At 48.8% G+C, this 115,343-nt stretch carries 101 protein-coding genes (1 of these 101 only partly in view); 21 read left to right on the forward strand and 80 right to left on the reverse strand.

Going from position 1 to position 115,343, the window contains the following annotated elements; genetic code table 11:
• The 4 genes from H8S18_RS06515 to H8S18_RS06530 form a co-directional block, all read right to left on the reverse strand.
• A protein-coding gene (locus H8S18_RS06515; protein ID WP_186857509.1) for an ABC transporter ATP-binding protein crosses the window boundary here: on the reverse strand, positions 1-844 show its start. Its footprint begins 1,022 nt before the window's first position; only the first 844 of its 1,866 coding nucleotides appear in the window; the start codon lies at positions 842-844; its stop codon lies off the left edge, out of view.
• Positions 841-2,571 carry an ABC transporter ATP-binding protein gene (locus tag H8S18_RS06520; RefSeq protein WP_186857510.1) on the reverse strand — a complete coding sequence of 577 codons (1,731 nt, stop codon included), beginning with the start codon at positions 2,569-2,571 and terminating at the stop codon, positions 841-843. The genes H8S18_RS06515 and H8S18_RS06520 overlap by 4 nt, the downstream gene beginning before the upstream one ends.
• Before the next feature lie 21 nt (positions 2,572-2,592).
• Complete coding sequence (locus H8S18_RS06525) at positions 2,593-2,862, reverse strand: hypothetical protein (RefSeq protein WP_186857511.1); 270 nt, start codon at positions 2,860-2,862, stop codon at positions 2,593-2,595.
• A 232-nt stretch (positions 2,863-3,094) separates the two neighbouring features.
• Positions 3,095-3,718 carry an HdeD family acid-resistance protein gene (locus H8S18_RS06530; protein ID WP_186857512.1) on the reverse strand — a complete coding sequence of 208 codons (624 nt, stop codon included), beginning with the start codon at positions 3,716-3,718 and terminating at the stop codon, positions 3,095-3,097.
• A gap of 306 nt (positions 3,719-4,024) precedes the next feature.
• Here H8S18_RS06530 and H8S18_RS06535 point away from each other — a divergent pair, with 306 nt between their 5' ends.
• A complete protein-coding gene (locus H8S18_RS06535; RefSeq protein ID WP_186857513.1) occupies positions 4,025-5,908 on the forward strand; it encodes a sensor histidine kinase in 1,884 nt (627 codons plus the stop codon).
• 53 nt (positions 5,909-5,961) lie between these two features.
• Here the strand turns inward: H8S18_RS06535 and H8S18_RS06540 are convergent, their stop codons facing one another.
• Positions 5,962-6,684 carry a LytR/AlgR family response regulator transcription factor gene (locus tag H8S18_RS06540; RefSeq protein ID WP_186857514.1) on the reverse strand — a complete coding sequence of 241 codons (723 nt, stop codon included), beginning with the start codon at positions 6,682-6,684 and terminating at the stop codon, positions 5,962-5,964.
• A 330-nt stretch (positions 6,685-7,014) separates the two neighbouring features.
• On the opposite strand from H8S18_RS06540, the gene H8S18_RS06545 reads away from it, so the two are divergent.
• The 3 genes from H8S18_RS06545 to feoB all read left to right on the forward strand — a co-directional run bounded on the left by H8S18_RS06545 (position 7,015) and on the right by feoB (position 9,789).
• Complete coding sequence (locus H8S18_RS06545; protein ID WP_186857515.1) at positions 7,015-7,233, forward strand: FeoA family protein; 219 nt, start codon at positions 7,015-7,017, stop codon at positions 7,231-7,233.
• 83 nt (positions 7,234-7,316) lie between these two features.
• Entirely contained in the window at positions 7,317-7,559 is a 243-nt protein-coding gene (locus H8S18_RS06550) for a FeoA family protein (RefSeq protein WP_186857516.1), read from the forward strand.
• A gap of 85 nt (positions 7,560-7,644) precedes the next feature.
• Complete coding sequence (feoB, locus tag H8S18_RS06555) at positions 7,645-9,789, forward strand: ferrous iron transport protein B (RefSeq protein WP_186857517.1); 2,145 nt, start codon at positions 7,645-7,647, stop codon at positions 9,787-9,789.
• A 186-nt stretch (positions 9,790-9,975) separates the two neighbouring features.
• Here feoB and H8S18_RS06560 read toward each other — a convergent pair whose 3' ends face one another.
• Positions 9,976-10,344: a metal-dependent transcriptional regulator gene (locus H8S18_RS06560; RefSeq protein ID WP_186857518.1), complete on the reverse strand. Its 369-nt coding sequence runs from the start codon at positions 10,342-10,344 to the stop codon at positions 9,976-9,978.
• A gap of 375 nt (positions 10,345-10,719) precedes the next feature.
• Between H8S18_RS06560 and H8S18_RS15040 the strand changes: the two genes are divergently transcribed.
• The 4 genes from H8S18_RS15040 (at position 10,720) to H8S18_RS06580 (ending at position 14,717) form a co-directional block, all read left to right on the forward strand.
• Positions 10,720-10,881 (forward strand): FeoB-associated Cys-rich membrane protein, encoded by a 162-nt coding sequence (locus H8S18_RS15040; protein ID WP_186857519.1) that lies wholly within the window; start codon positions 10,720-10,722, stop codon positions 10,879-10,881.
• 324 nt (positions 10,882-11,205) lie between these two features.
• The gene (locus H8S18_RS06570) at positions 11,206-12,567 is read left to right on the forward strand and encodes an MATE family efflux transporter (RefSeq protein WP_186857520.1); all 1,362 of its coding nucleotides are present in this window, start codon (positions 11,206-11,208) and stop codon (positions 12,565-12,567) included.
• Between the two features lie 89 nt (positions 12,568-12,656).
• On the forward strand, positions 12,657-13,934 hold the full coding sequence (locus tag H8S18_RS06575; protein ID WP_186857521.1) for an amidohydrolase family protein: 1,278 nt from the start codon (positions 12,657-12,659) through the stop codon (positions 13,932-13,934).
• 12 nt (positions 13,935-13,946) lie between these two features.
• The gene (locus H8S18_RS06580; protein WP_186857522.1) at positions 13,947-14,717 is read left to right on the forward strand and encodes a methyltransferase domain-containing protein; all 771 of its coding nucleotides are present in this window, start codon (positions 13,947-13,949) and stop codon (positions 14,715-14,717) included.
• 238 nt (positions 14,718-14,955) lie between these two features.
• Here the strand turns inward: H8S18_RS06580 and H8S18_RS06585 are convergent, their stop codons facing one another.
• The 12 genes from H8S18_RS06585 to H8S18_RS06640 all read right to left on the reverse strand — a co-directional run bounded on the left by H8S18_RS06585 (position 14,956) and on the right by H8S18_RS06640 (position 29,442).
• Positions 14,956-15,837, reverse strand: coding sequence for an alpha/beta fold hydrolase (locus H8S18_RS06585; protein ID WP_186857523.1), 882 nt, complete (start codon positions 15,835-15,837; stop codon positions 14,956-14,958).
• A gap of 40 nt (positions 15,838-15,877) precedes the next feature.
• Positions 15,878-16,837: an ABC transporter permease gene (locus tag H8S18_RS06590; protein WP_186857524.1), complete on the reverse strand. Its 960-nt coding sequence runs from the start codon at positions 16,835-16,837 to the stop codon at positions 15,878-15,880.
• A complete protein-coding gene (locus H8S18_RS06595) occupies positions 16,818-18,311 on the reverse strand; it encodes a sugar ABC transporter ATP-binding protein (RefSeq protein WP_186857525.1) in 1,494 nt (497 codons plus the stop codon). The genes H8S18_RS06590 and H8S18_RS06595 overlap by 20 nt, the downstream gene beginning before the upstream one ends.
• 89 nt (positions 18,312-18,400) lie before the next feature.
• Complete coding sequence (locus tag H8S18_RS06600; RefSeq protein ID WP_186857526.1) at positions 18,401-19,708, reverse strand: substrate-binding domain-containing protein; 1,308 nt, start codon at positions 19,706-19,708, stop codon at positions 18,401-18,403.
• Between the two features lie 492 nt (positions 19,709-20,200).
• Positions 20,201-21,424: a substrate-binding domain-containing protein gene (locus tag H8S18_RS06605; RefSeq protein ID WP_207721678.1), complete on the reverse strand. Its 1,224-nt coding sequence runs from the start codon at positions 21,422-21,424 to the stop codon at positions 20,201-20,203.
• Positions 21,425-21,477: 53 nt separating this feature from the next.
• Positions 21,478-22,440, reverse strand: a complete 963-nt coding sequence (locus H8S18_RS06610; protein WP_186857527.1) for an ABC transporter permease — start codon at positions 22,438-22,440, stop codon at positions 21,478-21,480.
• Complete coding sequence (locus H8S18_RS06615) at positions 22,421-23,920, reverse strand: sugar ABC transporter ATP-binding protein (RefSeq protein WP_186857528.1); 1,500 nt, start codon at positions 23,918-23,920, stop codon at positions 22,421-22,423. The genes H8S18_RS06610 and H8S18_RS06615 overlap by 20 nt, the downstream gene beginning before the upstream one ends.
• Positions 23,921-24,004: 84 nt before the next feature.
• Entirely contained in the window at positions 24,005-25,159 is a 1,155-nt protein-coding gene (locus H8S18_RS06620; RefSeq protein WP_186857529.1) for an agarase, read from the reverse strand.
• Positions 25,160-25,189: 30 nt separating this feature from the next.
• Positions 25,190-26,347 (reverse strand): levoglucosan dehydrogenase, encoded by a 1,158-nt coding sequence (locus tag H8S18_RS06625; RefSeq protein ID WP_186857706.1) that lies wholly within the window; start codon positions 26,345-26,347, stop codon positions 25,190-25,192.
• A 55-nt stretch (positions 26,348-26,402) separates the two neighbouring features.
• On the reverse strand, positions 26,403-27,218 hold the full coding sequence (locus tag H8S18_RS06630; RefSeq protein WP_186857530.1) for a sugar phosphate isomerase/epimerase family protein: 816 nt from the start codon (positions 27,216-27,218) through the stop codon (positions 26,403-26,405).
• Between the two features lie 233 nt (positions 27,219-27,451).
• Positions 27,452-29,074 (reverse strand): substrate-binding domain-containing protein, encoded by a 1,623-nt coding sequence (locus H8S18_RS14940; RefSeq protein WP_330598747.1) that lies wholly within the window; start codon positions 29,072-29,074, stop codon positions 27,452-27,454.
• On the reverse strand, positions 29,035-29,442 hold the full coding sequence (locus tag H8S18_RS06640; RefSeq protein ID WP_186857532.1) for a LacI family DNA-binding transcriptional regulator: 408 nt from the start codon (positions 29,440-29,442) through the stop codon (positions 29,035-29,037). The genes H8S18_RS14940 and H8S18_RS06640 overlap by 40 nt, the downstream gene beginning before the upstream one ends.
• A 98-nt stretch (positions 29,443-29,540) precedes the next feature.
• On the opposite strand from H8S18_RS06640, the gene H8S18_RS06645 reads away from it, so the two are divergent.
• A complete protein-coding gene (locus H8S18_RS06645) occupies positions 29,541-30,896 on the forward strand; it encodes an IS1182 family transposase (protein WP_330598748.1) in 1,356 nt (451 codons plus the stop codon).
• A gap of 109 nt (positions 30,897-31,005) precedes the next feature.
• Here H8S18_RS06645 and H8S18_RS06650 read toward each other — a convergent pair whose 3' ends face one another.
• The 11 genes from H8S18_RS06650 to H8S18_RS06700 all read right to left on the reverse strand — a co-directional run bounded on the left by H8S18_RS06650 (position 31,006) and on the right by H8S18_RS06700 (position 43,150).
• A complete protein-coding gene (locus H8S18_RS06650) occupies positions 31,006-31,695 on the reverse strand; it encodes a D-lyxose/D-mannose family sugar isomerase (RefSeq protein ID WP_186857534.1) in 690 nt (229 codons plus the stop codon).
• Position 31,696: 1 nt separating this feature from the next.
• Entirely contained in the window at positions 31,697-32,755 is a 1,059-nt protein-coding gene (locus H8S18_RS06655) for a uroporphyrinogen decarboxylase family protein (protein ID WP_186857535.1), read from the reverse strand.
• Between the two features lie 69 nt (positions 32,756-32,824).
• The gene (locus tag H8S18_RS06660) at positions 32,825-34,036 is read right to left on the reverse strand and encodes a uroporphyrinogen decarboxylase family protein (RefSeq protein WP_207721680.1); all 1,212 of its coding nucleotides are present in this window, start codon (positions 34,034-34,036) and stop codon (positions 32,825-32,827) included.
• Between the two features lie 14 nt (positions 34,037-34,050).
• Positions 34,051-35,028, reverse strand: a complete 978-nt coding sequence (locus tag H8S18_RS06665) for an ROK family protein (RefSeq protein WP_186857536.1) — start codon at positions 35,026-35,028, stop codon at positions 34,051-34,053.
• Positions 35,029-35,031: 3 nt separating this feature from the next.
• On the reverse strand, positions 35,032-35,706 hold the full coding sequence (locus tag H8S18_RS06670) for a D-sedoheptulose-7-phosphate isomerase (RefSeq protein WP_243165085.1): 675 nt from the start codon (positions 35,704-35,706) through the stop codon (positions 35,032-35,034).
• Complete coding sequence (locus H8S18_RS06675; RefSeq protein ID WP_186857537.1) at positions 35,690-36,823, reverse strand: uroporphyrinogen decarboxylase family protein; 1,134 nt, start codon at positions 36,821-36,823, stop codon at positions 35,690-35,692. Before H8S18_RS06675 ends, H8S18_RS06670 begins: the two co-directional genes overlap by 17 nt.
• Before the next feature lie 103 nt (positions 36,824-36,926).
• Positions 36,927-38,135, reverse strand: coding sequence for an ROK family transcriptional regulator (locus H8S18_RS06680; RefSeq protein WP_186857538.1), 1,209 nt, complete (start codon positions 38,133-38,135; stop codon positions 36,927-36,929).
• A 79-nt stretch (positions 38,136-38,214) separates the two neighbouring features.
• The gene (locus H8S18_RS06685) at positions 38,215-39,441 is read right to left on the reverse strand and encodes a hypothetical protein (RefSeq protein ID WP_186857539.1); all 1,227 of its coding nucleotides are present in this window, start codon (positions 39,439-39,441) and stop codon (positions 38,215-38,217) included.
• Between the two features lie 44 nt (positions 39,442-39,485).
• On the reverse strand, positions 39,486-40,970 hold the full coding sequence (locus H8S18_RS06690; protein ID WP_186857540.1) for a sugar ABC transporter ATP-binding protein: 1,485 nt from the start codon (positions 40,968-40,970) through the stop codon (positions 39,486-39,488).
• Positions 40,967-41,989 carry an ABC transporter permease gene (locus tag H8S18_RS06695; protein WP_186857541.1) on the reverse strand — a complete coding sequence of 341 codons (1,023 nt, stop codon included), beginning with the start codon at positions 41,987-41,989 and terminating at the stop codon, positions 40,967-40,969. Before H8S18_RS06695 ends, H8S18_RS06690 begins: the two co-directional genes overlap by 4 nt.
• Positions 41,990-42,073: 84 nt before the next feature.
• Positions 42,074-43,150 (reverse strand): sugar ABC transporter substrate-binding protein, encoded by a 1,077-nt coding sequence (locus tag H8S18_RS06700; RefSeq protein ID WP_186857542.1) that lies wholly within the window; start codon positions 43,148-43,150, stop codon positions 42,074-42,076.
• 444 nt (positions 43,151-43,594) lie between these two features.
• Between H8S18_RS06700 and H8S18_RS06705 the strand changes: the two genes are divergently transcribed.
• Complete coding sequence (locus tag H8S18_RS06705; protein ID WP_186857543.1) at positions 43,595-43,801, forward strand: hypothetical protein; 207 nt, start codon at positions 43,595-43,597, stop codon at positions 43,799-43,801.
• A gap of 499 nt (positions 43,802-44,300) precedes the next feature.
• Here the strand turns inward: H8S18_RS06705 and H8S18_RS06710 are convergent, their stop codons facing one another.
• The 3 genes from H8S18_RS06710 to H8S18_RS06720 form a co-directional block, all read right to left on the reverse strand.
• A complete protein-coding gene (locus H8S18_RS06710; protein ID WP_186857544.1) occupies positions 44,301-45,362 on the reverse strand; it encodes a L,D-transpeptidase family protein in 1,062 nt (353 codons plus the stop codon).
• A gap of 186 nt (positions 45,363-45,548) precedes the next feature.
• Positions 45,549-46,928: an argininosuccinate lyase gene (gene argH / locus H8S18_RS06715; protein ID WP_186857545.1), complete on the reverse strand. Its 1,380-nt coding sequence runs from the start codon at positions 46,926-46,928 to the stop codon at positions 45,549-45,551.
• Between the two features lie 84 nt (positions 46,929-47,012).
• Entirely contained in the window at positions 47,013-47,582 is a 570-nt protein-coding gene (locus H8S18_RS06720) for a hypothetical protein (protein WP_186857546.1), read from the reverse strand.
• Positions 47,583-47,698: 116 nt separating this feature from the next.
• Here H8S18_RS06720 and H8S18_RS06725 point away from each other — a divergent pair, with 116 nt between their 5' ends.
• On the forward strand, positions 47,699-48,610 hold the full coding sequence (locus tag H8S18_RS06725; RefSeq protein WP_186857547.1) for a magnesium transporter CorA family protein: 912 nt from the start codon (positions 47,699-47,701) through the stop codon (positions 48,608-48,610).
• Between the two features lie 99 nt (positions 48,611-48,709).
• On the opposite strand, the gene H8S18_RS06730 is transcribed toward H8S18_RS06725, so the two are convergent.
• The 21 genes from H8S18_RS06730 to H8S18_RS15045 form a co-directional block, all read right to left on the reverse strand.
• Positions 48,710-49,729: a zinc-dependent alcohol dehydrogenase gene (locus H8S18_RS06730; RefSeq protein WP_186857548.1), complete on the reverse strand. Its 1,020-nt coding sequence runs from the start codon at positions 49,727-49,729 to the stop codon at positions 48,710-48,712.
• A 44-nt stretch (positions 49,730-49,773) separates the two neighbouring features.
• Positions 49,774-50,385 (reverse strand): HdeD family acid-resistance protein, encoded by a 612-nt coding sequence (locus H8S18_RS06735; protein ID WP_186857549.1) that lies wholly within the window; start codon positions 50,383-50,385, stop codon positions 49,774-49,776.
• A gap of 24 nt (positions 50,386-50,409) precedes the next feature.
• Entirely contained in the window at positions 50,410-51,648 is a 1,239-nt protein-coding gene (locus H8S18_RS06740; protein WP_186857550.1) for a glutamate-5-semialdehyde dehydrogenase, read from the reverse strand.
• A 445-nt stretch (positions 51,649-52,093) separates the two neighbouring features.
• Complete coding sequence (locus tag H8S18_RS06745; protein WP_186857551.1) at positions 52,094-52,822, reverse strand: MBL fold metallo-hydrolase; 729 nt, start codon at positions 52,820-52,822, stop codon at positions 52,094-52,096.
• Positions 52,823-52,897: 75 nt separating this feature from the next.
• Entirely contained in the window at positions 52,898-54,514 is a 1,617-nt protein-coding gene (locus tag H8S18_RS06750; protein ID WP_186857552.1) for an FAD-binding protein, read from the reverse strand.
• Between the two features lie 13 nt (positions 54,515-54,527).
• Positions 54,528-55,229, reverse strand: coding sequence for a 4Fe-4S dicluster domain-containing protein (locus H8S18_RS06755; RefSeq protein WP_186857553.1), 702 nt, complete (start codon positions 55,227-55,229; stop codon positions 54,528-54,530).
• A gap of 24 nt (positions 55,230-55,253) precedes the next feature.
• Positions 55,254-56,081: an FAD/NAD(P)-binding protein gene (locus H8S18_RS06760; RefSeq protein ID WP_186857709.1), complete on the reverse strand. Its 828-nt coding sequence runs from the start codon at positions 56,079-56,081 to the stop codon at positions 55,254-55,256.
• Between the two features lie 9 nt (positions 56,082-56,090).
• On the reverse strand, positions 56,091-57,116 hold the full coding sequence (locus H8S18_RS06765; protein ID WP_186857554.1) for a 4Fe-4S dicluster domain-containing protein: 1,026 nt from the start codon (positions 57,114-57,116) through the stop codon (positions 56,091-56,093).
• A complete protein-coding gene (locus H8S18_RS06770) occupies positions 57,116-58,093 on the reverse strand; it encodes a 4Fe-4S dicluster domain-containing protein (protein WP_186857555.1) in 978 nt (325 codons plus the stop codon). The genes H8S18_RS06765 and H8S18_RS06770 overlap by 1 nt, the downstream gene beginning before the upstream one ends.
• Complete coding sequence (locus H8S18_RS06775) at positions 58,081-58,530, reverse strand: hydrogenase iron-sulfur subunit (protein ID WP_186857556.1); 450 nt, start codon at positions 58,528-58,530, stop codon at positions 58,081-58,083. Before H8S18_RS06775 ends, H8S18_RS06770 begins: the two co-directional genes overlap by 13 nt.
• Positions 58,521-60,506: a CoB--CoM heterodisulfide reductase iron-sulfur subunit A family protein gene (locus H8S18_RS06780; protein WP_186857557.1), complete on the reverse strand. Its 1,986-nt coding sequence runs from the start codon at positions 60,504-60,506 to the stop codon at positions 58,521-58,523. Before H8S18_RS06780 ends, H8S18_RS06775 begins: the two co-directional genes overlap by 10 nt.
• A gap of 593 nt (positions 60,507-61,099) precedes the next feature.
• Positions 61,100-61,450 carry a 4Fe-4S dicluster domain-containing protein gene (locus H8S18_RS06785; RefSeq protein WP_186857710.1) on the reverse strand — a complete coding sequence of 117 codons (351 nt, stop codon included), beginning with the start codon at positions 61,448-61,450 and terminating at the stop codon, positions 61,100-61,102.
• Between the two features lie 38 nt (positions 61,451-61,488).
• Complete coding sequence (locus H8S18_RS06790; protein ID WP_186857558.1) at positions 61,489-62,289, reverse strand: CoB--CoM heterodisulfide reductase iron-sulfur subunit B family protein; 801 nt, start codon at positions 62,287-62,289, stop codon at positions 61,489-61,491.
• A 95-nt stretch (positions 62,290-62,384) separates the two neighbouring features.
• Positions 62,385-63,749, reverse strand: a complete 1,365-nt coding sequence (fumC, locus tag H8S18_RS06795; protein WP_186857559.1) for a class II fumarate hydratase — start codon at positions 63,747-63,749, stop codon at positions 62,385-62,387.
• A 14-nt stretch (positions 63,750-63,763) separates the two neighbouring features.
• Positions 63,764-64,711 (reverse strand): L-lactate dehydrogenase, encoded by a 948-nt coding sequence (locus H8S18_RS06800; RefSeq protein ID WP_186857560.1) that lies wholly within the window; start codon positions 64,709-64,711, stop codon positions 63,764-63,766.
• A 507-nt stretch (positions 64,712-65,218) separates the two neighbouring features.
• A complete protein-coding gene (locus H8S18_RS06805; RefSeq protein ID WP_186857561.1) occupies positions 65,219-66,244 on the reverse strand; it encodes an electron transfer flavoprotein subunit alpha/FixB family protein in 1,026 nt (341 codons plus the stop codon).
• A gap of 17 nt (positions 66,245-66,261) precedes the next feature.
• Entirely contained in the window at positions 66,262-67,044 is a 783-nt protein-coding gene (locus H8S18_RS06810; RefSeq protein ID WP_186857562.1) for an electron transfer flavoprotein subunit beta/FixA family protein, read from the reverse strand.
• Positions 67,045-67,062: 18 nt separating this feature from the next.
• Complete coding sequence (locus tag H8S18_RS06815; protein WP_186857563.1) at positions 67,063-68,202, reverse strand: acyl-CoA dehydrogenase; 1,140 nt, start codon at positions 68,200-68,202, stop codon at positions 67,063-67,065.
• A 96-nt stretch (positions 68,203-68,298) separates the two neighbouring features.
• Complete coding sequence (rpoN, locus tag H8S18_RS06820; RefSeq protein WP_186857564.1) at positions 68,299-69,561, reverse strand: RNA polymerase factor sigma-54; 1,263 nt, start codon at positions 69,559-69,561, stop codon at positions 68,299-68,301.
• 132 nt (positions 69,562-69,693) lie between these two features.
• Positions 69,694-71,052, reverse strand: a complete 1,359-nt coding sequence (locus tag H8S18_RS06825) for an aldehyde dehydrogenase family protein (protein ID WP_186857565.1) — start codon at positions 71,050-71,052, stop codon at positions 69,694-69,696.
• A 218-nt stretch (positions 71,053-71,270) separates the two neighbouring features.
• Positions 71,271-71,591, reverse strand: a complete 321-nt coding sequence (locus tag H8S18_RS15045; protein ID WP_186857566.1) for a tyrosine-type recombinase/integrase — start codon at positions 71,589-71,591, stop codon at positions 71,271-71,273.
• Between the two features lie 72 nt (positions 71,592-71,663).
• Here H8S18_RS15045 and H8S18_RS06835 point away from each other — a divergent pair, with 72 nt between their 5' ends.
• The gene (locus tag H8S18_RS06835; protein ID WP_186857567.1) at positions 71,664-72,848 is read left to right on the forward strand and encodes a peptidoglycan recognition protein family protein; all 1,185 of its coding nucleotides are present in this window, start codon (positions 71,664-71,666) and stop codon (positions 72,846-72,848) included.
• A gap of 100 nt (positions 72,849-72,948) precedes the next feature.
• Here the strand turns inward: H8S18_RS06835 and H8S18_RS06840 are convergent, their stop codons facing one another.
• The 9 genes from H8S18_RS06840 to H8S18_RS06880 form a co-directional block, all read right to left on the reverse strand.
• Positions 72,949-73,953, reverse strand: a complete 1,005-nt coding sequence (locus H8S18_RS06840) for a Spy0128 family protein (protein ID WP_186857568.1) — start codon at positions 73,951-73,953, stop codon at positions 72,949-72,951.
• On the reverse strand, positions 73,950-74,876 hold the full coding sequence (gene srtB / locus H8S18_RS06845) for a class B sortase (protein ID WP_186857569.1): 927 nt from the start codon (positions 74,874-74,876) through the stop codon (positions 73,950-73,952). Before srtB ends, H8S18_RS06840 begins: the two co-directional genes overlap by 4 nt.
• A 64-nt stretch (positions 74,877-74,940) precedes the next feature.
• Positions 74,941-76,161, reverse strand: coding sequence for a DUF7601 domain-containing protein (locus tag H8S18_RS06850; protein WP_186857570.1), 1,221 nt, complete (start codon positions 76,159-76,161; stop codon positions 74,941-74,943).
• Between the two features lie 85 nt (positions 76,162-76,246).
• Positions 76,247-76,825 carry a signal peptidase I gene (gene lepB, locus H8S18_RS06855; protein WP_186857571.1) on the reverse strand — a complete coding sequence of 193 codons (579 nt, stop codon included), beginning with the start codon at positions 76,823-76,825 and terminating at the stop codon, positions 76,247-76,249.
• Positions 76,818-80,264, reverse strand: a complete 3,447-nt coding sequence (locus H8S18_RS06860) for a DUF7601 domain-containing protein (RefSeq protein WP_186857572.1) — start codon at positions 80,262-80,264, stop codon at positions 76,818-76,820. Before H8S18_RS06860 ends, lepB begins: the two co-directional genes overlap by 8 nt.
• A 612-nt stretch (positions 80,265-80,876) precedes the next feature.
• On the reverse strand, positions 80,877-82,364 hold the full coding sequence (locus H8S18_RS06865; protein ID WP_186857573.1) for a hypothetical protein: 1,488 nt from the start codon (positions 82,362-82,364) through the stop codon (positions 80,877-80,879).
• Positions 82,365-82,471: 107 nt separating this feature from the next.
• Positions 82,472-83,665, reverse strand: a complete 1,194-nt coding sequence (locus H8S18_RS06870; RefSeq protein ID WP_186857574.1) for an FIST N-terminal domain-containing protein — start codon at positions 83,663-83,665, stop codon at positions 82,472-82,474.
• Between the two features lie 18 nt (positions 83,666-83,683).
• Positions 83,684-85,768, reverse strand: a complete 2,085-nt coding sequence (locus tag H8S18_RS06875) for an ATP-binding protein (protein ID WP_186857575.1) — start codon at positions 85,766-85,768, stop codon at positions 83,684-83,686.
• A 20-nt stretch (positions 85,769-85,788) separates the two neighbouring features.
• On the reverse strand, positions 85,789-86,250 hold the full coding sequence (locus H8S18_RS06880; RefSeq protein ID WP_186857576.1) for an RrF2 family transcriptional regulator: 462 nt from the start codon (positions 86,248-86,250) through the stop codon (positions 85,789-85,791).
• A 311-nt stretch (positions 86,251-86,561) separates the two neighbouring features.
• Here H8S18_RS06880 and H8S18_RS06885 point away from each other — a divergent pair, with 311 nt between their 5' ends.
• Positions 86,562-88,007: a helix-turn-helix domain-containing protein gene (locus tag H8S18_RS06885; RefSeq protein ID WP_186857577.1), complete on the forward strand. Its 1,446-nt coding sequence runs from the start codon at positions 86,562-86,564 to the stop codon at positions 88,005-88,007.
• A 156-nt stretch (positions 88,008-88,163) separates the two neighbouring features.
• Here H8S18_RS06885 and H8S18_RS06890 read toward each other — a convergent pair whose 3' ends face one another.
• The 3 genes from H8S18_RS06890 to H8S18_RS06900 form a co-directional block, all read right to left on the reverse strand.
• Complete coding sequence (locus H8S18_RS06890; RefSeq protein ID WP_186857578.1) at positions 88,164-89,171, reverse strand: lipoate--protein ligase; 1,008 nt, start codon at positions 89,169-89,171, stop codon at positions 88,164-88,166.
• Positions 89,168-90,034, reverse strand: coding sequence for a lipoyl synthase (gene lipA, locus H8S18_RS06895; RefSeq protein ID WP_186857579.1), 867 nt, complete (start codon positions 90,032-90,034; stop codon positions 89,168-89,170). The genes H8S18_RS06890 and lipA overlap by 4 nt, the downstream gene beginning before the upstream one ends.
• 81 nt (positions 90,035-90,115) lie before the next feature.
• Positions 90,116-90,709, reverse strand: a complete 594-nt coding sequence (locus H8S18_RS06900; RefSeq protein WP_186857580.1) for a sodium ion-translocating decarboxylase subunit beta — start codon at positions 90,707-90,709, stop codon at positions 90,116-90,118.
• Here H8S18_RS06900 and H8S18_RS06905 point away from each other — a divergent pair.
• From H8S18_RS06905 to H8S18_RS15055, 5 genes are all read left to right on the forward strand, one after another.
• Entirely contained in the window at positions 90,697-92,100 is a 1,404-nt protein-coding gene (locus tag H8S18_RS06905; RefSeq protein ID WP_330598749.1) for an MFS transporter, read from the forward strand. The genes H8S18_RS06900 and H8S18_RS06905 overlap by 13 nt on opposite strands.
• Before the next feature lie 71 nt (positions 92,101-92,171).
• Complete coding sequence (locus H8S18_RS06910; RefSeq protein WP_186857582.1) at positions 92,172-93,452, forward strand: ClC family H(+)/Cl(-) exchange transporter; 1,281 nt, start codon at positions 92,172-92,174, stop codon at positions 93,450-93,452.
• Between the two features lie 385 nt (positions 93,453-93,837).
• Positions 93,838-93,981, forward strand: a complete 144-nt coding sequence (locus H8S18_RS06915) for a hypothetical protein (protein WP_186857583.1) — start codon at positions 93,838-93,840, stop codon at positions 93,979-93,981.
• A 5-nt stretch (positions 93,982-93,986) separates the two neighbouring features.
• Positions 93,987-94,268, forward strand: coding sequence for an RNA polymerase sigma factor (locus tag H8S18_RS15050; protein WP_186857584.1), 282 nt, complete (start codon positions 93,987-93,989; stop codon positions 94,266-94,268).
• Positions 94,269-94,577 carry a hypothetical protein gene (locus tag H8S18_RS15055; RefSeq protein ID WP_186857585.1) on the forward strand — a complete coding sequence of 103 codons (309 nt, stop codon included), beginning with the start codon at positions 94,269-94,271 and terminating at the stop codon, positions 94,575-94,577.
• A gap of 682 nt (positions 94,578-95,259) precedes the next feature.
• On the opposite strand, the gene H8S18_RS06930 is transcribed toward H8S18_RS15055, so the two are convergent.
• The 4 genes from H8S18_RS06930 to H8S18_RS06945 all read right to left on the reverse strand — a co-directional run bounded on the left by H8S18_RS06930 (position 95,260) and on the right by H8S18_RS06945 (position 100,255).
• The gene (locus H8S18_RS06930; RefSeq protein WP_186857586.1) at positions 95,260-95,457 is read right to left on the reverse strand and encodes a hypothetical protein; all 198 of its coding nucleotides are present in this window, start codon (positions 95,455-95,457) and stop codon (positions 95,260-95,262) included.
• A 727-nt stretch (positions 95,458-96,184) separates the two neighbouring features.
• On the reverse strand, positions 96,185-98,494 hold the full coding sequence (locus tag H8S18_RS06935; protein WP_186857587.1) for a pectate lyase-like adhesive domain-containing protein: 2,310 nt from the start codon (positions 98,492-98,494) through the stop codon (positions 96,185-96,187).
• A gap of 7 nt (positions 98,495-98,501) precedes the next feature.
• Positions 98,502-99,596, reverse strand: coding sequence for a DUF916 and DUF3324 domain-containing protein (locus tag H8S18_RS06940; protein ID WP_186857588.1), 1,095 nt, complete (start codon positions 99,594-99,596; stop codon positions 98,502-98,504).
• A gap of 77 nt (positions 99,597-99,673) precedes the next feature.
• On the reverse strand, positions 99,674-100,255 hold the full coding sequence (locus H8S18_RS06945; RefSeq protein ID WP_186857589.1) for a WxL domain-containing protein: 582 nt from the start codon (positions 100,253-100,255) through the stop codon (positions 99,674-99,676).
• 588 nt (positions 100,256-100,843) lie between these two features.
• On the opposite strand from H8S18_RS06945, the gene H8S18_RS06950 reads away from it, so the two are divergent.
• Entirely contained in the window at positions 100,844-102,310 is a 1,467-nt protein-coding gene (locus H8S18_RS06950; RefSeq protein ID WP_186857590.1) for a succinate CoA transferase, read from the forward strand.
• Positions 102,311-102,380: 70 nt separating this feature from the next.
• Here H8S18_RS06950 and H8S18_RS06955 read toward each other — a convergent pair whose 3' ends face one another.
• The 11 genes from H8S18_RS06955 to H8S18_RS07005 form a co-directional block, all read right to left on the reverse strand.
• The gene (locus tag H8S18_RS06955; protein WP_186857591.1) at positions 102,381-103,058 is read right to left on the reverse strand and encodes a response regulator; all 678 of its coding nucleotides are present in this window, start codon (positions 103,056-103,058) and stop codon (positions 102,381-102,383) included.
• A 42-nt stretch (positions 103,059-103,100) separates the two neighbouring features.
• Positions 103,101-104,213, reverse strand: coding sequence for a 4-hydroxybutyrate dehydrogenase (locus H8S18_RS06960; protein WP_186857592.1), 1,113 nt, complete (start codon positions 104,211-104,213; stop codon positions 103,101-103,103).
• Positions 104,214-104,227: 14 nt separating this feature from the next.
• Positions 104,228-105,538: an acetyl-CoA hydrolase/transferase family protein gene (locus H8S18_RS06965; RefSeq protein ID WP_186857593.1), complete on the reverse strand. Its 1,311-nt coding sequence runs from the start codon at positions 105,536-105,538 to the stop codon at positions 104,228-104,230.
• A 5-nt stretch (positions 105,539-105,543) separates the two neighbouring features.
• Positions 105,544-105,813, reverse strand: a complete 270-nt coding sequence (locus H8S18_RS06970) for a hypothetical protein (RefSeq protein WP_186857594.1) — start codon at positions 105,811-105,813, stop codon at positions 105,544-105,546.
• Positions 105,797-106,111, reverse strand: coding sequence for a NifU family protein (locus H8S18_RS06975; RefSeq protein ID WP_186857595.1), 315 nt, complete (start codon positions 106,109-106,111; stop codon positions 105,797-105,799). Before H8S18_RS06975 ends, H8S18_RS06970 begins: the two co-directional genes overlap by 17 nt.
• Positions 106,112-106,266: 155 nt before the next feature.
• Entirely contained in the window at positions 106,267-107,715 is a 1,449-nt protein-coding gene (locus tag H8S18_RS06980; protein WP_186857596.1) for a 4-hydroxyphenylacetate 3-hydroxylase family protein, read from the reverse strand.
• A 369-nt stretch (positions 107,716-108,084) separates the two neighbouring features.
• Positions 108,085-109,527 carry a sigma-54 interaction domain-containing protein gene (locus H8S18_RS06985; RefSeq protein WP_186857597.1) on the reverse strand — a complete coding sequence of 481 codons (1,443 nt, stop codon included), beginning with the start codon at positions 109,525-109,527 and terminating at the stop codon, positions 108,085-108,087.
• Positions 109,528-109,552: 25 nt separating this feature from the next.
• Complete coding sequence (locus tag H8S18_RS06990; RefSeq protein ID WP_186857598.1) at positions 109,553-110,263, reverse strand: response regulator; 711 nt, start codon at positions 110,261-110,263, stop codon at positions 109,553-109,555.
• A 59-nt stretch (positions 110,264-110,322) separates the two neighbouring features.
• Positions 110,323-111,294, reverse strand: a complete 972-nt coding sequence (locus H8S18_RS06995) for a DMT family transporter (protein ID WP_186857599.1) — start codon at positions 111,292-111,294, stop codon at positions 110,323-110,325.
• A gap of 305 nt (positions 111,295-111,599) precedes the next feature.
• The gene (locus H8S18_RS07000; RefSeq protein WP_186857600.1) at positions 111,600-112,481 is read right to left on the reverse strand and encodes a LysR family transcriptional regulator; all 882 of its coding nucleotides are present in this window, start codon (positions 112,479-112,481) and stop codon (positions 111,600-111,602) included.
• A 4-nt stretch (positions 112,482-112,485) separates the two neighbouring features.
• The gene (locus H8S18_RS07005; RefSeq protein ID WP_186857601.1) at positions 112,486-113,526 is read right to left on the reverse strand and encodes an N-acetylmuramoyl-L-alanine amidase; all 1,041 of its coding nucleotides are present in this window, start codon (positions 113,524-113,526) and stop codon (positions 112,486-112,488) included.
• 200 nt (positions 113,527-113,726) lie between these two features.
• Between H8S18_RS07005 and H8S18_RS07010 the strand changes: the two genes are divergently transcribed.
• Both H8S18_RS07010 and H8S18_RS07015 read left to right on the forward strand, forming a co-directional pair.
• Positions 113,727-114,482 (forward strand): SDR family NAD(P)-dependent oxidoreductase, encoded by a 756-nt coding sequence (locus H8S18_RS07010; protein WP_186857602.1) that lies wholly within the window; start codon positions 113,727-113,729, stop codon positions 114,480-114,482.
• A gap of 56 nt (positions 114,483-114,538) precedes the next feature.
• Positions 114,539-115,300, forward strand: coding sequence for an SDR family NAD(P)-dependent oxidoreductase (locus tag H8S18_RS07015; protein ID WP_186857603.1), 762 nt, complete (start codon positions 114,539-114,541; stop codon positions 115,298-115,300).
• The last annotated feature ends 43 nt before the right edge of the window (positions 115,301-115,343 follow it).

Here is a 115,343-nt window from a genome sequence, read left to right on the forward strand (position 1 = left end):
GCGCATTTTCGTTGAGCGTATCGTTCATTTCATCGAATTCGTGCTCCGCACGGCTCTCTCCGCCATACAGTTTCAACACGTCATGCCCCGCGTAGTGTTCCTCTACATAGCTGTTGACGGCCCCAAGGCCTTCCTGTTGCCCTTTGAAAAACGCTTGTGATTTCTTTGCAATACGCGAGCATACAAACAGCGCCACTGGCAGCACCACAAGCGCGATCAGCGCCATCTGCCAATTCAGGGTAAACATCATGATTACAATACCGATGATGGTAAAGATCGCCGTCAAAAGCTGCGTCATGATTTGCTGGAGTGAAGTCGATATCGTTTCAATATCCGTCGTCGTGCGTGACAATACATCCCCGTGCGTATGCGTATCGTAATAATTGAGCGGAAGCTTTTGGATCTTCCTGTCCACATTTTCCCGCAGGTCAAACATCGCCCGCTGCGCCACCTGCGCCGTAATTTTCTGCTGCAAGTATGTAAAAAATGCGGAAAGACCGTAAATGGCGACGAGGAGCATCAAAACCATTTTCAGTATCGGCATTTCCCCCTCCTTAAGCGGGGGACCGACATAATTCCCCTCCGCATCGACATTCTCGCGGATCTCCCCAATGCCTGCCAGTTCTGGATTGTTGACGTCAAGGTTCAATACGCCTGTCTGGTTATACTGTGCGCGCATGGTGATCACGTTTGTCGCTGTTCCAAGCACCCGCGGACCGGTAATCAGGAAAACGACGCCCACAATCGCGCAGATCAAAAGGAATACAACTTTCCTGCGGTACGGTTTAAAATAGCCGACCAGCCGCTTTGCTGTTGAATTTTTTTTCGGCGGTTGTTTGCTCATTTCTCCTCACCTCCTCCGGCCAGCTGTGTTTTGGCAATTTGTGCATAGATGTCACAGGTTCGCAGCAACTCTTCGTGCGTTCCTTCTCCAACTATTTTTCCCTGGTCCATCACCAGTATTTTGTCTGCATTCATAATCGTACCCACACGTTGGGCCACGATGATGACAGTCGCATCCTGCGTATTTTCCCGGATCGCCTGGCGCACGGCAGCATCCGTTTTGAAATCCAGTGCTGAGAAGCTGTCGTCAAACACAAAAATATTCGCGTCCGTCGCCATGGCGCGTGCAATCGCAAGGCGCTGGCGCTGGCCGCCGGATACGTTGGTTCCTCCTTCCGCGACGGGATCGTCATATCCCAGTTCTTTTTTGGAAATAAAATCGTCTGCCTGCGCAATGCGCGCAGCACGCTTCACCTGCCCGTCGCTCATATTCTCGTTGGAGAAAGCGATATTGGAGCGGATTGTCCCCGCGAACAGGTTGGACTTTTGCGGCACATATCCGATCCGCTTACGCAAAGCGTCAAGGCTATACTCCCGCACATCCACACCGTCCACCAGAACAGTACCCTGCGCAGGATCGCGCAGCCGTGGTATCATGCAGATCACAGACGACTTTCCGCTGCCCGTCGCCCCGATGATTGCAGTGGTCTGCCCGGGCATTGCGGTAAAGCTGATCCCGGAAACCGCCGGCGTCTCCGAATTTCCATAGGTAAGCGTTACGTCGCGGAATTCCACAACTCCGGTCTGCTTTTCCGGTATTTTGGGCTGGGCCGCATCCGTTATAACGGGCTTAATCTCCAGTACTTCCACAATGCGCTCCGCACAAACGCTGGCGCGCGGCATCAGGGCAAAAATCAGAGACATCATGACGAGGGCATACATGATCAGCATCAGATACTGGATCAATGCCATCATATCACCCACCTGAATCACGCCCTGCGAAATTTGCTGGCCGCCGAACCATACGACCGCTACCGTACCAAGATTAATAATCAACATTAAAAGCGGCATCAGCGTTGATACCTTCACCTGCGATTTGGTGGACGCCTGCGTCATATCCTCATTCGCTTTTTCAAAGCGCTTTTCCTCACGCTCTTCTGCCGTAAAAGCACGTACGACACGAACACCGGTGATGTTTTCCCGTATAATCAGGTTTACTTTATCGAGCTTGGACTGCATCGAGCGGAAAATTGGGAACGCGCTGCGCAGTACGAGCACCAAGAACACCACGATGACCGGCATGCAAACGACCAATACCATCGCCAGCGTCGCATTCTTTTGAAAGGCAAGTGTAATGCCGCCAATACACATGATCGGCGCCAGTATAATCACCCGGAATAACATAATGGTAAAATTTTGGACCTGAAGGATATCGTTCGTGGAACGCGTCGTCAAAGACGAGGTTCCCACCCGGTCAAATTCCTCCAGCGTAAAACGATCAATATGGCGAAACAGCCTTTTGCGCGTATCCGTACAAAATCCTACCGCCACTTTGGAAGCAAAATACCCTACGCCGATTGCGGATGCCGATCCGGCCAGCGTGATGCAAATCATAATGATCCCTGCCGTAACGATATAGTTCATATCGCCCTGGACAACACCCTTATCGATAATCATCGACATCATAGATGGCAGCAAAAGCATGGAAAACGCTTGTACAAAAAGCAATAAGATCATCACAATCAGCTGTTTTACATACGGTTTTAGTCCTTTATACAGCTTTAACATTCCGTCCCCCCTTAAGTATTATCATAGTATATCCGGCATGGAGTAACCCATGGAAAACATGGAAATGAGATAGCAAACCGCCGCACCAATGGCCAGTACGATGCTGGCAACCGAACAGATTTGCTTTCCTTTATAAGGGCTTTTTCGGCCCTTGCCTCCCAAAATAAGCGCGGCGGCCGCACAGGCAAACCCAATCCAAAACCATATTCCGTCCAAAAGCACGGTAAAAGAGAGCGCTCCAAGCGCAACATTCAGGCCGGACCAAAGCTTCATCCCTCTCGTCTGCATCATAGCTATTCCCTTTTCCTTATTCGTGTGAAAACAGGACGCCATGATCTGTTTTTGCGTCCTGGTTCTTCTTTTTCCAATGTGATCATATCGGATTATTCGCGTAAATTCAAGTCTATCCTATCAAATAAATCCCTGGGAACAAACGGCGGTATGCCCTGCTGCCGCATACCGCCGTTTTGTCACGGGATTGTTAGTCAACCGGTCTCACTTTTGCCGCAGCAATATACCGCGATTATTTTCTATGTGCGAGTTTTCCTGAACAGGCCTCTGCAAACAACGCAATGCCGCCCGCGATGAGGTAAATCGCAAAAATCCATTCCATAGTGAACCAACCCGCTATCGGCGCGCAAATAATCAGAATACCGAGAACAAGATTGATAATACCGCTTGCGAGGATCCAGCCTGCGCCCGGCTCGCCTGCTTTTTTGAACGCTCCGTATGAAGAAATTTGTGTAATTCCGCCGAACAAGGCAAAGAATCCAATGATGAATGAGAAGGTGGAGATCATATTGATCTTGCCATATTGGCCGCCCAGCGCTTCCACAAGAATCATAATGCCGAGGAGCGTAAAAATAATTCCGTTGGCAACCGTCCATCCGTTGCGGTAATCCGCGGGGGTGCGGACATAGGCTACAATTTCAAAAATTCCGTATGCGATAAAGCCAATCGTCACCAGATAGGCGATTCCCAGTCCCATGATAAGCGGAGCGATAAAAATCAGGATTCCCAGCACCACCATGCATACGGCAATGACAATTCCTGCTGTCTTGTTGCCACCCGTCATTTTGCGGGCCATATCGTTTACGCCTGCCCGCCGCGTGGTCTTTTGTTCTGTTTGACTGTTTTCGTTACCCATAAATTATGATTCCTCCTGTTTATTAAATGATTCCGCTTGATGCGGTTCCAATCATTTCTATCTTAGTATACTTCCTGCCAATGCCCGGCTGCAATACCTATAATGGTTTCCGTATGGCAACAGGGGCAAAATATAGCATGAATTTTTATTACGGCTCTAATTATTTTAATCCAGGGACGCCAAAAATGGTAGACAGGTTTCCCAACTTGCCCGTTTTTCTTCCTAACCGGTCATTCGCGCAGGCTTGACGCATATTCTAAAAGCCTATATTCTAAAAGAAGCATCAAGAAAAAAGTGAGGGAAGGTATGCGTAGCCAGGGGCGCGGAAAATGGATTTTTCCGGTAATATTCGTAGCTGTCGTTCTGATGATGGTGGCACTTCTGTTTACTTATATGCTTACAGATATCCAGGGTATCTTTCTGACGCCCTTGCTCAATGATTCCATGGGGTGGGAGATCTATACGCAGAAAGGCGATGTACGTACAGGCCTGACCCCGGAAGAAATGCTTGAAACCAATGGAGAAACGGTCTACCTGTCCCGGGTAATGGAGGCGGAATACGAAACGGCCGGTATCACCTTCCTCGAGCTTGATAGCGCGCGCCCTGCCGCTGTTTTTTTAGATGGCTCCCTGCTTTATACTACCTGTCCGCAAATCTCACCGGTCCTCGGCAAAATCGAATTTCCTCCGGACTATGAAGGAATTCCGGGCCGCGGTGAAGCGGTGCGCTTCTCGCTTCCTCCCGGCTTTTCCGGAAAAACGTTAACCATCGCCACAACATGCCCGGAATATGGCGGAACACCCGGTATTCTCCTTACAAGCCACATGATCGGTGACGCAGAAATTGCTTCGGCAGTGAGCCGGGCTGCCATGCCGGCAGCTGCCTTTGCTGTAGCCGCCTTGCTCATGCTTGGCACCTTTCTTTACAGCGGATTTTATGGAGATTGGAACTTTGCCCTGCTGCTTTTGCTGCTTTCTGCGTTTGCCCAGTGCCTGCGCTATCTCGCGGATTATGAGTTGGCAACCGACGCCAATTACGTGCTCAGCATCCCTGTATCCGCATTTTTCCGCCCCTTGTTTATCTACTTGCCAATGCTGTTTCTTTGGTTTCACATGCAAAAATGGCGGCGTCTGTGCGCGCCCTTCCTGTTCATACCCATGTTGATTTCCATGGTTCCGGCAACGTGCACCGTGCTTGGCGTGGACATTGGTTCATGGTATTTCATTCTGTCAAATATGCTCTACTTCGCTCTGCTTGCCCTATTGGTCTTTTCCATACTGGAATCCCGGGAGAAAAAATGGGAATTTCGGTTGTTTCTTTCCGGCCTCGCCCTGATCGTCGGCGGGCTTGCATGCGTATATGTTTTTTCCTGGGCCGGCAGTGGAGAATTCTATGAATATATCCGTGCCGCATTTTCCGCCATGGTAACCGGCTTCTCTTTTTCTGCAATTCCCGTAGACTGGATGGGAACCATACTGTTCATGTTATGCATGATCATTAGTTTTGTCCAGCTCATCCGCCACATGGCAAACACGCAAACGGATCTGCAGGTTCTGACGATAAAAAATACAGTGGCTACCGAAAGCCTGCATGCTTTGCAGCAAAGTAATGAAGCGATTGCGGCAGCGCGGCACAATATGATCCATCACCTGACCGCCATCCTGGGATTGGCACAAGCGGGTGAATTGGAGCGCCTGACGGAATATGTCTCCACTCTCTCCCGCGAAGCGGCGGAAATCCTCCCTTTGCAGATCACAGCGCATCCTGCAGTAAACTCTATCTTAGTCGCCATACAGGCACGTGCGTATGAAAAAGATGTGAAAACGGAGCTTCGTGTCGAATTGCCGGGAACCCTTCCCATTCCGGACCGCGATTTATGTATTCTTTTGATGAATATGCTGGATAACGCACTTCATGCAGCGTCTGAAGTGCCGCCGGAGCACGGGCGTTGGATTAAGTTCACCATGCACATCCGCAACCGATATTTGTTCGTCGAAACGGAAAATTCTTTTACGGGTCCGATTGATATGGATAAAAATTCCGGTTTATGTATTACCCGCCGGGGAGCTGGTCATGGATACGGCATGAAAACAATGCTGCAAATCGCCAGAAAATATCATAGCGAATTGCAGATTGAAGCGGCTGGCGGCGTTTTCCTCATTCGTACCGCTTTATTGATGCCCGAATAAATTCTGTTTTTCATAGCGGATACCTGAATTTTTTATGGGAAATGATTATTCCATTATTTTTTCAGAAAAGCAAAATATTGATTCAGCGTGGGGATATAATATTTACGGCTGACAGGATACACCGCTCCGTTATCCATGATCGCTTCCGACCGCATAAGTTCGGTAACGTGCGCTAAATTGATCACAAAACTATTATGGCACCGGCAGAAGCACCATCCCGGTAATTCTTCCCCCAACTTTGATAAAGAACCGTTCCAGTCCCGCGATGCCCCATTTCCAAGCCAGATACGTACCCGGTGGGAAACAGCTTCCAGTGCATAAATATCCTGATATGGAAATGCGACCTGCCTTCCGCCGATTTTTATGTTGAAATAGTTCTTTTTATAGGTTTCCCGGTAATCACCGCGGATGATTTCCGCCAGCTTCTCCCAATCGACAGGCTTTACCAAATACCACAGCGGGCGCGTACCAAAGCAGTCGTAGACATAGTCCCGGAACGCTGTAATGTAAACAAGGCTGCAATCTACATCGTTTTCCCTCAGCCGCTTTGCCAGTTCCATTCCGTTCTGCCCACCAAACTCAATATCCAGCAAAAGCAATTGGTGGATTCCTTGGCTGGTTAAAAGCGCATCATATAACGGCCCCGGCTCGCTGAAAGAAGCGACCTTGAAATCCCTTCCTTCTACAAGATGATCGTCCGATAGAATTTTTGTTACTTCCTGCGTAATCTGTTCTAAGAAAAGGGGATCATCGTCGCCAATGTTAACGTAGTACATTTTAAACCAATTCCTTTCCAAGGCACACAAACATAGAAATTGTAATATATATTGCAAACTTTTTCAATAAATCTTTCGTCTTCCCGCCAGAAAGCCTCCTTCCAAAAAACGAACGGATTTTTTAACTGCCTTTCCTATGATTTGCTCGCGGCCTGGAGCGGGAATTTTTTTAATTCCCGTTCGATCATTTTTTTGTTTTTTTTATGGTTTGCATATTGACTTCTTGGGTTAGCAATGGTAAACTTTCAGGTGGAAAAGGGTTAGTAAGCGCTAACCCCTATGTTTCGCCAAAATATTAGCTTATGCTAATCGGAAGGAGTGTTTATTATCATGCCGCTTACACTTGCCCCTGCTGGAAGAAAAGCTTTTATCTGCAAAATTAAGGGAAAAGATGATGTGCGTCATTTTCTCGGCAGCCTTGGTTTTGTGGAGGGCGAACATGTGACTGTTGTGTCTGAGATGGGCGGGAACATGATCGTAAATGTGAAAGATACGCGTATCGCAATCAGCAAGGCCATGGCCAACCGTATTATGGTTGCGGATGCGTAATAGTTTTAAGCCAAAAACGCAATTTGTGTTTGGAAGTATTGTATTTTTGCGCCTTTGGGCGCGGACCGGAAAGGAGGAACGGTATGAAGCAGAGAACATCCGAAGCGAAAACGTTGCGCAATACCCAGTGCGGGCAGACAGTAACGGTAATGAGGCTGACTGGCTCGGGGGCTATAAAACGCAGAATCATGGATATGGGCCTCACCAAAGGAACCCAGGTCTATGTACGTAAGGTTGCGCCTCTTGGCGATCCTGTAGAAGTTACCGTACGCGGTTATGAACTTTCGATTCGCAAAGCAGACGCCGAGATGATCGAGGTAAGTTAATGTTTTTAGGCGTATGGCAGGGATTTTCCCTGCATTTTTTTGGAGCATTTGTTAGCTAGAGCTAACTTTCGAGAGGAGGAAGCAAATGAAACTTGCACTGGCAGGCAACCCAAACTGCGGTAAAACCACCATGTTCAATAACCTTACGGGTGCATCGCAGTACGTCGGCAACTGGCCGGGCGTAACGGTTGAGAAAAAAGAAGGTAAATTAAAAGAGCACAAAGATATCATTGTGACGGACTTACCGGGTATTTATTCCCTGTCTCCTTACACATTGGAAGAGGTCGTTGCGCGCAATTATTTATTGGAAGAGCATCCTGACGTTATTATCGACATCGTAGACGCAACAAACATCGAACGCAACCTGTACCTCACAACCCAACTTCTGGAAACAGGTGTGCCCGTCGTCATCGCGCTCAACATGATGGACGTGATCAAAAAGCGCGGCGATAAAATCGATATCAAAAAGCTGAGCGAAAAACTCGGCTGCCCCATCGTTGAAACTTCGGCGCTGAAAGGCACCGGGCTCACGAAACTGATCGAGACGGCACTCGGCGTTGCGAAGACGGTGGAAGTACAGCCCATTGTTCATAAATTCGCAGCAGATGTGGAAGCTTCCCTTACGGATATCGTGGGAATCCTTTCCGGTATCGTCAGCCAAAATAGCCTCCGCTGGTATGCAATCAAGCTGTTCGAGCGGGACGAAAAAGTAGAAGCGCATTTCAAATTCAAGGCAGATACCAGAAACAAAATCAACGAAATCATCAAATTGTGTGAAAACCAGTACGATGACGACAGCGAGAGCATTATCACCAATGAACGTTACACGTTTATCCATGGCCTGATGCGTGAATGTGTAAAGAAGCGCGAAGAGCAAATGACGATTTCCGATAAGATCGACCGCGTGGTGACAAACCGCGTTGCTGCGATCCCGATCTTTATCGGCGTGATGTTCCTCGTTTACTTTATTTCGGTTAGCTGGCTCGGAACCATCGTGACCGACTGGACGAATGATGTCCTTTTTGGTGAATGGATCTCTGGCTGGGCCTCCGACGGCCTTGCGGCGATCGGCGCAGCCGATTGGGCGCAAAGCCTTGTCGTTGACGGTATTATCGGCGGCGTGGGCGCGATCATCGGCTTTGTACCGCAGATGCTCATTCTCTTTGTACTGCTTGCGCTTTTGGAGGACTGCGGCTACATGGCGCGTGTCGCTTTTATCATGGACCGTATTTTCCGCAAATTCGGGTTGTCCGGTAAATCTTTCATCCCGATGCTGGTTGCTTCCGGCTGCGGTGTCCCCGGTGTTATGGCAAGCCGTACGATTGAAAACGAATCCGACAGGCGCATGACAATCATGACGACGACGTTTGTTCCCTGCGGGGCCAAGCTTCCGATTATCGCCCTGATCGCAGGTGCGATGTTCCCGGAAAATTCCTGGTGGCTTGCGCCGTGCGCGTACTTCCTCGGAATCGGTATGGTCATCATCTCCGGTATCATTCTGAAGAAGACCAAACCCTTCGCGGGCGAACCTGCTCCCTTCGTGATGGAGCTTCCCCAGTATCGTGTGCCGGGTGCCAAGGGCGTACTGATCCACATGTGGGAACGCGGCAAATCATTCATCATCAAAGCCGGTACCATCATCTTCGCTTCGACAGTTGTGATCTGGCTGCTGAGCAACTTCAACACTTCGTTTGAAATGGTGGATACAAGCGAAAGTATGCTGGCAGGAATCGGCAATGCCATTGCCCCGGTCTTTGCACCGCTTGGTTTTGGCGACTGGCAGTCCTCCGTTGCAACGATCACCGGCCTTGTGGCCAAGGAAAACGTCGTGGCAACGATGGGCGTCCTGCATGGTATCGCCGATGCGACCGAGGAAAGCGTGGCCCTGCTCGCCAGTGTGGCCGGTACATTCACCGTGGTCAGCGCTTTCTCTTTCATGGCATTCAACCTGCTGTGCGCTCCTTGCTTCGCGGCGATCGGTGCGATCAAGCGCGAGATGGGCAATGCAAAATGGACATGGGCGGCAATCGGCTATCAGACGCTTCTCGCGTATGTAGTTGCGTTCATCATCTTCCAGCTTGGCAGCGTGTTCGTTCTCGGACAGCCTTTCGGCGTCGGTGCAGTGATTGCCATAGCGCTCATCGCCCTTATTGTATGGCTGATGGCGCGCAAGGGCTATGACCCGTCAAAGAAGAGGGAAACGCTTTCCGCTGTGGAAGCAAATTCATAACAAAACCAATCTGAACAGATTCTCCTAAACCTCGGGCCGGTACCTTCCCGGCCCTGCCCTGAAAGGGTAAAAAATCCGGCATATTGACTTGCCGGATTTTTTCTTGCCTCTTATTCCATTTTCGCTGGTCTTCCTCCCGCTATGCGGCAGCTCAAGATCGTCTTTCTGCTGTCCGTCTAGGCTTCGTTATTGACGATGCTCCTCCACGTATTCCCGGATGCGGTCAAAGGTACGTGTGCTGATGATATGTTCGATCCGGCAGGCGTCCTGTTCCGCAATATCCGGCTCCACCCCTAACGTTTCAATCAGGAATTCCTGGATTAGAATATGCCGTTCATAGATCTCCTTGGCCTTCTGCAGGCCTTTATCCGTCAGCTCGATGAAACCGCTTTTATCCATTGTAATATAGTCCTGCTTCTTCAGTATGCTCATTGCCCTGCTGACGCTGGGCTTGGAATAATCCAGCCGATTTGCAATATCGATCGAGCGGACGCAACCTAGTTTCTTTTGCAGGAGCAAAATTGTCTCCAGATAATTTTCCCCAGATTCGCGCATTCCGTCTCCCCCTTCTGTTTCTTCGTCCCCGAAGTTATTGGTTCTATTGTAACACACGCCCTTGGGGTTCTCAAATAAATTTTTGCGATATAGGGTTGACAAACACAGGCTGTAGTGGTAGACTTTAATCATGGTTAGCGTAGACTAACTAAATTTTACAAGCGAAGTTAGCTTATGCTAATCACTTGTAGGTTGCCCGTCCACAAGACGGGAACGGTGCGGGGAGCAAATCCTGCGCACTATATGAAAAGATACGTTCCCCATACGTACATACTCCTGACATGTTTTGCGCTGGGCCTGGGCATCTGTTGACCTCCGATCTCCGGCCCGGCCGAAACCAGGAAATGAAACATTGGGAATAAAGGAGGCGTTAAAGTGAATCCAGGAACCATACTCGTCGTTGTAATCGTGGCAGTTTGCTTTGGGCTTTCGATCTTCGGACTCGTACGGCAACAAAAAAAAGGAGGATGCTGCGGATCATGCAAGGGCTGTTCGCATTCATCCACTTGCCATACCAGCTCCACCCATAAAATTTGACCCCCCATTCTTAAATACAGACCTCCGGAAAGACGGCCTATGCCATGGCCGTTTTTTCATTTCATTCAAAACAATCAAAAAATTCCCCTCTTGCTTGACATAAAATTTTCTCTTTGCTATAATTTACCGGACTAAAGAATTAAATCGTGCCGTGATGCTGTGCCGCCGGGTGCGCATCACGTAAGATGCACAAATTTATTCGTATTGTTAGGCCTTCGGATACGCGAAGGCCTATTATTTTTGGAATCAGTTGCCCGCATACAGCTGATTTTGGGACAAATTGTGCCGGAGAGCGCCTGTAAAAACGCCCGGCCGGGAGGAAAAATGGAACATACGAACATTCTGAACCAAAGCATCTATAAGACGTTTTTCAAATACGTCTCCCTGAATGTGCTAAGCATGCTCGGGGTTTCCCTGTACGTCCTTGCGGACACATTCTTCGTCGCCAACGGAGTCGGCGCAGACGGCCTGGTTGCCCTCAATCTCGCCCTGCCTGTGTTCAGCCTGATTAACGGGACGGGGCTTTTGATCGGCATCGGCTCGGCAACTCTTTTTTCTATTGCCACCGGCAAGGGAGAGCAGGGCGCGGGCAGCCGTATCTTTACGCAATCCTTCCTTCTCGGAGCAACCATCGGTATTATTCTCACCCTATGCGGTATTTTCCTAAACCGCCCGATTGCAATGGTGCTTGGCGCAAAGGGAGAGCATATCATTTCCATGACCTCGACCTATCTCAAGCTGTTGATGGTATTTTCCTGTGCTTTTATCCTCAATAACCTGCTCGTCGCGTTTGTGCGCAATGACGGGAATCCCCGCCTTGCCATGTTCGGCATGCTCGGCAGCTGCCTTTTTAATATCGTGTTCGACTACATCTTTGTCTTTCCCATGCAGCTCGGCATCTTTGGCGCTGCCCTTGCGACTGGGGTATCCCCCATACTCAGTATGGTAATCCTTTCCTCTCATTTTTTCCGCAGGAAAAATCATTTTCGGCTGAAAAAAACGCGTATAAACGGACGCGAACTTGCAAGTTCCGTCTTTACAGGCATCCCCTCTTTTATTACTGAATTTTCCTCTGGCATTATCATTTTCCTGTTCAATATGGTGATTATGGGGATCGCTGGGGATATCGGTGTAGCGGCATATGGCATCGTGGCCAACCTTGCGCTGGTATGTATTGCAATCTTTACAGGTGTTGGACAGGGAATCCAGCCCGTTGTCAGCGTAAATTATGGCGCGGGGCGCATGGGAAACGTACTGCGCACCTATCTTCTTGGCGCGGCGCTTGCGTTTGTGCTCGGCGGATTGTTTTACCTCGCCGCCCGGCTCATTCCGGACCAGATTGCCTCTGTCTTCAACAATGAAGGAAACGAGCAACTGCAAACCCTCACACGGAGTGGGCTCTCCATTTATTTTTTCGGGTTCCTGTTCGCAGGCGTAAACGTCGTAACAACTTCGTTTTTTGCTTCCATTGCCCGCCCGAAACCTTCATTCCTGATTTCCGCGCTGCGCGGCTTTGCCCTGATCGTTCCCTGCCTGCTCCTGCTGCCCGAACTGTTTGGTCTTAACGGCGTATGGATGACCGGCCCGGCTGCAGAATTGCTTACTTTTATATGCTGCATAGCGTTTATGCTTTCGTTTTTCAAAAAGCATCGTGTGCAGGCGTCAAAACTGCTGAAAGTTAATTGACTTTGCAGGCATGGTTTGATACGATTTCCATAGAACATTTTGCGCGGTCCTGCGCGTTCTTTTTCGGGCTATATGAAACGGAGGAACCCATGAAAAATCCATACGGTGAAATTTACGGATATTTGAAGGATATCGAGATCATCGATACGCACGAGCATCTTCCGCCGTGGGAGAAAAAACGCAATACTGACGGCGATGTGTTTTCGGAATTCCTGCAGCACTATATGAATCGGGATTTAATTTCAGCCGGAATGCCCCCGGAAACATGCGGCAAACTTCTTACATCGGGGCTTACAATCCGTGAAAAGTGGGAGCTTGCCTCCCCTTATTGGGAATATTGCCGTTATACCGGCTATGGCCGCAGCCTTGAAATCGCCGTGCGTGATATTTACGGAATCAGCCAGATCGACGGCAGCACGATCGAAGCGTTAAACGATGCCTTCCGTCAGTCAATGAACGAAGGTCATTATGAAAAAGTGCTCCATGAGATGTCTCACATTAAGGTGAGTATCCTCGACGCGCTCGAACCGGAATTTTCCCCGCCCGACCCGGCTTTTTTCCGCCCGGTACGACGCATCAACCGCTTCGTTTTTCCGCTCGGCGGCGCGGACCTCATGGATTTGGAACGCGAATCGGGCGTCACCATTTCCACCTTTGACGACTATCTCGAGGCATGCGATATCGCGGTTGCCCACTATGCGGAATACTGCGCGGGCCTCAAATGCTCCCTCGCCTACGACCGCAGCCTTTATTTCCCACGCGCAGCGCGTTGCGATGCCGAACGGGCGTTTAATGAATTTTTCCGCTCCAATTACTATATCGAGCGTGAAGAACGCATTTTCTGTCCGGGCGAAGCATTTCAGAATTATATGATGCATCATGTCCTGAACGCCGCCCAGAAACATCATATGGTAATCCAGATGCACACGGGTATGCAGGAAGGCAGCGGGAATATCGTCTCCAACAGCAATCCCGCTTTGTTAAGCAATTTATTTCTCGAATATCCCGGTGTGCGCTTCGACATTTTCCACATCGGTTATCCCTACTATCACGAACTTGGCGCCTTGGCAAAAATGTTTCCCAATGTGTATGCGGACATGAGCTGGGCGCATATCCTCTGCCCCGCGGCCGCGCGCAGCGCACTCAGCGAATGGCTGGAATCCGTTCCTTATAATAAAATCTTTGGTTTTGGCGGGGATTACTGCCTTGTGGACGGCGTTTATGCCCATCAGTATATGGCACGCATCCACATTTCGCGCGTGCTGGCAGATAAAGTGGAAGAGGGACTTTTCGATACAGACAAAGCAAAAGAAATTGGCAGGGCCATTTTATACGATAATCCGGCAAACTTGTTCGGCATCAAATAACGAGGTGAGCACATGACGCAATGGGATTCTGCCCTTTACCTGAAATACGAACAGGAACGCACACAGCCTTCGCGCGACCTTGCCGCGCGTCTCCCCCAGAAGGGAGTCTCGCGCATCCTCGATGTTGGCTGCGGCCCGGGAAACAGTACGCACGTATTGCGCAGGCGCTATCCCGGCGCATATATCCTTGGGATAGACGGATCGGAAAATATGATCGGACAAGCGAGGCGGTCTTATCCACAGGAAAGCTGGCAGGTGTGCAGCGCCCCGGAAGGGTTTCGGCGGCTGCCCCACGATTTTGACGCGGTGTTTTCCAATGCCTGCATCCAGTGGATCCCCAAGCATCCTGCGCTGATTCCCGCTATGCTGGAACTTCTCAGGCCGGGCGGTATGCTTGCCGTACAGGTGCCGATGAATTTTCAAGAGCCTGTTCACCAGATCATCGATGCGGCGGTCCATTCGGAGAAGTGGAGCCGTCTCCTTCCTCAAAAGCGTATTTTCCATACGCTTACCCCAGAGGAATATTATGCCCATTTGTCCGCTATCTCTTCAAGCGTTTCCATTTGGCAGACGATCTATTACCATAGTATGGATTCCGCGAAAGATATCCTGGACTGGTATCGCGGGACAGGCCTGCGTCCTTATCTTGAACAGCTCCCCGTCGGAAAAAAGGAGGAGCTTGAAGAAGATATCTTTGCCCTTCTCCGGCAGGAATATCCGGTGCAGAAAAACGGCAAAATTATTTACCGTTTTCCACGCTTTTTCTTTACTGCCGTAAAGTAGATAGCGGACGCGTCCTTTCTTACCTGTTTTGTTGTAGTTGCGGTTCATGCCTGCCGTTTTGTCCTTCCTGTTCGGTCTCATTTATAATGATTCAAGATTTATTTCTGTTTTTCAAGGCTCCCCATACGACAAAAGCGCCATGCGCTGTTGCGCCTGACGCTCCTGTCTGTAACTTCTTGGTCAAAAAATTTTCCCAGCTTGGGCAGGAGGTCGATGAGAAACCCTGCCCAATTTCGTTTTAAGCTCCAAAAAATTTTTCCAGTTCCGATGCCAGAAGCTCCGGGCATTCCTCTGCCATCTGGTGGCCGTAGTCGAGGACGACACTGGTGACGTCTTCTGCAACCAGTTTCATTTCGCGTTCCACTTCTTCAAAGATAAATTCCCTGCCCCCAAGCGCCAGCACCGGCATTTTCAGCTTTTCTTTGGCCGCTTCGAGGTTCCACTCCGCATCTTGGAATGTGGCTCTGTAAATTTCGCACATACTGCGGATGCCGTCTGGCTTTGAATAGCATCGGATATATTCATCCATCGCATCGTCTGGAATATTACAGTCCAACGCCTCATTCTTTAAGAACTGGTCAAAATAGATCCTTTCACGTCCCGTAATCAGCGCCTCCGGAAATGCCGGCACATTGTAAAAATTGATGTGCCATAGCCAGCGGTTGCCCTCCACATTTTCCGGCGTCAGGTGAGACCATTCTTCCAGTCCGAAACCGGGCAGGAGCATCTCGATATAGGCAAATTTCATTATGCGGTCAGGATATTTTTTGGCGATGCAATATCCGCACGCCGCGCCCCAATCTTCTCCCGTAAGGTAAAACTTGTCAATCCCGAGCTGGTCGGCCAGTGATACGATGTCGTCCGCCATCGTCATCATGTCATATCCGTCTTTCGGACGGTTTGAATCCCCGAGACCACGCAGATCCGGGCATACGACCGTGTATTTCTCCGTCAGGATAGGCATGAGCTTCCGCCAGTAATAGGAAGTTTTGGGAACGCCGTGAAGCAGGATCAGCGCCGGGCCCTGCCCCGCCGTGTAATAATGCAGGCGAACTCCGTTGCAGGTCTTGCGGGAATGAGTTACCTTGTTGCCCTGAAAGTCCAAAATATCTTGTTTCATGTTTTCTTCTCCTTTTGATTTTATTTTAAATTGATTGTGGTCAAACTTTTTTACGTTTTTCTCCAAAGGCAATCGCCAGAATGATAATCGCGCCCGTCACCATATATTGCTGTGCGATATTGAGCCCCATGATCACGATGCCGTTATTAATCACACCGATCAAAAGCGACGCGACCACCGTTCCTATGATCGAGCCCTTCCCACCGGACAGCGCGGCGCCGCCGAGGATCGCCGCAGCGATTGCATTCAGTTCAATGCCGCCCTCCCCGATTGTACTGCGTGCCGTTTGCATCAGGCCTGCCGACAGCATACCGGAAATAGCGGCCACAATTCCGATAACCAGCATGACCATAAATTTAATCTTTTTTGTAGAAATACCTGAGAACTCTGCCGCCACCCTGTTGGCTCCGGTTGCGAGCACCTCGCGCCCATAAGATGTTTTCTTGAGCACGATGTGGCCAATCAACAGTGCCGCGACTGTCCAGATCACCAGTACCGGCACGGGGCCGATGCTCGCTTGTCCAAAAATATTATTGAACGCCGCATCGCCAATAATGATCGGCTTGGTATTGGTGAGCCACATATCCGCTCCCCGTACTACCATCTGCATGCCGACCGTTACGATAAACGATGGAATCCCAAGCCCGGCGACGAGCGCACCGTTGGCGGCGCCCACGATCGCTCCCCCCGCGAGACCAGCTAAAATGCCAATGAACGCATTCCCGGTCGCCTGAATCGCAAGAGCCGCAAAGATTGCGCCAAATGCCGCCGTCGCCCCGACCGAAAGGTCGAATTCGCCCGCCGCAATGGTAAACGTCATTGCGACTGCGATCAGCGTCGTCATCGTAGTCGTCCTGACTATGCTCAACAGGTTACTGGGTTTTAAGAACCCAGAATCACCGATTGAAAACAGAAAGAACAGGAAAACGCCGATAAAAACAAAGTATACGATGTAATTTCTCCATTCAAAGCTTCTTCTGCTAGAGACCTTGGATTGCATGATGAAGCACCTCCTCCGATTCAATTTCTCGCCCGGACAATTCTTTATTGACCGTCCGGTTGTACAGGACCAGGATCCGGTCGCACGCCGCCACCAGTTCGCTCAATTCCGATGAGATCATCAGTACCGCAACTCCCTCGTCTGCAAGCTGCCTTATGATACGCAGGATTTCGGCTTTGGCCGCGACGTCGACGCCAATGGTCGGTTCGTCCAGGATCAACACCCTGGGGTCGCGCGCAAGCCATTTGCCCAGAACGATTTTTTGCTGGTTGCCGCCGGAAAGCAGCATGGCCATCTGGTTGATGCTATCCGCCTTGATTGACAGCTTCTCAATGTATTCCCGGGAAATATCTGCCCCTTTCTTATCGTCTATCAAAAAGCCTTTTTTCATCTTTCGGACGCTGGGCAGCATAAAATTGCTCTTAATGCTGTGCTGCAAAATCAATCCTTCCTGCCGACGGTCTTCGGGAACGAGTGCGATCCCTTTATTCATCGCGTCCTTTTTGCTTTTGATAGGTTCGCCCCGCATGGTAACGTCTCCCGTCCAATTCCTCCTGATGCCGAAGATAGACTCGACGAGCTCCGTCCTCCCGCTCCCCATCAATCCGGCAAGCCCCAGTATTTCCCCTGGGTATAGGTCAAGTGAGACATCTGCAAGTTTGTTGCCATATGCAAAATCCCTTACACACAGCACAGGTTCGCCGTACTGTTCGAAATTCCTTTCCACACGCTCAAAGGAGGTTTTGGCTGTTGCATCGAGCATCCTGTCAATGATTTCTTCCATCGTGATCTCGCTGCTTTCGACCGTCGCAACGTTGACGCCGTCGCGCAGAATCGTCACCCGGTCGCAAATTTCAAAAACCTCGGCCATCCTGTGTGAAATATATATAATGGAGATCCCCTTTTCCTTCAGCTGGCGGATCACCTTAAACAGCGCCTTCGTTTCAGTCTTTGACAGGGAAGACGTGGGTTCGTCCATAACCAATATTTTTGCATCCTGAGACAGCGCCTTTGCGATTTCGACCATCTGCCAATAGCCGACATCCAGCGACTCGACCGCCACCCGGGGATCAATATGATCGATCTCCAACCATTTCAGCAGTTCTCCAGCCTTTTTGATGTTTTCTTTATCGTCGATCAGCATGCCTTTTTTCCACTCGCGCTTGATGTAAATATTTTCCGCGACGCTCATGGCGGGCAGCAGGCTGAACTCCTGGTAGATCATCGCAATGCCCTTTTTATGCGCATCCTCCGCGCTGTGCAGGTCGACAGCCTGTCCATCGATCCATATTTGCCCTGCATCCTTTGTATATACGCCGTTCAGTATCTTCATCAGCGTAGACTTCCCGGCGCCATTTCCTCCGAGCAGGGCGTGGACTTCACCCTTTTTCAGGGAAAAATTCATTTTTTTCAGGACGGGCACGCCGCTGAATTGTTTTTCAATATTCTGCATTTCCAAAACGTTTTCACTCATCTTTGCCACCCTGTAAAATGGGCTGCAAGGCGGAACCTGGAAGGCTCCGTTCCGCCTTGTCCCATTCGGATTTTTACATGTTTTTCAGTTTACTGATTCAGCGCTTCGACAGCCTCCGCAAACAGAGGTTCGCCGCATACCGCTTCATAAGTGTCCGCAAGATTATCACGCGTAACGATGGTCGGCACGACTTCAATAAATACCGGCACATCCGCGCCGATCAGGGCGAGCACACCCGCCGTCGCTTCGGCGACTCCCTGCTGGTAAGGATCCTGCGTGCTGATCCCCTTTACATATCCGCCCTGCGCCAGATCCAGCACGACCTCGTCGCTCATGAGATCCGTACCGATTGCCAGATCCTCCGATGAAAGTCCTGCCGCGCGCGCCGCAGAGATGATGCCGATTGCCGGCTCGTCCCATTCCGTATAGATCGCGTTGATCTCCGGATGCGCCGTGAGCAATGCAGATGCAGACGCTTCCGTATCCAGCGCATCCTCGAACGGCGCAATGGCCACGATGTTGACGTCCGGATATTTTGCTGCGATCCTTGTTACAAACCCTTCATACCGGTCATTGGTTGCGGTAAACTGCGGTGCGTAGTATAGTATCCCAACATTTTTTTCCGCTTTGCCTTCCAGCGACTGCGCAACGATGTCGGCATGCCGCATACCATTCAGAAGATTGTCGCATGTAACTGTGGTAACATAGTCCGTGCCCGCTTCAAGTCCGTCTACCGCCTGATCCATAAACACAATTTTGATCCCGGCGTCCACTGCTTTTTTGCATACATCCGTGAGGGTAGCTTCGTTCGTCGGATGGATAAAGAGAAGATCCGGTTCCATCGCGATCGCCGCTTCAATATTGGAGATCTGCGTCACATCGTCTGAATTTGCGTCCGTCGTTGCGATCACCTCGATCCCATAGGATTCGAGCGTATCGGTAATCCCTGCAACCTGCTGGTTCGGCCAAAAGCTGCCCGTCCACCGCATGCACAGCGCCGCCGTCATTCCGTCGAGGGCTTCGATCTGGTTTTTCTGTTCCTCTGTCACAGCCGCAACGAAATCGCTTCCCAGAACCGCTTCCTCTCCATTCGGCCCAAAGTTGAGGACCGAGCCATCGAGGGCCGATTCCGCCATTTTAAGCATATTTTCACTGGGCTCCTCATACCAGAAGGGCTGCTGCCATCCATACTCCGCCGCCATTGCATTCAGGCGCTCCGTTACGCCGCCTTCTACGGGCGCTGCTTCGCTTCCTTCCGCAGCCGGTTCGGTTGCTTCCTGCGTCGCCTGTCCCACAGGCGTATCCGTGGAGCTTTCAGGAACCGTCGTTTCGGCGCAGGCTGTAAAAACAGCCACAGCCATCACAATCACTACAATGATCGCCACTAATTTTTTCATTACTTTTCCTCCTTGTTTTTTCTTGATATTGGATGTTTCCAATCTGTTTCACTCAAACCTTTTCCCACGCGCGGCTCGCGCCCGACCCCAGGACAGCGTCGCTTGCCCCAGAGAATATTACGCCCACCTGTCTGCTATCTCTTCAAGCTTTTCCATTTGGCAGACTGCCTATTATCATAGTATGGATTCCGTGGAAGGCATCCTAGACTGGTATCGCGGGATGGGCCTGCGCCCTTATCTCGAATAGCTCCCCGCCGGAAAAAAGAGGAGTTTGAAGAAGATATTTCGCCCTTCTCCGGCAAGAATATCCTGTGCAGAAAAATGGCAAAATTATTTACCGTTTCCTACTTCTTTTTTCTTTACCGCCGTAAGGTAGGATAGCGGGCGCGTCCTTTCTTACCTGTTTTGTTGTGGTTGCGTTCATATCTGCCGTCTTGCACATCCTGTCCGGCCATATTTTATAATATTTCAGGATTGGTATGAAAGAAACATTTACTGCAATGCCTCCGCAGCCGCGACCAGTTCCTGTGGCGGATCTGCATAATATACGTTCTTCCACATGTCCAGCACATTAGCCTGTTCCACTACGAAGCCGGATGTCGTAATGAAGGTCGGTACTTCCTCACCCAGGCAGGCAAGGGCCGCGCACGTCGCCTCGGCTACGCCGGCGTCATAAACCTGCTGCGCTGCAAGTCCTTTGATCACGCCGCCCTTTGCAAGCTCAATTCCTACGTTCAGCCCAAGGTCGATGGTGGTTACGGCTACCTGGTCTTCCATCCCGGCCTGCTTGACCGCCGCAATAATGCCTTCCGACGGAACATCCCAAATTCCCCAGATTCCGTCAAGGTCCGGGTGCTTGGTCAGCATTGCTGCTGCCACTTCGCCTGCCGCACCGGAGGAATCGCTGCCACTGAAGCCCTGCTCCTCTACAATCTCGATCTCGGGGTAGCATTCCTCAAATACTTTGAGCGCTTCGTCGTAGCGGATTTCCGTCGTACGGAACACAGCGTCATAATAGATAATACCGATTTTCCCTTTGCCGCCGATCGCTTTGGCAAGCAGGTGGGCACAACGCGCGCCATTGCCCATATCGTCCGGCGACACGATCGTTACATAGTCCTCCCCTGGAACGAGGTTATCGCCTGCCTGATTCATGAACACAACCTTTACGCCCTGCTCCGTCGCCTTCTTGTAGATTGCGGAGTTGGCGGCAGTATCTACCGGGATAGAAACGAGAATGTCCGGATCCATCGCCAGGATAGATTCTATGTCCGCGGTCTGCTGCGCCGCATCGAAGTTTGGATCCGTCACTGCGATCACTTCAATCCCGTATTTTTCAAACGTCGCTTTGAGTGCGTCGATCTGCGCCTGTGACCAGTCGTTGCCCGTATACTGCATGGCAATCGCGGCTTTGAGGTTCATGGCCTTCACCTGCTCGATCTGTTCGTCTGTTATAGAGATTTCACTGGCAAATACCGGTGTTTCGCCATTCGGGCCAACTGTGATGGATTTCCCGTCCAGCTCCGCGAGCTTCTCATCGGGGTCGCACGAGGTTTCCGCCTGTTCACCGGAAGCAGCGGCGCTTTCCCCAGAGTCCGGAGTCGCAACGCTTTCCTGCGGAGTTGTCTCCGAAGCTGCCGCCCCACCGTCCGCGCATGCGGTAAACAGCGTAAGCACCATAGCTGCCGCCAACACCAAAATCAATACCTTTTTCATTTTTCTCCTCCTGTTTTTTATTATTTCTGTTATAAAAGTAGAAAATTGGATTTCTATTGTTTGGAATTCTTGTAACCGAACGCAACGGCAAGGATTACGATTAGTCCGCGGATGATAAGCTGCTGGCTTACATTGAGCCCCATGATGATGAGGCCATTGTTCACCATGCCGATCAAAAACGCGCCCACAATCGTACCAATGATGGAGCCCTTTCCGCCTGAAAGCGCCGCGCCCCCCAAGATCACTGCCGCGATTGCATCCAACTCCGCACCGTCGCCCAGAGTATACCGCCCCGTATACATCCTGCCCGCGTACAACATGCCTCCAAGACCTGTCACCACACCCATCAACAGCATGACGCTCAACTTGATGTTTTTTACGTTGATCCCTGTAAACCGTGCCGCCACGGGATTTGCCCCTGTTGCAAGCACACGCCTTCCATACCGTGTCCGCTTCAATACAAAATTCCCGATCACCGCCGCCACGACGAGCCAGACCAGCAGCACGGGAACCGCGCCGCCGATATCGCCTGTGCCGAATGCGAACAGGTAGGCTTCATGATCAATGGGAACGGGCGCAGAGCCGGTAATCCACATTGCGACACCGTTCGCGACGGAAGAAGTGCCTATGGTAACGATAAACGACGGGATGGAGAGCCTGCTTACCAGCAGGCCGTTCGCCAAGCCAAACAGCGCCCCCGTTCCAAGGCCCGCACCCAGCGCGCCTAATATTCCGTACCCGGAAGACAATGCCATGGCGCATGTGAGGGATGTCAGCCCGACAAGCGCGCCCACCGACAGATCCAACTCGCCCGCGCAGATCACAAACGTCATGGCGATCGCGATAATCGAAATAATGGATGTCTGTCTTACGATATTCAGGATGTTACTGATTTTCAGGAAGCCGGAATCCGTAAGCAAAATGGAAAATACGACGACAACGACCACAAAAGCAATATATACGACGTTCTGCCGCCAATGGAACGTCCTTGCAGTGTTAGAAATTTTGGATTTCATGTTGCAGTTCCTCCTCCGAATTGATCTCTGCGCGCATCAGCTCCCGGATGACCTTCCCCTGGTGCATAATCAGAATCCGGTCGCAAATCGCAAGGATCTCAGCCAGCTCAGAGGAAGCCATGACAACGCTCTGCCCGTCCCGTGCCAGTCCGCGGATAATGTCCATGATCTCCGCCTTGGAGCCGATGTCGATTCCCTTGGTCGGTTCGTCCATCAGGATGATCTGTGGTTGGTTTGCCAGCCATTTCGCAAATACGATCTTTTGCTGGTTGCCGCCGGAAAGCAGCCGGACAAGCTTGTTCATGGAATCTGTTTTTATGTGGAGTTCCTCTGTCCAGTCGTTTACCACCCGGACGGATTTTTTTTCATCGACTACGCCCACCCTGTTTGAAAGCTTATCAAGCGACGGCAGCAAGATATTATCTTTAACTGAATGATCCACCAGCAATCCTTCCTCGCGCCTGTCTTCGGGAATGAGTGCAAGCCCCTTTTTCATGGCTTGGCTGGGATTTCTAAAGCAGACTTCCTCTCCGTTCACTGTGAGCGTGCCCTCAATCAAGGGATCAATTCCAAACAGCGCGCGCAGCGTTTCGCTGGTTCCGCTGCCCCCCAGCCCGGAAATACCGAGCACCTCCCCCTCGTGCAGCGTAAGGTCCACGTGTTCCACTCGGTTATTCGTCTTGATCCCGCTTGCGCGGAGTACGATCCGTTCTCTGACCGGCGTTCTCCTGTCCTGCCACTCGAATCTATCTACATTTTTTCCCGTGATCCCGCGTATCATCTGTTCCATCGTGATTTCAGACGCATCGGCGGTTACGACATTTTTTCCGTCCGCAAGGATGCTGATCCGGTCGCAAACCTGGTAGATTTCCTTCATGCGGTGCGAGATATATACTATTGCAATGCCTTTCTTTTTGAGTTCTCTAATCATACTGAACAGGTGTCCCACTTCGCTTTCCGTCAGGCAGGAGGTCGGCTCGTCCATGACGAGTACCTTTGCGTCTGTCGCGAGCGCCTTGGCGATTTCCGTCATCTGCCATTGCCCCGCAGCAAGGTCGGACATCACCGCATCGGGGTCCATCGCTACGTTCAGTTCGCTGAAGATACGCCGCGCTTCCGCCGCGCACTTTCTGTTGTCAATGAGGCCATTCCTCTTTTTGAATTCCCGGTTCAGGAAAATGTTTTCCGTAACCGTCATGGTCGGAGCCAGTGAGAATTCCTGAAAAATCATCGCGATCCCCAGTTTTTCCGCATCCTGCGGCGACCGGAAATTAACCGGGCATCCGTCAAATATAATTTCCCCCGCATCCTTCACGTATACGCCGGTCATGATTTTCATCAATGTGGATTTTCCCGCGCCATTGCCTCCTACCAGTGCGTGGACTTCACCCTCTTCCAGCGCGAAATCCACCTGGTCCAGTACCTTTACGCCGTTGAAGCTCATGTCGATATTTTTAAGTTCAATGATATGTTTGGCCATATGGATGCTCCTTGCTGTCCGCCAGCGCGCTGCCGCCCACGCCCGCGACTTCTTTTCAGGAACGGCAGCAGGCTGCTGTCGCCGCTATTTTAGGATGTTGTCGTATACCTTGTTGTTGAATTCCCGCACCGGACCTACAAATTCTTCATACGGTTTGTCAAAGGGCGTCTTGCAGCCCCATCCGCGCGCCGTGTTTTCCACATACGCGCACCAGTGCCACCCGATAAACCACGGTTCGTTCAGCAGCGGCCGCAGCGAATCGATATAGTCCTGCGCGCGCGCGGCCTGTCCGTCAAGGTCGTACACTCGGTCCGGGTTCATCTCCGTCTTGCAACTGTTTCCAATATCGGCGATGAGCACAGGTTTTTCCGTAATTTCATGCCATTTTTTGAGGTCTTCATGCATCTGCCGGTAGCCTTCCTCGTTGTTGGCGGGGAAGTACTGCACGGAAAACACATCCACATACGGTTTCATTGCTTTCAGTACCGGGGTAGGGATCACCTTGTTACCGTTGTACCGGTCACCCAGAATCAGATGGTTTTTGTCATAGCTGCGGATATGCTTCGTGACCACTTCATAATATTTGGAGGCGATATCAAACACTTTCCGATCTCGCTCCTCTTTTTCCAATCCTTCCAGTTGCGGGAAATCCCTTCCGCTTGCATGGTCCTGCCATGATGCAATGTCTACGAAGAAATATCCGATCAGGTTCTGACTGTCCGCATGGTCGGCGCAGATGCTGCGCGCCAGCCACTCAGCGTACACATCGAATTCCCGGGAATAAACGTCGGGGAAATTAGGTTGCCCGTTCCAGTCCTCGATTTCTGCGACGCGCAGTTGGAGCACATACGGCATATTTGCCGTCCTGTAATCTGCCGCACTCCATGGTGTGGAGTGGCCGAGGTTAATATTCACGCCCCAGTCGAGTGCCTTGCCCCAGTCTCCACTGATATATTCCTGCGTCCATCCAATTGTATTGAATCCCCAGTCTTTCATGTCCTTTACAAGGCCTTCACGTATCCATTTATCTTTATTTGAAGAATACTTTTCCTTCCAGATGTTAAGGTTATAGTGATATTTCAAGTTAGAATCATCCAGATGATTCAGCCCTACGGAAATAAATACATTCCCTTCCGGATCAATCAGCCACTGTCGTTTTCCCTCTTCCTGAATCCTAAAAAAACCAGTTGCTTCAAATTTTTTTTGTTCGGTTCCTCCAAAATAATCGAGCTGATTCATTTTGTGCCTCCTTTGCTTATTCTGTTTCACTCAAACCTTTTCCCACGCGCGGCTCGCGCCCGACCTCAGGACGGCGTCGCTGATCCGCTCGATCTGGTAGCCGTCTTCAAAATCAGGCGAGGCCTGTTTGTTTTCCGCAATCGCCTTGATGAAATCATAGCACTCGACGATCTTGGTCTCCGTATATCCGATTCCCAGCGCCGGGATCGGCCACAGGCCTTCTCCATAAGGGTGAGCCGGACCGGTATAAATCGTACGGAAGCCCCGGCGGTCTCCGCCGTCGCTTGCAAAGCAGACCTGCAGTTCATCCCTGCGTTCGTAATTGAAATAGATGGAGCCTTCCGTCCCGTGGATTTCAAGCGTGATGAAGTTATTACGGCCCCACGCGTTCCGCGTCGCCTCTATCGTGCCAAACGCGCCGTTTTTGAAATTGATCATAAAGCAGCACTGATCGTCCACGTCAACTTTGCCTTTCGGCCCGCTGCCGCCTTTCACATTTCCAAGACTGTCTGCGGAGCCTGTTTGCAGCGGCCGCTCGTTTATATAGGTTGCGACGCGCGCGTTTACCTCATCGAAGTCCCCGATGAGGAACCGGGCCATATCGACTACATGCGTCCCGATATCCCCAAGCGCACCCGAGCCGCATACCTTTTTCTGGAATCTCCAGGAGAGCGGGGAGTCCGGATCAGCCGACCAATCCTGCAAATAGGTCCCGCGGAAATCCAGGATCGTCCCGACCGCCCCTTCGTCAATTAATTTTTTTGCAAGCTGCACCGCGGGCGTCCGCCTGTAGTTGAATGCTAGCATATTGATCACGCCGGCTTTCTTGACGGCGTCGCGCATCTTTTCAGCTTCCTCGAGTGTTCTTGAAATCGGTTTTTCGCACAGGATATGCTTTCCGGCTTCTGCCGCCGCCACAGCGATTTCGCAGTGCACGTCGTTTGGCGTACAGATATCAACGATATCTATCTCCGGATCCTCCACGATATCGCGCCAATTCGCCGTTCCTTGCTGGAATCCCAGCCGTTGCGCCGCGTCCCTCGCGCACTCCTCCGTCAAATCGGCAATGGTCTTTTTGACCGCCATCCCCGGCGCCGGCCAAAAAAACATCGGCATCCCGTCGTATGCAATGGAATGTGCTTTTGCCATAAAACCTGCGCCAATCAAACCTACATGATAAGTCTTCATCTTTTTCTTGTATGATACGTTACGTACCATACTTCTCCTTTCAATTTTTGTTTTTTTAAAATCCCTGTTTTCTCAAATAATTTGACGTGATCCGCGCGCCCTCCGCCGGGTCGCCCGCCCAGCCGTCGCACTCAACCGCGATTTCAATCTTATGCGGCGCTTTTCTGAGCACTTCCACGATTGCGTCTATATCGAGTATCCCGACGCCAAGGGGGCAAAACATACCGTCGTCCATGATGTCCTTCAGGTGGATGTAATCGATTCGGTCAAGATATTTTTTAACGACCTCGAACGGATCCCCACCGCCTTTTTTTACATGGGCAAGGTCGGGGCATAACCTGATACGCGTATGCGGCATGACCTTATCCAGCTGAACCGGGGATTCTACCAGCGACCCCATATGAGGATGAAAACTTGCCCGCATTCCCAGCTTGTCTGCAAGGTCGCAAACCCGGTCAAGCGCTTCGCCCAATTTTACGTAATCCGATTCCCGGATCCCGTCGAACCGGATCGCGCCGCCTCCAAGGGCAATCTCCGTTGCCCCAAGATTTTTCGCAAATTGCGCGGCGCGGCGGATACGGTCCAGTTCTTCGGGCAGGATCTCATCGTAAATGAAATTACAGGCGACATATACGCCCTTCAGCGCAAGACCGTACTTTTCCAGCATTTTTTTCAGGCTCCCGCTGCGTCCCTCGAACTCCAATAATTCGCCGTCAAATATCTCCACCGATTCAAATCCCGCTTCTGCAATATCCGCCAGCGCCTGTTCGAGTTTGCCGGCACATCTGTAATATGCAGCGTTTACGCAATTTGGCGCCGCCCAGTGCGCCAGGACCGGCCCCCATGCATTCGTTGAGTAAGTGATTTTCATAAGCTTTCTCCTTTTTCATTTTTCTATTTTGCAAAAAAAGCGTAAATTAACAGAGCTACGGAAAAATCCAGTTTTTTCCGTTTCCACAGGACCCATAGTTTGTTTATTTTTATCTTTGTGCTTTTCCCCTGTTTACGTATACTATAGCACAACGCGAAAAGAAAGAAAGAAATTCGGACTGTTTTAACTTTTTTTCAAAAAAATTGCTGTTTTTATGCCTTTTTTACGTAAATTTAATGGCTTTTGTGTAATTTCAGAAATTCAGGCGCAGGCTTTCGGATGATTTCGCGCCAATAACGTGTCAACTCGCGCGGATATACCACCACCGGCTGTACGCCCACAAATTTATATCCTTTTTTTCCCAGCAGCGCCTGGATCGTAATCATTGCGGCTGCTTCTCCCTGCTCGTAAGGACGCTGCGCGCTGATGCCCCGCACCATTTCTCCCCGCGCCATGTAAGCGGCAATTTCCAGGTCCAGATCCACCGTGGAAATAGCGACGTCCGTCCTTCCCAGCGCACGCAGGGCGCGTATCGCCTCCATTGCCGGGCGTTCCCATGATACATAGAGGCCGGAAATCTCCGGATGCTCCCGCATCATTTGCAGGCAGGTATCATATACATTTTGAATTTGATAAAAATTTTTGCGCGACACGATCTGCAAATTGGTATAATTTTCCGTCAGCACCTGCTCTGCCGCATTATCCCGCTGGCGCGTCATATGAAACGGCAGCCCATGATTTAAGAGGCCCAGTTTAATATGCGTTCTCTCCTTGAAATACTCCCCCAAAATATTGCCTGCATTTTGTCCGTTTTCCCGTTCGTTCACTGAAACGCAGCTATAATAGTCATTCTGGTCGATCCCCTGGGGTATATTTCCAATGAGGATCATTTTTGTCAGGCGGGAGAGTTCCTTGAATTTGCCCGCCGTAATGTTTTCATCCACCGGAACGCCGATAATCGCATCCGGTTTCTGCATGCGAAGCGCGTCTAACTGCGTCACCTGCAATTGCGCGTTAAAATTTGCGTCCATCACTGCAACAACCTGTACGTTATAGCGCGCAAGCGTATCACGGATCGCCATTTCCTGTAACCGGGACCATTCCGTATCCATACAGTGAAACGCTATCGCAACCTTGAATTGTCCCTTCTTTAAATATTCTTCTTCCGCCGTATCGACCAGTATGGCCTCGGGCGGAACGGCGATTTCCCCAAACGGCCCCCGATTGATAACGCGCGTAGATTTCCGGACCGTAAAACCGATGGGCATACGGACTACCGTCGGCGCAATGGGATTCCCCTTCATTATTTTCATCATCACCTCTACCGCGCGCTTTGCGGTACCGGCGGTATCCTGTCTGAGGATCGTAAGCGACGGGTTGAAAATACCGCTCCATTCATCATCACCAAAGCCAACAATGGAAATATCGTCCGGGCACTTCAATCCATAATCGTCTGCATTTTTCAGAAGTTTTAGCGTCAACGTATTTCCCGAAGCGATAAATGCGGAAGGAAGCGTATCGAAACGCGCCTTATCAAAGATATTTTCCTCCTCCTGGCGGTAAAGATTTACCCTGCAAACCAACTTTTTGTCGAATGGGACTTTATATTCCTCCAGCGCGCGTTGATATCCCGCGAGCCGTTCCTGGCAGTTGAGCAGGTCACAATCCTCGAGCAGGATGCCAATTGATTTATGCCCGCTGCGAATCAAATGGCGGGTCCCTCGAAACATTGCTTCCTCGTTTTCAGACAGCACAGCCGGAATTTCATCGTCTTTCGTCTTTCGCTCTACGCAGACAAAAGGGATACCCGAACGCTTTATTTTGCGTATACCCGCGATGCGTTTACCGCAGGCGATAAAAAGATACCGGCGGTGTTTTTATCCGCAAGCAGATTCAAAAGGATATGCTTTTCATACTCTTCGTTATCGTGGGAAACATAGACCGAAAGAATATATCCCTCTTTCGCAAGAAGGTCTGTCATTGTATTCGCAAGCTGCGCATAGACAGTGCTGCTGATGGTGGGCAATACAAACACTACCCTTGACTGCTTTCCGAATTTGAATTGATTCCCCCGTATTTTATCTATATACCCCGTTTCATAAATGACCCGTTCTACTTTTTTCGTCAAGCCGGGACTAACATAACGGGTTTTGTTAATAACATGGGACACCGTAGCAATGGATACTCCTGCCATTTTGGCAATATCCTTTATTGTGATACTCATGTTTGCCTCCCTTTTCGATTTACGTAAATTATAATGATGGGGGGAGCCAGAGTCAATTAATCCGAAGAAATCAAACAAAATCCGCTCAAGCCTATCTTATTTACGTAAATCGGGAACAAATTCAGTACGTCAGTGTAGAGATGCTCATTCCGGAGGATCACTTGCTACGCCAGATTGAGAAAACGGTAGATTTCAGTTTCATTTATCCGTTGGCGGAGGGTATATATTCTCCGGATAAAGGCAGGCCGGGAGTCGATCCGGTGGTTCTGGTGAAAATCGTGCTCATCCAGTACCTGTACGGGATATGCAGCATGAGACAGACCATAGAAGAAATCCGGTATAACGTGGCATACCGCTGGTTTTTGGGATACGATCTATACAAAAGACCTCCTCATTTTTCAACATTCGGAAAAAACTACAAGCGCCGCTTTGAGGGAACAGACCTGTTTGAGCAAATATTCACCCATATGGTCGAACTGTGTATTCACAAAGGCGCTGTGCGCGCGGAAACGTTGTTCGTAGACGCCACACATCTGAAAGCGAGCGCCAATAAACATAAAAAGGTAAAGCGCGAGATTCAAAAGCAGGTTAAAAGTTACCATGAGGAGCTTTTGGCGGAGATCAACCGCGACCGCGAAGCTCATGGAAAAGAGCCGTTCGACGATGACCCACCGCCGGGCAGCGCGCCTGTAACCCAAAGCACAACAGACCCGGATAGCGGGATGTTCGTGAAAGGCGAACACAAACGGGATTTCGCGTACAGCATACAGACTGCCTGCGACAGGCACGGCTGCGCACTGGCGTATGATGTAGCAGCGGGAAACGTACACGACAGTGTGAGTTTTGAAGGGCTATACAGAAAGCTTCTGCCATACAACCCACTGCGCTTGGTCACGGATGTCGATTACAAAACGCCCGCCATTATGCGAATGTTGCTGACGGGTGGCATCATGCCTGTTGTGCCGTATACGAGTCCCAAAGCGGGAAAGGGGTTCTTGAAGAAGTCCGAATACATATACGATGAATACTATGATTGTTACATCTGTCCGGAAAACAAAATACTCTCATACTCCACCACAAACAGGGAGGGATACCGTGAATACAAGAGCAAAAAATATGTGTGCGGGAAAGGCTGCCGGCTGTCAGAATGTACGCGGAGCAAAACCCATACTAAGGTGATCATGCGCCATATTTGGGAAGAATACATGGAGCAATCCCACCACATTCGGTATATGGAAGGGATAAAGGAACTCTACGCCAAACGCAAAGAAACGATAGAACGGGTGTTTGGCGATGCGAAAGAAAAACACGGATTTCGATACACCCAGTATCGGTGCAAAGCGAAGATCGAGATGGAAGTCGCCCTCGCCTACACGGCAATGAACCTCAAGAAGCTGGCACGGTGGCTCACCTACTCTTTCGGCTTTCTTTCTCTTTCAACTTTATTCCTCTAAAAAAGGATTCGATGCGCTCTCTTCGCTTGAATCCTTTTTGTCTACAGGCTGAAGAGTACGGCTCTCCCGTACTCTTTTTTGCTTCAATTTTGATTATCCTTATTTAAATCTAAATGCTGCCCAAAACTTTTTCATATTCATTGCAAAGCGGATAAACCAATTCCTCATCTTCTTCTATTTCCGCGAAGCGGGAGACTTTTTCGTAAAAATAATTATCCGTATTATCATCGTTGACAGAGGATACTTCCCCCACGATCAGGTCTCCATAGCCTTGCTTCGCCCCGAATATGTGGTACATGCGCGGTGTAAGCGAAACGCTGCTGCCCGGCCCGACAAGGAATTCCTCTCCGGCGCCTATAGTTTTCAGAATGCCGTCCACCGATACATTTACATGTCCTTCCCTGTCCGGTTCCCCATCCGGCAATGCATTATACAGTTTCATATACATCATTCCGCCCCCGCGGTTGATAATATCTTCCGTTTTTACAGCATGGAAGTGCATGGGCAGGCGCTGGCCTTCGTGCAGTGGAATTACTTTTTCAGCATAGGGAGTCCCGATGTTCCGTCCAACGACTCCATTCCGGAGCGTAAACAGAACGCTGCCCACCGTCTTGAAATCTCCCATTCCATAATCCGTAATGTCCCATCCGCGCATCGTTGCACGGATAACGTCGATCTTTTCCGCGTTTTTCTTCCATTCCCCGAGCGTCCACTCTGCAAATTCCGGCAGATAAAAACAATGCTTTTTCAGCAGCTCCCCTGCCCATTTAATTTCCTTTTGTATTTCCGACCGTTTCATATCAAATTCCCTCCGTTTTTTCCCCGCGCAGGCTGCGCAGTGTATTTACCATCGTCAAATATCCTTCTTTCGGCACGTAATCCGGAACAGAGTTTCCTGATCCAAAGGCGATCCCTCCCTGCTTGCCTGCATTTTCTGAAAACACGTCTTCCACATAGGTTTGGATTTCACCAAGGGACTCCCGGCACAGCACATCGGTGTCGATTCCGCCGAAGTTGCCAATTTTCTGTCCATACTGTTCGACCCACGCATGGAACGGGGCGATCGCGTCTTCATTGGAATGTTTGGCGTCGATCCCCGCCTCTTCGATCAAATCGTCCATTACATCAAAAATACACCCGCAGCTATGCAGCAGGAACGGCTTTCCAAATGCATGAATTTGGGTAACAAGGCGTTTATACTGCGGTACCAGCAAAGTATTGATATCTGGAACAGAAAGCAGCGTCTGCGAACGAAAGCCGAGGTCGTCCCCAAACCTGCAAACGCAATAACTGTCCGAAAAGCATTCCAGAAACCTTTTCCAAATCTCCATCATCAGGTCAGCCGCTTTTTCAAATATTCCACCGTACAGTGCCGGATCGTCGATCGCCATATAGCATAGTCCTTCGTATCCGCACAGATCCTGCACGATCTCGAACAATCCGTTTCCCGGCCCGCCGATCGCTTTCATGCCATCCGGCAAAGCCCGCCCGAGCGCCTCAAAGTCATCGGAAAACAACTGGAAATACCGGTCTGCAAGCGTATCCCACGGATAACTGCTGAAATCATCAAAAGTTTTGATCGCAGGATCGGCATGGTGATACAGCGCGCCGCCGCCCGGCAGCATCTTCGTGATGCATTGTTCGAATGAAACCGTATCGTATCCCATTTCCAAGAAAAAACGGGTATATTGCTTAAAGTATTCTTCTTTCCTCCCGTTTTTGACCAGAGGGGAAAAATCGGTTTTCAACACCGCCTGCATTACCTCGTCCGCAACAATATGATCGTACAGCGGAATGCGTTTTGGTTTTTTGTTTGTCGCCGCATCGACGATATTATGATAATCTGGTTGAAAGTTCATTCTTCTCTCCTTTGCTGGTTTTAATGCTCCTTCTTTCCGCTTGATTGCCCTCTTGCGCTTGTGGAATACTTATTCCACGGCAGCTTCACTCATGGCAACCACATTTTCTATACTGACATTTTCAAGAAGCGCTTCGTGGCTTGGAGATACGATATAGCGGCTTCCAAAAATATCTTTCAGCCTGCGCACTTCGTCCTTTACTTCCTGCGGCGTTCCAAAGGGAAGCAGTTCCTGTGTGTCGATCCCGCCAATCAATACCAAATCGTTTTTAAATTCTTTCGCGAGCTTCTCCGGCTGCATATTCGCCGCCTTCGCCTGAAGCGGATGAAGTGCGTCGATTCCAAGGTCGATGAGGCGCGGGATGATGTCAAAAATCGCCCCGCAGGAATGCATCGTTACTTTCAATCCATAAGACTTCATCTGGTCGATTAATTTTTTCATGAACGGCGCGATAAATTTATCGAAAAACTCATTGCTCACCAAAAGTGAAAGCTGGCTGCCAAGGTCGTTTCCGAAAAACGCCGACGTCAACCGGTTTCCCATAGCGTCAAAGCATCGTTTATTTGCCTCAAGGTAAAATTCCGTAATGTGTTCCGTTGCCGCCAATACGACATCCGGATCCGTATGCATTTTTATAAAATAGTTCTCCATGCCGAAAAAGTCGCAGGCGACGTGGAAAAACGGGCACCACATTCCGCCCAGAACGGCAAGCCCCGCCTCCTGTGCGTAATCGATATTGCGCATCGTTTGCGTAAAATCCAGATACTTCGGATCAGGCCAGTCAAAGGCCTCCACTTCCGCAACATCTTCCGTCTCCGCAAAGACACCGTTCTGCCCGAGGCTTATCCGCTTTTCCTGAAAACAATCCCACATCGGTTTCCCATCCGGATGCCGCCATGCGCCCGGATCCACCTCGGGAGAAAACCACAGCAAGTCGCTGTTTAAAGCCTTGGCAAGTTCAACGTCCGCCTTTCCAATCTTTTCCGAGGTCAACACGCTGTTTTGCAGATTTTGCTTTTCAATTTCCGTCAGTGCTTCCTCCTCGATGCCAAAATATGCGCAATAAAGCTGTTTGGCTTTTTCCGAAGGATTTCCCAGCCAAAAGCCGTTATTTTCCGGCTGTACATCCCGATAGATTGATTCGACTATTTGTTTTCCCCTCATAACGTGCGCCTTTCTTTCCTTGGTGATTGTCTGGTTCGTTTTATATTCGTCATATCTTGCCGCCCATCCGCTGCCTCGCTCTGCCGCATCCCACGGATAGGCGAAATGCTCTCCCAATATACCTCCACCGCTTATTCATCGCTTATACCCGAAGCAGCTATGGCCGCATAATCCCCGATCTCTTCTCCCAACTGTGCGGGAACGATCCGGCAAACGGACAGCGAAATCCCAAGCGCCTCTTTCTGCAAAATCGTTTCCATTGGATGCACAAGCAGGTCATAACATCGTCCAAAAATCCCCCCCAGTACGATGACCTCCGGATTCAGGCAGTCTACCAATACGGCCAGCCCCCGCCCCAGATATTCGCCGGCCGTCCGGAATGTTTTGCACGCCGCTTCATCCCCCTGCCGGGCCGCTTCGGCAACCCGCTTCACGTCTATATGTTCAATCTCATTTATGTTTTCGCAGTATGCGGCGCTTTGCCCGCTTTGCAGGCGTTCCCGCGCCATCATGCCCGCAAGCTGCGCAATTCCTCCGCCGCTGCAATATCCTTCCATAGAGCCAGATTTCCCATAACCGACCGGCCCTACAGCACTGAGGCGTATATGCCCGCATTCGCCCGCCATATCGTTTGTTCCGGTATAAAGCTTTTTATTCAAAATCAAGCCCGCTCCGCATCCCGTTCCAAATGTGATAAAAACCGCGTTGCTCGTATTTCGTGCGGCACCGAACATCCATTCTGCCAACGCTCCCGCATTCGCGTCATTTTGCAGATGCGCGGAAATGCCAAAATGGTTCCCGATCCGGTCCGCCACTGGCACACGGTCCCATCCGATCAAGTTCGGCGGCGAAAGGATAAGCCCTTTTTCAGAGTCGAGCGGCCCGCCGCAGCTGATCCCGGCCGCATCGATATCCCGGTGCGTTAATCCATGATTTTGCAGGATCGTTTCCGCCTTCGCGATCAGCGTATCAACCGCGTCGTCCGCCCCGTTCGTATCTGCTGTCCGGAAAGCTTTGCGTTCTAAGAAATCCACGTTTTGCCCCGAAATCCGGCCAAGCATGACCGCGCACTTCGTTCCTCCAATATCAAAGCCTAAAACGTGTTTCATGCGTCATTTCCCCCCAAAAAAATGCGCCTCGATCATTCTGCACAATGCATGATAAACGGGGAGATGCAATTCCTGTATGAGGTAAGTCTCGTCCTCCGGTACGCAAACCGTCACATCGCCGACCTGTTTTAATGTTCCGCCCGTCCGCCCCGACAAGCCAATAACTTCCATTCCTTTCGCTTTTGCAACTTCCGCCGCCAGCACAACATTTTTCGCGTTTCCGGACGTGGATATTCCGAGCAAAACGTCCCCTTTTCGTCCATAACCGTATACTTGCTGCGCAAACGAGAGTTCCGGGCTGGCGTCATTGGAAAACGCCGTACCGAGCGATACGTTTTCCACCAAGGCATAAGCAGGAAGCGCACCTTCCAAATATTCCCCGTATCTTTGCGCATCCTCCGGGTAAAGCCGCGCGAATTCCTCCCGGAATGCTTTATCCGTTTTTCGCGGAAGGATAAACCGTTTCATCAATTCGCCAACGATATGAAGTGTGTCCGCTGCGCTTCCGCCATTTCCGCATATGAACAGCCTTCCGCCGCGCTCGAAACAGTCTATCGATATCCCATAGACCGCAAGAAGCTCTTCTTCATTTTCACGCAGCACCGGATATTTTTGAAACAACTGATCCAGGATATCCCGCACAAATTTTTTTCCGCTCATTTCATCGTTTCCTTCCATACTTTCTTGCCGCCTCAAACATCGTTACAATATTTTCCGGCGGGACGTCGTCCTGTAGGTTGTGCGCCGCCGCAAAAATATATCCTCCATCCCGGTTCAAGATTTCAACCGTTTCATGAACCGCTTCTTCAATCTGCGCCGACGAACCAAAATTCAGCAGTTCCTGTGTATCAATCCCTCCATGGAATACAATCTCTTTCCCGTATCCCTGCTTTAAATGGGAAGGAGCCATTTCCTCTGTAACCGGCTGGATTGGGTTTAATATCTCAACGCCGATCTCGATCAGGTCGCCGATGATCTTATAAACATTTCCGCAGGAATGGTGCAGGAAATACGCATCCGTATAGCGTTTCGTATATTCAATCCGTTCCTTCAAATATGGCTTGATTAACTTTTGGAAAGTTTCCGGCGGCATAAAGAGATTATTCTGCATCGCAAAATCATCTCCGCTCGAGGTGTAGTGGATATATTTCCCCAGCGCTCCATAATAAAGATCTATGATCTTTTTTTGGTATTCCAATATTTTATCAAAAAGTTTGATGACAAATTCTTCATCGATGAAGAGCTTCATCAAGAAATCGTCAAATCCACACAGCCAGCATCCCAGTTCAAAAATTCCATAGACCGGATGTTCGGCGCAGATCACGTATTCGCCTTTTTCCCACAGTTTCTTCGCGTCCGCTTCCATTTCGCCGAGCAGGCCGCGGTCTATGCTGTCCGCATCCGGAAAAAAATAGGAATCCAGGTCTTTGGCCGTCGCGCCCTTAAGCGGCGGATCCACTACATCCCAATACGCGCCGGTAAATTTGCGTTTGATTCCCCATTCGTCAATGTAAAGGTCATCCGCCAGAAATTCAAACTGTGAATTTTCCGGATGCAGAATCTCGCCTACGGAGCGCGTATCAATATCCAGATGCCGTAAAATCCGCTCGTCAATCCGGTCTATTTTTCCGAACAGGTTCCTTTCTTTTGTTTCGCCTGCCAGGCCAAGCAGTTTCATTAAATTTTCCTGACTATTCCCTTCCAGCCCGGAAAGCGGATTCCCGCCTAAATCCAATATAAGGTCCCGCGGCTTCCTGTGCCGCATCGTTTCTTCAAAATTATCGATTCTTGACATTCTTATTTGCCTTTCTTCCCCGTTTTTCCCGAAATCGGGGTACACGAAACCAATATGCGTTTTCCGCATACATGTGACCAGTAAATATTTGATGTATTGGTATTTATTTGCTGCAGTATTCGTCAAAATAGGCTTCGATCGCCAGCGCGATCGCGCCTAAAGCTTCCATTGGTTTGTCTACTGTTCCTGCAAGCGCTTTTATTTTCCTGCCCTTGTCTCTAAAAATATTTTTCATCATTACTTCGCTTGCGCTTTGTATATACAGCGGAAATCTGCGCGCCAACTCGCCGCCGATGATCACTGCACTCGGATTATAAATATTGACGGCGTTCGCAAGGCCGATGCCCAGCCAGCCGCCGACCCGTTTTACTACTTCTTCTGCCGTCGGATCCCCCTGCGCCAAGGCATCCTCAATCATCTGGAGCCCATAGTTGCTTCCGTTTGCACCGCCGTCGAGCACTTTTTCGTGTCTGTATTCCTTTACAAGAGCATTGATGGAACAATAGCTTTCCAGGCAGCCCCGGCTTCCGCAGTAACAGTCCCGTCCATTGAAATCAATGGATGTATGGCCAAGTTCCCCGGCCACTCCGTCGATTCCAATATCCAGCTTACCGCCCTTTACGCGGCCCATACCGACGCCATAATCGGCATAAACATATATATAGTCGTTAAGGCTTTTCCCAATCCCGTATTCCAGTTCCCCCAGTGCGCCCAGCTTCGCGGCGTTCTCTACGGCCGTCGGCCATTCAAAATGGCCTTTTTCCTTAAAAAAGTCCAGGTTTTTTGTCGCCCAGTAGGAAAACACGCCGTCATTTGCCTGTTTTGCGTATTTAAACCCCATACCGGGAGTCCCGATCCCGGAGTAAGACATATCCTCTTTTGACAAACCGCTCATCCGGACAGCCTCTTTCATACATTGCTTGAGCTGTACCAGAATCTTATCTTCCCCGCCGGAATAGTCGATATCACGCCGACAGGACGAAAGGATTTCACCTTCTATGTTGGTGACGATACTTTGTATATTTTTGTCGATTACAGTCCCAATAAAATATCTTCCATTGGGAATAATGCTCAAAAGGTTCGGCTTCCTTCCGCCTGTCGAAATGCCTTTGCCGATCTCACATACAAGCCCATCCCGTATCAGTTCTTCCGAAATCCGCATTACGGTCGGCATCGTAAGCTTTACTTCCCTTGATATCTCCGCACGGGAAACCATTGTGTTTCGTTTGATCGTGTTCAGAATATTTTTTTTGTTGATCGATTTGATGAGGCCTGAACTTCCCACCACCATATTGCTTTTTCTTTTTGCCATTTCGTGTTTTCCCGCCCACTGACATCAGTATTTTATCCTCAGTATATCACCTTTCCAATCTGATTTCACCAGCGAAATTTCAACCTTCCGTCACAATTTCCATTGCGGTTTTTTCCCAGCGGTCGATATGGGACAGATGATATGACACCGTGCTTACGTCCTTTAAGATGATCTCTACCGGTGTGTTATTCCCTTTCGCCGCGCGGACCGCATCCCGAATATTTTTCTTCACGCATGCATCGTCAAACTCTCCGGTTGCAATATAAGATGGATTGCTCTTAAAAGACATGACATAGTCTTTTCCCATGCGTTCCGCGCTCTTTTCCGCGTCTGCCCACGGGCTGACGGATATCTTGCGCACATTGTCCAGTTTCCGTATAATATCTATTTTATCTTCCAGCGGTTCGCAGCAGCCATAATATAAGAGTCCGAATCTTTCATAGAGCGGCCTTACCAGTTCTATCTCAAACTCATCATGCATGTCCGGCGATACCGTCGAAAAGATCTGCGCCATACCAAACGCCCATACATTCTTTGCCGTCACATTCGCGCCCTGTGGCTTCGGGAGGTCATCCGTATATGCGCCCGTGCAATGCACATACTGCGCAAGCGGATCGAGAAGTCCCTGTTCTTCACATTGATCGAGCGTGGCGATTGTCAGGTCCACAAATTTTTTTACAATATCTTTTACAAAATCGGGACGGTCAATGATATCCCACAAGATTGCTTCCGCCGGCTTCATCTGCGCAATCCTGTCCCATACGCCCGCGTGAATCTGCACGCCTGCAAACCGCACCGGGAGAATCCCGTCGAAAATTTCGCTGCAGCGTTCAAAGTGCTCTTCATCCAGCTTGCGGTCCACCCATATTTTATCTGCCTGCAAAGCCTCCAGTTTTTCCGGCGTATCGATCTGGTCTGCATATTTGTGGGAAACAATATCATTGGAGGCATCCGTCTGCCGCACATCCTCCAAGATATGGATCCCATAATTAAGGTTTTGTATTTCATGCGGGATATCCAGCCGGTTTTCTACCACCATATCGCATGGAAAATGCTTCCAGCGGTAGAGCGTCCGCAGCAGTTCGGTTTCTATAGACCGTAAAAATTCATCCTCGCATTGATTTTTCAGTTCATCACTTTTTCCAAGTTCATGCCAGGGAAGCTGGTCAATATATACCATCGGCCGGACCGGGTCAAGGTCGTTATTCTTTCTCCACAGTTCCCTTTTTTCGTTTTGTACCGGCAAATGAGCAATCTCTGCGATCTTCTCTCCGAGTTCCTTTAATATTTTTGCATCGTTGTTCATGCTTCACTACCCTCACTTCTGTATAATTTCAAAAATGTCAAAAATTAGTGGATAGCCTTCTCCAGCAGTGCGGCTTCGGAAGCTTCTTCCCTGTTAAACTCTCCGGTAATTTTGCCGTCCTTCATGACATAGACCCTATCGCACATTCCTAATATTTCAGGAAGTTCAGATGACACCATAATAATCGCAAGCCCCTGGTTTGCCAGATCATTCATCAGCGAATAGATTTCCGCCTTGGCTCCGACGTCGATTCCCCGTGTCGGTTCGTCGATCACGAGTACTTTCAGGTTCTTTTTCATAAGCCAGCGGGCAAGCAAAACCTTTTGCTGGTTTCCTCCTGAAAGTTTGGGGATAAGCTGATTCATCGTAGGCGTTTTGATTTTCAGTTTCCGGATCATATCATTAACAGCTTCTTCTTCTCCTGTTTTGGAAATACTGATCCCTTTTGCTACCTGATTCAGGGAAACGATTGTCATATTGCTTTTTACGCTCATGTTCGGCAGCAGGCCGCCTTTCCTTCTGTCTTCTACCACAAGGCCCATGCCGGATTCCCGGGCAGCCAGCGGGGAGTTGAGCGGTATTTCCCGGCCGTCAAGGATTATATTTCCTTTTATCCGCTTGTCCATACCAAAGAGCGCCATCGTCATTTCCGTACGTCCCGCACCCATCAGCCCGGAAAAACCTACGATCTCTCCGCGCCGTACACAGAACGAAATATCCGTTACTTTTTCTGTTGTCAATCCCTTGACATCAAGCAGTACATCCCCCAGCTTCGCGTTGCGGTCCGGGAAGATATCTTCCATTTTCCTGCCCACCATCATTTCGATCAGTTGTTCTTCATCCAGTTCCTCCGGATTTCTGGTTCCCACGACCGTGCCGTCCTTGAATACCGTAATCCGGTCCGCAATCTCAAATATTTCATCCAGCTTGTGCGAAATATAGATGATCGAAACGCCGCGTTCCTTCAGCCACGCGATGACTTTAAAGAGGTTTTCCACCTCTTTCGGGCTGAGCGCGGAGGTCGGTTCATCCATGATGATGATCTTGGCATCCAGGGAAAGGGACTTTGCGATCTCGACAAGCTGCTGCTCCGCGATGCTCATATATTGTACCTTTGTCCGCGGACTAATCGTAAGCCCTACCATTTCCATATACTTCCGCGATTCGTCATAAAGCGTTTTCCACTGAACCCGGCCTCCTTTTGCGGGAAGCCGCCCGAAGAAAATGTTTTCCGCCGCGGATAGGCTCGATACAAGGTTCAGCTCCTGATAAATAACGCTGATTCCTTTTTTGATCGCGTCGAGGGGATGGTGGATATTCGCCTCTTCCCCGTTGATTAGGTATTTCCCGCGTGAGCGTTGGTATACCCCCGAAAGTATTTTAATCAGCGTCGATTTTCCCGCTCCGTTTTCACCGACCAGCGCATGTACCTCTCCCTGTTGGAGATCAAAGCTTACTCCTTTCAGCGCATGCACCCCCGGGAAGATCATGTGCATATCCGCAATTTCAATAACAGGTGTATTTTTCATGCCGTTATTCCCTCGTTTTCCAGATGATCTTTCTGTTCCTGCACGATTTTTTTCGCCAACCGTGCCTTACGGACTTCGTCGAGGTAAACGGCCAGAATGATTACGATGCCTCTCGCAATATTCTGCCAGAAGGACGAAACATCCAGCAACGTGAGGCCGTTTTCCAAAATGCCGAGAATCAGCATACCGACAAACGCGCCGCCAATGCCCCCGACGCCGCCGTTCAGGGAAACACCGCCCAAAATAATCGCGGCGATTACCGTCATTTCAAAGCCGTCTCCGGCTGAAGGCTGCGCCGACGACATCCGCGAGGCAAGCAGCACGCCCGCAAGCATGGTGAGCACGCCGCTGATAACATATACTGTAATCCTCATCCGGTCCACCGGCAGGCCGGCAAGACGGGATGCTTCCTGGTTGCCGCCGATCGCATAGATATAGCGTCCAAACGTTGTATGGCGCAGGATATACCAAATCACTACGAATAGCACCGCCATGATAATAACGCCGTTCGGTATCGGGCCTACATAACCTGTCCCAAGCTCCTGAAAATCAGGATAAGCTACCTGTATAGAGACCGCGTTCGTCGTCACCATGGCTACGCCCCGCCAAATTGTCATCGTACCAAGCGTCACGATCAGGGAATTCATTTTCCCTTTGGCAACCAAAAAGCCGTTCAGCGCGCCAACGCCGGCGCCCGCCGCAAGCGCTGCAAGAACGGCAAGCGCAATGCTGCCCGTCGCGTTCAGCGTAACGACGGAGCAAAGGCCCGCGATCGCCTGCTGCGAACCGACCGAAAGATCGATCTCGCCAAGCAATATTACCATTGTGAGCCCGAATCCGCAGATCGCCGTCAGCGATACCTGCCGGAGCATATTCATAATATTCCGTTCCGATAAAAACACTGGCGATGCCAGCGCCATAATGACGCACAGTACAATCAGCGCGATGACAAGGAAAAGAATATCGGAGTCTTTTATTTTGGAAAATACACTTTTCGCTGTTGTTTTTTGGCTGTTCATATCTTCATTCCTTTCAACGGATTCTTACCGCGCCCGGGCAGTAACTGTCCGGGCGCTGGCAAGTTCCTTTCTTATTACGGTTTTTTACTCTTCGATCAGTGCTCTGACCGCATCAAAATTGGTGATATATTCTCCATTTTCTTCCGTGTAAAAATCCGCGAAGTTGTCAAGCGTGATTATTGTAGTTCCGGACCAGGTGCGTTCTTCAACCTCTCCGCCGTTCGCAATTTCATAAGCCGTGTCGATCAGCCTCTGTCCCATGAAATCCGGGAACATAGCAACTGCCGATTTATAGGGGCCGCCCGCGAGAAGGGCCGTGCGTCCCGCTACGCCTTCAAAGCCAAACCCGATTGCCACTAACTGGCTTTCATCGAGGCCCGCTTCCTTATAAGCGGCCATACCGCCCGTCGTCGCATTATCATTGATTCCATAAATTACATTGACTTCAGGATGCGCCGTAATCGCGTCCGCCGAAACCTCGAGAGATTTTTCTTTCGAACCCTCTCCGTCTACTTCCTGTACGATTTCATACTGAATACCGGATTCATCCAGCGCTTCCTTGAAGCCCTGTACGCGTTCCCGGCAGTCTTCATTTGCAGGAGCGTTCACAACAAGGATCTTAGGATCGATATTGTTTTCCGTCGCGTATTCCGCCAGCCATTCGCCTGCCTTGCGTCCACCTTCCACGCTGTCGATTCCGACCGTTGTCGTCGCGCCTTCCACGACGTTGGATTCACAGATGACCGGCACTCCCTGCGCTTCGGCTTCTTGAATAACTGTCGCAAGCGATTTCGCGTCAACCGGGGTAATCAGGAGCGCGTCAACGCCGGACGTCAGCATATTTTCCAGTTGTGTTACCTGCTTGCCCGCATCCATCGCGGCATCCGCCGTAATCAGCTCTACGCCAAGCTCTTCTGCCCGCTGCTGTGCGCCGTTTACGATATTCTGATACCATTCGTGCGACATATCGCTGGTAACGTAACCAAATTTCAGCGTTTTACCGTCTGTACTGTCCTCTTCAACCGGATCCGATGCATCCGCAGCCGCCGATTCAGCCGGAACCGACGCATCCGCGCCAGTATCTTCCGCTGGGGCCGACGAACATCCGAAAGCTGTAACCATCAGAAGTACCGCTAAAACTACCACTAAGACTTTTTTCATACTTTTCCCTCCCAAGTTTTATCTTTTTAGCGCATATTTTGCGCCATTTTATATTTGATGATCCGGCATTGCCGGTTCCATCCCGAGATAGGTTCTTAAAAAATGCATCACGAAATACACTTGTGTACGTTTCTTTTTTGTAATTTTTTACACTGCGTGAAATATTGATATAATGATATAGCCGCCATTTGCTTGATTCGTTTCTCGTTTTCGCGGCCCACTTTTTAATTCAAAATAAATATCTACCCGTTTAAATCCCCTTATTGCTATTTATTGTTTGAATTTTCTGTTGTTTTCGTCTTAACTTTTTAATATTATGTAACTAAGTTGTGTTTTAATAATATCTTATATGCATCTAAATGTCAATCATTTTTTGTAAAAAAATATTTTAAGTTTAAATATCTTATTTTACAAAAGAAAACCGCAAGGAGAATAATGCAATATATGGCAAACAGTGTGCTGCCTGTTTTCTGGAAAATCCCTGCATACAAGGAGGAAAAATTTTTAACGCTTGCTCCAGGCACTTGCTTTTGGCCAGTCCAATATTTATCCAAGGAAGATTTTACAGGAAATTTTCCAATCGATATATTTTGTGGCCTAAGATTCCGTTTTAAAACAAATGATAGGATGCGGCGTTCCAAAGAGCGCTAAAAACAGGCCGCATCATTTTCTTTTTTTGAAAACCCCGCTTTGGGATATTGGGGGATATATCGCAAAAATTTTGTGCCCACTTTTCATGTTGATACAATATTTTTTACCTGCGAACGCTTTCTAATCCGTATTGATGCGGTATTTGTATGGCAGGCCTTTGGTTTTATCCTGATTCTATATGCCAAGAACAATGTGCTGCTTTCCGCCATCCCATTGATTGTGCAAGGGCGTACCACACTGCGGCCAATCATAATCTCTCCCGTACAAACAACTTATGATTCGCGGTTCCGGTATCTTGATGTGTGTATAACTTCTTTTCATACAAATGCCCCCTGCATAGTCTCTGTCCTACATCAGGGGGCTGGTTTTTATTATTGTCCATTTTGGGGATTCGGTCTATTTCATATGATGGGCTCTTTTTCCTGCCTGTTCTCCGCACAATACCTCCTGTACAGGGCTTCCGCGAAAACACCAAAAGAAAGCCAGCGGCACGGGCCGCCTAATCCTGCGATCCCTGCACAAAGGGTACATCGTGCGCCACGTCCTCCGGACTCCAGTTGTCTGTACTGGGAATATCCTGCGGATCGATATCCGGGCGTTCCTCCGGCATATCCGCAAGCACGAGCTGCTTACGGATGGCCGCTGTTTCCTCGTCGCCCGGATCGCCATCGCGGATTACGCATACTGTCCCTGGCGCAATATTGAACCACATCCATTTCGCATCCGGCACAGTAAGGCGGATACATCCGTGCGAATCGGCAGTTCCCAGCTTTTCCCAAACTTCTTCGATATACGTCGATGTATCAAATTCTTCATACAGGATCGTATGGAAATAGATCGCTCCGCGGATCTGCGTCCAATATTGCCCGTAAGTTTTATCACGCGCAAACTGGCTGAACCGCACATGGTAATTGTCCATTTTAAACGTTCCCTTGGGCGTACAGTCGTCCTTTCCGGTCGAGCACAGCATATAGCGTACGGGAACCGTATATTCGCCATTCTCATCCTGCGAATACACCATCGTCACCTGATGTTCGATATCCACGATAATCTTGTATGTGTCTGCCGCCGGAAACCCTTCCGGATATTGGTCGCGCGTTCCGTCGTCACTCATCACCAATTCTTCAAACGTCATACCCACGGTAGGTGCAAATTTTGAAAATGGATCGCATTCTTTGGCGGTTCCCGAATAGAGAAGCTTTTGTGTCTCTTCCCCGGCGATTCCGTCCGGCTGTAAATCGTTTTGTTTCTGAAACGCCGCAACCGCCGCTCTCGTCATCGATCCGTAATAATCTGTCGCTTCGTCTTCTATAAGATATCCAAGCTCCATGAGCGCCTCTTGCAAGTGTTGCACCTCCGCCCCCTGCGCTCCCTCGGCGAGCTCCGTATAGGGCGTGGGCGTTGGGGAGGGCGTTGGCGACGAAGAGGGGGCCGGCTCCGCTGCAAATGTTTGCGTCGGGGATTCACTCGGCGTAGGCTCCGTTTCCTTTGCGCATCCCAGGGCAGCCCCCGTGCAAAGCATCAGTGCAAGGATAAAACAGCCCGCTTTTCTAAGATTCATTTCTGTTCCCTTCTCTTCCCAATCCGGCGATTAAAGCTCGCCCTTTCGGTTCGTCCGTCAAGACTTCCCGTTTGCTCAAGACCTGTAGAGGCTCGTCACCGCTAACGCTAAAAGCGCCAGCTTTCCCATTGAAGGGACTTTCATACTCTTTGGCGCTTAATCTTCTCTTCTATCCCGGCCCGGTATTTAAAGTTCTCCGAGCAGCATTTTAGCCTGCCGGATATGCTCCTGCACCATACCAGGGGCCGGACCTCCGGGCACATTTCGCGTATTTACGCACGTTTCAAGGCTGATTGCCCTGAAAATATCTTCCCCTGCCTCCGGCGCAAATTGCCGGATTTCTTTGAGCGTCAGTTCGTCAAGCGCCTTTCCATGCTGCTCGCAATACAGCACCAAATGCCCCACGACTGCGTGCGCGTCACGGAACGCCATTCCATTTTTTACAAAATAATCCGCCGCATCCGTTGCGTTCGTGAATCCAAGGCCCGCTCCCGCGCGCAACTTGTCTTTTTTCCACTCTGCCGTTTTCAGCATGCCGTCCATCACCCGCAAGCATGCCTTCAGGGTATCGGCTGCATCAAAGGCGCTCTCTTTGTCTTCCTGCATATCTTTATTATAGGCAAGGGGCAACCCCTTCATCACGGTTAAAAGCGCCGCAAGGTCGCCGTACACTCTTCCCGTTTTGCCGCGGATCAGCTCCGCCATATCCGGGTTTTTCTTTTGGGGCATGATGCTGGATCCTGTGGAGTAAGCGTCCGAAAGCCGGAGCGTTCCATATTCGTTGGTGGAAAAAAGAATAATCTCCTCACACAGCCGGGAAAGGTGCATCATACAGATTGAAGCCGCTGCAAGGTATTCAAGCGCGAAATCGCGGTCGGATACCGCGTCAAGGCTGTTGCGCGTAATACCGGACATATGGAGTTCCCCTGCAACCATTTCCCTGTCAATCGGATAAGTCGTTGCACACAGTGCCCCCGCCCCAAGCGGCAGCACGTCCGTCCGTTTTTTGCAATCGAGGAAGCGTTGGATGTCGCGGTAGAACATCTCGAAATAAGCCATCATATAATGTCCGAGCGTCGTTGGCTGCGCCTTTTGCAGATGCGTATACGCCGTCATGATGGTATCGGTGTTTTCCTCGGCAATATCAACAAGCGTACCGCATAGCGCGATCAGGCGTTCTGTTGTTTCATCTGCCATACGTTTCATGTAAAGCCGGAAATCCGTCGCCACCTGGTCGTTGCGGCTGCGGCCCGTATGCAGCTTTTTTCCTGTATCGCCAATCCGCTCTGTGAGCAGCCTTTCGATGTTCATATGGATATCCTCATCATGTACGGAGAACTCCACCTTTCCCGCATCGATATCGGCCAGGATCGACCGCAGGCCTTCCACAATTTTGTCTGCGTCTTCCTGCGGGATGATACCCTGTGCGCCAAGCATATGCGCATGGGCAATGCTGCCTGTAATATCCTCGCGGTACATGCGGCTGTCAAAGCCAATGGAGGACTGGAACCCCTCCGCAAATTCATCCGTACTCCCTTCGAATCTTCCGCCCCATAATTTTGACATATAGTATTACTCCTACTGTTTTTTCTTTGTATGCTTTATTATAACACAAAAAAAGACAGCATTGCGCTGTCTTTTCATACGTTCTTAATCGCCGATGCCCAACCTTATTTCGAGCTGGTCTTTAGCTGCATCAATTTGGTCGTCCATCTGGCCGAGCTGGCGTTCGTAGGTGCGGTAATCTTCCTGTGTGACGGCCCCCGACATATAATCCAGTTCAAGTTGGCTGTCAAGCGCATCAATCTCATATTCGAGCGTTTTAAATTCCGGCTTTATTTCAAAATAAACGGTCAGGCTTTCTTCATAAGTCCCCGGTACGGCTACCTGTTCAGCTTTGTCAATCAATGCCTGCACCTCTGTTCCAAGCGCAGCGACAGCGCTTGTATAGTCTTCCCCCGCGGGAAGCCCCGCCGATGGCGTCGGCAGCGGATCCAGAGACGGCTCTGCCGGGTCTTCTGAAAACTCCGTTTCACCCCATTGCCTATAATATATTTCGTCCTGCAAATCATAAATTTCCTGCCACAGGCTATCAATCTGGTCTTCAAGGCTATTCAGGCGGCTCATAAACACCGCGTTTGAATTGCCCATACACCCAGCCGCAAATATGGCCACAATCAGCACCATTGCAATCATTAAGACGATCTTTCTCTTTTTCATTGTCTTTCCTCCCGGTTTGTCCCCCTGGTTGGTTATGCATATTATATCACGAAAAAATCTTTTTTGCATTTGGCGGCGTTCGGTGCTACAATGTTGCACAAAAAGGGGGATCGAGTATGCTGTATCAGATTTATAAAGGGAATATGTCCCCTGTAGACAAAATCGTCCCGGCGGATGGCTATTCTTATATTTCCGTTGTTACGGTTTCCGAAGCGCTCCAATATTTTCCGGAACTGATTCCCCGCGCGCTGGCAGCCCAGATGTTTGGGAATCCTTCCATGCGGTTTGAGAATCATGAGCAATTCGACCTCCTGTGCCTGCCTCTGTTTCGTTCTTTCCGCGATCTTGAGCACAGCCCTTCTATCTATATAATTATTCAAAAAAACAGTATGCACCTTGTATGCGGCGAGCATAAAAATCTCGTCTCCCTGCTCGAACAGTTTATAAAAAATAATGCCGGAACTGCCGGGATAGGCAGGCTGTTGTGCGCTTTTTTTGAATACCAGTTGGACGACGATCTTTCCGAGCTGGATAACATCGAAAAACAAATTGCGGATCTTGAAGATCGTGTATTGACGGATCAGCAAGAAAATTTCACAAAGGAAATCATCCGCGAACGCAAACGCCTGATGGCGATCATGCGCTATTATGAGGGTCTTCTGGGCATTCTGGAATACGCAGCCATGAATGAAAAGCACGTTTTCAGCAGCCGTTCTGTTCGCTTTTTGAATATCATCCATGGTAAAACGCAGCGGCTATATGACAAGGCCAAAACCCTCCGCGAGTACGTATCCGAAATCCGCGAAGCCTATCAGGCGGAGGTCGATATCCGTACAAATAATATTATGAAAATCCTGACCATCGTGACAATCATTTTTATGCCCTTGACGTTGATCGTGGGATGGTATGGGATGAACCTGCGCATGCCGGAATATGGCTTTGCAGCCGCCTACCCCATTGTAATCGTAAGCTGTATTCTTGTCGCAGTGCTTGGAATTATATATTTCAAAAAACATAAATGGTTTTGATTACCCGGGCTCACGGCAAGGTGGGCTTGACATCCGTAAGGCCAAGAATGTACGCTCTATAAAAGAAAGGAACCGTCTTCCGTCAGTTCCTCTCTTTTTCTATTCGTTTATCATCATTGCTTTCACGCCATGGCCCCGGTCCGCGATAAAGCTTTTCAGCGCCTCCGGGGTGTCTTCCAGTGCAAAACGGTGTGAAATCAGCGGTTTTACATCCACGATCCCCGCTTTCAAGAGGTCAATTCCCTCGGGAAAATACAGTGCTGGGATTGCGTTTGATGCCCTGACCTGCAATTTCTTCCCGTGGATGACGTTTGAATTCAGGGAGAACCTTTCCTTTTCTCCATAGCTGATCCCAAGGAAGGAAACAATCCCCCCTGCTGTACACGCCTTGGTTGCCATATCAATAGTATCCGGCGGCGAGGTGACGAGCACACGGTTCACTCCCCCGCGCTCAAACGCAAACTCCGCAAGGTTGACTTTATCCGTAAAAATAACGCCGTCCGCCCCGAAGCGCTTTGCTAAATCAATCCGTGCGTCTGCTCCCGAACGCTGGGCGGCGTATACCCTGCGCGCTCCGCTTTTTCTCGCCATTTGCAGGGCCATCAGGCCAATCGGCCCGAGCCCCAATACAAGGACGTCATCATTCAATTTAATGTCTGCCGTCTTCACGAGGTCAATCGCTACGCCAAGCGGCTCCAGGAACGCGCCTTCCTCGAAGGAAAGACCGCTGAACTTCACGCACAGGATTTCCGGCGCGATTACATATTCCGAAAAGCCCATGCTGTTATCGCCCATTGACATGAAATTAGGACCATTCATGTCAAGCTCTACATGCCCATTGAGGCTGACGTCAGCTCCCGGATCGAAAATAGACGTTTCAACAGCTACATGATCTCCCACGGCAAGCCTGGTAACTGTTTTCCCGGTCCGCTCAACAATGCCGGAAAACTCGTGCCCAAACGGCTGCCAATCCTCCGCGGCATATTTGGCAAGAATATTGTCGTGCCCGCAGTATCCACATGCTTTTACGCGAATCAGCACCTCCTCCGGCTTTAGCGCCCTCTCTTCGACATCCCGAACTTCAAATTGGTACGGTGCTTTTAAATATGCTGCTTTCACGCCTCTTTCTCCTCCTTTTGCCCTCGGATTCAGGGAAAGTGTCATCAATGCCTTCTCGCAATTTTTCCCGATATAGCTTCCGAAAATAGGGCAATGCCTGTGACAATCAGGTAAATTCCAAGGACAATCGCAACCGCAATAAGGCCGGTAAACGGCAGGATGACCATCAGGATTCCGATGATAAGGTTAAGGATACCGCTCATCATCAGCCAACCGGTATCTTTTGCATCCAGCCGTTTAAACCGGTTGTAGGAAAAAAACTCCATAATGCCGCGGTAAATTGCAAAAAAACCGAGCACCGTTGTAAATATCCCCATCATGGTGATCTGGTTTGCAGGATCCCCGACAGAAAGAACAATAATTATAGCCCCCATCAGCACAAGGATTACCCCACTGGCAAGCGTCCCCTCATTCCGGTAAGACGGCTCCGTACGGAAAAAAGCAATCAACTCATATAAACCCATCAAAAGAATGCCGACCGCCACCGCATAATTGACTGCAAATCCTACACCCACCGGCATTGCCAGCAGCAACACACCAAGCACAACCATGCAGACTGCAATAATACATCCCATGATCTTATGCTGTTTGACTCGTTTCAGCAGAAGTTCTTCCGCTTCCGGTTCCAAATCCGGTATCAGGTTTTCATTTTCCATAAGTCTTTCCTCCTGGTGTATCTATTAGCGTACCTGTCCATCCCCGTCAATCACATATTTCGTCGTAGTCAGTTCCGCAAGGCCCATCGGTCCGCGTGCATGGAGCTTTTGTGTGGAAATACCAATCTCCGCGCCATAGCCGAATTCAAAACCATCCGTAAAACGCGTGGACGCATTGACGTATACCGCCGCTGAATCTACATCTGCTTTAAACCGTTCCGCATTGCGGTAATCGTTTGTAACGATGGCATCGGAATGGCCCGTCCCATGCAGATTAATGTGGTCAATGGCATCTTCTACATCATCAACCACCTTTACGGAAATAATATAATCGAGAAACTCTGTATCGTAGTCTTCCGGTGTAGCGGGAACTGCGCCATATTTCTGGCAAAACGCATCGCCGCGGATTTCCACATTTTTTTCTTTCAGCGCCCGGAATACTTTCGGCAAAAATTCTGCCGCGATCTCCCGATGCACAAGCAGGCTTTCCGCCGCATTGCATACCGCTGGCCGTGTGGTCTTTGCATTGACAGTAATCGCCGTCGCCATTTCAAAATCTGCTGTTTTGTCCACATAAATATGACAATTACCTACACCCGTTTGAATCACGGGGATTGTGGCATTCCGGACAACGGACTGAATGAGCCCGCCGCCCCCGCGCGGAATGAGCACGTCGATCAGCTCGTTTAATTTCATCATCTCAGTTGCTGCTTCACGGGACGTATCCGTAACGAGGCCTACAGCACCTTTTGGCATACCCATCGCTTCCCCTGCGCGGATGAGCACGTCTGCAATCGCCGTGTTGGAATGGATCGCTTCGCTGCCGCCTTTCAGAACAACCGCATTTGAAGTCTTGAGGCACAGGCCGACTGCATCGGCCGTCACGTTTGGGCGCGCTTCATAGATGATGCCGATCACTCCCATCGGCACACGCTGCTTGGCAATCAAAAGTCCGTTCGGGCGCTTCGTTGCATGAATAATCTCGCCAATCGGATCGGGCAGTTCCGCTACGTCCCGCAGGCCTTGCGCCATCGCCTGAATCCGTTTTTTGTCGAGCGCCAAGCGGTCGATCAGCGCAGGTGTGCGCCCTTTTTCGCGCGCCGCGTCCACATCAAGCGCATTTTGTTTCATAATCTCTTCGGTGTGGGACAGAAGCCCCGTCGCCATTGCCTCAAGGATCTTGTTTTTCTCAATTGTATTCAGGCGGTTCATTGCAGATTTTGCCGCTTTTGCCGCTTCTGCCACCTGTATCACCTTACCCATGGAAACACTCCTTTTTCTGTTTTTTTCAGTATAACATTCCCTTTCATGAAGTACAAGCACGCCGTTGGAGCAAGCTCCGCAGACAGGCCCTCGCGCCAATGTGCGGGGTCTTTATCTGTTCCGCTGCTCCCTCCGCCCGCTGCACACAGCGGTTTTCATCCGCGCGCCTGCGTGCTTCGCACTTGCCAATCGCTTACACTCTTGGAGCCTCACATATGGGCTCGCACAGAGGCTCCTTGCTTTCTTGCGAAATTTATCCCGTTCCGGCTTTTCTTTCCAGGAAAAAAGTTCCGCACGCCCTTTCCTCTTCCCCATGAAACTTGAACAGCGTCAGTTACATGAAGACCCGATTTCTTTTACAATTTTTCACATCTGTCCGTCCTACGGCTGAAATTTTCCTTTCAGCCGGTCCTTCCTGACTATCTGCTTTTATCCTGCCATATGCTTATGTTTCAAAGACAATGCTCTGCCCGCGTGTAAGCGGCATCACGATGCGTCCGCGAAAAGGCGCCAATACCCTCGATGCACGCAAAGCATGTGCTGCTTTTGCGCCCGCGCTGCCATAGTGCATGGGAACCGCCATCTTCGCGCCCACATACTCCATAAAATACTCGATTCCAAGCAGCATGCTGTCCCCTAGCCTAGGATCGACCGGGATAAATGCAATATCGATATGCTTACCCAATAGCAGGCTGATTTCTCTTTTATAATCGCGGGCCATATCTGCATTCCACTGTGGGTCTTCCCCTTCCCAATGCCACCAGTTGAGGTCTCCTGCATGATAAATCAAAAGTCCCTCCACTTCTACCAGGAAAGCCAAGCCCTCATCTGTAGAACGGAAGGTCTCCACTGCCATATCGCCAAGGTCGTATCTATGATGCGGAGCGGCCATCAGCGCACCCGTACGCGGACGGATATCGTTGGAAAGTACGTAACGAATATCCCTGATTTTCTCTGCCCAGTTAAAAATCATGGAATTATAATGATCGCCATGGGCGTGTGAAACAAAGACGACAACAGACTTATCCGCAAGCTCCTCCGGAACAATCACACCGCCCGCAAGGCCGCGCTTCCCATCCGCCGGACATTTATTCCAATTGTCAAAAATTAAAAAATGCTGCTCCGTTTTTACTGCGAAACCGCTGTTGTCAAGATATGTAATCTGAGTCTGCATAACCTATTCTCCACTGTTTTTTCTCTATCTATTATAACCAAAAAACCGCCCTCACCGGACGGTTTCCTGATTTTTTTATTTTTCCGCCTGCCATTTTTCGCGGCCATGCGTATAAGTCGGAAGCAACAATGGCGATACCATATCGCTCACGATGCCGGCATCAGCCATTTCCCGCGCATAGGCATCCACATGCCCAAGCGTCAGTTTTCCGTTTTTCACATCCTTCGCCTTTGCCGATGCGTTCTTCCCCGCATTGCGCCCGAACACAATGATATCAAGGAGGGAGTTCCCCATCAGGCGGTTCCTGCCATGAATGCCTCCTACCGCCTCGCCGGCAATAAACAGGTTCTCTACGCCGCTCTGGCCGTCAACCGAAATATCGATACCGCCGTTCTGGTAGTGCAGCGTCGGGTAGACAAGGATAGGCACTTCACGCATATCGATATCATATTTCATATACATCCGCAGCATTGCCGGAATGCGTTTTTCCAGCGTACCCTCGCCATGAATCATATCGATCATCGGCGTATCGAGCCACACGCCGCATCCTTCCGGGGTTGGGATTCCCTTCTTGTGTGCCTTGCATTCACGGATAATGGAAGCCGCCGCAACGTCCCGCGTTTCCAACGGATGCATAAAGGCTTCGCCTTCCGAGTTGATGAGCATAGCCCCAAGAGAACGCACTTTTTCCGTCACGAGAGCGCCAAATATCTGTTCCGGGAAAGCCGCGCCCGTGGGATGATATTGCAGCGTGTCCTGGTAGAGCAGTTTTGCTCCTGCGCGGTAGGCAAGAATGAGGCCATCCGCCGTCGCACCATAGTGGTTGGAAGTCGGGAAACCCTGGTAATGCAGCCTTCCTGCGCCGCCCGTCGCAAGGATTACCGTCTTTGCGCGCGCCACCAGATATTCACCCGTTTCCATATTTTGCAGCACGGCTCCCGCAGCCCTGCCGTTTTCATCAAGAATCAGTTCCACTGCCGCAGTGAAGTCCACAACCGGGATGCCTCTGTTCCAAACTTCATCGCGCAGCACACGCATAATTTCCGCTCCCGAATAATCGCGTGCCGCATGCATACGTTTACGGGACGTACCGCCGCCATGCGTGGTAATCATCGTGCCATCCGGCGCCTTGTCAAACATCACGCCGAGGTCGTTAAGCCATTTGACCGCTCCCGGCCCTTCCGAAACCAACTTTTTCAACAATTCGGGCTTATTTGCATAGTGCCCGCCGCCGAGCGCATCGAGGTAATGGATCGCCGGGGAATCGTTCGCCTTGTCGGCGGCCTGAATGCCCCCTTCCGCCATCATGGTGTTTGCATCGCCCATCCGCAGCTTAGTCACAACCATCACATTCGCGCCGCCATTATGAGCCTCAATAGCAGCCGACGCGCCCGCGCCGCCTCCGCCAATGATGAGCACATCCACGTCATACGCAAGGCGGTCAAGATCAATATCCAGTCCTTTCACACGGCTGTTCGCCTGCAAAAGCGCCGCCAGCTCCGTCGGAACCTTCTCTCCTTTGTTGGGTCCTATTTTCAAATTTTCAAACCCGGCCGTCCTGTAGTCCGGGTGAAATTCCCTCAGCAGGTTGTGTTTTTCTTCGGCGGTCATCCTCTTCGGCTCCATACCGATCCTTGAAGCCCTTGTCGCCTCGACTTTCTTTGCCGAAGCAAGCATTTCCGGTGTAAACATATTTTCCGCCTCCTTAATCCTCATCTGTCGGTGCTGTCTGGTCGCTTTCGATTTCCCTGTGGTTATACAGCTCTTTCAGTTCCTCAATGGGCTTGGCCGCCACATCTTCAAGCAACTGGGTAAAGTCCCCGTGCTCGATGTCCTTTACGCGCTGGGTAAGGTGTTTCGCCTCCGGTGCGATATATTTTCCGGTGAGCCTGCGCGCGAGAACCGCCACCTGCGGATGCGAAATCTCTGCAGGGCAGCGGGCGGAACACGCTCCGCACATCACACAGTCAAACGAAAGCTCCGCGCATTTTTCGTACTCGCCACGCTGAGCATGCGCGATATATTGCATTACTTTTAAATCCTGCGTGCATGCCTTGGTGCATGCATTACAGCCGATACACTTATATATTTCCGGATAAAGCTGCATCATAATCTGCTCGTCCGGACGTACTTTCTCGATATCGTAAAGCGGTTTTACAATCGGGAAATACGGCAGGGTCGCAACATACATATTGTCCTCCACCGTAGTCTGGCACGCCAGGCAGAACTTCAGCGTGTTATCGCCCTTGATGCGGTAGATCGTCGTGCACGCCCCACAGAAGCCATTGCGGCACCCGCATCCGCGCACGAGCTTGTATCCCGCGTATTCCATTGCCCCCATAATGGTAAGGCCCGCTGGGACGCTGTATTTCTTTCCAAACAGGAAGATGTTTACCATTTTCTCCATAACCCTCTCTGTCTCTCCTCTCAATCAGTATTCGTCCGGCAGTTCTTCGAGCTCGTCGCAACGGAAAACCGGGCCGTCCTTGCACACATATTTGGAACCAATGTTGCAGCGCCCGCACTTGCCGACCCCGCATTTCATTCGCAGCTCCATCGTCGTATAAACCTGTGTCTTATCGAAACCGAGCTCTCCGAGCGCGCCCAGAACGAATTTGATCATAATCGGCGGTCCGCATACGAGCGCCGTCTTGTCTGTGGAAAAGCCAATCTCTTTCACATAGTTTGGCACAAAGCCCACATGGCCGTCCCAGTTCTCCTGTTCGCGGTCGATCGTAAGATATACGTTCACATTTTCCGCATTCGACCATTCGTTTTTGATTTCATTGAAATCCACAAGGTCTTCCTTGGAACGCGAACCATATACAATATCAATTTTCCCATAGTTTTCACGGTAATGCAGCACATAATTGATCACCGAACGCAACGGCGCAAGGCCAATACCCCCGGCAATGAACAAGAGGTCTTTGCCGCGGAGCTCCGTTTCCACCGGGAACGCATTACCGTACGGCCCGCGAATCGTGATCTGCTGCCCGACGTCCATCTGATGCAGCCAATCCGTAAGGCAACCGCACTTTTTGATGCTGAATTCCATAAATTCCGTGTTGGTGGGCGATGAAGTAATGGAAAACATCGCCTCCCCCACCCCCGGGATGGAAAGCATCGCGCACTGCCCGGGCATATGCTTAAACACTACGCCTCCTTCGGGTGACACCGCGCGGAACGTCTTCACATCCGGCGTATCCTTCCTGATGTCCGTAATGACCCCGATCTTCGGGATCAGTGTATCTTCTCTCATACCCATACCTTATTCCTTCGCCTCCGATCCCAAAGCTTTTACCACTTTTACAATATTCATGGAAATCGGACATTTTGCGACGCAGCGGCCGCAGCCCACGCACGAATACATCCCGTCGTTGTTGGCAGGAAAATACACGAGTTTGTGCATGAACCGCTGGCGGAAACGTTCTACCTGGCTCTTGCGCGGATTGCCGTGCGCCATACGCGTGAAATCGGAATACATGCACGAATCCCAGCAGCGGTAGCGCCGGATCTCCTTTCCCGTATCGAAATCACGAATATCATAGCATTGGCAGGTCGGGCACACATAGGTGCATGTCCCACAACCAAGGCATGCGCGGGAAAGCTCCGCCCACTTTTCGGATCCAAACAGCTTTTCAGTCGCGTTTCCGTCGATCCCCGTCAGATCGAGGTCCTTTAACGGAAGCCTTTCCATGACGGCCTTCGTCTCCCGAACAGCCGGCTCGATCTCCGCTTCATCTGCCGCTTCAAGCAGGGAAAGCCCGGAAAGAAACGCCTCTCCCTTCTCCGTTAAAGCCTTTACATAGAGGCTGCCGTCCGCGATCCATGCGGAAACATCTCCGCCCGGCCGTGCCGGGTCAATTCCAAACACCGAACAGAAACACGTTTCCTCCGGTGCGGAACACGAAAGCGTTACAACGATACCGTTTTCCCGCCGCGCCTGGTAGTAGGTATCCACCGGCTCGGAGAGAAACACCCTGTCAAGGACATCCATCCCCCTTGCGTCACATGCGCGCACCCCAAAAACGACAAATTTCTCGTCCGGAGCGTCCGGGGCGTCTACGGAAATTTCTTTTCCCCGCATTTTGAAAGAAACGAGGTCTTCGCTTTGCGGAAAAAACAGGTCCTTCGGGGATTTTACAGTATGAAGCGCATGAAGGTCTGCCTCTGCGCCTTCCTCCCATTTTCCAAAATTGACTGCGCCTTTTTTCTTCATGGGAAGGTACAATGCCCGCTCTGCCGCAATTGCGGAAAAAAGCTGTGAAATGCGGTCCATCGCTATTTTCTGCATCAGTTCTTCCCTCCTTTGATGGCGCCGGGCTCCACATCGTCCTGCGTGTAGTCCACCAGCGGCCACGCGGAACTATCGTCCGCACCGGCCTGGTATTCGCCATAATTTTCATTGATGTCATGAATAAACTTTCGATTCAGAAGATGCAGCGGAATTCCCTGCGGACATACGCGGCTGCATTCTCCACAATCCGTACACCGGCCAGCCACATGGAATGCGCGGATAATATGGAACATGTTTTCTTCAAACGTATCCACATTCGCTTTGCTGCTGACGCCCGATGCATCGTTATCAAACACGCACTTCAGGCATGAACACGCGGGGCATGCATTCCTGCACGCATTGCAGCGGATACACCTCGAAAGCTCGCTGCGCCAAAACTCAAACCGCTCGTCCGGCGTCATCTGCATGAGCTTTTCAACCATGCCAAAACGGTCGTGCTTCCTCAGTTCTACCGGCGCCGAATCTTCAGTCACATCGTCCGAAACCATATGCTCCGGGCCCTTGCAGGCCATACAGCGCTCGAGCAGAACGTCGTTTAATTCACATTCTTTTTCTCCATACATTGTCTGCACGATGAGTTTTCCGCCGTCCTCCGTGATGCGTTCGATTCCCTTGATGCCTTTTGCGTTCAGTTTTTCCACATCCGCAATACCGTGGCATGGAATCCCCAGCACATAAACCTTTTCCCGGTCAATCCGGTGTTCTTTTATAAGCTGGTTGAAACTATACGTATCACAGGGCTTTAAGAGCGCAAGCACCCTGCCCTCTTTTTTGCTCTCCGCAATGAGATATTTACTTAAATTCGCGCCGCAGAAACTGTTGTATACGAGGCTGTCCAGATTTTCCGCCGTGAAAACAGCAGGCGTATTGTCATAGCAATATTCGCCTTTTTCCCAGCCAAGCACCCGGTCCACCGTCCCGTCCGCAAGCAGCGCGCGCGCTTTTTCCTTGATTGCTTTTTCTACCGCTTGCATCTCAGATCCTCCAGTCTCTTATTTTCACCCAAATTATGGATGGTCTCTACAAATTCATTCATCACCTGTGCAAAACGCTGGCCTTCGGCCGCCGACACCCATTCCACGCGCGTACGTCCCTTTTCAATACCGAGGTATTCGAGCATACTGAACAGAAGCGCCATACGGCGGCGCGCATAATAGTTGCCCGTCGAATAGTGGCAGTCTCCTGGGTGGCACCCATTGATAATCACGCCGTCCGCACCGCGCTGGAATGCCCGCAGAATAAACAAAGGATTCACTCTGCATGAGCAAGGCACGCGGATAATTTTTACGTTGGCCGGATAGTTGAGGCGGCTTGTACCCGCGAGGTCGGCGCCCGCATAGCTGCACCAGTTGCAGCAGAACGCGACGATCAAAGGCTTAAATTCGCCTGTTTCCTGCTTTTCTACCTGCATATCGCATCCACCTCCGCCATGATCTGTTTATTTGTGAAGCCCTTGAGGTCCATCGCTCCGGACGGACACGTCACCGTGCACGCGCCGCAGCCCTGACATACAGCCTCATTGACCTGCGCCACCCTGCGCGTCTCGCGTACGCCATGGTCGTTGATCTCTTTTTCCACATATTCGATCGCGCCGTATGGGCATACGTTCTGGCAGGCCGAGCAGCCGTTGCACAAAAGCTCGCTTGCACCCGCTACGCACGGATTGCACGTCAGCTTATCTTTTGCCAGCAGTCCGATAACCTTAGACGCAGCCGCACCTGCCTGTGCAACCGTTTCAGGGATGTCCTTCGGTCCCTGGCATACACCCGAAAGGAATACGCCCGCCGTTGGGCTTTCCACCGGACGCAGCTTAGGATGCGCTTCCGTGAAGAAATCGTTGGTATCCATGCTGGCCGTGAGCATCGTTGCGAGGGGGCGGGCGCTCTTGTCCGGCTCAATTGCCGCCGCAAGAATCACCATATCCGCATCGATATGCATTTGTGTGCCGCTGATGAGGTCGGAGGCCTGCACCTTAAGCACACCGTCTTCCTCCGCGACCTTACCGACCATTCCCTTGACGTAATTTACACCATACTGCTCTACTGCGCGGCGCTGGAACTCGTCAAAATTTTTCCCCGGCGTCCGCACGTCGATATAAAATACGTAAACTTCTGTGTCCGGATATTTCTCCCGCACAAGCATCGCATGCTTCGCGGTATACATGCAGCATATTTTGGAACAATACGGCTTTCCGCACTCCGTAGTATCGCGTGAACCCACACACTGCACGAACACCAATGTTTTCGGATGTTTTCCGTCCGACGGCCGAAGCAAGACACCCTTCGTCGGGCCCGCCGCGTTCATCAGCCGCTCAAATTCGAGGCTTGTTACGACATCCGGGTTTTGGGAATATCCATATTCGTCAAAATCATCCATGGGAATCGGATTGAAGCCCGTCGCCGCGATGATCGCGCCATATTCCCGCGTAATGATTTCGTCCTGCTGTTCAAAGTCGATCGCATCTGACGGACAGCTCTTTTCACACAGGCCGCATTTTCCCGTCTTATAGTGGATACACGCACTGTGATCGATGACCGGAACATTGGGCACAGCTTGTGCAAACGGCACATAAATGGCGCTGCGGGCATTGAGCCCCATATTAAACTCGCTTTTTGCCTTTTTGGAAGGGCATTTCTCCATGCACACACCGCAGCCCGTGCACAGGTCTTCCTTCACATTCCGCGCTTTTTTGCGGATATCCACAGTAAAGTTGCCGACAAAGCCGGACACCTTCTCCACCTCGCTGTACGTATACAGGTGGATTTTCTCATGTTGCGCCGCATCCACCATTTTAGGCGTCAGGATACATGCCGCGCAGTCAAGTGTAGGAAACGTCTTATCAAGCTGCGCCATCTTTCCGCCAATGGTTGGCGATTTTTCGACGATATCCACTTCATAACCCGCATCTGCAATATCGAGGGCTGTCTGGATCCCTGCGATACCGCCGCCAATGACAAGTGCACGCTTCACAACCGGGCTTTCCCCCGCAATCAGCGGGGCGTTGAGGTTCAGTTTGGCAATTGCCGCTTTCGCAAGGATGATTGCCTTTTCTGTCCCCTCCTCTTTATCCTTATGGATCCACGAGCACTGCTCGCGGATATTTGCGATTTCGACCATATACGGGTTAAGACCCGCGGCCGCGGCCGTTTTACGGAAGGTCGCTTCGTGCATCCGCGGCGAACATGAACAGACTACGACGCCCGTAAGCCCATGCTCTTTGATTGCGTCCTTGATCTTCGCCTGCCCAACCTCGGAACACATATACTGGTAATCTGTGGCGAGAACGACCCCCGGCTCATTTTTGACCGCTTCAGCGACCGCCGAGACGTCTACGGTTGCCGCAATGTTGCTTCCGCACCAACAGACAAAAACTCCTATTCTCTGCAAGAAAAACTCACTCCTCTCGTCGCAGCACGCCCTTTTGCTCGATTCGCCCTATCGTGCGAATCTCCGCCTCTTGGGCGGCTGCTCCTCTACCCCACAAAACTCATTCGCTTCGCTCATTCGAGATTTTGCGGGGCCCCATTCTTTTCATCTTTCACAAAGTCCGCTCTGCTCCGTTTTGCTCCGCAAAACATCCGCCCGAGCTTTGCATACCTTCGGTCTATCCAATCATGCTTCACTTCCGTTCGCATTCTTGGAGCCTCAGGCGTCCCTTGTTCCTACTCTGCATACCTTCCATTTGCCAATCGCCTATGGCTCTTGGAATGTCAGGCATCCTCTGCCCCAATGAACTCACTACGTTTCCTCCAGAGGACTTTCTACGCTCGCTTCGCTCGGTATGCTCCGCGATCTTTCGCCTGCGGCGAAATTCACCTTGCGAGTTCATCGGGGGCCCCATTCTTTTCAGCACGCCCTTTTGCTCGATTCGCCCTGTCGTGCGAATCTCCGCCTCTTGGGCGACTGCTCCTCTACCCCACAAAACTCATTCGCTTCGCTCACTCGAGATTTTGCGGGGCCCCATTCTACTGCTTTATTTATTACTTTCCGTATTTCCTAAAAGCACTGGTGATTGCCTGCTGCGGCATATTCTCATCCAGCTTTTCCGGAATGTCCTGTGCATTCAGGTGATTGCCGCCCTTCTCCCGAATCACAAGCAGTCGTACCGCCTCGATCAGCTTTGCCGGCTCCACGCCGCGCGGGCAACGCTCCATACATGCAAAACAGGAAAGGCATTGCCACAGGGATTCCGACTTCATCAGCGGTTCGATATTACCCTTTTTGACCATTGAAACAAACTGGTGCGGATGGTATTCCATCTCATCGTAAGCCGGGCATGTCCCCGAACATTTCCCGCACGTCATACACTTTCCGGGATCGACGCCGCTCATCCGCAGCACCAGTTCCTTGCGTTCCTTTTGTGCATCCGTCACTGCGCCTCGCCCCCTTCCTTAAGACCCAGCGCCTCCGCGAGCAGTTCCGTGAAATAATAGACCGAAACGCCCGTTTCCCCGTTGTTTTCTTCTAAATTATATTTACACAGGGGGCACGCCGTCACAACGGCTTCCGCCCCGTGTTTGGCCGCCGAATTCAAAACCTTTTCGCTCATTTTTTTCGGCGCCTGCTTGTCTTCCACCACCACATATCCGCCGCAGCATTCATTGCGGTAAGGATACTTTACCGGAGTGGCTCCAATCGCCGCAATAAAATTTTCGATGATCGACGGATTCTCCGGGTTGTCAAACTGCATTTCTTTTGCGGGACGCAACAGCAGGCACCCGTAATAAGCCCCGATCTTCCTGCCTTTGAGCGGGTTTACCACATTCTTTTTCAGCTCGTCAAAACCTACGCGGTCGCGCAGCATTTCAAGATAATGCAGGACGCTTGCCTCTCCTGCATATTCCTCGTCGAGCTCCAGATAACGGTTCACCTTCATGCGCATATCGTCATTGGATTTCATGTCTCCGTTTACACGTTTCAGCACATGGTGGCAAGCCGAGCACAGCGTAATAAGCTCGCTGTCCGCCGCTTTTGCGTCCGCCAGCGCACGCACCGCTGAAAGTTTTGTTGCAATTTCATCACTTGCCATCGGATAAACCGCCCCGCAGCACTGCCACTCAGGCAGCTCGCAAAGTTCTACCCCAAGTGCCGCTGCAGATTCCCGCGCATATTGATCCAGGTCTTTGGCCTTTGTCTTTAAAGTACATCCCGGATAATAACTAAATCTCATGTTTCCAGTTGCCTCCACATTCATGCCGCCTTTTGTGCGGCTTTCCCTGATTCATACAGACCTGTTGCAGCCATAGCGGATAACAATACCGCCGGTCACACCATTTCTTCCGGATGGAATACCTCGTCAAACTTTTCGGGCGTAAGGAACCCAAGTTCCACACAGGCTTCTTTCAGCGAGATATTCTCTTTATATGCTTTCTTCGCCGTCTTGGCCGCATTGTCGTAGCCAATATACGGGTTGAGCGCCGTTACCAGCATCAGCGAATTATGCAGGTTATGCGCCATTTTCTCCTTATTGGCCTGAATACCTGCAACACAGTTCTTGTTAAAGGACGCGATACCGTCCGCAAGAAGCCGCACGGATTGCAGGAAATTATAGATACACACCGGCATAAATACATTCAGTTCAAAGTTTCCCTGTGAAGCCGCCATCCCAACCGCCACATCGTTGGCCATCACCTGCACGGCAACCATCGTCATCGCTTCGCACTGGGTGGGGTTCACCTTGCCCGGCATAATAGAGCTTCCCGGTTCGTTCTCCGGAATAAAAATTTCTCCAAGACCACAACGCGGGCCGCTTGCCAGCCAGCGTACATCGTTTGCAATTTTCATCATATTCGCAGCAAGCGCTTTAAGCGCGCCGTGCGCGAACACCAGGTCGTCCTTGGATGTAAGCGCATGGAACTTGTTTTCCGCCGTCACAAAATCTTTTCCCGTGAGCAGCCCTACCTGCTTTGCGATTTCTTCTGCGAACCCCTCGGGCGCGTTGAGGCCTGTACCCACTGCCGTGCCGCCAAGCGCAAGCTCTTTCAGACCGGGAAGCGCCACCTCCAGCATCGCCTTTGTTTTCTCGAGCATGTTGCGCCATCCACTGATTTCCTGTGAAAACGCAACCGGCGTCGCATCCTGCAAATGGGTGCGGCCACTCTTCACGATGCCTTCGTTTTCCTTTTCAAGCCGCTTCATCGTTTCAATGAGCGCATCCATCTGCGGCATCAATTTATCTTCGATCCCAAGCACTGCGGCAATGTGCATTGCCGTCGGGAACGTGTCATTTGAGCTTTGTGATTTATTTACATCGTCGTTCGGGTGCAGCAACTTTTCCCCTGCGATTTCATTCCCGCGGTTGGCGATCACTTCATTGGCATTCATATTGGACTGCGTGCCGCTGCCTGTCTGCCATACCACGAGCGGAAAATGATCGTTAAGCTCGCCTGCAATCACTTCATCACACGCCGCCGCAATCGCGTTTTTCTTTTCTCCGCTGATCTTGCCGAGATTGAAATTCGCAATCGCCGCCGCCTTTTTTAAAATTCCAAATGCATGCGTAATCTCGCGCGGCATCACCTCGCCGCCGATTTCAAAATTCTGTAGGCTGCGCTGCGTCTGAGCCGCCCAATATTTATCCGCCGGGACTTTCATTTCCCCCATCGAATCCCGTTCGATACGATATTCCATATAGTTTCCTCCGATCAGATATTCACCTGTTTGATAACGTTCTTAAGAACATCCGCACTGTGCTGAAGCTTTTCGAGTTCCTGCTCCGTCATCGCGGGAAGCACGTTTCCGCAGATCCCCTGCGGCCCGAAAATGAACGGGATCGAGAGGCATACGTCATCGATGCCGTATTCCCCATGCAGCATAGAGGAAACCGTCATCACGCGGTTCGAGCTTCCAAACAGGCAGTCCACGATATGGCATACCGAAATGGCGATGGCATAGAAAGTCGCGCCTTTGCGCTCGATGATCTTGCCGCCCGACGTGCGGATATATTGCTCAATTTCTTCCGGATTAAGTTTTGCCTTAATACGGCCGGTGTAGTTAAACCCGCCTTTATCATCCAAAATCTCAACGCTGCCCACGCGCGCAGTGGACCATGGGACAAACGAGCTGTCCCCATGCTCGCCCATGACGTAAGCATGGATGCTCTTCTGGCTGATGCTGAGATACTCGGCAAGGCGCGAACGCAGGCGCGCAGTATCGAGAATCGTTCCCGAACCAATGATCCTGTTCTCCGGCAGGCCGGATACTTTGCAGAACGTATAAGTAAGCACATCCACCGGATTGCTGACAAGGATATACATCGCGTTTGGCGCATGCTTTACAATCTCAGGTGCAATTTCGCGGATAACGTCCACATTTGTCTGTGCGAGGTCGATCCTGGACTGCCCCGCTTTTCTCGGCATACCCGACGTAATAACAACAACGTCCGAGTCTTTCGCATCTTCATATGTGCCCGCATAAATTTGTATAGGCGAACAAAACGGCGTGCCCTGGCGGATATCCATCGCCTCTCCAAGAGCCTTTTCGGTATTGACGTCGATCATTACGATCTCGGAAGCGAGCCCGTTAACCGCCATCGTGTACGTGATCGTGGAACCGACGCTTCCAGCGCCAATGATCGTTACTTTCCTGCTCATTACTGCATCCTCCTAAATTTGTTGCGTTTGCAAACATAAAGGCTTACGCCTTTTCATAACTTCCCTGTTCAAAAAAAGCAGGCATTCCGCGCCGCTCATAATCCGCGGTGCGTACGCCCTCTCTTTTTGACTGCGATACCTTTTCTGCATGCCGGATATCCCGGGACCACATAGAGCCCAAAGCGTCCTTTCCCCTCACGCTCCAGGCTACCTTCAAGCCACCCTGTTTGCCTCTTTGCAGTCATCCTATGGCACGCTCCCCATGCGTATCATGCACCAAAAACAAAGTTTGTGTATATTTTAACAAATTATAGCGTTCTTGTAAATACTTCCACACCTTAAAAGGCATAAAGTTCATGATTATTTAACGCGATATTGTCTTTTTTTTCACAATTTAACATTTTATACGTAACCAGGCTGCCCCTTATAACATGTTTTGGCTTTTCCCTCCCGGAATGCAAAACGGGGCTGTTTCACCCGACATGAGACAGCCCCCTTTTATTTTCGTCAGGATTCGTTTTTCTCTGCGATAGCACGCTTCACCTGTTCGGTAAACGCAGGCAATATCTTCGTCACATCGCCCACGACACCATAATCCGCCACCTCAAAAATAGGCGCGTATTCATCCTTGTTGATTGCAATAATAAGATCGGAATCCTCCATGCCCGCAAGGTGCTGGATGGCTCCCGAAATACCGCATGCAATATAAAGATTCGGGCGAACCGTCTTTCCGGTCTGGCCGACCTGCCGGTCTTTCTCTACCCATCCCGCATCTACGCACGCGCGTGAAGAACTTACCGTAGCGCCATTGCCAAACGCTGCCGCGAGGTCTTCAAGTAACTGGAAATTCTCCGGGCAGCCCATCCCGCGCCCACCGGATACGAGTACTTTCGCATCCTGGATATCCATTTTATCGCTTACTTTCTTTACAATATCCAGAATTTCCACATTAAAGCTTTCCTCCGGAAGTTCCACCTTGTAATTTTCAACCTTCGCAGAAGATTCCCCGGCAGGATGGATGCGCTGCATCACACCCGGGCGGACAGTTGCCATTTGCGGCCGGAATTCCGGACAAATAATCGTCGCCATAATATTGCCGCCGAAGGCGGGACGCGTCATACGCAGGTTTTTGGTTTCCGGGTCAACTTCAAGTCCTGTGCAGTCCGCCGTAAGGCCGGTATGTACGCGTGCCGATACGCGCGGCGCAAGGTCCCGCCCGATTGCCGTCGCGCCATAGAGCACGATTTCCGGCTTCTTCTCCTGGATAATTTGCGTAAGTACATGCGCATAGGGTTCCGTCATGTAAACCTTAAGTCCCGGATCATCCGCAAGGATCACATTGTCCGCGCCGTAGCGTCCAAGTTTTTTTGCCATATCCCCAATCTCCGAACCGAGGACGACCGCCGTCACTTCTGTTTCAAGGTCCTTGGCAAGCTCTTTTGCCTTGCCGACCAGTTCGAGCGACACGCCTGCGAGTTTATTGTCTTCCTGCTGTGCGAATACGAATACGCCCTTATAATCTTGTATATTCATAGTATCACCACTTTCCGTCACAGTACGAATTTACTGCGGAGCGAGTCCATCAAAAATTCGACTGAATCCTGCACATCTGTGTTAACCACTGTTCCCGCCGCTTTAAGCGGTTTGGTGAACGATTTCCACACACGCGTAGGAGATCCTTTGAGGCCAATGTTCGAACGGTCTACATCGAGATCCTCAAGCGTCCAGATTTTGACTTCCTTTTCGTGATATGCATCCCAGATACCCATAGGGGTCATATACCGGGGTTCGTTCAATTCCGCAAGCGCCGTAATAAGGCACGGCATTTTTGCCTTGATGATATGATAGCGGTCTTCATACTGCCGCTTTACGACAATGCTGTCTCCCTCGACCTTGATTTCTTCCGCATAACTGATGTTTGGGAGGTGGAGGTGCTCCGCGATCTGCGGTCCAACCTGCGCCGTATCCCCGTCAATTGCCTGGCGTCCCGTAATAATCAGATCGAAAGGCAGCTTCTTCACTGCCGAGGCAAGGGTAGAGGAAGTCGCCCATGTATCTGCCCCGCCAAATGCCCTGTCCGTAATCAGGATCGCTTCATCGGCGCCCATTGCAAGCGCTTCCCGCAGGGCAACGTCCGCCTGCGGAGGCCCCATGGAAATAACGCTGACCTTCGCACCTATGGAATCTTTTAATCTCAGGGCCGCTTCAAGGCCCGCTTTATCGTCCGGATTAATAATGGAGGGAACGCCCTCTCGAATGAGCGTACCCGTTTTGGGATCGAGCTTTACCTCGTTCGTGTCCGGTACTTGTTTGATGCAAACAACTATATTCACTGTGTTATCCCTCCTGCTTTACTTCAAAACCGCGCCGGAGATGACCATGCGCTGCACCTCGCTGGTGCCTTCATAAATTTCGGTGATCTTTGCGTCACGCATCATGCGTTCCACCGGATATTCCCGCGTGTAACCATAACCGCCCATCAATTGAACGCATTTCGTCGTCACTTCCATCGCCGTTTCCGCCGCAACGAGTTTCGCCGTCGCCGACTCAACCGAAAAACGATCCATTGTGTCTTTGGCAATGGCCGCCCGGTAAACGAGAAGTTGGGCCGCATCAATGCGCGCTTTCAGGTCTGCGAGTACAAACTGCGTATTCTGGAATTTAGAGAGCGGCTTGCCAAATTGCTTACGTTCTTTTACATAAGCCACCGTTTCATTAAACGCGCCTTCCGCAATGCCAAGCGCCTGCGCCGCAATACCGATGCGTCCGCCGTCGAGCGTTGCCATGGCGATTTTGAATCCCTGGCCTTCTTTGCCAAGCAGGTTTTCTTTGGGCACAATGCAGTTTTCCATGATAAGCTCTGCCGTCGCGCTCCCACGAATCCCCATTTTACGCTCTTTTTTGCCGACTGAAAAGCCCGGGAAATCCTTTTCAACGATGAATGCCGAAATGCCGTGGTTTCCCTTGGATTTATCCGTCATGGCAAAAATGATGTACGTATCCGCATATCCCGCATTTGTAATAAAGATCTTCGTACCGTTCAGCACATAGTGATCGCCTTCCAGTACCGCTTTGGTTTGCTGGCCGGAAGCATCCGTCCCCGCACCGGCTTCGGTAAGGCCAAATGCGCCGATCTTTTCTCCCTTTGCAAGAGGCACGAGATATTTCTGCTTTTGTTCCTCAGTGCCAAATTGCTTGATGGGGTTTGAGCCAAGCGACGTATGCGCGGATACGATTACGCCTGTTGTCCCGCATACCTTGGAAAGCTCTTCCACGCACATAATATAGCTGAGCGTATCACAACCCTGTCCACCGTATTCTTTGGGGAAGGGTATGCCCAAAAAGCCATATTTCTTCATTTTTTCTACCGTCTCGACCGGGAAACGTTCTTCTTCGTCCAATTCCTCTGCGAGCGGCTTCACTTCATTTTCAGCAAAGTCCCGAAACAGGGTCCTCAGCATCTGATGTTCCTTGCTTAATGTGAAATCCATATCGTTCTCCTAATCGTTTTGATCCGGTTTTCACGCAGAATTCCGGATTCAGCGTATACGGCGCGTGCACAGGGCACGGCTCATTATTCCTATTTCCTATTTGTTCCTGCGGTATGAGGATGCAATCCCCATTTCCCTGCGGTATTTCGCAACCGTCCGCCGGGCGATTTTCGCCCCCCTGTCCTGCAGGCGCTCCGTGATTGCGTTATCCGAAAGCCCCGGTTCCCGCGCAAGCATTTCCCGGATGCTCCTCCTGATATAATCTCCGCTTACGTTTTTTCCTCTCCCGGAAATGCTTCGGGAGAAGAAGCTTTTCAGCGGAAATATTCCATCTTCACACATCAGGTATTTCCCCGCGACAGCCCTGCTGACCGTGGACGGATGTACGTCGAGTTCCCTGGCAACGTCGGCCATTTTAAGAGGACAGAGCGGCTCTCCCACCAGAAAAAAGGCTTGTTGTACCAGTATAATTTTTTCCGCTACGCGGCGCAGCATCGTTTTCCACAGCTCCACGGATTGAACGATCCGCTTTGCCATGGCCCGGCGTTCCTGCAAATAGGCCTTTGTTTCGCTGTCCAGATCGCAAAGCTCGTACGCGTCGTTGACAAACGGCCGGATAATTTTACGTTCGTCAAGAATGACGCGAAGCGCATCCCCCTCTTTTTCCACCAGGATTTCCGGATACACATATTGCGCCGCCTCTTCCTGTGGAATATTGGAAACGCCCGGCCTGAGTGAGCGAAGCAGCGCGCAGTATGCACGGCTTTTTGCTGCCGGGATTCCCAGTGCCAGGGCAATGCCTGCATAGTCCCCCCGCGCAAGTTCCTCGAGGTAATCTCTGGCAATCCGGTAGGGCGCGTCTTCTTTTTCCCCCATACGTTCAAGTTGCAGACACAAGCACTCAGAAAGGCTGCGCGCCCCTACCCCCGCAGGATCCAACGACTGTACTGCGGCAAGCGCATGTTTTGCCTGTGTGCCATTCAACCCGCAAAGCCTTGCAATATCTGCAAGGGATTCTGTAAAATATCCCCGGGAATCGAGCGCGTCAATGATTTCTTTGGCCGCCCGAAGTTCCTCTTTTCCAAGCTTTTTGAGGTCAAGCTGTCCGAAAAGTTTTTCCGCGAGCGTTTCCGGCGCAGCCTTTTCATAGGATTCCCCATAATAGCCCGCCGCGCCCGGAAACAAATCCCGCTCCTGCCATTCCGGCTCCCGCGCTTCAAGAACAGGATTTTCAAGCGCCTGTTCCCGCACATATTCATTCAACTCCCATGCGCTTTTCGAAAGCAGGAACAGCGCCTGCTGCATCTGCTGGGATGCAATCTGCGACTGGACCTGTTTCTGTTCAACCGAAAGCCGCATATCCTACAGCGCTCCCCCCGGTCTTTTTGGGAAAACACCTGCCGGCATTCCGTTTGCTCCGCAAAAGAATCGCCGAACCACAACGGTTCCGCAGCCCACGGCCCGGCGTCCCTTGGTTTGAAAACACATTGTTTATGCCCAGATTTCTTCGTCCGTCGGGATCTTCTTGTCCTTATTGTAAAGTCCGATCTGCGAAACGTTGATCAGGTGCGTATAGTTGAGGTTCTCGGAAATACTGTTGTTCCCCCAGGAACCGCACCCGAGCGTCGTCGTAGGCGAAAAACCATTTGTAAGCGCCCCGCCGGCCGTCGTGGACGAAGGCTGGTTGACAACGATACGGCTCACCGGCATATACTCGCCGACCATACGTACATGTTCCATATCGTTCGAATGGATGGAGCAGGTATGGCCTTTTCCTTCATAGCACAGGTTTTCATATGCCGCGCTCATCGCGTCGTCAAACGTATCATATGGAATAGCGATCATGAACGGGCACATTTTTTCCTTGCACAACAGGTCCGCCTTGCCGCGTCCGCGTGCCTTCAGGAGGACGACCTTCGTACCTTCCGGTACGGAAACGCCCGCAAGGGAAGCAATTTTCTGGACGCTCTGGCCAACCACGTCTTTGTTGATTACGCCGTCCGGGAAAATCGCTTTGGCAAACTTCTCTACCGCGTCCGCATCGTCAATATAGTAAGCGCCGTTCTTTTCGAACGCTTTAATTACCGCGTCGTACTCATCGTTTGGGATCATTACGCACTGCTCGCCCGAGCAGATAATGCCATTATCAAATTTACGGCCTGCAATAATCATAGACGCCGCTTCGTCATAGTCAACGCCGCGGTCGATAATAACCTGTACGTTACCCGGTCCAACGCCAAGGGCCGGTTTTCCGCTGGAATATGCGGATTTCACCATTCCGGCTCCGCCCGTCGCCACAACGACGTCCGCCGTCTTCATGACTTCCTGCGTCATGTCGAGCGAAGGATGCTCGATCGTCTGAATCAGGTCTTCCGGCAAGCCCAGCTTTTTGAGCTCCGCACGGAACAAGTCCACAACATATTTGTTAAGGTCGCTCGTACGGGGATGCGGCGCAATTACAATCGCATTTTTACCTTTGAGGGCAAACATTGCATTGCACATCGGCGTTACCACCGGGTTTGTAACAGGCGTTACAGCGCCCACAACGCCTTTCGGCTTCGCTACCTTGATGATGCCCGTTTCCTTGTTTTCTTCAATGATGCCATAAGACTTCTTCCCCTTCAGGCTGTTCCAAATGCATTTGGATTTGCCTTTGCATTTGGCGATCTTGTCTTCCACCACACCCATGCCAGACTCTTCCACCGCGCGCTTTCCAAGCTCTTCCGCGCGGTCGTAAACCACCTTGCCGATTGCTTTTACCGCCGCGTCTACCTGCTCCTGGCTCGCATTCTTCTCGTACTCGGCCTGCGCTTGATGCGCACGTTCGAAAATTTCTGCTACTGTTGCCATTTCAAAATCCTCCTAAATAAAATATTTCATTAAATTTATATACAATTTCACTTATATTATTATAGTGGTTTTCTGCCGGAATTCAAAGTTATGTAACTAAAAAAATTGATTTTATCTTTTTTCATCAATCAGATATTTTTATCTTTCCAAACACCGTATTTGCTAAAAATTTGCTTCTTTTGAACTCCAGAATACTCAATAATACTCCAGAATACTCACTACATACCAATGACATCAGATACTACATGCATGGCTTTTTCTTTCTCTGTGGTTGACTCGCAATATATGTTCGCCGTTGTGTTGATGTTGGTGTGCCCCAGCAAAGTTGAGATTGTTTTTAGGGATATTCCATTATTGAGACATATTGTAGCGTAGTTATGTCGCAAATCATGCATGTGTATAGCTGGCATATTATTCTTTTTAAGTAGACTTACTAGCTTATTTCCAAGTGACGTTAGTGATACAAAAAGAGGTTTCTCTACATCCTGCTTATCATGAAACAATAATAATTCTTTACTGTATGGAAACCCTTGGCTCATACTTCGTCTAAATCATCGTCCTCGTCGTCTGTAAAGAAGGCAACAGATGCTTTAAAGAGGTCTGTTGATGCTTTGAAGAAGGCGATCGATGGTTTAAAGGATGAATTGGATGCGCTAAAGGACAGATCGAACGAGTTGGAACGCGCACAAAAAGGTGTACTCAAGGTTCTCGATAAAGAGATCGAAAGGTTAAAAGAACAACGTGATCTGGTTGAGGAGACCTATGATCTAAAAATAAAAGCTATAGATGATGAGATAGATCGCCTTCGTAAAAAGAAAGAAGAAGAAGATTTAGCTCTTAAATTGCAAAAGGCCAAAGATGCTCTTGAAAATGCAAGAATCAACAAAACCCGCAGGGTATATTATGCTGACCAAGGTTGGGTATGGGAAGTTGATCAGGATAAGATTAACGATCTTCAAGAGGAAATTGCCGACATTGAGCTTGATAATAGTAATGCTCCCACAAAGGGTATGAATGATGATTCAGTAGCGATTGTAGCCCTCGGAAACTACGAGGCAACACAAATGCCTACAGAGCAAAAAGAAGCCTTAAAACGAGTCGTACGCGATGTGGTACAACATTATGCTATCACAGATATTAGAGGTCACTATGAAGTAGCTGGTAGAGGGTACACGGATTGCCCCGGCCAATACTTCCCTCTTGAGGAGGTTCGTGCCTATGCTTTATCCGGAAATGAAGTGATTGAAGTGCAGCCTGATCCTGCACCGGTTCCCAGTCCTGCCACTTCTTTTGTATTGAATCGGATTCTGAAATTTACAGGCGACCTGTCTGTGCAGCATGACTTAATTCCTGTGCAACGTAATTTGATTGCACTTGGATTTTCGTGCGGACGGCAAGGCGCAGATGGTAAATTCGGTGATGACACGCGTAAGACCGTTGTTGCCTTCCAGAAGTCTCGTGATTTATCTGACGATGGAATTGTTGGGCAATATACTTGCGAAGCTCTAGGCGGCTCGTGGCAACCTAAAACGGCTAATCCTAACTATCGATTCACGTTAACAAAAATTTTAAAGGTTACTTCCCCGCTTATTAGAAATAGTGATGAAGTACGCGCAGTACAACGTACATTGATTGAATTTGGATTTGGTGTAGGTAGCAATGGTGTAGATGGTATTTATGGAAACGATACTAAGAATGCTGTTGCAAAATTCCAAAAGGCCAGAGGTCTTACGGAAGACGGCGTTGTTGGAGAGAACACCTGCAAGGCTTTTGGAGGCCGTTGGGATGGCAATTAAGTTTTGACTACCTAAGTAGTGATACTCACTCCTTTTCTATATAGAAATAGGGTATATGATTAATTTCATATACCCTATTTTTTACGAATTTGTATTACAATTATGCTTTTTTTCGCTTTTTCATATAGACCGCGAAAAGCAGAGTCCCTGCACAAACAACAGCCAAGACAACATAGGGTGCTAAATTAGCAGAATCTCCAGTTTTGGGTCTGTTGTTTCCTCTACTTTCATTTGAACCATCCTGACCGGTATATTGGTTGATAAAGCTACACGAATCCACTGGTTTTTGGGCTGCATTGGTGACGACTCGCGTTAATTCAAGCTGTCCGTTTACCTCATTGACCGTATCGGTGATGGTATAGACCGTAGTATCGTAAGTATAATCGTTTTCTCCCCTGTTCACTTCTGCGATAGTATAAAAATAGGTACCAACTTTAGTATAGCTCCATGTGCCGAAATCTTCCTCACCGGAGCCTACTATGGTCATGGTTTTGACACCGTTTACACTGCCGTCAGGCATTGGCTGCGCGGGATCATCCGCCGTGAGCGTAAAGTTGAAGATGCCCGCTTGGGAAGGATTACCGGAAACTGCTTTTTTTACGGGCGGGTCTACCATTAGGGTTGGATCAGTCGGTGCAAGTCCGAAGCGCTGGGTAAACACAATTTGATCTGTTTTAGTTCCATCCTCCTTCACGATAACAACTTCAGGTACCAAGTTTGTACCGGATTCCCGCACATAGACCCATACCGTATATACCTGCTCGTCGAGGGTATAACCTGTCCTGCTTGGCGTTTGATCAAGCCGAACTTCATACTGGAATATGCCCGAATGCGTATAAGTGATTGGGCCAAGATTCAGTGTATCGGTACCTTGTATGATGAAGCTTGCATTAGCAGGTACAGCGTTTCCCGGTTGAACCGGCGTGAATGAATAGCTAAACCGGTCATCGATTCCAGCACTCGCACCGGATTGCTCGAACACTTGCTCAATTTGAATTGTTTCCTGCACCGGGTTTGCAGCATAAGCACTTTGTGAAAAGGAAATCGACAGCAAGCCAACCAGCACCGCCATACAGCACATCGCTGCCTTTTTTAACACCTTCATTTTGTATTTCCCCTTTTGCTTCTTTTCCTATGTATATATATTACGATGATGAGTGCGAGCAGTACTGTGCCCGCTAAGACCCAGCCCCATACCGGAACGCGGCTTAAAAAGCCTTGCTGCGTTTCTGCCCTGATGTGCTCACCTTCTGTTATTTCCGATGTAAATCTATCCGCAAAAACCTCATCTGAAATTTTTGCCGCCAATATATCCCGCCCGTTCGTCGTATCGAGCGAACACGTGCTCAACAGCACGATCCTGTCCTGTATATCCACATCCACCTCGCGCGTGTGGATCGCCTGCGTCAGCAGCATATCCAGATAATCCCGCTGTGCTTCTTCGCCTTGGATATTGGACGTGAACGTCAATGCGTCGTATACGTCCGTATGCACAAACGCAAAAAATTCAAGTCCGTGATCTTTTCCTTCGTAAAACAGATTGCCGTGGGGATGGTTTAAAAAGAAGCTTTCCTCCGCAAAGTTGCCGAGTTCGCCAAACATGGCCTGCTTTTCCATATGGTGCCCATACAAAATGCTGTTGAAATCGGCAAAGTCCTGCCTGTTGCCGCTATCCAGAAAAATGGCACCTGAAAGGGAATATTCGCCGCGAGCGTTGGTGTTCACATACTTCATATTATCCGCCCCTTGGACAACCGGATAATCTATCTTGGTTTCATAGACAGTCAGCCAACCGAATACCTCGCGATTGATGTCGCGTAGCTCTTCAAAGGAAGCTGTATCTTCTTCCGCCGGCTTATATACCTCATATTGCTTTGCGTCTGCCTCTGCATAGACCAGATTGGAGTCCCACATGGCATAGCAAGCCGTGGCAACGAGCAGTAGAATTGCGACCAATACCATCCAATTGACGATGCTATCTACAATTTTAACTGCCTTTTTTCCGATGCGTTTGGCTGCTATGCCCATGCAGGTTCCTTTCATAATCTAATTGTTATTGTTCTGCAAATTTTATACTTTATTTTTTCGTTACTTATTTGTGCTCTGCCGCACGTTTGCGGGATTTTATTACTACGAACACCACCAACGCGCCTGCTGCGAGGACAAGGATGAGAATGAACGGAAGGTTGTTGATGATGACTCCTGTAGGCGTAACCGTTTGGTAAGCATTTGTGTAGGCCGCTGTATTTGCGCCTGCATCAGAAATTCGCTGCGCACCTGTAGACGCACCGGGAATTGCTTGTGGTGTGCTGCCGCCTGTTGTCACAGAGATTGACGGCGTGTAGCCTGCTGCGGGGGTTTCTGTTGCCTGATACGTCGAGCCATACGGTACATCACTGAAAACAATGCTTTGACCGTGCTTCAAATTTACTGTGGCCGCCGTGCCGGAGGTCATCTCAAAATAATCTCCATGCGTCGGATCGGTCAGTATTGTTCCACTGAAGTTTGCGGCATCTGTTACCACAGTACCACCTTCTACAATATATACTTTGTAGGTTGTTCCGTATGTTCCCGTGGATGGATTTGTTGCTGTTACGCTAAAGGGAAAATACAACGTGTGATCGCCATAATCACCCGTCACAGTTTTACTGATGGAAGCCACGCCACCTGCCGTTGGTGGTACGACCACCACGTCTTTAGTGAGTGTGTTGGTGAATAGGACTTTATCCGCATCGTAGTCTATTTTACCCGTGCTGCCACCGGTTTGATCTGCTGTGGTCGCATTGAAGCTGATCCCAGTTACAAATACGGCGCCGGGCGTCGTTGGATGATTTTGCACAAAGACGCTCATTTCATAGATTGCGGGAGATTTCGTCATGGTCGTACCCGTTAAAGTCGGCGGAGTAGCCTCTTCAATTCGGTATACATATACGCCTGCCGCTGTGAATGCGGTGCTGCCAAGGATATTCGCAGTTCCCGTGACTGTTTTGAGGTCACCCGCCGTTGTCGTAGCGGCTTGACCGGCAGTATAAGAAACCGTGGGAGCGGTAATCGCCGGCATGGCGGCAATAACGGGGCCAGTGCTATTTCCATCTTTGCTGACTTTTGTTATGTTGAAGGTGAAAGTGATCGCCGGAGTTTCCAGTCCGTCAGGCATAACGAAATTTTTCGTGATTTGGGCTTCTGCCGGGGAGGCCGGTGTTCCGGGAATCACATCCGCGGCAAGCGCAGGTACCGCAAGACTCATGCATAATACTGCGGCAAGTGCCACCGTAATCAGCACTTTAAAAAATGATCTCTTTTGTTTTTTCATATTTGTACTCCTTGATATTTGATTTGCATTATTATCTATATGAACACAAGTGGCTGTGCAGTAATTATCCCCGCTGCCTTTTGCATTATATGTTCCTTCGCCTAAGAATGGTTATGACCTTCCCTAGCGTATCTTTTATTTCAACAGCACCATAGATACGGCTGTCTGTGGCGTTTTCACGTGCGTCGCCCAGCACGAATACCTGCCCTTCTGAAAGGGTTATTGGAAAGCGTATGCCTTCCTCGTATTGCTTGGTCGAGCTATATATTTCAAGCTCCTGCTGCAAGGCTCCGTTCACCATAAGGCCTTGATCTGTAATATCCACTGTATCTCCGGCTGTTGCCACCACACGACGCACCTGCTTTTCTCCTTCAAACTCCAGCACCACCGTATCTGAGAGGACATAATCCTTATCCAAACGATAAAAGACGACGAGATCTCCATCTTTGATAGCGGGAACCATTGCCGCTTCCGCATTGCGAAAGACGCCGAACAGGAATGTGAACACCAGCACAAAAGCAAGGACGATGAGGCCTATCTTCAGCAGCAGGTACAGGATATCCTTGCCGAGCGAGCCTTCCGCATCTGCTGCGCTGTGACCTCGCCGTCCGCGCCGTCCATCTTGCGCTATATTTACGCTTTCGCCTACATCACTATCACTCATAACGTTTTGCTTTCCTCCTACGGTAGATGATTACTCCCGCAATACCTGCCGCGAGAATAACGGCGAGGCTGAGCAGCAGCATATCCGCCCCACCATTGCCCGCCGATACGCCCGTGGGCGTTACCAACGTCCTCCTGTTTGTGAAGTCAAACGAACGCTTGGCTGTGGAAAGCGCCTTCCAGCCGGTATCAGTACCCGTCATCGGGCTTGCGGACTCGCTATCCTGAATGGTCGTGTTATAATTCCAGTCCGGCGTTTCCGATATTAGAATTTCGCTGCCGGGCAGCAAGTCCTCGATGGTCACAATTTGGCCGTGCTTTAAGGGAAGCGTCGCCTGCCCCGCTGCATTAAAGTTCAGGCTCCCATTTGCCGGAGCCGTTACCCCTGAACCGGGAATACTACTGCCCATGTAATTATATGACCCTGTGATGGGACTCCCGCCACTGCTACGCAGGGCGATGGTGAAGATGTTATCCTTCGTCATATCTGCATAGGCACCCGTAATTGTTTTAGAAATAGATACATCGCAGGTCTGTTCCCATTTTGCATAGAGAATCATGCTGCTCCTGAGAATAATACTGGTTTCCGGCTGATACAGCGTGCCCGAACCATCTGCATTCGTAGTCCAACCAGCGAACCTCATGCCCGTCGGTGCGGTGAAATTCGCTGCGCCCGTTCCCGAACCGACGTTTACGGCTTGAACGACTGTGTAACTTGTGGAAACGTTGGTACGCTGATAATACCACTGCGTACCGAGGTCGCTGTTGTTAGCATTGTACATCACCGTAAAGAACGAATTTCGATAGTTGATTTCGTTATTATTCAGTAGGTGTCCGGGAAACGGATTTGGGGCACGTGTGTCAAAATCCGTATAGTTGGTAGGCGGCGCAGAAAGCTGCGACGATGTATTACCGAATACACTTGCCGTACCTGTGATGCTGATATTATTATAATAGGAGGTCACTGGAAGAATGGGGTTTATGGTAGTGGTATTTGAGGAATAAATACCGCCGCCATCCGTCGTTGCCGTATTGCCGGAGATTTCGCCACCGAACATCGAAAAGACGGGAACGCCACTTATGAAAACTCCACCACCATAGTCGGCTGTGTTCCCTGAAATCTCACCACCGGATATCGTTATAAGGCCACTTTCAACATGGACTCCACCGCCATAGTCGGACGTGTTGCCGGAGATTTCGCCACTAGAGATTGTGATGCTACCACCGTTAACAAAGACCCCACCGCCATAGTCGGACGTGTTGCCGGAAATCTTGCCACCAGAGATTGTGGCGCTGCCATTCGATTCAATATGCAGCCCACCTCCAAAGCCATAGCCCGAGGTAGCATTACCAGAGATTTCGCCGCCGTTCATCATAAGTGTTCCGCTTATCAGGCGCACACCGCCGCCATCGAGGTACGATCTGTTATCAAAAATTTTAGCGGTACCATTCATCGTGAAGATGCCGCCATTCATATCCACACCGCTGCCGAAATTATAAAAGCATTTGGTGATTGCCGCGCCATTGTTCATCGTCAACGAGGCGGAAGTGCTAGACGTGGCGATACCGCCATTATATGCGGATGTACTGCTTATTCCTGCAAGGGTAATGTCCTCAAGCGTCAGCTTTCCCTGTACCATTAAGTGCCGGGCATTCGCTTGCTGGGTAATCGTCCGGTGGGTGCCGTCAGACTTCAATGTGATCTGCTTAGTTGCCGGAATCGTTACAGCGGCAGTGCCCATTGCGGGATCATCCTCCGTTGCAGTGATTGTGTATGAACCGTTTGTGGCAAAAATACCGCAATTTGTTACTGCGTCAGCAAGCAAATTATACGAACCCACTACGCTGCCGTCGCTGTCCTTTGTGACGATATAACGATACGAACCCCACTGTGCATATAGGTTGAGGCTGCTAGAGATAACTGTTAACTGCCCCACTGCATAGCTCTGACCGGAGCTATCTGGCTGGCTATTCCAACCGAGGAGCCTTTCCTTCCCCGGTTCTATTGCACCATTTGCTGTAGTGAACCCTGCCTGTGCCTGTGTAAACAATGTAATACTTATACTGTTGTTTGTAGTCGTAGTTTTTTGATATACAACCGGCGCATTCGTGGTGTTGTTCACATGATAAGCAATAACATAACCAAGATTCCTATAGTTGATGTCGGCATTGTTCAGCAGGATTCCGGGAAATGGGTTGAGGATACGCGTATTAAACTCCCTATAATTAACGGGCGCCTGAAAACGTTGCCCTGCCGTATTGCCACTAAATACCGCAGAACCCGCGATGCTGATGTTAGCGTAACATGGAGAACTCGTATTGACCAATAGCGCTGGATTTTCGTATTCGTAGGAACTTGTATAGAGACCGCCGCCGTCTATCGCTGCCTTATTATTCGTGATCTGGCCGCCCGTCATGGCAAAGGTCGCAGGGGCAGATGTATATACACCGCCGCCATATTGACTATAACAGCCCGTGATAGCCGCTCCAGCATTCATGGTAAGCGAAGCAGAAGTACCGGATACATATACTCCGCCATTATAATTTGTTCCGCTGGTGAGTCCCGCACCCTCTAGTACGATATTTTCGAGTGTCAACTTTCCCTCAACAACCAAATGCCGCGCATTGGTTGTATTCGTGTTGGTTGTAGAACGCACAATCGTTCGCAGAGTACCGTCTGATTTTAAGATAATCTGCTTGGTTGCCGGAATCGTCACGGTTGCATCCAGTGTCAGGTCGTCTGCTATGGCGGTGATGGTGCAAGGGACATTATTATAGCAGGCTGCCACAGCAGCGGCAAGCGTAGAATAGGTTCCTCTGGGAGCGTTTGAGGCTGTTTCTGTGACAACATACATGCCCGTACGCGGTGCAGCCAACAACGGAGTACGCATACCGCAATCAATATCCGTGACATCCATACCTGATTCCAAAAAAATCGGTTGTGAATAGACGATCGTTTTTCCTTCATTAAAATCGGCAAACATATTATCTGGTGTCAAACCAGTAGTAGGTAAAAGGTATTTTGTACCATCTTTTTCCACACTGGAAATACCCACCACATATTGACCGGGCGCCAATTCTTTAAACTTATAATGTCCACCGCCATTGGTTGTTACCGTTGCGACGGGCGAAGTCTTATCTTCCACCAGATACAGAGACACATCATAATATCCGAGCGGCGCTTCATTTGGCTGTTGAATGCCATCGCTATACTTGGCGCCGTTTCCCTCCAGCATATCCAGCCACAAAAGGCCACTGATGCTGGCCGTTTGTGCGGCCTGCTCTGCGGCAACTACTACTTCGGGTATCGGCGACTCCGGCATGGGTATTGCCGTTTCCTGTGGACTTGCATAGTCAGATGCTTCAGCCGCTTCTTCCGGCTGTACATCAGCAATGGATTCTGCTGCTGTTTCTTGTTCTCCTGCTTCTGCTGGCTGCACAACATTGTTCTCCTGTGCAAAGGCAATAGAAGACGCCACAAGGATTGTAGATATCACCATGGCTAGTATTAAACAAAAACATATTATATTGCGAACGCTGATCCGCGTTTTTTTACGTTTCTTTTTCAAGTTTCCTATTTCCCGTCTTTCAAAATTATTCATCCTTTTAGTGAGCGCTATCAATGTTTTTATAGCATTTTCACTGGGTTTATAATGTATATCACTATACAGTAATATATATTTAGTTAAAGCTCCTATCTTTTATAGTCTGTGGCTACTCTTTAATCTTTCTACCGTTCCAATCCCCGCCAAAAAGAATCTGCTTGCTAAGGCCGTGCTTCCCTGACCGTTTCATACAGAAAACCATAGCATTCTGCGCCGCCTATTGCCTTTCATCTGCTTTTTGCTTATTAAAAAACATCCTTAACTTTGCCACCCTTTATATATACCACCCAGATGCGGTAATCTCAGCTCCATATTTATAGGTCTGTAGCTTATAGCGCGAAAATAAAAAACCTCCGAGTTTTTTCATACCCTTCGGCTGTTTTTACGTTATATTAGCACCTTTTTTGTACTTCTCACGGCTTTCCCGGTTTCTTCCACTACTTCTTATTATTTCTGCATCAGCCTGCCTACATGGTCATATACCCATTCCTGCCGTTTGCACTCGTAGGGCAATTGTGCCCAATAATGATCGATCATCGAATAAAATGCATTGACATATGAAAATTCGTCCGTCAACATCCGCAACGACACATCGTTTGATGGGTGGAAATACGATATGGTATTTTCTTTTACCCATATATTCAGGTTTTTGATGAACGGCTCTGACCCCATTGGCCGCAATCCAACTTCTACCGTTGGATCGTCTTTTACCATCCTCATGAAGTATGCTATCTCCCGCAACAGGAACTCACTCGGTATTTTCACCGGTCTTCCCAGCAGACATGAAAATACCGGCGAATTCAAAAGCGTCTTCTCACACAGGCACTTGATATAATCCGCACTAAAAAGAACGCGCGTCATATTATTCCCGGATAAAAATTTCTTTGTGCTGGTCTTACATTTCCGGTAGAACTGCTGTATTTTCTTTACCTCGGAAGATGAAATATCCAAAGACATCAGTACATCGTCTTCCGTTTCATGGGAAAACGTAATAAACGGCGTGGACTCGGCAATTACGTACTGATTCATATCATTGGTCATGTACGCACCCATATCGCCAGCACGGAAATCGGCAGTCATATCCCGGCTTTCCAAATGACGCATCAATTCGCTGAACTTATCCATATGCCCTTCGAGGAACATATCAAACTGGTGCACCGTCATCGGATCGTCGTACATGGCCGTATACATATTTGCCGGATTATCATCAAAATTGCAACCCGCCAGCACCAGCTTGCCTTTGATACTGTAAATATAATCGTAGAATGGAATATTTGCGTCGTTTGTATAATAAGCATGGGAATTGGTATGCAAAAACATCGGCAGCCAATACTGAAACATATTATGAATCTGATCCGCAGGTCGGTTCATATAAAACATCATGATGAGCTGGTGGCCATTCTTTTCCGCCTCGATAAACTTTTTCTGTAAAATGGTAATATCGTTGGTGAACGAATGCAAACAAGGGGAATCCGTATCATATCCACGCACCGTTTCCCCACCCGGTAGTTTCATTAGGATGTTAAGAAGATCAATGATCGCATCGCGTTTGCCCAAGGGGCCTTTGTAAACTTTGTATGTGGCAGAATACAGGCTTTTGTCAGTTTTCTTTTCCTCGTATTTATGCTCTATGAAATCCTCGGAAAGTAGCCAAGAAACTACAAATGACTGGAGCTCATCTCTTTCCTTGATTTTCATACTGTTGACCGATTCAAAGAAACGTTCCAAAGTCCTCAAACCCTGCTGCTCGTTAAAATCAAGAATTGCATTGACCACATTCGGAAAATAAGGCGATTTTGCATTCAATTTTATGTGTCCATTCTTCCAGCGGCTGATCACTGTTCGGTCAACGTATATTGCATTCGCCAGCTTTGTCCCCTGAATATAAAGCATATCCATCAAATATCCAAGCGGCGTCTGAGCATAACTGGTCATAATTCCCCCTTATCAAAGCCTATGTTTTTTGCGTATTATCCGTTCTTAATAAAAGCACCTGACACAATCGATGTTTAGAACCTTTGCTCCACATATATTCGCTTTTCCTAAAATGCACAAAAAACAATTGATCCATTATGAAGCCGGTTTATTGCTTTTTCGTCATTGAATGATATTGGGCATAGCTCCCCGAAACTATAGAACCCACTTAAATGATATGTATTGGAAACCATCTTCTGAATAAGCTTTCCTTCTATATCATAATATGGATTCAAAATGAAGTGACGTGCCGCGCATGTAATACATAATATGACTGAATATTCTCTTCCAGATTTTTTGATTTTTGCATACAATTCATTGAGCCCTTTTTTTACTGTTTCAGCAATGGTATCTTTATGCAAAACCGCAAGTGATACCTTCGCTCCTTCTGGTATACTTGCGAACGCAATCCCGCTACCATCTTTCCAGTTAATACTTTCTATAATGCGAACATAAGGCAATTCATCATTTCCATATCCTTGATTTGTATCTATTAGTAAAGGATATTGTTGAAAAAATGCTCTGCTCTCATTTTTATTGAAATTCTGTATGTTCATTCCATAGCTTTCAATATATTCAGCAAAAGGTTTTCTATCAACCTCCTGAATAACCGTACCGTTTGATTTGGTAATTGTGCCTTTGCGTTTAGACAATAGTTTAACTACATTGGCCAGTGAAAAAATTGGTTTAGCATTCCCTGAAATCAAAAGCATAACTACACTGTTTATGTAATATTGACCATTGAATACTAACGATTTTTCAAGTGCTCCATGATTCGTAGGAACGCCTCCAATAATCGGCAAGTAATCCATCATTTCGGATAGTTCATTAAGATATTTATCAAATATTATTTCTGTACTACAAGGTAGCAACGAATAGAGAAGTGCGGGATTTAACTTTGTCTTATTTTTTATGTCGGTATACGATTCGAAAATTTTATTTACAACGTTTTTATCCGTCAGTTCTTGCGCGGTCCCTATTTGAAATTCACAATCATCAGCCGTTAATAGTGTCAGTGAAGCAACCATATCTTGGTAACCGTATTCACTACTGACTATACCTATGGTAGAGCATCCGAAGATATCAATATTTAATGTTGAACATAATTGTTCACATAGTTCTGCCCCCTCCATTTCGTAGTCATAAAAAAGAATTCCAACTGTATTCTTCTGTAAAGGTAATTGCTTCCTTATTTGATCCAGTAATTCTTTTATTGCATAGTCAACATCGATCTCGTCAGTAGTTGCATAAATCGCTTTCATAAGGTCTTCCTGTTCTCTTTATTTTTGTTTAACTATTTTGTTGTTAGGCAGGAATGTATGTAGTACATTATTTAGTTCCTTTAGCTCCAGTGGCTTACTCATATATCCATTCATCCCTTCTTGATTAAACTGTTTCTTAATATCTTCAGCGGTGTTGGCTGTCAACGCAATGATTGGTACTTCAGCATTCCAGCCTCCTAAATTCCTTATTTGTATAGTAGTTTCAATTCCATCCATATCCGGCATCATATGATCCATGAAAATAATATCGTATCGATTATTCCCGACTAAATCTAAAGCTTCCATTCCGCTTTGAGCGGTATCAACGCACATTCCATACTGCTTTAAAATCTCTTGTGTGACCAGACAATTAATTTCAATATCATCGACGACAAGCGCAGAAACATCCTGTACTTTTATTTTATTAAATATGTTATCTTCCCATCTGGTAGATTCTTTCCATATTTTTCCTTTGTTGAGAATCTGGACAACTTCTGAGATTAGGAGCGGTTCCTGTATTGTATTGCTTTGATCTGCTTCGCTTACAGGAGCATCAAATAATTTTCTAACGATCACTTGTTTTGCTTTTACATCTGGTATTTTGTTTTTATGACACTTATATTCTCTTTCCCAAAAAAACATATGCGTATATGTTTTTTCTTCTATCTGTCGCTGTAATTCATTAACTGTTTTTACACGGTCGCATTGTACGTTTATTTGATTTAGGGTATTTGTAAGCAATTCCGCTGATATGTTATCTCCAAATACCAGCACACATTTTTTTTGTGGTTCTTTTACCAAAGCAATTGGTGTTTCGTCGTCTACATTCTGTGGTAGCGTGAATTCAAACGTACTTCCTTTGTGGTAAGTGCTGGCAACAGAAATATTACCGTTCATTTTTTGTGCAATTCCTTTGCTGATTGCGAGACCCAGCCCCGTTCCCTGTATCCCTTTGTTCTTTACCACATCCAGTTGGGTAAAAGCATCAAAGAGATATGGCATTTCTTCTTTTTTAATTCCGATACCTGTGTCTTGTATGGTAAAAGCGAGTTTGATTCCCTGTTTATCTTTATATTGACCAACCCACAGGAAGATACGCCCTTTTCGCGTATATTTTATTGCGTTAGATAACAAGTTGATCAAGACCTGCTTAATGCGCAAATCATTTCCAATCAGTTTTCTTGGAAGCTGTGGGTCTATCTGCACTATAAATTCCAAATCCTTTTCTGTCGCTTTTAATGCAATCAAATTAATTACTTCGTCTAGCATTTCAATCATACTGTATGGTTGTGATACTATTTCTAACTTGTTGACGTCAATTTTGGAAAAGTCTAGAATGTCGTTAATAATATTCATTAACGTTTCTGACGCCATCAGCAAATTATTGATATGTTCTTTACGTGCATTGTCTTTTTCTGATGACTTCAAGATATGCCCAATCGAAATAATTGCATTCATTGGCGTCCTGATTTCATGGCTCATATTTGCTAAAAAAATTGATTTAGAACGTCCGGCAGCTTCTGCCGCTTCTTTTGCAAGAACCATTTCAGTGATATCCTGTACCATTACCACGATCCCCTGTACATTTCCATCTATATCCATTGCTGGCGACAGTGTGGTTGATACATGTATTATTTCACCAGCCGGCAAAACAATTTTGTCACTGAAACGTGATGAGATCGTGTTATTCAGGGCATTATGAATTTGTAGCATGACACGGTTAACCCAATCCTGATCGGGTATTAACTTTAATATCTTTTGTACAGATATTCGTTTTAGTTTTTTGGGATCGGACATTTTCATCCTATTCATGATGAGCCTATCTGTTCCCAACACATAATTCATATCGTTATCTAAAACAGCAAGAATGTGTGGAAAAGCATCTAATAGCAGATGATTATAGGCGTATTGTTTTTCCTTTTCTGCCATATCAAAGTCTCGAAGCTGAATTGTATTTTCATACATAGTATTGAGACTATGTATATCATTTTTCAGCCTATTTACCCTACGCTCTAGTTTTTTATAATCCAGCCTGTTTCTCTTTAACTCCTGCTCCTGTTCCAGAAGTTTTGCTTCCAACTCTTCTCTGGTTTGGATGGTCATTTTGTCTCCTTCGTTATCTACTACATTCTGTCACTATTGGAGGTATATATTGTTGAAGTAACCGAGCCGTGCGGTTCCCCTGTTTCACACAGATCACAGATTCGTTTTTCTTTTAGCTGAGCAATAAAGTTATCCTGAAGCTCCCTGAAAAACGTATGTACATTACACCATTCCGTTGCATCTCTGCTACAAAAACGATCATCTTCCAAGCAACGGTTTATCTTAATCTCGCCTTCAAAAAGTATTATGACATCATATAATGATGCCTGTCCGGCATTTCTCGCAAGCTGATATCCTCCGTTGCAGCCTTGTGTGGAGTTGATCAGTCCCGCTTTTTTTAGCGCCCCTGTCAATTTCATGAAATACAAATAAGTGATTCCAAGTTTATCTGACAGGTATGCCGCAGTTCTAATTCTATTCTTGTTTTCATATAAATAGCATAAAATACGAATAGCATAATCCGTGGCAAGTTGAAATTTCATAATAAGTGCTCCTTTATGTGTTTAGCTTATTTTGTCGGGATAAAATCTTTTCTTTAAAACAGACCCGATTTGCAGATATGTGTTTAATCAGGTATATCTTTTATTTTACTCATACTTTTCTAAAATATATCTTATGACCATTAGAAACTAATACCACTACAATATTATATGTTTGAACAGTCTTCACATCTGCTATATATATAATACAGAATAAGCGGACAAATTCCCGCCCGCATTTCAACAGTCTGTAGCTATTTAATTGATAATGATGTGTATTTTTTAGTATACTTTTATATAGGGGAGCGTATAAAATGTTTGGAATTTCTAATATGTTATTACTCAAAAACAATATCTTAGATATTTTGGATTATAGCGACGGATATCTATCTACTATTGAATTAACTCAGCAACTTGGTTCTGTTAGCCTTGCCACAGTCAAAAAGGCCTGTACGCGTTTAAAGACGATCATTGATTCCGTTTATACAGAAAAAGAAGTGGAAATAGATATCAACAGGCACTATGGCGTTCGCTTGATCCGGCACACGGTCACTATACAGGATATCACACGGCATATTTTCTCGACTGATTTGGCCTACCAAATATTATGGACTGTTCTACTGGAGCGGGAGTGTTCGACAGTTGATTTTTGTAATACACATTATATTAGTGAGTCACAGCTACGAAGAAAAGTCAGTACCATTAATTCTTTTCTAGCAAATTATGAGCTTAAAATTTCTGTCTATCATAAAATCAAAATCAACGGTAAAGAGAGAAAAATAAGAGCTTTTCACTTTATATTCTTGCTTTTTTTCCATCGGCAATTATCAAAAATTCCATATTTGAATAACTATTCCTCTTATATTACACTGGCGAAAAAAGTTGCTAAGCACTTGATGTTGGAGACTAAAAGTAACCAAATGGAAATACTTGGACTTTGGATTTTTATTATTCAAAATGCGCTTGAAAGGAATAAGGAGCTTGTTTTATCTCAGTTGGAAAAAGATATCTTTAAAGATATTAAGATGATAAGCAAACCAAATTATTTATCGAGATGGTCAGAATTTGATTGGGCATATTTAATCATTTCAATCTATTCCTCTGATTTTTATAAATTGAGCATATCTATTGATATGGATAGCATACATAAGCTGGTGCCCCCCAGCAATACTCTTATTTGGATGGAACTATTTGAAAAGTATTTTATGAAGCTGAATGATGAGCAAATAAAATTTATTTATGAGAAATTTTTTAGATTTTATATTTCGGAAACTTTGTTCGTTCCTGATGAAGATATTGTGTCTGCATTTCGCGGAATTGATTTTAATTCTTTGAGGGATTTGTATCCCAAATATTGGGATACCTTTGAGATGCTTTGGAATGAATATTGTAGCCGTGCAGATAAATTTACGACTGAATTTTTCAAAATAGATAGTTTGATGACCTGCATATACCTTGTCCCCTTTTCCCACTTCTTCCCTGAAGTGAACGTCTTTATCTTTTCCGATATGACGAAGGTATATACAAAATATATAGAAGAATATACCAAGACCTATTTTTCCAACCGATATATCTTACACTTTGTAGATTCTATCGATAATGCTGATTTGATAATTGGTACAATTGATTTATTGAATTATTCTTTGAAGAAAAACCAAATATTTGTGAAGACAAATTTGAAAATAGCCTCACAGGATTTTAATAACATAGAACAAGCAATCACTGAGCATCTAGCGAATGAAAAGTGTCCTCCATCTTAATACAAAAACCAGAGCTATATTCACAACTCTGGTTTTTGTATTGCAAATTATTTTATTTTGTGTTGATAGCTCATTCTAGCCAGCAAACCTGTTAAGATTGCCACACATACATTCAAATATTGGGAGTATCTCCTGTTTTGGGGTGGTTATACCACTTCACTCAATATTAGTGCTACTTTGCCCCATGATCGTATCGACAATATCTTGTGTTGAGATGTTATGCGCTCTACCATAGTAAGGCATTCTTTCAAAGATATTTTCCACACTTTTACGTTCATATTTACAGCCTTTTAAAAAACTGCAAATGATATCTGTCTCTAGGTCACCAAAAAAGTCTCCATAAATTTTAACTTCTTCTATCCTTCCATTATTTACGTTTAACTGGCATTCCAGTATTCCGTCGGAAAAACGCTTTGTCCGTACGACCTCACATTTTGGGGAATCGCCAAAGATGCTTTGCCAATTATCAAAGCGTTCTTTTTCGATTTCTCTGATGCGCTTCATTTCCGCTTGATGAAAAGAATAGACGTCGTGCTTATCCTGTAGGATGCCGCCTACAAAGAGTTCCCTAAACTCTAATGTCGTCATTCCTTTTGGCAGATAATCAGAAATATTCGTAACCCTGTCCCGCACAGAGGCAATTCCCTTGGACTCCATCTTATAGCGATTCACCGTTGTACTTTTCATCATTTGCTCAATATCTGTGTCAAACAGAATTGAACCGTGATGCAGGGTATATCCGTTGAGAATATACTGGGCATTCCCGGAAAACTTCCTTCCCTCAACCACCAAATCGTTGCGTCCGTTAAAGCTTGCATTTATCCCTATTTTGCAAAGCGCATCCACCACCGGAGAGATATATTTTTTGAACTCTATCGTCCCCTGCCCTGTCCCGGATTTTGAGATGAAAGTGAACTGCCATCCACCCATATCTGTGTAAATAGTTCCCCCGCCCGACATACGGCGCACAATTTGTATCTGGTTTGCATTTGCGTAGTCTAGGTCTATTTCAGCATAGGCATTTTGATATTTGCCCAGCATAAGCGTAGGCTCTGTTCGCCAAAATAAAAATACCGTTTCGTCAAATTTCTTTTCTGTGATCAGATAATATTCTGCCGCAAAATTATAAAACGGGCTGATAGAGTTTGTTTCTATAAAAATCAAAGCGAGATTCCCTTCTTGCTGCCCGTGAAGGCCAGTTCCGCCTTGTAGGAGCTGCGCACCAAAGGCGCACTGGCTACAAACGAAAACCCTTTTTCTAGGCCAATTTTTTCATAATACTTAAATTTTTCAGGTGTTACATACTCTACTACTTCTAAATGATCCTTGGATGGGCGTAGATATTGGCCTATTGTGAGTATATCGCAACCAGTCGTTCGTATATCGTCCATTGTTTGCAGCAGTTCTTCGTCCGTTTCCCCCAGCCCCACCATAAGGCCTGTTTTTATGAGCATATCCTTATCTTTTCGCTTACAGTAGTTAAGAACATGCAGAGATCTATCATAGTCTGCCTGTGGCCGCGCAGACGAATAGAGCGAGCGTACCGTTTCCGTATTATGGTTCAGGACATCTGGCTTTGCAGCCATTACAATATCAAGCGCCGCTTCGTCTCCCTTCAAGTCAGGGATCAGAAGTTCGATATAAACATCAGGCGCTATGTCTTTTATTGCGCGGACTGTGTTTGAGAAATGCATGGCTCCGCCATCCGGGAGATCATCTCGTGTTACACTCGTAATCACAACGTATTTTAGCTTAAGCATCACAACCGCTTTAGCTATATTATACGGTTCCTCTTCAGAAAGCGGTGCTGGTTTGCCGTCCGTTACATTGCAAAAACGGCAATTCCGAGTACATTGATCTCCCATAATCATAAAAGTTGCGGTTCGCTTGGAATAGCATTCACCAAGATTTGGACAATTGGCAGCACTACAAACCGTATTTAAGTTGAGGTCTGTTAATAGTTGGATCACTTCTTCTGTTTGGGCCTGATTGTATTTTACGCTGAGCCATTTTGGTTTTCGTTGCATGATAAAATGTGCGTGATCGTACGCACCCTCCTTAATTTGTTATTTTTAAATAAACAGCCTTAGTATTTTTCAAGGCCGTGATTATCCAAACATTGCAATAAATATCCCCGCAATGATTGCCGAACCGATGGTGCTGGAGACGATGGGGCCCATGGCGTGCATCAGCAAATGGTTCTGTGAGTTGTACCGCTGGGCCATTTTTTGAGATACCCTCGCAGCCATCGGCATTGCAGATACGCCTGCATTACCAATCAACGGATTGACTTTTCCTTTTGTAATTTTATTCAGGAGCTTTGCGATCAATATCCCTCCAACCGTGCTGAAACAAAACGCCACGAGCCCCAGAACAATAACCAGAATTGTTTGAAAGTTCAAAATTCTGTCCGCCGTTGCCGTTGCACCTATGGACAGCCCGATAAGCATAGTAAGGACGCTAAGTAAGTCATTTTGCAATGCATGCACCAAACGTTTTGTAGCCCCGCTTTCACGAATCAGATTTCCAAGCATAAGCATGGCAATAAGCGGCCCCGCGGTCGGCACAAGCAGGAGCGTTGCAAGCGTGATGATGATGGGAAACAAAATACGTTTTCTTTTTGATACTTTATCTGGAACAGGCATTTCTATGACCCGTTCCTTTTGTGTGGTCAGCGCACGCATGATTGGTGGCTGTATCATGGACAATACTCGGCGTTCTTATTTTCATGCCGTTTATGGCAATGCTTGATTCAACAATCGTTAACGTCGCCCTGCCTGTGATGGCGACAGACCTAAGCGTTGAAATGGAGTCGGTGCAAATGGTTGTAACCGTATATCTCGTTGCAGTTGTAGCCTCCATTCTGCTCTTTGGACGACTGGGAGATATTCACGGTAAGGGGCGGATATTTATGATGGGCACCGCCATATTTACCATTGGATCATTGTTATCCGGACTTTCCCATAGTCTCAATATGCTTATCATTGCGCGTGTAGTAGAAGGAATCGGCGCAGCAGCAGCAACGGCAAATAGTCAAGGGCTTATTACCGAGGTTTTCCCTGCCAATGAAAGAGGTCGTGCACTTGGTATTTCGGGCATTTCAGTTGCATTGGGTACAATGCTTGGCCCTGTGATTGGCGGCCTCATTGTTACATATCTAAGTTGGAATTATATCTTCCTGATTAATGTGCCGATTGGAGTAATCGGCTTCCTGCTTGCCCTGAAATTCCTCCCGCGCGACACAAGCATAACCGAAAAATTGGACTATCGCGGTGCTATTTTTCTCGCCGCCGCTGTTATATTGTTCGTTTATGCTTTAACGGAAGGCGAATCTGTCGGGTATGGTACATATTATATTATACTTTCATTTGCTGCCGCAGGAATATTCGCAATCATTTTTATTCTATTTGAAAGGAAAGGTAACCCACCGCTTCTTGATTTATCATTGTTTAAGAATCCACTTTTGACATTAAGCGTTCTATGCGCAATGATTCTATATTTTGCTATTAATGCCATTAACATCATACAGCCCTTTTATATTGAAGATGTGCTTAAGATCGATCCCGGCTCAACCGGGCTTATCATGATGAGTATTTCAATCGTAATGGGGATAACCTCGCCCATTGCAGGTTCTGTTTCGGATAAAATAGGTTCGCCAAAAATAATGTTGGTTGGGCTCGCCACTCTGACAATAGGAATTGCATTGCTTTCAACATTAACAGCAACCGAATCCGTTGTAAAACTTGTGGTATACCTTTGTATCATAGGATTTGGCGCCGGGGCTTTTTCCGCCCCTGCTACCTCGCTCATCATGTCCGTTGCGCCAAAGAACAAACTTGGCATAACGGGAAGCGTAAATATGTTTGTGCGTAATTTCGGCAGTGTTATGGGGATTTCCATTTTAACAAGTATGCTGTATGCTGTTATGAGCTCTAGAATTGGTTATAAGGTGGATGGCTTCGTAAGCGGGCAACCCAATATATTTGTAGATGGTATGCAAGCCGTTTACATCGTTGGGGCATGTTTGCTTTGTGTAAGTGTTGCCCTCACAATTGCTCTTGTTGTAATATACAAAAAGAAAAAGGCTAAATAAATTGATATTGTTTATTATTTGAAATTTATGATCCTAGCATATTACTCTTACATCGTTTAAGGAAATAGTACATGAGTCAATCAACCCCAAAGATAAAAACAATTTCACCAATCGTTCTTATTAAGAGTCTCATTATGGGGAGTGTGGCTGGATGCATAACTGTTGCTTTTCGGCTTTTGGTAACAACAATTTTTGATTTTGCACAGGGCTTCGCAACAGGCTCAAAGGATAATTTTCTACACATTATCTTTTGGTTTCTCTTTATTATCATTGCATTCTTTATTGTCGCTCGCCTCTTAAAATGGGAACCCATGATAACCGGTAGCGGTATACCTCAAATGGAAGGTGAGTTGAAAGGATTATTTAATCAGCACCCCTTAAAGATTCTTATTGGTAAATTCATTGGCGGTGTAATCGCTTTGGGAGCGGGTCTTTCGCTTGGACGCGAGGGGCCATGCATTCAGATGGGCGCCGTTGTAGGTAAAGGCTTTGCTCGAAAAAATGATACCCAAGAGAAAGATTTGCTCATGACAAGCGGCGGTGCCGCAGGATTGGCCGCCGCGTTTGGCGCTCCTATTGGCGGTATTTTATTTGCACTTGAAGAAGTACACAAAAGCTTTAACCTAAATATCCTTTTTACAGCTATAGCCGCATGTGCCACATCTGGTATTATAACGCAGTTACTGCTTGGCCCTGCACCCATTTTTGATATTACGATTACTCGTGATTTTACACTACCTGAATATGGGGTTCTTATCTTATTGGGTATTTTCCTTGGTTTTCTGGGCGCATTTTACAACACATCGGTAAATAAAATGCAGCAAGGATATAGCAGAATGAAGAAAATCCCTTCCTACTACCGCCTCATATTTCCTTTTATTGCTGCCGGTATATTGGTTTTCGTGTTTCCATCTATTTTGGGCGGCGGTGATTCTTTAGTAGGTGAAATTATACAAGATAATTACGCACTTTTATATCTATGCATTCTCTTATTGGCTAAATTGCTTTTTTCCGTGTTCAGCTTTTCTTCCGGCGTACCCGGTGGGATACTCATGCCTACACTTGTTATGGGAGCAGTTGTTGGTGGAGTGTTCGCAACATTCCTTTCAGGGTACTTGGGGATTAATGATCTAATGCAAAATTTTATAGTATGTGCTATGGCAGGGCTTTTCGGCGCAATTGTACGCGCTCCCCTCACCGGCATCATGCTTGTTTGTGAAATGACCGGCGCATACAGTCAGCTTTTACCGCTAGTTGTTACAACGCTGACCGCTTGCATTATTGCAGAGCTCTTAAAATCCCGTCCAATTTACGACCAGCTTCTCGATCATGATATCCATTACTTCAATTGAGTTTAAGTTCCCAGTAAAAAAAATTTATTCTGTTAGATAGTTGAATGGATTCGCCTTTGTGAATCGTATGTATAGTGAAACCAAAATTCATGGAGGTGTGATAAAATGAAAAAAAGGACAAAAGGAATTGTATGTATCGTCGTAATGCTATGCGTTGTGTTAGCTGCAACAACCGCATTCGCCGCTCCACATAGTAGCGGAAGGCACGGCGGGAGTACGGGGCAAACAACAGTAGTCGGGACGACGCGAATAACACCAAGGCAATCGCAGTGTACTTATCCAGATTGCCCACGTGTGACAGGAGAAACGGGCGTTTGTATCAATGAAAATTGCAGATACTATCAGGAATGCCCCAATGAAGATTGCCCCCGACTTGAGGGCCCTAATGAGTATTGCCCCTTTGGTGGCGAAAGGCCACTTGATGGAACAGGCACAGGGAAAAAGACGAATACCAACGCAAGCAGCAATAGCAATACAGGAAGTGGAGCGCGTGGCGGCGGTCATCATGGCGGGCGCCACCACTAAGTAATCTTTATGCGTGATGAAGCAGATATCGTGAATACAATACATAAACACTCTGACAGTATTTGCAGAATCTGTTTCGTGTACCTAAAAAACCATGCTGATTCCGAAGATGTTTTCCAGGATGTTTTCTTGCGATATGCAGAGTGCAAGAAGAAATTTCATAACGAGAACCATACCAAGGCATGGCTGCTGCGCGTCCAGCGTCCGGCGCGCAATGCGCAGCACAGCCAGCAATGCAAAAAATACGATAAAGATAGCCGCTCCCTTAAGAGATACGGTCGTATCTTTTAAATGGATCAAACGGAATTTGTATTCCGGGTCGCGAGATGTGGAGTACAGCGCCATAGCAAAAAGCGCAACATACAAAAGCATTACGGCAAAGGTCTGTATCGTGCCCGGCAGCGCCATCAGAGCAAGAAGGAATACGACCACAAACGCCAGCGGAAAAAGATTCTTCTTCTTTTTTCCAGCAGCGCCCGTCTCCTTTTTTTCATCATGCTTATGAAAATTGATCGTCGTAAAAATCGGTTTGACAAATGCGGTGCTCAGGCCAAGGAAGATCGCCGAAACCATAAAGAGCGGAAAATAAAGCGTACCTAGTACACCAAACAGCGCCCCAATGAACCCCAGAATGAACGAGAACATCAGTGCGGAATAACTGCCTGCGCCCGTCTTGATACTGCGCAACAAAAAAACACCCGTCATACGGAGTGTATAAAATATCACTAAGGGAAGGATTGTTTCTAAATTTGTTCCGTCGATCAGCTTGAGGAATAACAAATACGGAATAGCGATCAGCGAACTGTTTAAAAGTGCTGGAGCCGCAGATGCTATCGTTTCAAGGAATGTCTTCGTTTTTCTGATGGGAATCACCTCTTAAAATAAATAATCAAACGTTTATTTTATATACAATGTATTGCATGATATTATATAAACATCACTTTTTTTATAAACGCACGAGCAAATTTTAATAAAATACCTAACAGGTCATAGTTTTTCTCTGCTTTTTAAATATCTCTCCTTCAAATAATCTCATATCAAATTATTATTCACAGAACAGATATCTATATCAGATTCATCAGCAACCATGCGGGTTTCTATGTTTTCATATTTGCTAAAAATTTGCTAAAAATTTTACCTATTATTATCCAATATCTCAGCTCCCCTCTAAATACCACTAAGTCCACAAATCCCTTTGTTAAGCGGTATTTGATAATACTAGGTGGTACCGTTTAATCTATTTCTGTTTTGTAACTAAAAAAATTGATTTTATCTTTTTTCGTCAATCAGATATTTTTATCTTTCCAAACACTGTATTTGCTAAAAATTTGCTTCTTTTGAGCGCCGGAAGGTTCCGAGACGTCCGTTCCCTTCCAACGCCATCAGATGCTGCATGTATAGCCAGTTCTTTCTCTGCTGCAAATTCTTGTTTGCTGTATTCCTCTCTGCCTTTATAAATTTTGACCGGGTTAATTTTCAAACGCTTCCTGCGCCTCCTATACCCAATATGTTTGCATCGATAAGCTTATATGCTGTGTTCCTGCTTATGCCGTTGAAAAGGCCTCGCCGCTGTGCGGCCGGACAGCTTTTCGCGTTTGCAGCAATTTTACCGCGCGCAGGGCGCGCTGCCGTGAAACCGCCATATGAACGGGCAAGGACGATATGTGCGCCCCCGCCTGCAAAATGCCGGTTGATTACCCGCAATAAAGGTTTATTGACAGCCTGCTATGCCTATCTTTCTTTTTCAATCCCTCCTGTAAAATGATGCAAAAAAATAATAGGGCAAGAAATACTCCTGCCCCAACTTTCCCCGCTCATGTTCTTCTCTGCCTGCACACTTTATATTGCCAGTTCATCCAGCAGCGCGGCGCATCTTCATCCGCTTGCATATATTTTACAAAAATACCTTCTATCATTTCGTACCACATTGCACATATAGCTGCACTCACTTGTGCTTTTTAGGCAAATTTCAATATTGCTATCGTTATCTTTAATACCATAAAAGTCATTGTCAATCGGTCACACCGACTGTATCTGCCAAAGCCGTCCTGTGCTAATTCCCATAGTACTGCGTCGCTATGGTTAATCTTCATTTTACACCGGTTTGTGACCGGTGTATCCAGTTTAGGGGCAATATATGATTACTGAAGAACAACACCGTAATGACAGTATGCATTTCGCTTTCAGGAGCCGTTTCGCCGCACACATCACGGCGCGTCAATCAATGACCATTCCACTGTTGTACTGTATGGAATACCCGGATTTCCTTCCCCGCCGCCCAGTGAAACGAGCAAGCCCTTGTCAGCCGCCCAACGGATATCCGTACGGGCAGAAGTTCCCGTCGTCCCATTGTATACTGTTACAGGTACGCTCCCCAGCGTATGCCGCTGTCCTGTACTATCTACGTACACGAGGGCATCCGGCAGCGTGTACGTCGTCGCACCGCCCATTCCCAGAAGCGGTTGAGTGATGCTTGCATCCACCCGGAAACGGCTGCCTGTTCCCCGCGTATCCTCCACAGATATTGTCCATGCCGCGTCCTGCCTGCCAACCGTTTGCGGCAAAGCCGAGATATTCCCTGTAGAAAAAGCCAGGTCATCCGGTACAGCCAGGAAACGAAGGATGCTCGGCTGTTCCAGTACTTTTGTAATGTGCCGCGCCTTCAGGTAATTCCGGTGGCTCATAACCGTCATTTCGGTGTCCTGTGCAACCGGCGCATCCGGCAGCGGCATGCTATAGGTTCCGCCCCTGCCCGCCGTTGCGCTCAAGGCCTGCGGCGTTCCATTGTTCGTATAGTTGACCCGGATATCAGCGTCACTTTCCGCTGTCCCCGAAATCGCCGTATCGTTTGGATATATGGCATCCGTATCCAAGAAATAGTTTCCCATGACTAACAGAGGCATCGCATAGGTATTAAAGGAGGAACTGTTAAATTCAGCCGTGAACGGATCCCCCTCCGCCTTATTGGAAATAGATGCGGCAGTCACCGCCGCCGTTCCCAACGTTGCGCTCATGTTCATGGATGAAGAATCATTTTTATTCCAAATATTCGCAGGCATATTATCGGCACTGTTCGTGTATCCCTTATCCGTTGTCCAGACATTGACCGCACCAACCGTTCCGTTTATCACCGCCGTTCCCGTACGCGTCGTGATCAAACGCCCGTAGGGATTGTAGAGCTGTACCCTTTTGGGATTGTTGAACGTTACCCTTCCTCCAGTGTTATAAAAACGGATAAGCCCGCTCGTACGGGTGTTTGCTCCGCGCTGTACCTCAAGCGTACCGCCAGTCTGTACGGTAAGGGATGAGTTTAAGTGCACCGTCGGATAGTTCCCCGGATCGCTCGTTTGTATGATGCTCAGCTTTCCGCCCTGTTTGATTTCAATCGATTCAACGCGGTGGTCGGTATGCGTAAAGCCCACCCGCGTACTCACCGCAAGGGATGCGTCCTGCCCGATCGTGATCTCCGGCCTCTGGTTAACCGCCGCACCCAATCCTTCCACATAGATAAAACCGTAAGGGGATGCGGTCGAATTATGGTTAACCGTCACCCGCGCGCCGTCGAGCACTTTCATGTATTGATTGCTTCCGAAATTTCCGGCAAACCAAAACATTGATGTCGCACCCGCTGTATTGGTAAACGTCGTATTCCCGCCGATTTCAAGCTGCGCCAGTTCCGCTACTTCCTGTGCCGGGTCGCCGCCCGTACTGGCAATGGTAATAGAGCTGTCGATATAGCGCGCAATGCCCCGGCGGTTATATGTGATCTGTGGACCGTTATACGTCACATTCTCATAACTCGTAGTCACGCCCGTATAGGCATCAAGCACGGTAAAGGTGCCATAATAGTTTTTGCCATTGATAACAACGTCCCTCACCGTCAGGTCAAAGCCGTTTTTCTGGATGCGTACGACCGCCCCCTGCCCGCCTGCAATATCATTGATCGTATGTCGGCCGCCCTGCCCCTTGGGGTGCCCGATAATCGTCATGGTATTCCTATTGGTATGAATCGTGATCCCGCCCGCCTGATATGTAATATCGCCATTCAGGTAGATAGTATCCACGCCCGCATAGGTCGCGTAATCTTCCAGCACTGTTTTCAGGTCGGCAAAATTATCCACCATCGCTTCGTTTGCCTCCAGCCCTTCCGTCGTGATCGTGAGTGGCATGATATCCAGTTCCTCCGCATTTTCTTCCGCTTGCGGCTGTAGTTCTGCTGTTTCCGTGTCTGGTGGCGGTGATGGCAATGCTGGGGAAGCTTCAGGTGTATTTGCCGCTTCGGGCAGTTCTTCTTCCGTTTCACCCGGCGTTGGCGAGGCCTGCGCTTCACTTTCCTGCGGCTGTTCCTCCGTCGGTGTTGTCTCCGGCTCCTCTATGGCCACTATATCCTGTTCTTCCGGCAGTTCGGCCGTTTCCTGCGCATAGGCTGGAAGTCCCGCCAATATAAGTATGGCAGCCAGGATAAGTAATATGATGCGGTTCTTCTTGAACCTCTTTTTTCCGGCTGCCTTTCTCATCGTATTGTTATCTTCTCCTTCCCGATCTCGTCGCTTTCTGTTCCATCTCTGTTTTTTCTTCCGTCTTTTTCTTTCGTTTCATTGCAAGCAGCAGAAGCACGATAACCAGCATGAGCACTATGAGAATCACGATCAGCAGGATCACCCACCACGGGATGCCTTGTCCCTGTTCCACAGATTCTTTGTTGATTTCCTGCGCTGTCTGCGCGCTGACCTCAAACGGCAGCTCAAAATTCCATTCTTTATCATCAAGTTTCATCGAAACATTGCTTACATATTTACCCGGGGCAATCTCCCCGTCCCACATGAGCGCATATGGCATCACTGAATTTGGCGCCATATCAACCGTTCCATGGCTCGTTTTTACGACCGCTTGTTCGTTTTGTGAATAAATCTCAATATCCATCTGTATATTCTTCGCGATTGCCGCTTCCCTGTTTCTGATATAGTGAACCACATTGACACGGTAGTTGAGCAACTCTGGCTGCGCCTGTACCCCTTCGAATGCGGGGAGTATTTCTATGTCCGTTTCCGTAAGCTTCACGCCTACTACATAGCTGTATTCATTATTGATATAAACGCCCTGCTGCGCTTTCTGTGCGCTTTCCTCCGGACTTTCGGGTTCCTCTTTTACCTGTGTCAGTACGATCGCGCCAAGAATCGCGCCATCATATTCTTCTTCAGGCATCTCTATGCTCACGACCGCCTCAGCCGTTTTTCCGCCGGGGATGACCAGTTCCGGAGTCTTGACTTCCGCGATTTCCGATAATGGCGTCTCCAGCGTCTCGTCCTTGATATCCGGCGTCTTATAATCTATGATCCCGTTTGCGTTAGTAGATGCGCTGACTACTTCTACCTTTACTTTAATTTCTTCTGCATTTTCATTGTATACCGTTGTTGTCAGGCGTTGTTTCTGTTCCGGACGCATATGCAGGTCAAAGTAAGAAACGCCGCTGTCTTGTTGGTTGTCCGGCAGATTCGCGCTCACGGAAAAGCCGACCGTTTCGCTTTTGTCTGCGGCGAATGCCATGGCCGGAACCAATGTGAACAATAAGGCCGCCACGAGCAGTAAAATTAAAATTTTAAATTGTTTCTTTCCCAATTTATCTCCTATCCCTTTTCATGCGCGTATCCGGGGGATCAGCCCCCCGGATACGCTTTTCCATCATTTCTGTACCGTCACGGAGCGTCTTCCAGGGTCCACGACAATGTTGCCGTATGCGTGCCGATTTGCTGGTGCTGCACAGGGACGTTAATTGAGGCGTTGTCCGCCAGCCATGAAGTGTTCCATGTGCCGCGTCCGCTGCTCACCGCCGCCGTCACTACTGTATCTGCCGCGCCGCCCGTTGCAAGTGTCACCGGTGTTTTGATCACCGGAGCCGTGTCATTCGTACCTACTCCGGAGGGAGTTCCGTCCGCGAGAGTTATCGTCGCGCTTCCAATAGGCGTGGTTCCTCCTGTTACGCTGAATGCGCCCAACTGTGCCGTCACCTTCCAGCCTAACCCGCTTCCCCGTGCATCAGCGACCTGCATAGTGCTGGGGCCTGCCGGTGTTTTAAAGTCCACCGTTGTATTATCGATGGTGTGCGAGCCAAAATCCAAAGCCGGAACCGCATTCAGCTCCAAGTTGCCTGCCGTAAATTCAATTTTTGCTTCCGATGTATCGCTGTCCGCCGGGGCTGCAAAAGCAATTGCGCCCAGCGCAAAAACCATAACCACAGCGAGAATTGCCGATATGAAAACCTTTCCTTTTTTTTGCATTCTTTCTGTTCCTTTCAAGTATTATATATTTTTATATAAACACGGTATTTCCGTGCTAATATGAACAACCGCTTTTTACCGGGTTCTACTTTAATATACCCACAAACCATACGGTAACGAATCATATTGTTTAAATTTCACACAGGATGCGTGACAAAACCGTGCACATTTAAATGTATAACTATATTGCCGCCAAAAGACGGCCCTGCTTTTACATATCGTTTTGTTTCCTTATCTGCTTCTATAAAGGCAAAAACATCCCTATCATGAGTCGGCTCTCTATAAATTTTCACGAGGTATTTTTGTACATACAGTATTTCTCATACCATTTTATACAGGAGCGCATTTACAGAACATTTTGCATTTTCTTATCCAGTGCAATAAAGTGAAATATCCAATGCCAGACTCCGCTGGATATCCCGGCCTTGACCCGGTTTTGTAAGTAAAAAAAACTTCTTTTTTCATCGATGAATTCTTAAGTTTGAAAATGGATTTTCGGGATGCAAAATTCCGCCTTGCAGTGTATAATATATAATTGTGATAATAGGAACAAACGCCGCGAAACGCGGCGTATATGGAGGGAACGGTATGAACGATAGAATTAAATGTGAAAAATATCTCAGCAAGGTCATGAGCGCCGATGAGGCGGCAAAGCTCATTTATCCGAATGCAACAATCGGTATGAGCGGATTTACGCCCGCGGGCCATGCAAAGGCTGTGCCGCTCGCCATTGCAAGGCGTGCGGAAGCGACGGGGGAAAAGCTGAACCTTACGGTGATGACAGGCGCCTCAGTGGGCGACGAAATCGATGGGGCGCTTACGCGCAGCGGGGCAATGAAACGCCGTACGCCCTATCAGACGAATTCCACCGTCCGCAATGCGATCAACGCAGGCGAAATTGATTATTTCGACGTCCATTTAAGTCAAGTGGCTGTGTGGGCAAAAAACGGTTTTTTCGGTGATATCGACTTTGCTATTGTCGAAATCTCGGGGATCGACGAGGAGGGCCATCTAATCCCTTCCACTTCCATCGGCGCGGCAAACACTTATATCGAGTGTGCAAAACATGTCATTTTGGAGGTCAATACCACGCAGCCCGAATCACTGCGCGGTATTCATGATGTTTATACCGTGGAGCGCGTGCCAAACTCGAAGCCCATTCCGATCATCCATGCAGTCGACCGCATCGGAACAGATTATTATCCGTGCGATTTTGATAAAATTGCAGCGATTGTCTATTCGGACATCCCAGACAAAGGGCGTGCCGTACAGCCTGTGGATGAAATTTCACAGAAAATTGCAGATAATATCATTGAACTGATTACAAAAGAAACAGAGGCCGGACGTCTTCCCGTTCCGCTTCCACCCTTACAGTCGGGTGTGGGCGGAGTTGCGAATGCAGTTCTCGCGGGTCTGAAAAAATCCGAATTTACGGACCTTAAGGTATATTCGGAGGTTTTGCAGGATGCGGTGTTTGACCTGATTGACGCCGGAACGATTTCATTTGCATCCGGGACGTCGCTTACCGTATCTCCCGATTTTGAAGAACATTACAAAGCGAATTTTGAAAATTACCGGGATAAGATCATGCTGCGTCCGCAGGAAATCAGCAATCATCCCGAAGTTATCCGCCGCCTTGGTATTATTGCTATGAATACGGCGATTGAAGTCGATATCTACGGGAATGTCAATTCTTCCCATATTAATGGGACGCGCATTATGAACGGTATCGGCGGCAGCGGGGATTTTGCGCAGAATGCCGGGCTTTCTATTTTCATGACGCCCTCCACTGCAAAAAACGGAACCCTGTCCTGCATTGTTCCGTTTATTACACATGTCGACCATACGGAGCATGATATCCACTTCCTCGTGACAGAATATGGTTATGCCGATTTGCGGGCGACCACACCGAAAGAGCGGGCGCGGAAGATCATTGACACTTGCGCGCATCCGGATTTCCGGCCAATGCTGCACGATTACCTCGACCGTGCGTGCGCACAGTGTACGCACAAACACACGCCGCAGCTCCTCGGCGAAGTTTTCCAAGGGAAATAAACTTCATTTACCAAAAAAGGTATGGAGCAAAGCTCCATACCTTTTTTTAATATTATTTGCTCTTTTTCTTTTACGCAAATACACCCGGATTGCAGCGGTACAAAGAGCACGGCCGCCCGCCCGTACGGTAGTTCACATCCTCGGTCACTTCTCCAGCCTGCCGCAGGTAAGAAAGATATCGCTGCACTGTAATGCGCGAAAGATTGACTGTCCCTACAATATCCTCACAGGAGAAGCTGATATCCGGGCGGCTCGAGAGAACCGCACGGATCGTATTGAGCGTCTTTTTCTGAAGTCCTTTCGGTAAATCCGGCAATTCTTCGATCCCTCTGTAAAGGCCGTCCGCCTGTTCCTGTGTGATCATTCCCTGCGCAAACAGGCGTTTGCGCCGCAGGAAACGTTCGACAGCCTGCTCAAAACGGCCCGTATCAAAAGGATCGACAAGGCAGTCTACTACGCCAAGGCGCAGTACGCGCCTTAGCGTATCACAGTCATCACGCGCGATATAAGCGACCACTTCGCCCTGCGCCCCCAATATCCTCAGTTGTTTCAGCAACGAAAGACCAAGCTGCGGATTTTTGCACAGGTCAATCAGAAGCAGGTCCACCGGATGGGATACAAAATATGCGGCAGAAATCTCCGCTTCGAGCGGAATCATCTCTGTTGTGAATTCGCATCCCTTGATTGTGTCTGTCATCGGTGTATGCAGCCTTTTCAGGCCCTGTTTTAAAACCGCCATACGATACATATCATATTCTCCCCGAGCGCGTCTTCCTGCCTCAAACTCCAATCAATACAGTTTCTTATAAATATCGTAGACCTTTTCCCGCGAGAGCTCCACATAGTTGTTGGCCATGAGGCGTCCCTGTTTTTCCATTACATTATCAGTAAACGTTTCGAGTTCTTCTTCCTTAACGCCATATTCATGCAGCGGCTTGCACTGAATGATCTGGTTCAGGAGTTTCTCGAGTTCATCATATACTACATCTTCGCCACACCCGAGAATATCCGCGATAAATTTGTTCATTTTCTTGATCTTCCCATCCGGATCAATTTCCATGTATGCCTTGAACACGCCGATCAACAGGCAGTAATTTGCCTCGCCGTGCGGTACGTGGTAGGTTCCGCCAAGCGGGTAACTCATAGCGTGCACTGCCGCGCAGCCCGCGTTGCCAAACGCAATACCCGCATAATTGCTGGCGATCAGGAAGTCCTTCAAAAGCGGCATCCGCGCATCCTGCCCATTTGCCGCAATTTCTTTATATCCGTTCAGGATCATCTCGATTGCCTTATAACCAAACATCTCCGTATACGGAGTCGCCTTGGGCGAAAGGCTGGATTCGAGCGCGTGAATCAGCGCATCGATGGAGCTTGTCGCAAAAAATTTGAAGGGCAGGCCACGCAGAAGTTCGGGAATCAGTACCGCGCTGTCCGCGTACATCTCATCTACCGCAAGGCCAAGCTTGGTGTGGCGGCTCTTAAGCTCGAGGATCGCGATGTTCGTCACTTCACTGCCCGTTCCGCAGGTCGTGGGAACGAGTACCAGTTCTTTATCTTTAACGATCTCTACTTTCCTGTCGTAAAGGTCGAGGATAGGACTCACATTCTTGAGCGCAAAGATTTTGGAAATGTCGATGATCGTGCCGCCGCCAATGGCAATAATGCGCTTATAATCGCCTTTCATATCGGCATACATCGCTTCCGCCATTTCGTCGGAAGGTTCACCCGCACCGTATTTTTCCTGGTACAATACGTCCGCTTTGATGCCAAGGTCCGTAAAATATGGATTGAAGATATATTCGTTGGTAATGATGAGGTCTCCCTCGCCAATTTTATATTCCTCGCAAAACTCCTTACAGGTGTCGAACGAGAATATTTCCGGTTTAATTGAAAGTTCTTTCATGGCTTTTCTCCTTATTAGTCCTGATCCTCATATTTACATTTGAATTTGTTCTCGAAAAATTCAATAAGCTGCGGCCTGAAATCCGGATGCGCAATCCGTATGAGACGCACCGCGCGTTCCCGCAGCGTAATGCCGCGCAGATCCGCAATGCCGTATTCCGTCACCACATACTGGACGTCATACCGCGACGTCGTAACCGCCGCCCCCTCGTCGATGATGCTGACAATCTTGGAAACCTTTCCCTTAGCCGCTGTGGAAGGCATTGCAATAATGCTCCTGCCGCCTTTGCTCATGGTTGCGCCGCGCACAAAGTCTACCTGTCCGCCCACGCCTGAAATTTGCTTGTGTCCAACCGAGGTGGAAACCACCTGGCCCATCAGATCCACCTGTACGCAGGAGTTGATGGAGACCATATTGTCGTTTTGCGCAATCACAACCGGATCGTTGACATAGTCTACAGGATAAATCCCCACTGCCGGGTTATCGTCAAGGTAATCGTACAGGCGGCGTGTACCCATAGCGAACGTCAGGATGCTCTTGCCGGGATGCAGCGTCTTTTTCTTATTGGTGATAACGCCCGCTTCCACCAGTTCCACTACACCGTCCGAAATCATTTCGCTGTGTATGCCAAGATCTTTCTTATCCTTCAAAAAGAGCAACACCGCATCCGGGATTGCGCCAATCCCCAGCTGGAGGCAGTCGCCATCCTGAATCAGCGACGCGCAGTTGCGGCCAATCGCCTCTTCCACTTCTGTAATTTTGGGGTTCGGCAGTTCAAGGATCGGTTCGTCAAATTCTACAAAATCGCTGATCTCGCTTATATGGACAAAGGAATCTCCGTGGATGCGCGGCATATATTTGTTTACCTGCGCAATCACCGTCTCCGCCTGCTTCACTGCTTCCATTGTGTAATCCACCGAAATACCGAGACTCACATAGCCGTGTTCATCCGGGGGCGTCACCTGCACAAGTGCAACGTCCGGTTTGCAGTTCGTCCGCAGGAGTTCCGGTTCCTTGGAAAAATAGACCGGCGTAATATCCGCCCGCCCTTCCGCGCAGGCCGCGCGCGTCGTTCCTCCGAGGAAAAATGCGTTGTGGCGGAAATGCTTTTCCATTCCCGGCGCACAGTAGGCCGATTTTCCCATAGACACCATATGGATAATCTCCACGTTTTCATACGCCTGCGCATTTGCAACCATAGCGTCCGTCACGTGTACCGGTTCGCCTGTCGCATGGGCGATTACCACACGGTCGCCCGACCTGATCTTTTTCACCGCTTCTTCCGCAGTCGTAAGTCTTGACTGATAAATCTCTTTCCAATCCATTTGGCCTATCTCCTTTGTAATTGTTCCAATGTTTTTAAAAGTCCGTCATACGCATCCGATTCCGTAAGAATCGTCCTGCCATACTTTCCCGTCAGCCCATCCACGAGTGCGCACGCGCTTTTGCAGCCGCATACGACAACCACGTAGTCCATATCAAGGCCGGGCGCAGCAGATACGATCTCCTCTCCCGGGAAATCCTCCCGCAGCCTCTGCGCAATGTTCGTCCTGTCATAACGCGGGTTGCATCCCCCGCAGTATTTAATTCCTATTTTCACGCTGCTCTCTTCTCTTTTTCAATATTTCTTTTGCCATGCTCCACGTTTCGTCGCTTACACCCGTTATAAGCACGACGTCTTTTACTTCCGGCACCGCTTCCTGCACCGCCGATGCAACGGTGGATTCAAACGTCAAGGAAGCCGAGGGACAATTGCTGCATTTTCCCAGAAAACGCACTTTCAGCACGCCGCCTTCGAAGCCAACGATTTCAATACCGCCTTCATGGCCGCCGAGTTCCGGCCGCACTTTTTCTTCCAGCACTTGTTCAATTTTTTTGAGCAGTTCCGTTTGTATCATAATTTCTAGTTTTCCCGTACACTTTTGCGGTCTTGCCACAGACAGGAACATTCCTGCTGCCGAATACACACCGGGCATTTGCACTCCCCGGCCCAAACCAGAAGCCCGCCCTGTCTGTGTGCAGTTCCGCTTGTATCCTGCGCGCTATGCGCGCATTATTCTTTGATGTGGGCGATCTTCTTCGCCAGTTCTTTCTTCATCCCAAGGTTGCCCTGGCGCGCGATCATAATACGCTGTGCCTGCGGGCTGCCTGCGCCGTGCATGGACTCCGTGCGATAACCAACCGCCGCCGTCCCAAGTGCAAGATTCTCGATCAGGCGCAGGATCCTCAGGCGGTTTTCTGTGGAAACGCCTTCCACGCCCTTCAGGTATTTTTCTACATATTTGCCGAGCTTCGGATCACGGAAGTCCTTTTCGGACGGAGCCGTAACCATAATACCGCCCGCAATATCCTCTGCCAAACGGACGATCTCGTACGGGAAACGCGTTACATTCTGTTTGCACACATTGGCAAGCAGCAGGTCGATAATGTAATTGCCCGATTCCGTTGGGTGCCCTTCTGCCGAGCAGGCGATACCGCACGCATACAGCGTCTCGTTGAGATGTGTCATCTCGATCAGCTTATCCTTGATGTGCGAAGCTTTTGCCGCTCCATTATATTCCGCAGCAACCGCCGCCGCACCGATCAGCACGTCGCCCACGCCGACCTTGCAGCCGCCGTAGCTCTGACGGTGATAACCCGCGAAACGTTCTACCAGCATGCCCGCGAATTCCGTTTCCCCGTTGAGGAAAATACGGTCGTTCGGGACGAATACGTCGTCAAAGATCGTGAGGGCTTCCACGCCGCCGAATTCAGAGTTGCCTACGTCAAGCTCGCTGCCTTCCAGCTTGCGCGTATCGCAGGACTGGCGGCCGATGATCATAAAGAGGCCGGGCGCGTCGAGCGGCACAGCAAAGGAAACCGCATAGTCTTTGTCCTCCGGTCTCATGGAAACCGTAGGCATCACGATCACTTCGTGAGAATTGAGCATTCCCGTCTGGTGTGCTTTTGCGCCACGGACGACAATACCGTCCGGACGGCGTTCCACTACGCGCAGGTACATATCCGGATCGGGCTGCGCATGCGGTGCCAGGGAACGGTCTCCTTTCGGGTCGGTCATAGCGCCGTCCACCGTGAGGTCGTTATCCTGGCAATACCGCATAAATTTCAAAAAGTTTTCATGATAGTTCGTACCGCACGCCTTATCCGTTTCAAACGTCGTGCTGTAAATCGCATTAAACGCATCCATGCCGACGCAGCGCTGGAAACACGCAGCCGTCTGCTGTCCGAGTAGCCTTTGCATTTTTACTTTTTTAATCAGGTCATCGGTATTGCGGTGGATGTTCGTAAAACGGTTGATTTTCCTTCCATCCTCAAGCGTAACGGTCATCAGGTCTTCATATTCCGGCATCTGCGCCAGATCATACGTCATGCGGACCGAGTTGAGCGACGGGCGGAGGATCGGATCGTCCACCGGACTTTCAACCTTCTCGCCGAACATATAAACTTCCATGTTGATTTTGCGAATACTTTCGATGTATTCTTCGCCTGTCATAAGTGCCATAATTCTATCTCCCTTTCCATTCCTTAATATACCCCCCGGCTTTGCGCCGGTCTGTTCCTCTATTATTATACATGCAATTATCGTGCCAAGCGAGAGATAAATGTGATTTTTTTATCAATTTTTTGTAAAAAAAAAATTTTTCTCTTATTCAAGGATAAATTTCAACAAAAATCATAACCATCGCCCAATTTTTTTGTGAATTCCAGAAAGAATTCCCATCGAAACGTTCCATCCGGAAGACGTCTTTCCATTTCCGTTTCCTTTTTGTTTCATTTTTGCAACATTGTTCAGTTGGCATTAAAATTGCATATATGAAAAAAGCGCCTTTTGGCACCGTTTTTCATCTTTGTTTCATTTCTGCAACGCGTTTCATTTCTGCAACGTCTGGTATTTTTCCCGATACTTTTTCCGTTTGCGCACGAAGGTCGCAGCATCCATGCCGAGGCTTTTTGCTGCATCGCGCACGTTTCCCGCTTTTTGGTAGGCGCGTTCAATATAATCGAGTTCAAGACGCTCAGTCACCGCCTTTAGGTCCACTTCGCCATATTCCTGTGGCAGTCCTGCCGCGGGAGGCGTATGCAAAAAGAAGTTTCCCGCGGAAATATCCTCTGTACTGCTCATAACCATCGCGCGTTCCACCACATTTTTCAGTTCACGTACATTGCCCGGCCAACGATATTCAAGCAAAGCATCCTGTCCGGACGAAGTCATATACTTATTCATATTATATCTGCGGTTCAGTTCTCCCAGAAAACGTTCCGCAAGAGGAATAATATCCTTGCGCCTCTCCCGAAGCGGCGGAATAGTCACGGGAAATACGTTGAGGCGGTAGTAAAGGTCTGCGCGGAAGGTTTTTTCCCGCAGCATATCCTGCAGGTTCCGGTTGGTCGCCGCAATCACACGCACGTCTACCTTAACGGGCTTATTGGAGCCGATACGCTCGATCTCCTGTTCCTGCAGGACACGCAGCAGTTTGACTTGCATATCGAGCGGAAGTTCCCCCACTTCATCAAGGAAAATAGTCCCTTTGTCCGCAACTTCAAAAAGGCCCATTTTTCCCTCGCGGTTTGCGCCCGTAAATGCGCCGCGTTCATAGCCAAATAGCTCGCTTTCAATAAGCGATGCCGGAATCGCGCCGCAGTTTACTTTAATAAACCGCTCTTCGCTGCGGTTGCTGTTCCGGTAAATATAGGAAGCAATCCTGTCTTTGCCCGTTCCTGTCTCCCCCATGAGGAGCACCGTCGTATCGAGCCTGCTCACCCGGTCAATCATATGCATAATCGACAGCATTGCCGGGTCATGAACCACCAGTTCTCCGTCGCCGATGATCTGCCGCCGCATAGCTTCAAGCTCCGATACATTCTTTTCCGACAGTTTCTCATTTCGCCGCAGTTTGCTTCTGAGTTCGTGGAGTTCCGTAACGTCGCGTACATTGGTAATGACCAGTATGACCTTCCCGGATTCGTCAAGCGTAGGCGTACTGGTAATGACCGCACGCTTTCCCGTCTGGAATTCCTGTTCCAGCGTTACGGGCTCTCGCGATTCAATCGCCATCAAGGTGCCCGATACGTTGATAATATCGTCCTTTACAAGATCACGCATATTTTTCCCGAGCACATCCTCGCGTTTCAAGCCGGAAATAATCTCGTAAGATTCATTGACCATGATCGTATTTGCGCTGCCATCCGTAATATAAATTCCATCGTAAGACCCGCCGATCACCACATCGAGTATGCTTTTTGCCCGGGAAATATCCGACAAGATGTCCGTCGCGCCGCCTTTTTCATAATAAGCCGGAACCCTTTTTTTCATATGCTTCTCCTTTGCCCAGGCCGCTTCAGGGCAGCTTATACAGAATGCGGGGATGGCCGCCCGTGTTATAGTCGATATCGCTCACAATGCGTCCGGCATCTGCAAGCCGCTTCAGGTAACGCCGCGCGGTCACTGCCGAAAGGCCAAGTGTTTCCGCTATCTCTTTTACGGTAAAGCGGCATTCCGGCGCCTTCCTGAAGCAATCCAGCACGCGCCGCTCCTGCCCGCCGCCCTCCGCCGGAGCCGCATGGACCTGCGGCATATGCAGCAGGTGATCGACGGTTTCCTGATCCGCCGTCTTAAGCCCCGCGGCAATCCGCATACGCTCCGCATAGCGCCCAAGGCATTCGCAAAACCGCTCATAAGTAAACGGTTTCATCAGGTAATCCGCCGCGCCGAGGCGAAACGCCCTTCCCATTCTTTCCCCGTTTCGTTCAGCCGTTACCGGAATAATATCCGCCGGAATATCGTTTTCAAGCAAATCTTTCATCAGCTCTTCTCCGGAATATCCAGGCATGCGGAGTTCGAGAAGCACAAGGTCCACTGCATTTTCGCAGAAAAAACGAAACGCTTCCCGTCCGTCCGTAAATTCTCCCACGACCACAAACCGCGGATCACGCTCCATGTATTCACGGCTGATATATAACACCATCGGGTCGTCATCCACGATCACAACCCTGAATTGCTCCGTTTCCATATCACAATTGTAAAAGATTCCCCAAACAGTGTCAACCAAGCTTCATAGCGCTTTTGCGGGGAATATCATTCCAAAAACGCAGGCAAAACCATCCCAAATTATGGATTTGATTCCGCAGCCTTTCCTATCCTGCCTTTCCCCAGGCGCGTCTTCAGGAGCCCCGGCAGGATATTCGCCATAGAGCCGATCAAGATCAGCACAATTCCCGCCACCATATTGGATGGAACCGCCTCGTGCAGGATAAAAAAGGCAAGAATCGTAGCAAGAACCGGCTTGAAAAAGAAAATCAGTGAAGTGCTGTTCGCAGAAGTTTTTTCCATTGCCGTAAAGTAAGAGGCAAATCCCGCGCCTGTAATCCCAATAAAAATATACAGCACAAATCCAACATTCTCTATATTATATCCCGTAAAAAACGGAATGTCGGCAAATATATCGAGTCCGTTCGCCGCCAAAGCACCGGCAATGGCTGGAATATGGCTCATCCCCGCGAAAGCCAGCAATTCAAGCGCACCAAACAGGAAGCTCATGCAGGTAACGGCAACACCGCCATATTCCGCGCATTTCCGTTTGCCAAGCACACCATACAGTGCAAACGTAAGCACGGAAAGCAATGTGAATACAATGCCCGAGGCGCCAATCTGCACGTGGAACGGATTGATAATAACGATGATGCCTATGGCCTCGAGGATAATCGCGGCCACATTACGGCGATGAATCACTTCATGCAGGAGCAGGGCCGCAAACAGCATGACAAATGCGGGATTGCAGGAAAAAAGAACCGCAACCACCGATGCGTTGGTATCTGTAATGGCAAGCTGATAAAACGTCATGCTGACCGCGATCCCCAGAAGGCCCAGCAACGCAAAGAAACGGAGATCTTTTGCCGCTATGTGTACGCCTCTTTTTTTCATCGTATTGACCGCGAAGGGAACAAGAAATATCCCTCCGGCCAAAAAACGTGTCATGGTGAGCTGCATCGGATTGAAATCTCCCGCAATCTCCTTGAGGGCAATCTCCATCGTACTGAAAAGAATGGTCGAAATAGCGATATAAATCCAGCCTTTTTTCACAAAAATTACTTCCTTCCGTCATAAACTCCAATGTTTATAATACGCCGGAAGAATTCATAAGTAAATTCAATAATATTTATACTTTATATAATTTTCACTTATAAAACTGCCCGAAAAACCTCGCTGCTGCGCGGCCGGACACTTTTTCAAATTTGCAGCGATTTATTTTACCATACACAGAGCGCGCGGCTGTAAAACCGCCATATGGGCGGGCCTGTAGGCGCGCATGCTCCCTTGCCTGCAAATAATAAGCTTACAAAAAACCGGTTGATTATCCGCAATCAAGGCAGCAGTCCGGTAATTGCTTATTTTAATATATTTAGGAATTCCTGTGCCGCACGCGATATCTGTCCCCTGCTTCCCGAAGCAATACAAATGCTGCGCGCGGGAATCGAATGCCTCGTCCGCACCTCAAAGGTCCGCCCCGCACGGATGCTGTCTTCCGCAAAAAAATGCACGACGATTCCGACGCCCATATTGCGTTCCACGAACGGCACAACAAGGTCGGAAGTCGCTACCTCAAAATCCGGGCTAAGCACCGCGTCGTGGGAATGGAAAAACGCATCGAGGTAGTGTCTTGTACTTGTCTCGCGCCCGAGGCATACGATTGGGTAATCCGCAATCTCTTTTAGCGACAGCGTTTTTCCCTTCAATGCACTGAATGCGTCTCCCGCAATAAAGATATCCCGGATTTCCGCCACTTCACGCACGGAAAGATCTTTATAATCTTCCACCGGAGATCCTACGACGCCAAGATCGATCTTTCCTTCCCGCAGGGCCGCAAGCGTTACCGGAGTGGAAGAATTTGTCACACTGATCTTGACCTTGGGATGTTTCTTGTGGAATTCTTCAAGAAATGGCAGCAGATAAAACTGCAGTGTCATATCGGAAGCCCCAATGCGCACTTCGCCCGCTTCAAAATCAAGCATGCCTTCCACCTTTTTTTCTCCCAGCAGAATCTGTTCATATCCTTTTTCCACATGAAAATACAACGCCTTGCCCTCCGGCGTCATCTGCATGCCTTTGCGCGTACGGAAAAATAAACTGCACCTCAATGCCTCTTCAAGCTGCCGGATCGATTGGCTCACAGCGGGCTGGGAAACATAGAGCGCCTCTGCCGCCAGTGTAATACTGCCCAGCCTCGCTACATAGTAAAATGTTTTATAGTAATCCAGATTGATATTCATTTCTTTAGTTCGTGAAATAACCGGCAATACCGTTCAAAAGCCCCTGCGCGCATCGATTCTGGTACTCATCTGAAATAAGCAGCGCCTCCTCGTCTCCGTTCGACAGGCAGCCCATTTCAATGTTGCATATGGGAACCGTGCTCCAGTTAAAACCCGTCTGGTCGTCCCTCGCGATAATCCCGCGGTCGCGCGCGCCCGTCGCTTCCAGATAGGCCGCAAAGACCGCCTCTCCCGCAGCCCTGCTTTGCTGCTCAAAGCCCTCTGCATGTTCTCCCGCCGGTATGAGCATCATTGCGCCGCTCACCGATGAATCGTCCACACCATCGCAATGAAGCCTGAGTGCGAGGTCTACGCCTGCGTCATTCATTATTTTTGCGCGTTCCTGGTTCGAGATGTCAACATCCGCCGTTTCGTGGGTCATTACTACTTCTGCGCCATTTTCTTCCAGCAAATCGCGTAACTTCAGTGCCACATCGAGATTCACCTGGTATTCCGGAGTACCGGTATTCCTGCCGTCCGCGCCGGAAGTAACTTTGTTTTTCGTCACTGACGAACCGGGGGCAACGGCTTCCTGTTCTGAATTTCCTTTCCTTTGGTGCCCCGGATCAAGTCCTATTTTCACTCCTAAGAGCGGTAGGGTACATTCCTTTGCGTCATCCGCATAGATCCGCGCCAGCGTATCTTCTCCCGCAACGCCGTCCTCCGCAAGTCCATTCTGCCTCTGGAAAAGGCGCACGGCACGTTCGGTTGCCGGACCAAACTTCGTCGTATATTCATCGATATCCAGATAGCCGAGCTCACCGAGACGCTGTTGCAGCGCTTTGACCGCCTCGCTTTCCACTCCGCTTTTCAGCGTCGGGTCTGGCGTGGGCGTAGGCACGGGTGCAGGGGACTGAGTTGAGGCGGGAGTCGCCGCAGGAGAGGCTGCAGGCTCCTCCTGTATCGGTTCCGGCCATCCAGCCGCGGCCTCTTCCGGCTCAGCCGCGCATGCCGCGGTTCCCAGGCATAATATCATGCAAATCAATATGATCCAGATTCTTCTCATTGCTTTACATTTCCTTTCATATACCGCTATTATAGCCGCACTTTCCCGATTACACAATGCCGTGCCGGCATGCTATAATAAAAACAGCACAGTTGCATAACATCTAGTATTTTGCAGACAGCCGATCTGGCATCCGCAAAAATTTTGCATTTTTCCGCGGTCATTGGCAAAAATGCAATAAAATGCAGCAGGAGGAATCAATGAAAGCACTTATTACGGGCGCAAGCTCGGGAATCGGCCGGGATATCGCATATGAACTCGCAGGCCGTGGCTGTGACCTGATCGTCAGCGCAAGACGCGAAGAACGCCTTCTTGCACTCAAAGAAAAAATTCCAACGAATGTCCGCATCATTGCGGCAGACCTATCCAAGCAGGAAGAATGCCTGCGCCTTTATGAAGAAACGCAGGAGGAGGATGTCGATATCCTGGTCAACAATGCGGGATACGGCGTCTTTGGCGCGTTCAATGAAACAGATCTTTCGCAGGAAATCAGCATGCTCGACGTAAATATCTTTTCCGTGCATATTCTCACCAAGCTGTTCCTGAAAAATTTTATACGAAAAAATAATGGATTTATTCTAAACGTCGCTTCTTCGGCTGGTTTTATGCCCGGGCCTTTGTTCGCCTCCTACTATGCTTCCAAGGCATATGTTCTCCGCCTCACGCAGGGGATCCGTGAAGAACTCCGGAAGGCGGGCCGAAACGTATATATTGGCGCTTTGTGCCCCGGACCCGTCAACACGGAGTTCAATGCTACCGCGGGCGTACAATTCGGCATGAATGGTCTTTCTTCCGAATATGTCGCAAAATATGCTGTCAAAAAGATGTTTTGCGGCAAAACGGTGATCGTCCCCGGGGCAGTCATGAAAGCCGCTCATTTCTTCTCAAAACTTTTGCCGGACAGCATCGTCGCGAAGATGGCATATGCTGTCCAGAAAGGGAAGCAGGGAAAATAGTTTTTTCTTTTTTCCTTTTGTTTATCGGTGTATATAAGGCAAAGGAGGAACAGAAATTGGAAATCGCGATTGTAACAGGCGCATCTTCCGGTATGGGAAAAGAATTCGTAAAGCAGCTTTCTGCCCTTGGCGGCCTTGGACAGATATGGGTTGCCGCACGCAGGGAGGAACGTTTAAAGGAACTCGCAGGCGAAGTTGCCACTCCCCTGCGCATTTTTGCCTGCGACCTGACGCAGCCTGCCGGCATTGTTCAAATCAAAAAAGCCCTCTCCACAGAGCATCCCAATATCCGCTACCTTGCGAATTGTTCAGGCTTTGCTAAGTTTGGGGCGTTCGATGCCGTAAACGAAACGGATTCCCTCGCAATGATCGATCTTAACGTGCGTGCCCTGACACAGATGACCCTCGCCGCAATCCCCTATATGGAATCCGGCGGTCATATCCTCGAGATTGCGTCTACCGCGGCATTCCAGCCCCTTCCCGATATGAATATCTATGCTGCGACAAAAGCCTTTGTCCTAAGTTATTCGCGGGCACTCAGCCGCGAACTTGGAAAACGCGGCGTAACGGTAACAGCGGTGTGTCCCGGATGGACAAAAACCGAATTTTTTGATGTAGCCAGAAAAAATGCGGATGCAAACGCAGTGCAAAACTTCTTTTTTCCTTCCCTGACCCAGAATGTTGTCGCACGGGCGATTAAGGACGCGCAGCGGGGACGGGATCTTTCCGTGTATGGAGTTTTTAATAAACTTCACCTTTTTTTTGCAAAAATTCTTCCGGTTAGCTCAGTAATGACACTTTGGGACGCAATGAAATAAAGTACAGTTTTTTTGCTGCCTCAGCTTTCATTTACCACGCTTT

Origin of the sequence: Christensenella tenuis (assembly GCF_014287795.1) — a bacterium.
In the GTDB taxonomy this organism is placed as follows: domain Bacteria; phylum Bacillota; class Clostridia; order Christensenellales; family Christensenellaceae; genus Christensenella; species Christensenella tenuis.

Bases quoted from the DNA above. Each gene is read 5' to 3' on its own strand.
- H8S18_RS06520 (WP_186857510.1), bottom strand. From the start codon at position 2,571: ATGTTAAAGCTGTATAAAGGACTAAAACCGTATGTAAAACAGCTGATT.
- H8S18_RS06525 (WP_186857511.1), bottom strand. From the start codon at position 2,862: ATGATGCAGACGAGAGGGATGAAGCTTTGGTCCGGCCTGAATGTTGCG.
- H8S18_RS06530 (WP_186857512.1), bottom strand. From the start codon at position 3,718: ATGGGTAACGAAAACAGTCAAACAGAACAAAAGACCACGCGGCGGGCA.
- H8S18_RS06535 (WP_186857513.1), top strand. From the start codon at position 4,025: ATGCGTAGCCAGGGGCGCGGAAAATGGATTTTTCCGGTAATATTCGTA.
- H8S18_RS06540 (WP_186857514.1), bottom strand. From the start codon at position 6,684: ATGTACTACGTTAACATTGGCGACGATGATCCCCTTTTCTTAGAACAG.
- H8S18_RS06545 (WP_186857515.1), top strand. From the start codon at position 7,015: ATGCCGCTTACACTTGCCCCTGCTGGAAGAAAAGCTTTTATCTGCAAA.
- H8S18_RS06550 (WP_186857516.1), top strand. From the start codon at position 7,317: ATGAAGCAGAGAACATCCGAAGCGAAAACGTTGCGCAATACCCAGTGC.
- feoB (WP_186857517.1), top strand. From the start codon at position 7,645: ATGAAACTTGCACTGGCAGGCAACCCAAACTGCGGTAAAACCACCATG.
- H8S18_RS06560 (WP_186857518.1), bottom strand. From the start codon at position 10,344: ATGCGCGAATCTGGGGAAAATTATCTGGAGACAATTTTGCTCCTGCAA.
- H8S18_RS06570 (WP_186857520.1), top strand. From the start codon at position 11,206: ATGGAACATACGAACATTCTGAACCAAAGCATCTATAAGACGTTTTTC.
- H8S18_RS06575 (WP_186857521.1), top strand. From the start codon at position 12,657: ATGAAAAATCCATACGGTGAAATTTACGGATATTTGAAGGATATCGAG.
- H8S18_RS06580 (WP_186857522.1), top strand. From the start codon at position 13,947: ATGACGCAATGGGATTCTGCCCTTTACCTGAAATACGAACAGGAACGC.
- H8S18_RS06585 (WP_186857523.1), bottom strand. From the start codon at position 15,837: ATGAAACAAGATATTTTGGACTTTCAGGGCAACAAGGTAACTCATTCC.
- H8S18_RS06590 (WP_186857524.1), bottom strand. From the start codon at position 16,837: ATGCAATCCAAGGTCTCTAGCAGAAGAAGCTTTGAATGGAGAAATTAC.
- H8S18_RS06595 (WP_186857525.1), bottom strand. From the start codon at position 18,311: ATGAGTGAAAACGTTTTGGAAATGCAGAATATTGAAAAACAATTCAGC.
- H8S18_RS06600 (WP_186857526.1), bottom strand. From the start codon at position 19,708: ATGAAAAAATTAGTGGCGATCATTGTAGTGATTGTGATGGCTGTGGCT.
- H8S18_RS06605 (WP_207721678.1), bottom strand. From the start codon at position 21,424: ATGAAAAAGGTATTGATTTTGGTGTTGGCGGCAGCTATGGTGCTTACG.
- H8S18_RS06610 (WP_186857527.1), bottom strand. From the start codon at position 22,440: ATGAAATCCAAAATTTCTAACACTGCAAGGACGTTCCATTGGCGGCAG.
- H8S18_RS06615 (WP_186857528.1), bottom strand. From the start codon at position 23,920: ATGGCCAAACATATCATTGAACTTAAAAATATCGACATGAGCTTCAAC.
- H8S18_RS06620 (WP_186857529.1), bottom strand. From the start codon at position 25,159: ATGAATCAGCTCGATTATTTTGGAGGAACCGAACAAAAAAAATTTGAA.
- H8S18_RS06625 (WP_186857706.1), bottom strand. From the start codon at position 26,347: ATGAAGACTTATCATGTAGGTTTGATTGGCGCAGGTTTTATGGCAAAA.
- H8S18_RS06630 (WP_186857530.1), bottom strand. From the start codon at position 27,218: ATGAAAATCACTTACTCAACGAATGCATGGGGGCCGGTCCTGGCGCAC.
- H8S18_RS06640 (WP_186857532.1), bottom strand. From the start codon at position 29,442: ATGAGTATCACAATAAAGGATATTGCCAAAATGGCAGGAGTATCCATT.
- H8S18_RS06650 (WP_186857534.1), bottom strand. From the start codon at position 31,695: ATGAAACGGTCGGAAATACAAAAGGAAATTAAATGGGCAGGGGAGCTG.
- H8S18_RS06655 (WP_186857535.1), bottom strand. From the start codon at position 32,755: ATGAACTTTCAACCAGATTATCATAATATCGTCGATGCGGCGACAAAC.
- H8S18_RS06665 (WP_186857536.1), bottom strand. From the start codon at position 35,028: ATGAAACACGTTTTAGGCTTTGATATTGGAGGAACGAAGTGCGCGGTC.
- H8S18_RS06670 (WP_243165085.1), bottom strand. From the start codon at position 35,706: ATGGAAGGAAACGATGAAATGAGCGGAAAAAAATTTGTGCGGGATATC.
- H8S18_RS06675 (WP_186857537.1), bottom strand. From the start codon at position 36,823: ATGTCAAGAATCGATAATTTTGAAGAAACGATGCGGCACAGGAAGCCG.
- H8S18_RS06680 (WP_186857538.1), bottom strand. From the start codon at position 38,135: ATGGCAAAAAGAAAAAGCAATATGGTGGTGGGAAGTTCAGGCCTCATC.
- H8S18_RS06685 (WP_186857539.1), bottom strand. From the start codon at position 39,441: ATGAACAACGATGCAAAAATATTAAAGGAACTCGGAGAGAAGATCGCA.
- H8S18_RS06690 (WP_186857540.1), bottom strand. From the start codon at position 40,970: ATGAAAAATACACCTGTTATTGAAATTGCGGATATGCACATGATCTTC.
- H8S18_RS06695 (WP_186857541.1), bottom strand. From the start codon at position 41,989: ATGAACAGCCAAAAAACAACAGCGAAAAGTGTATTTTCCAAAATAAAA.
- H8S18_RS06700 (WP_186857542.1), bottom strand. From the start codon at position 43,150: ATGAAAAAAGTCTTAGTGGTAGTTTTAGCGGTACTTCTGATGGTTACA.
- H8S18_RS06705 (WP_186857543.1), top strand. From the start codon at position 43,595: ATGGCAAACAGTGTGCTGCCTGTTTTCTGGAAAATCCCTGCATACAAG.
- H8S18_RS06710 (WP_186857544.1), bottom strand. From the start codon at position 45,362: ATGAATCTTAGAAAAGCGGGCTGTTTTATCCTTGCACTGATGCTTTGC.
- argH (WP_186857545.1), bottom strand. From the start codon at position 46,928: ATGTCAAAATTATGGGGCGGAAGATTCGAAGGGAGTACGGATGAATTT.
- H8S18_RS06720 (WP_186857546.1), bottom strand. From the start codon at position 47,582: ATGAAAAAGAGAAAGATCGTCTTAATGATTGCAATGGTGCTGATTGTG.
- H8S18_RS06725 (WP_186857547.1), top strand. From the start codon at position 47,699: ATGCTGTATCAGATTTATAAAGGGAATATGTCCCCTGTAGACAAAATC.
- H8S18_RS06735 (WP_186857549.1), bottom strand. From the start codon at position 50,385: ATGGAAAATGAAAACCTGATACCGGATTTGGAACCGGAAGCGGAAGAA.
- H8S18_RS06740 (WP_186857550.1), bottom strand. From the start codon at position 51,648: ATGGGTAAGGTGATACAGGTGGCAGAAGCGGCAAAAGCGGCAAAATCT.
- H8S18_RS06745 (WP_186857551.1), bottom strand. From the start codon at position 52,822: ATGCAGACTCAGATTACATATCTTGACAACAGCGGTTTCGCAGTAAAA.
- H8S18_RS06750 (WP_186857552.1), bottom strand. From the start codon at position 54,514: ATGTTTACACCGGAAATGCTTGCTTCGGCAAAGAAAGTCGAGGCGACA.
- H8S18_RS06755 (WP_186857553.1), bottom strand. From the start codon at position 55,229: ATGGAGAAAATGGTAAACATCTTCCTGTTTGGAAAGAAATACAGCGTC.
- H8S18_RS06760 (WP_186857709.1), bottom strand. From the start codon at position 56,081: ATGAGAGAAGATACACTGATCCCGAAGATCGGGGTCATTACGGACATC.
- H8S18_RS06765 (WP_186857554.1), bottom strand. From the start codon at position 57,116: ATGCAGAAAATAGCGATGGACCGCATTTCACAGCTTTTTTCCGCAATT.
- H8S18_RS06770 (WP_186857555.1), bottom strand. From the start codon at position 58,093: ATGCAAGCGGTAGAAAAAGCAATCAAGGAAAAAGCGCGCGCGCTGCTT.
- H8S18_RS06775 (WP_186857556.1), bottom strand. From the start codon at position 58,530: ATGCAGGTAGAAAAGCAGGAAACAGGCGAATTTAAGCCTTTGATCGTC.
- H8S18_RS06785 (WP_186857710.1), bottom strand. From the start codon at position 61,450: ATGAGCGGCGTCGATCCCGGAAAGTGTATGACGTGCGGGAAATGTTCG.
- H8S18_RS06790 (WP_186857558.1), bottom strand. From the start codon at position 62,289: ATGAGATTTAGTTATTATCCGGGATGTACTTTAAAGACAAAGGCCAAA.
- fumC (WP_186857559.1), bottom strand. From the start codon at position 63,749: ATGGAATATCGTATCGAACGGGATTCGATGGGGGAAATGAAAGTCCCG.
- H8S18_RS06800 (WP_186857560.1), bottom strand. From the start codon at position 64,711: ATGAGCAGGAAAGTAACGATCATTGGCGCTGGAAGCGTCGGTTCCACG.
- H8S18_RS06805 (WP_186857561.1), bottom strand. From the start codon at position 66,244: ATGAATATACAAGATTATAAGGGCGTATTCGTATTCGCACAGCAGGAA.
- H8S18_RS06815 (WP_186857563.1), bottom strand. From the start codon at position 68,202: ATGGATTTCACATTAAGCAAGGAACATCAGATGCTGAGGACCCTGTTT.
- rpoN (WP_186857564.1), bottom strand. From the start codon at position 69,561: ATGCGGCTTTCGGTTGAACAGAAACAGGTCCAGTCGCAGATTGCATCC.
- H8S18_RS06825 (WP_186857565.1), bottom strand. From the start codon at position 71,052: ATGGCAACAGTAGCAGAAATTTTCGAACGTGCGCATCAAGCGCAGGCC.
- H8S18_RS15045 (WP_186857566.1), bottom strand. From the start codon at position 71,591: ATGAGCCAAGGGTTTCCATACAGTAAAGAATTATTATTGTTTCATGAT.
- H8S18_RS06840 (WP_186857568.1), bottom strand. From the start codon at position 73,953: ATGAAGGTGTTAAAAAAGGCAGCGATGTGCTGTATGGCGGTGCTGGTT.
- srtB (WP_186857569.1), bottom strand. From the start codon at position 74,876: ATGGGCATAGCAGCCAAACGCATCGGAAAAAAGGCAGTTAAAATTGTA.
- H8S18_RS06850 (WP_186857570.1), bottom strand. From the start codon at position 76,161: ATGAAAAAACAAAAGAGATCATTTTTTAAAGTGCTGATTACGGTGGCA.
- lepB (WP_186857571.1), bottom strand. From the start codon at position 76,825: ATGAGTGATAGTGATGTAGGCGAAAGCGTAAATATAGCGCAAGATGGA.
- H8S18_RS06865 (WP_186857573.1), bottom strand. From the start codon at position 82,364: ATGACCAGTTATGCTCAGACGCCGCTTGGATATTTGATGGATATGCTT.
- H8S18_RS06870 (WP_186857574.1), bottom strand. From the start codon at position 83,665: ATGAAAGCGATTTATGCAACTACTGACGAGATCGATGTTGACTATGCA.
- H8S18_RS06875 (WP_186857575.1), bottom strand. From the start codon at position 85,768: ATGACCATCCAAACCAGAGAAGAGTTGGAAGCAAAACTTCTGGAACAG.
- H8S18_RS06880 (WP_186857576.1), bottom strand. From the start codon at position 86,250: ATGAAATTTCAACTTGCCACGGATTATGCTATTCGTATTTTATGCTAT.
- H8S18_RS06885 (WP_186857577.1), top strand. From the start codon at position 86,562: ATGTTTGGAATTTCTAATATGTTATTACTCAAAAACAATATCTTAGAT.
- lipA (WP_186857579.1), bottom strand. From the start codon at position 90,034: ATGCAACGAAAACCAAAATGGCTCAGCGTAAAATACAATCAGGCCCAA.
- H8S18_RS06900 (WP_186857580.1), bottom strand. From the start codon at position 90,709: ATGATACAGCCACCAATCATGCGTGCGCTGACCACACAAAAGGAACGG.
- H8S18_RS06910 (WP_186857582.1), top strand. From the start codon at position 92,172: ATGAGTCAATCAACCCCAAAGATAAAAACAATTTCACCAATCGTTCTT.
- H8S18_RS06915 (WP_186857583.1), top strand. From the start codon at position 93,838: ATGAGTATTGCCCCTTTGGTGGCGAAAGGCCACTTGATGGAACAGGCA.
- H8S18_RS15050 (WP_186857584.1), top strand. From the start codon at position 93,987: ATGCGTGATGAAGCAGATATCGTGAATACAATACATAAACACTCTGAC.
- H8S18_RS15055 (WP_186857585.1), top strand. From the start codon at position 94,269: ATGGATCAAACGGAATTTGTATTCCGGGTCGCGAGATGTGGAGTACAG.
- H8S18_RS06935 (WP_186857587.1), bottom strand. From the start codon at position 98,494: ATGAGAAAGGCAGCCGGAAAAAAGAGGTTCAAGAAGAACCGCATCATA.
- H8S18_RS06945 (WP_186857589.1), bottom strand. From the start codon at position 100,255: ATGCAAAAAAAAGGAAAGGTTTTCATATCGGCAATTCTCGCTGTGGTT.
- H8S18_RS06950 (WP_186857590.1), top strand. From the start codon at position 100,844: ATGAACGATAGAATTAAATGTGAAAAATATCTCAGCAAGGTCATGAGC.
- H8S18_RS06955 (WP_186857591.1), bottom strand. From the start codon at position 103,058: ATGTATCGTATGGCGGTTTTAAAACAGGGCCTGAAAAGGCTGCATACA.
- H8S18_RS06960 (WP_186857592.1), bottom strand. From the start codon at position 104,213: ATGAAAGAACTTTCAATTAAACCGGAAATATTCTCGTTCGACACCTGT.
- H8S18_RS06965 (WP_186857593.1), bottom strand. From the start codon at position 105,538: ATGGATTGGAAAGAGATTTATCAGTCAAGACTTACGACTGCGGAAGAA.
- H8S18_RS06975 (WP_186857595.1), bottom strand. From the start codon at position 106,111: ATGATACAAACGGAACTGCTCAAAAAAATTGAACAAGTGCTGGAAGAA.
- H8S18_RS06980 (WP_186857596.1), bottom strand. From the start codon at position 107,715: ATGGCACTTATGACAGGCGAAGAATACATCGAAAGTATTCGCAAAATC.
- H8S18_RS06985 (WP_186857597.1), bottom strand. From the start codon at position 109,527: ATGAAAAAAAGGGTTCCGGCTTATTATGAAAAAGGCGGCGCGACGGAC.
- H8S18_RS07000 (WP_186857600.1), bottom strand. From the start codon at position 112,481: ATGAATATCAATCTGGATTACTATAAAACATTTTACTATGTAGCGAGG.
- H8S18_RS07005 (WP_186857601.1), bottom strand. From the start codon at position 113,526: ATGAGAAGAATCTGGATCATATTGATTTGCATGATATTATGCCTGGGA.
- H8S18_RS07010 (WP_186857602.1), top strand. From the start codon at position 113,727: ATGAAAGCACTTATTACGGGCGCAAGCTCGGGAATCGGCCGGGATATC.